This window comes from Dyadobacter sp., from assembly GCF_039919315.1.
Classification (GTDB): domain Bacteria; phylum Bacteroidota; class Bacteroidia; order Cytophagales; family Spirosomataceae; genus Dyadobacter.
This window is the reverse complement of sequence record NZ_JBDSFX010000075.1, coordinates 111,725-227,067: the sequence shown is the minus strand read 5'-3', so window position 1 is coordinate 227,067 and position 115,343 is coordinate 111,725. Positions and strand designations below refer to the sequence as shown.

The 115,343-nt window shown below is 45.6% G+C and carries 92 protein-coding genes and 1 riboswitch (2 of these 93 running past the window's edge); of the genes, 38 read left to right on the top strand and 54 right to left on the bottom strand.

The features are described 5' to 3' along the window. On the top strand, positions 1 to 1,833 hold the 3' portion of the coding sequence (locus ABIO93_RS21345) for a zinc-dependent metalloprotease (protein WP_348071406.1). Its footprint begins 1,554 nt before the window's first position; only the last 1,833 of its 3,387 coding nucleotides appear in the window; its start codon lies beyond the left edge, outside the window; it ends in the stop codon at positions 1,831 to 1,833. A gap of 2 nt (positions 1,834 to 1,835) precedes the next feature. On the opposite strand, the gene ruvC is transcribed toward ABIO93_RS21345, so the two are convergent. Next, on the bottom strand, positions 1,836 to 2,420 hold the full coding sequence (ruvC, locus tag ABIO93_RS21340; protein ID WP_348071404.1) for a crossover junction endodeoxyribonuclease RuvC: 585 nt from the start codon (positions 2,418 to 2,420) through the stop codon (positions 1,836 to 1,838). Between the two features lie 7 nt (positions 2,421 to 2,427). On the opposite strand from ruvC, the gene ABIO93_RS21335 reads away from it, so the two are divergent. Both ABIO93_RS21335 and ABIO93_RS21330 read left to right on the top strand, forming a co-directional pair. Further along, positions 2,428 to 3,429, top strand: a complete 1,002-nt coding sequence (locus ABIO93_RS21335; protein ID WP_348071402.1) for a lysylphosphatidylglycerol synthase domain-containing protein — start codon at positions 2,428 to 2,430, stop codon at positions 3,427 to 3,429. Continuing rightward, positions 3,411 to 4,577, top strand: coding sequence for a glycosyltransferase (locus tag ABIO93_RS21330; RefSeq protein WP_348071400.1), 1,167 nt, complete (start codon positions 3,411 to 3,413; stop codon positions 4,575 to 4,577). Before ABIO93_RS21335 ends, ABIO93_RS21330 begins: the two co-directional genes overlap by 19 nt. A 71-nt stretch (positions 4,578 to 4,648) precedes the next feature. Here ABIO93_RS21330 and ABIO93_RS21325 read toward each other — a convergent pair whose 3' ends face one another. After that, a complete protein-coding gene (locus ABIO93_RS21325) occupies positions 4,649 to 6,742 on the bottom strand; it encodes a choice-of-anchor A family protein (protein WP_348071398.1) in 2,094 nt (697 codons plus the stop codon). A gap of 384 nt (positions 6,743 to 7,126) precedes the next feature. Beyond that, positions 7,127 to 7,945, bottom strand: a complete 819-nt coding sequence (locus ABIO93_RS21320; protein WP_348071396.1) for a helix-turn-helix domain-containing protein — start codon at positions 7,943 to 7,945, stop codon at positions 7,127 to 7,129. Between the two features lie 130 nt (positions 7,946 to 8,075). On the opposite strand from ABIO93_RS21320, the gene ABIO93_RS21315 reads away from it, so the two are divergent. From ABIO93_RS21315 to ABIO93_RS21290, 6 genes are all read left to right on the top strand, one after another. After that, a complete protein-coding gene (locus tag ABIO93_RS21315; protein ID WP_348071394.1) occupies positions 8,076 to 8,972 on the top strand; it encodes a MerR family transcriptional regulator in 897 nt (298 codons plus the stop codon). After that, on the top strand, positions 8,962 to 10,467 hold the full coding sequence (gene crtI, locus ABIO93_RS21310; protein ID WP_348071392.1) for a phytoene desaturase family protein: 1,506 nt from the start codon (positions 8,962 to 8,964) through the stop codon (positions 10,465 to 10,467). Before ABIO93_RS21315 ends, crtI begins: the two co-directional genes overlap by 11 nt. 3 nt (positions 10,468 to 10,470) lie before the next feature. Next, positions 10,471 to 11,307, top strand: coding sequence for a squalene/phytoene synthase family protein (locus tag ABIO93_RS21305; RefSeq protein WP_348071390.1), 837 nt, complete (start codon positions 10,471 to 10,473; stop codon positions 11,305 to 11,307). 70 nt (positions 11,308 to 11,377) lie between these two features. Further along, the gene (gene idi, locus ABIO93_RS21300) at positions 11,378 to 11,899 is read left to right on the top strand and encodes an isopentenyl-diphosphate Delta-isomerase (RefSeq protein WP_348071388.1); all 522 of its coding nucleotides are present in this window, start codon (positions 11,378 to 11,380) and stop codon (positions 11,897 to 11,899) included. A 38-nt stretch (positions 11,900 to 11,937) separates the two neighbouring features. Continuing rightward, the gene (locus tag ABIO93_RS21295) at positions 11,938 to 12,411 is read left to right on the top strand and encodes a beta-carotene hydroxylase (protein ID WP_348071386.1); all 474 of its coding nucleotides are present in this window, start codon (positions 11,938 to 11,940) and stop codon (positions 12,409 to 12,411) included. Beyond that, positions 12,408 to 13,139, top strand: a complete 732-nt coding sequence (locus ABIO93_RS21290) for a lycopene cyclase domain-containing protein (RefSeq protein ID WP_348071384.1) — start codon at positions 12,408 to 12,410, stop codon at positions 13,137 to 13,139. Before ABIO93_RS21295 ends, ABIO93_RS21290 begins: the two co-directional genes overlap by 4 nt. Here ABIO93_RS21290 and ABIO93_RS21285 read toward each other — a convergent pair. Genes ABIO93_RS21285 through ABIO93_RS21275 form a run of 3 tightly spaced genes read right to left on the bottom strand, consistent with a single transcriptional unit; the run spans position 13,107 to position 16,879 of the window. After that, entirely contained in the window at positions 13,107 to 14,243 is a 1,137-nt protein-coding gene (locus ABIO93_RS21285; RefSeq protein WP_348071382.1) for an NAD(P)/FAD-dependent oxidoreductase, read from the bottom strand. The genes ABIO93_RS21290 and ABIO93_RS21285 overlap by 33 nt on opposite strands. Then, on the bottom strand, positions 14,233 to 14,928 hold the full coding sequence (locus tag ABIO93_RS21280) for a methyltransferase domain-containing protein (protein ID WP_348071380.1): 696 nt from the start codon (positions 14,926 to 14,928) through the stop codon (positions 14,233 to 14,235). The genes ABIO93_RS21285 and ABIO93_RS21280 overlap by 11 nt, the downstream gene beginning before the upstream one ends. Continuing rightward, positions 14,921 to 16,879: a UbiA family prenyltransferase gene (locus ABIO93_RS21275; protein ID WP_348071378.1), complete on the bottom strand. Its 1,959-nt coding sequence runs from the start codon at positions 16,877 to 16,879 to the stop codon at positions 14,921 to 14,923. Before ABIO93_RS21275 ends, ABIO93_RS21280 begins: the two co-directional genes overlap by 8 nt. Here ABIO93_RS21275 and ABIO93_RS21270 point away from each other — a divergent pair. Further along, positions 16,878 to 17,075: a hypothetical protein gene (locus tag ABIO93_RS21270; RefSeq protein WP_348071376.1), complete on the top strand. Its 198-nt coding sequence runs from the start codon at positions 16,878 to 16,880 to the stop codon at positions 17,073 to 17,075. The genes ABIO93_RS21275 and ABIO93_RS21270 overlap by 2 nt on opposite strands. A gap of 150 nt (positions 17,076 to 17,225) precedes the next feature. On the opposite strand, the gene ABIO93_RS21265 is transcribed toward ABIO93_RS21270, so the two are convergent. Both ABIO93_RS21265 and ABIO93_RS21260 read right to left on the bottom strand, forming a co-directional pair. Beyond that, positions 17,226 to 19,073, bottom strand: a complete 1,848-nt coding sequence (locus ABIO93_RS21265) for a family 2A encapsulin nanocompartment cargo protein cysteine desulfurase (RefSeq protein ID WP_348071374.1) — start codon at positions 19,071 to 19,073, stop codon at positions 17,226 to 17,228. After that, entirely contained in the window at positions 19,057 to 19,977 is a 921-nt protein-coding gene (locus tag ABIO93_RS21260) for a family 2A encapsulin nanocompartment shell protein (protein WP_348071372.1), read from the bottom strand. The genes ABIO93_RS21265 and ABIO93_RS21260 overlap by 17 nt, the downstream gene beginning before the upstream one ends. Before the next feature lie 408 nt (positions 19,978 to 20,385). On the opposite strand from ABIO93_RS21260, the gene ABIO93_RS21255 reads away from it, so the two are divergent. Then, positions 20,386 to 20,835, top strand: a complete 450-nt coding sequence (locus ABIO93_RS21255; RefSeq protein ID WP_348071370.1) for a transposase — start codon at positions 20,386 to 20,388, stop codon at positions 20,833 to 20,835. A 9-nt stretch (positions 20,836 to 20,844) separates the two neighbouring features. Here the strand turns inward: ABIO93_RS21255 and ABIO93_RS21250 are convergent, their stop codons facing one another. Next, on the bottom strand, positions 20,845 to 21,954 hold the full coding sequence (locus ABIO93_RS21250; protein WP_348071368.1) for a glycosyl hydrolase: 1,110 nt from the start codon (positions 21,952 to 21,954) through the stop codon (positions 20,845 to 20,847). A gap of 213 nt (positions 21,955 to 22,167) precedes the next feature. Here ABIO93_RS21250 and ABIO93_RS21245 point away from each other — a divergent pair, with 213 nt between their 5' ends. The 4 genes from ABIO93_RS21245 (at position 22,168) to ABIO93_RS21230 (ending at position 25,084) form a co-directional block, all read left to right on the top strand. Continuing rightward, complete coding sequence (locus ABIO93_RS21245; protein WP_348071366.1) at positions 22,168 to 22,644, top strand: Lrp/AsnC family transcriptional regulator; 477 nt, start codon at positions 22,168 to 22,170, stop codon at positions 22,642 to 22,644. Positions 22,645 to 22,650: 6 nt separating this feature from the next. Then, the gene (locus ABIO93_RS21240; protein WP_348071364.1) at positions 22,651 to 23,601 is read left to right on the top strand and encodes an EamA family transporter; all 951 of its coding nucleotides are present in this window, start codon (positions 22,651 to 22,653) and stop codon (positions 23,599 to 23,601) included. Positions 23,602 to 23,605: 4 nt separating this feature from the next. Then, positions 23,606 to 24,466 (top strand): chromate resistance protein ChrB domain-containing protein, encoded by an 861-nt coding sequence (locus ABIO93_RS21235; RefSeq protein ID WP_348071362.1) that lies wholly within the window; start codon positions 23,606 to 23,608, stop codon positions 24,464 to 24,466. 87 nt (positions 24,467 to 24,553) lie between these two features. Next, positions 24,554 to 25,084: a hypothetical protein gene (locus ABIO93_RS21230; RefSeq protein WP_348071360.1), complete on the top strand. Its 531-nt coding sequence runs from the start codon at positions 24,554 to 24,556 to the stop codon at positions 25,082 to 25,084. Positions 25,085 to 25,228: 144 nt separating this feature from the next. On the opposite strand, the gene ABIO93_RS21225 is transcribed toward ABIO93_RS21230, so the two are convergent. The 23 genes from ABIO93_RS21225 to nirB all read right to left on the bottom strand — a co-directional run bounded on the left by ABIO93_RS21225 (position 25,229) and on the right by nirB (position 59,009). Then, on the bottom strand, positions 25,229 to 25,480 hold the full coding sequence (locus ABIO93_RS21225; protein ID WP_348071358.1) for a hypothetical protein: 252 nt from the start codon (positions 25,478 to 25,480) through the stop codon (positions 25,229 to 25,231). 141 nt (positions 25,481 to 25,621) lie between these two features. After that, positions 25,622 to 27,064: a SusD/RagB family nutrient-binding outer membrane lipoprotein gene (locus tag ABIO93_RS21220; protein ID WP_348071356.1), complete on the bottom strand. Its 1,443-nt coding sequence runs from the start codon at positions 27,062 to 27,064 to the stop codon at positions 25,622 to 25,624. Between the two features lie 13 nt (positions 27,065 to 27,077). After that, on the bottom strand, positions 27,078 to 30,272 hold the full coding sequence (locus ABIO93_RS21215) for a SusC/RagA family TonB-linked outer membrane protein (protein ID WP_348071354.1): 3,195 nt from the start codon (positions 30,270 to 30,272) through the stop codon (positions 27,078 to 27,080). Between the two features lie 45 nt (positions 30,273 to 30,317). Further along, positions 30,318 to 31,502: a cysteine desulfurase family protein gene (locus ABIO93_RS21210; RefSeq protein ID WP_348071352.1), complete on the bottom strand. Its 1,185-nt coding sequence runs from the start codon at positions 31,500 to 31,502 to the stop codon at positions 30,318 to 30,320. Between the two features lie 62 nt (positions 31,503 to 31,564). After that, positions 31,565 to 32,830: a TlpA disulfide reductase family protein gene (locus ABIO93_RS21205; RefSeq protein ID WP_348071350.1), complete on the bottom strand. Its 1,266-nt coding sequence runs from the start codon at positions 32,828 to 32,830 to the stop codon at positions 31,565 to 31,567. 155 nt (positions 32,831 to 32,985) lie between these two features. Continuing rightward, positions 32,986 to 33,079, bottom strand: a riboswitch (SAM riboswitch). Between the two features lie 196 nt (positions 33,080 to 33,275). Then, entirely contained in the window at positions 33,276 to 36,071 is a 2,796-nt protein-coding gene (locus tag ABIO93_RS21200; protein WP_348071348.1) for a sulfatase-like hydrolase/transferase, read from the bottom strand. Between the two features lie 12 nt (positions 36,072 to 36,083). Then, the gene (locus tag ABIO93_RS21195) at positions 36,084 to 37,526 is read right to left on the bottom strand and encodes a sulfatase (protein ID WP_348071346.1); all 1,443 of its coding nucleotides are present in this window, start codon (positions 37,524 to 37,526) and stop codon (positions 36,084 to 36,086) included. 12 nt (positions 37,527 to 37,538) lie between these two features. Next, positions 37,539 to 38,921, bottom strand: a complete 1,383-nt coding sequence (locus ABIO93_RS21190) for a sulfatase (RefSeq protein ID WP_348071344.1) — start codon at positions 38,919 to 38,921, stop codon at positions 37,539 to 37,541. Positions 38,922 to 39,129: 208 nt separating this feature from the next. After that, the gene (locus tag ABIO93_RS21185) at positions 39,130 to 40,506 is read right to left on the bottom strand and encodes a sulfatase-like hydrolase/transferase (RefSeq protein WP_348071342.1); all 1,377 of its coding nucleotides are present in this window, start codon (positions 40,504 to 40,506) and stop codon (positions 39,130 to 39,132) included. 62 nt (positions 40,507 to 40,568) lie between these two features. Beyond that, on the bottom strand, positions 40,569 to 40,733 hold the full coding sequence (locus ABIO93_RS21180) for a hypothetical protein (protein ID WP_348071340.1): 165 nt from the start codon (positions 40,731 to 40,733) through the stop codon (positions 40,569 to 40,571). A gap of 159 nt (positions 40,734 to 40,892) precedes the next feature. Continuing rightward, positions 40,893 to 43,235 (bottom strand): arylsulfatase, encoded by a 2,343-nt coding sequence (locus tag ABIO93_RS21175; protein WP_348071339.1) that lies wholly within the window; start codon positions 43,233 to 43,235, stop codon positions 40,893 to 40,895. A gap of 1 nt (position 43,236) precedes the next feature. Continuing rightward, complete coding sequence (locus tag ABIO93_RS21170; protein WP_348071337.1) at positions 43,237 to 44,691, bottom strand: sulfatase; 1,455 nt, start codon at positions 44,689 to 44,691, stop codon at positions 43,237 to 43,239. 56 nt (positions 44,692 to 44,747) lie between these two features. After that, positions 44,748 to 46,175 (bottom strand): RagB/SusD family nutrient uptake outer membrane protein, encoded by a 1,428-nt coding sequence (locus ABIO93_RS21165; RefSeq protein WP_348071335.1) that lies wholly within the window; start codon positions 46,173 to 46,175, stop codon positions 44,748 to 44,750. Positions 46,176 to 46,214: 39 nt separating this feature from the next. Continuing rightward, the gene (locus tag ABIO93_RS21160) at positions 46,215 to 49,244 is read right to left on the bottom strand and encodes a TonB-dependent receptor (protein WP_348071333.1); all 3,030 of its coding nucleotides are present in this window, start codon (positions 49,242 to 49,244) and stop codon (positions 46,215 to 46,217) included. 310 nt (positions 49,245 to 49,554) lie between these two features. Then, the gene (locus ABIO93_RS21155) at positions 49,555 to 50,937 is read right to left on the bottom strand and encodes a sulfatase (RefSeq protein ID WP_348071331.1); all 1,383 of its coding nucleotides are present in this window, start codon (positions 50,935 to 50,937) and stop codon (positions 49,555 to 49,557) included. 27 nt (positions 50,938 to 50,964) lie between these two features. After that, positions 50,965 to 51,894 carry a hypothetical protein gene (locus ABIO93_RS21150; protein WP_348071329.1) on the bottom strand — a complete coding sequence of 310 codons (930 nt, stop codon included), beginning with the start codon at positions 51,892 to 51,894 and terminating at the stop codon, positions 50,965 to 50,967. Between the two features lie 377 nt (positions 51,895 to 52,271). Beyond that, complete coding sequence (locus tag ABIO93_RS21145) at positions 52,272 to 52,667, bottom strand: type II toxin-antitoxin system VapC family toxin (RefSeq protein ID WP_348071327.1); 396 nt, start codon at positions 52,665 to 52,667, stop codon at positions 52,272 to 52,274. After that, a complete protein-coding gene (locus tag ABIO93_RS21140) occupies positions 52,664 to 52,897 on the bottom strand; it encodes a prevent-host-death protein (RefSeq protein ID WP_348071325.1) in 234 nt (77 codons plus the stop codon). The genes ABIO93_RS21145 and ABIO93_RS21140 overlap by 4 nt, the downstream gene beginning before the upstream one ends. 65 nt (positions 52,898 to 52,962) lie before the next feature. Continuing rightward, on the bottom strand, positions 52,963 to 53,880 hold the full coding sequence (locus tag ABIO93_RS21135) for a ThuA domain-containing protein (RefSeq protein ID WP_348071323.1): 918 nt from the start codon (positions 53,878 to 53,880) through the stop codon (positions 52,963 to 52,965). An 81-nt stretch (positions 53,881 to 53,961) separates the two neighbouring features. Beyond that, complete coding sequence (locus tag ABIO93_RS21130) at positions 53,962 to 54,639, bottom strand: response regulator transcription factor (protein ID WP_348071321.1); 678 nt, start codon at positions 54,637 to 54,639, stop codon at positions 53,962 to 53,964. A 20-nt stretch (positions 54,640 to 54,659) separates the two neighbouring features. Then, positions 54,660 to 56,090, bottom strand: a complete 1,431-nt coding sequence (locus ABIO93_RS21125; protein ID WP_348071319.1) for an ATP-binding protein — start codon at positions 56,088 to 56,090, stop codon at positions 54,660 to 54,662. Positions 56,091 to 56,094: 4 nt separating this feature from the next. Continuing rightward, positions 56,095 to 56,448 carry a nitrite reductase small subunit NirD gene (gene nirD, locus ABIO93_RS21120; RefSeq protein WP_348071317.1) on the bottom strand — a complete coding sequence of 118 codons (354 nt, stop codon included), beginning with the start codon at positions 56,446 to 56,448 and terminating at the stop codon, positions 56,095 to 56,097. Positions 56,449 to 56,492: 44 nt separating this feature from the next. Then, positions 56,493 to 59,009: a nitrite reductase large subunit NirB gene (nirB, locus tag ABIO93_RS21115; protein WP_348071315.1), complete on the bottom strand. Its 2,517-nt coding sequence runs from the start codon at positions 59,007 to 59,009 to the stop codon at positions 56,493 to 56,495. Between the two features lie 275 nt (positions 59,010 to 59,284). Here nirB and cobA point away from each other — a divergent pair, with 275 nt between their 5' ends. The 6 genes from cobA to ABIO93_RS21085 all read left to right on the top strand — a co-directional run bounded on the left by cobA (position 59,285) and on the right by ABIO93_RS21085 (position 68,458). After that, positions 59,285 to 60,043: a uroporphyrinogen-III C-methyltransferase gene (gene cobA, locus ABIO93_RS21110; protein WP_348071311.1), complete on the top strand. Its 759-nt coding sequence runs from the start codon at positions 59,285 to 59,287 to the stop codon at positions 60,041 to 60,043. 34 nt (positions 60,044 to 60,077) lie between these two features. After that, positions 60,078 to 61,436, top strand: a complete 1,359-nt coding sequence (locus ABIO93_RS21105) for an alginate export family protein (protein ID WP_348071309.1) — start codon at positions 60,078 to 60,080, stop codon at positions 61,434 to 61,436. A 49-nt stretch (positions 61,437 to 61,485) separates the two neighbouring features. Continuing rightward, complete coding sequence (locus tag ABIO93_RS21100; RefSeq protein ID WP_348071307.1) at positions 61,486 to 62,796, top strand: NarK family nitrate/nitrite MFS transporter; 1,311 nt, start codon at positions 61,486 to 61,488, stop codon at positions 62,794 to 62,796. Between the two features lie 160 nt (positions 62,797 to 62,956). Further along, positions 62,957 to 66,487 (top strand): molybdopterin-dependent oxidoreductase, encoded by a 3,531-nt coding sequence (locus ABIO93_RS21095; protein ID WP_348071306.1) that lies wholly within the window; start codon positions 62,957 to 62,959, stop codon positions 66,485 to 66,487. Positions 66,488 to 66,512: 25 nt separating this feature from the next. Then, positions 66,513 to 67,988 carry a rubredoxin gene (locus ABIO93_RS21090; protein ID WP_348071304.1) on the top strand — a complete coding sequence of 492 codons (1,476 nt, stop codon included), beginning with the start codon at positions 66,513 to 66,515 and terminating at the stop codon, positions 67,986 to 67,988. Then, positions 67,988 to 68,458 (top strand): nitrate reductase associated protein, encoded by a 471-nt coding sequence (locus tag ABIO93_RS21085; RefSeq protein ID WP_348071302.1) that lies wholly within the window; start codon positions 67,988 to 67,990, stop codon positions 68,456 to 68,458. Before ABIO93_RS21090 ends, ABIO93_RS21085 begins: the two co-directional genes overlap by 1 nt. A gap of 7 nt (positions 68,459 to 68,465) precedes the next feature. On the opposite strand, the gene ABIO93_RS21080 is transcribed toward ABIO93_RS21085, so the two are convergent. The 3 genes from ABIO93_RS21080 to ABIO93_RS21070 form a co-directional block, all read right to left on the bottom strand. After that, on the bottom strand, positions 68,466 to 70,592 hold the full coding sequence (locus ABIO93_RS21080; RefSeq protein WP_348071300.1) for a metallophosphoesterase: 2,127 nt from the start codon (positions 70,590 to 70,592) through the stop codon (positions 68,466 to 68,468). 48 nt (positions 70,593 to 70,640) lie between these two features. Continuing rightward, positions 70,641 to 72,893, bottom strand: coding sequence for a M1 family aminopeptidase (locus ABIO93_RS21075; RefSeq protein ID WP_348071298.1), 2,253 nt, complete (start codon positions 72,891 to 72,893; stop codon positions 70,641 to 70,643). Between the two features lie 136 nt (positions 72,894 to 73,029). After that, complete coding sequence (locus ABIO93_RS21070; RefSeq protein ID WP_348071296.1) at positions 73,030 to 74,745, bottom strand: hypothetical protein; 1,716 nt, start codon at positions 74,743 to 74,745, stop codon at positions 73,030 to 73,032. A 373-nt stretch (positions 74,746 to 75,118) separates the two neighbouring features. On the opposite strand from ABIO93_RS21070, the gene ABIO93_RS21065 reads away from it, so the two are divergent. The 3 genes from ABIO93_RS21065 to ABIO93_RS21055 all read left to right on the top strand — a co-directional run bounded on the left by ABIO93_RS21065 (position 75,119) and on the right by ABIO93_RS21055 (position 77,111). Then, positions 75,119 to 75,475 (top strand): hypothetical protein, encoded by a 357-nt coding sequence (locus ABIO93_RS21065; protein WP_348071294.1) that lies wholly within the window; start codon positions 75,119 to 75,121, stop codon positions 75,473 to 75,475. 57 nt (positions 75,476 to 75,532) lie between these two features. Continuing rightward, positions 75,533 to 75,889 (top strand): hypothetical protein, encoded by a 357-nt coding sequence (locus tag ABIO93_RS21060; RefSeq protein ID WP_348071292.1) that lies wholly within the window; start codon positions 75,533 to 75,535, stop codon positions 75,887 to 75,889. A 445-nt stretch (positions 75,890 to 76,334) separates the two neighbouring features. Then, entirely contained in the window at positions 76,335 to 77,111 is a 777-nt protein-coding gene (locus ABIO93_RS21055; protein WP_348071290.1) for a thioredoxin family protein, read from the top strand. 93 nt (positions 77,112 to 77,204) lie between these two features. Here the strand turns inward: ABIO93_RS21055 and ABIO93_RS21050 are convergent, their stop codons facing one another. Further along, positions 77,205 to 77,414 (bottom strand): hypothetical protein, encoded by a 210-nt coding sequence (locus ABIO93_RS21050; RefSeq protein WP_348071288.1) that lies wholly within the window; start codon positions 77,412 to 77,414, stop codon positions 77,205 to 77,207. Positions 77,415 to 77,515: 101 nt separating this feature from the next. After that, positions 77,516 to 77,884, bottom strand: a complete 369-nt coding sequence (locus ABIO93_RS21045) for a DoxX family protein (protein WP_348071286.1) — start codon at positions 77,882 to 77,884, stop codon at positions 77,516 to 77,518. A 95-nt stretch (positions 77,885 to 77,979) separates the two neighbouring features. Between ABIO93_RS21045 and ABIO93_RS21040 the strand changes: the two genes are divergently transcribed. Then, positions 77,980 to 78,351 (top strand): helix-turn-helix domain-containing protein, encoded by a 372-nt coding sequence (locus tag ABIO93_RS21040; protein ID WP_348071284.1) that lies wholly within the window; start codon positions 77,980 to 77,982, stop codon positions 78,349 to 78,351. A gap of 6 nt (positions 78,352 to 78,357) precedes the next feature. Here ABIO93_RS21040 and ABIO93_RS21035 read toward each other — a convergent pair whose 3' ends face one another. Together ABIO93_RS21035 and ABIO93_RS21030 are read right to left on the bottom strand one after the other, a co-directional pair. After that, positions 78,358 to 79,290 carry a hypothetical protein gene (locus tag ABIO93_RS21035; RefSeq protein WP_348071282.1) on the bottom strand — a complete coding sequence of 311 codons (933 nt, stop codon included), beginning with the start codon at positions 79,288 to 79,290 and terminating at the stop codon, positions 78,358 to 78,360. Positions 79,291 to 79,516: 226 nt separating this feature from the next. Continuing rightward, on the bottom strand, positions 79,517 to 81,814 hold the full coding sequence (locus tag ABIO93_RS21030) for a glycoside hydrolase family 95-like protein (protein ID WP_348071280.1): 2,298 nt from the start codon (positions 81,812 to 81,814) through the stop codon (positions 79,517 to 79,519). A 295-nt stretch (positions 81,815 to 82,109) separates the two neighbouring features. Between ABIO93_RS21030 and ABIO93_RS21025 the strand changes: the two genes are divergently transcribed. From ABIO93_RS21025 to ABIO93_RS20990, 8 genes are all read left to right on the top strand, one after another. Then, positions 82,110 to 82,283, top strand: coding sequence for a hypothetical protein (locus ABIO93_RS21025; RefSeq protein WP_348071278.1), 174 nt, complete (start codon positions 82,110 to 82,112; stop codon positions 82,281 to 82,283). 413 nt (positions 82,284 to 82,696) lie between these two features. Next, a complete protein-coding gene (locus ABIO93_RS21020) occupies positions 82,697 to 83,419 on the top strand; it encodes a DUF2071 domain-containing protein (RefSeq protein WP_348071276.1) in 723 nt (240 codons plus the stop codon). Positions 83,420 to 83,768: 349 nt separating this feature from the next. Continuing rightward, on the top strand, positions 83,769 to 84,266 hold the full coding sequence (locus tag ABIO93_RS21015) for a hypothetical protein (RefSeq protein WP_348071274.1): 498 nt from the start codon (positions 83,769 to 83,771) through the stop codon (positions 84,264 to 84,266). 74 nt (positions 84,267 to 84,340) lie between these two features. Next, a complete protein-coding gene (locus tag ABIO93_RS21010) occupies positions 84,341 to 85,195 on the top strand; it encodes a HEPN domain-containing protein (RefSeq protein ID WP_348071272.1) in 855 nt (284 codons plus the stop codon). Between the two features lie 124 nt (positions 85,196 to 85,319). After that, positions 85,320 to 85,706 carry a RidA family protein gene (locus tag ABIO93_RS21005; RefSeq protein WP_348071270.1) on the top strand — a complete coding sequence of 129 codons (387 nt, stop codon included), beginning with the start codon at positions 85,320 to 85,322 and terminating at the stop codon, positions 85,704 to 85,706. Between the two features lie 75 nt (positions 85,707 to 85,781). Next, positions 85,782 to 86,096 carry an MmcQ/YjbR family DNA-binding protein gene (locus ABIO93_RS21000; protein ID WP_348071268.1) on the top strand — a complete coding sequence of 105 codons (315 nt, stop codon included), beginning with the start codon at positions 85,782 to 85,784 and terminating at the stop codon, positions 86,094 to 86,096. Positions 86,097 to 86,193: 97 nt separating this feature from the next. Continuing rightward, positions 86,194 to 87,183, top strand: a complete 990-nt coding sequence (locus tag ABIO93_RS20995; RefSeq protein ID WP_348071266.1) for an alpha/beta hydrolase — start codon at positions 86,194 to 86,196, stop codon at positions 87,181 to 87,183. A 142-nt stretch (positions 87,184 to 87,325) separates the two neighbouring features. Continuing rightward, positions 87,326 to 87,460: a hypothetical protein gene (locus tag ABIO93_RS20990; RefSeq protein ID WP_348071264.1), complete on the top strand. Its 135-nt coding sequence runs from the start codon at positions 87,326 to 87,328 to the stop codon at positions 87,458 to 87,460. Positions 87,461 to 87,884: 424 nt separating this feature from the next. Here the strand turns inward: ABIO93_RS20990 and ABIO93_RS20985 are convergent, their stop codons facing one another. Next, a complete protein-coding gene (locus ABIO93_RS20985; RefSeq protein ID WP_348071262.1) occupies positions 87,885 to 90,878 on the bottom strand; it encodes a DUF2723 domain-containing protein in 2,994 nt (997 codons plus the stop codon). A gap of 309 nt (positions 90,879 to 91,187) precedes the next feature. Here ABIO93_RS20985 and ABIO93_RS20980 point away from each other — a divergent pair, with 309 nt between their 5' ends. Continuing rightward, the gene (locus tag ABIO93_RS20980; RefSeq protein ID WP_348071260.1) at positions 91,188 to 93,539 is read left to right on the top strand and encodes an ABC transporter permease; all 2,352 of its coding nucleotides are present in this window, start codon (positions 91,188 to 91,190) and stop codon (positions 93,537 to 93,539) included. Positions 93,540 to 93,857: 318 nt separating this feature from the next. Here ABIO93_RS20980 and ABIO93_RS20975 read toward each other — a convergent pair whose 3' ends face one another. From ABIO93_RS20975 to ABIO93_RS20945, 7 genes are all read right to left on the bottom strand, one after another. After that, positions 93,858 to 94,508 (bottom strand): response regulator transcription factor, encoded by a 651-nt coding sequence (locus tag ABIO93_RS20975; protein ID WP_348071258.1) that lies wholly within the window; start codon positions 94,506 to 94,508, stop codon positions 93,858 to 93,860. A 77-nt stretch (positions 94,509 to 94,585) separates the two neighbouring features. Then, on the bottom strand, positions 94,586 to 95,899 hold the full coding sequence (locus tag ABIO93_RS20970) for a HAMP domain-containing sensor histidine kinase (protein ID WP_348071256.1): 1,314 nt from the start codon (positions 95,897 to 95,899) through the stop codon (positions 94,586 to 94,588). Positions 95,900 to 96,374: 475 nt separating this feature from the next. Next, a complete protein-coding gene (locus ABIO93_RS20965; RefSeq protein ID WP_348071254.1) occupies positions 96,375 to 96,587 on the bottom strand; it encodes a hypothetical protein in 213 nt (70 codons plus the stop codon). Positions 96,588 to 97,030: 443 nt separating this feature from the next. Then, on the bottom strand, positions 97,031 to 97,732 hold the full coding sequence (locus ABIO93_RS20960; RefSeq protein WP_348071252.1) for a hypothetical protein: 702 nt from the start codon (positions 97,730 to 97,732) through the stop codon (positions 97,031 to 97,033). 25 nt (positions 97,733 to 97,757) lie between these two features. Further along, the gene (locus ABIO93_RS20955; RefSeq protein WP_348071250.1) at positions 97,758 to 98,546 is read right to left on the bottom strand and encodes a DUF4097 family beta strand repeat-containing protein; all 789 of its coding nucleotides are present in this window, start codon (positions 98,544 to 98,546) and stop codon (positions 97,758 to 97,760) included. 51 nt (positions 98,547 to 98,597) lie between these two features. Beyond that, positions 98,598 to 99,398 carry a HEAT repeat domain-containing protein gene (locus ABIO93_RS20950; protein WP_348071248.1) on the bottom strand — a complete coding sequence of 267 codons (801 nt, stop codon included), beginning with the start codon at positions 99,396 to 99,398 and terminating at the stop codon, positions 98,598 to 98,600. Continuing rightward, entirely contained in the window at positions 99,382 to 99,900 is a 519-nt protein-coding gene (locus tag ABIO93_RS20945) for a sigma-70 family RNA polymerase sigma factor (protein WP_348071246.1), read from the bottom strand. Before ABIO93_RS20945 ends, ABIO93_RS20950 begins: the two co-directional genes overlap by 17 nt. Positions 99,901 to 100,100: 200 nt before the next feature. On the opposite strand from ABIO93_RS20945, the gene ABIO93_RS20940 reads away from it, so the two are divergent. From ABIO93_RS20940 to ABIO93_RS20925, 4 genes are read left to right on the top strand one after another with little or no spacing between them, the layout of a single operon-like run. After that, positions 100,101 to 100,445, top strand: coding sequence for a PadR family transcriptional regulator (locus ABIO93_RS20940; protein ID WP_348071244.1), 345 nt, complete (start codon positions 100,101 to 100,103; stop codon positions 100,443 to 100,445). Positions 100,446 to 100,447: 2 nt separating this feature from the next. Then, on the top strand, positions 100,448 to 103,081 hold the full coding sequence (locus ABIO93_RS20935) for an ABC transporter permease (RefSeq protein ID WP_348071242.1): 2,634 nt from the start codon (positions 100,448 to 100,450) through the stop codon (positions 103,079 to 103,081). Next, positions 103,078 to 105,696: an FtsX-like permease family protein gene (locus tag ABIO93_RS20930; RefSeq protein WP_348071240.1), complete on the top strand. Its 2,619-nt coding sequence runs from the start codon at positions 103,078 to 103,080 to the stop codon at positions 105,694 to 105,696. The genes ABIO93_RS20935 and ABIO93_RS20930 overlap by 4 nt, the downstream gene beginning before the upstream one ends. Before the next feature lie 30 nt (positions 105,697 to 105,726). After that, positions 105,727 to 106,539, top strand: a complete 813-nt coding sequence (locus tag ABIO93_RS20925) for a hypothetical protein (RefSeq protein WP_348071238.1) — start codon at positions 105,727 to 105,729, stop codon at positions 106,537 to 106,539. A 7-nt stretch (positions 106,540 to 106,546) separates the two neighbouring features. Here the strand turns inward: ABIO93_RS20925 and ABIO93_RS20920 are convergent, their stop codons facing one another. From ABIO93_RS20920 to ABIO93_RS20890, 7 genes are all read right to left on the bottom strand, one after another. After that, entirely contained in the window at positions 106,547 to 108,217 is a 1,671-nt protein-coding gene (locus ABIO93_RS20920; RefSeq protein ID WP_348071236.1) for a hypothetical protein, read from the bottom strand. Between the two features lie 16 nt (positions 108,218 to 108,233). After that, complete coding sequence (locus tag ABIO93_RS20915) at positions 108,234 to 110,453, bottom strand: hypothetical protein (protein WP_348071235.1); 2,220 nt, start codon at positions 110,451 to 110,453, stop codon at positions 108,234 to 108,236. Continuing rightward, positions 110,446 to 111,657 (bottom strand): BatA domain-containing protein, encoded by a 1,212-nt coding sequence (locus ABIO93_RS20910; protein WP_348071233.1) that lies wholly within the window; start codon positions 111,655 to 111,657, stop codon positions 110,446 to 110,448. The genes ABIO93_RS20915 and ABIO93_RS20910 overlap by 8 nt, the downstream gene beginning before the upstream one ends. Further along, positions 111,657 to 112,544 (bottom strand): DUF58 domain-containing protein, encoded by an 888-nt coding sequence (locus ABIO93_RS20905; RefSeq protein ID WP_348071231.1) that lies wholly within the window; start codon positions 112,542 to 112,544, stop codon positions 111,657 to 111,659. The genes ABIO93_RS20910 and ABIO93_RS20905 overlap by 1 nt, the downstream gene beginning before the upstream one ends. Next, positions 112,541 to 113,560: a MoxR family ATPase gene (locus ABIO93_RS20900; RefSeq protein ID WP_348071229.1), complete on the bottom strand. Its 1,020-nt coding sequence runs from the start codon at positions 113,558 to 113,560 to the stop codon at positions 112,541 to 112,543. The genes ABIO93_RS20905 and ABIO93_RS20900 overlap by 4 nt, the downstream gene beginning before the upstream one ends. 135 nt (positions 113,561 to 113,695) lie before the next feature. Continuing rightward, complete coding sequence (locus tag ABIO93_RS20895) at positions 113,696 to 114,313, bottom strand: DUF4159 domain-containing protein (RefSeq protein WP_348071227.1); 618 nt, start codon at positions 114,311 to 114,313, stop codon at positions 113,696 to 113,698. A gap of 2 nt (positions 114,314 to 114,315) precedes the next feature. Continuing rightward, a protein-coding gene (locus ABIO93_RS20890; protein WP_348071225.1) for a TldD/PmbA family protein crosses the window boundary here: on the bottom strand, positions 114,316 to 115,343 show its 3' portion. Its footprint extends 310 nt past the window's final position; only the last 1,028 of its 1,338 coding nucleotides appear in the window; the start codon falls outside the window, past its right edge; it ends in the stop codon at positions 114,316 to 114,318.

Genomic DNA, 115,343 nt, shown 5'->3' with positions numbered 1-115,343 from the left:
CTGAACCAGTGGCATTCAAACAAGGTACTATTTGAGCCGACATTGTCGGAAAACACCTCCTACTATATGCGTTCGATGGCACAGCGGTCTCCGAAATCGTACTCCGGCTGGTCCATGGGACAGTTCACGACTGGTTATCTTGATGCACGTTTTGAATATCTGGGTGTAGTTTCGCAAAATTTGCAGCTCGTTCAATATGCGAACAGCAATTTCGTGAGAAACAAGTTTTATAATATTGGCTCTGAGCTCTTTGTCTATGATATTTTCAGCGGCTATTACTTGTCCAGCGACTTAAAAACCTGGGCGCCGCATATCTCGTCTACTACAAATGGCAAAAGTCCTAACTACCTAAATTTCTTCGGAGTATCCAAAAAAGGGGACGTTTATATGATCGACCAGGTCAATAAACTTGTTAGAAAATCAGGCAATAGCTATGAAAGCTTTACACCGCCCGAGGCATTTTTCATGGACGAGTACAGCGCTATCGTACCTACCGAAAACAACGGTATTTTTTTCAAAACGTCTAATAAGGGAGTGGGTCATTTTCAAAATGGGCTATGGACATTTTTTGATGAAAGAACCTTCCAAAGTAACAAATCCGTCAGCATTGCCATGGATCAGGATGAGGAGGTATGGACAGTCATGGAAGGAGGAGGCGTTTGGAGCAATCAAAATGGTGTGTGGAAAAACCAGCCATTTTTGGCAAATTGGCGAGGTTTGATTGGCCTCGCGTTTGACAATGACAAGACTTGCTATGCTTATGGAGAATGGGGCGTAGTGAAATTAAACCGCGACCTGCAAGGGTGGGAGATCATGGATGCTTTTGCTTCTCATCCCATCAGAAAGTTAATTTTTGGCAAGAAAAACGAAATGTATCTTGCCTCCTACACGATCTATGACCAGGACATTCAACATCATGCGCTTCTTACTTACATCGACCAGAAATTGAATGTCTATGATGACGGTTTGAATTTCTTCAAAGAGCCGTTTGACCTCACTATTTTCAATGATAAATTGCTGATCCTGACTAGCGGGGGCGAATTGCATTCATTCGAAGAAAACAAAATCCAGCGGTTTGAGCCGAAAACTGACTATTGCGCCGGAAACATTGCCGATGTGACCATTACGTCCAATTCAACATTTGCCCAAGATAACGAGACAAAATTTGCGTTGAAAAACACCGAAAACGGAGCAATAATGGTAGTACCAGCTCTTTCGAGAAACGGCAATGTATTCCAGGTCCAACTTCCGGAATCAATTTTAAAAGGAAATTACACACTCCAAACGCAGACCAGCAATCCAGCGATCACAAGCAATGTCAGCACAGCTTTCACGATTCACGGCGCCACGACGGCAGAGATATCGATGGTGCCAATGGATAAATTCAAGGTACTATTAAATACCAGCGTGGGCCCGGGACTGGTTTATCAATGGCAGCGGGACGGTATGGATATCGCCAACGCGACTACTTCCTCCATCATCGCCGATCAGTCGGGCGACTATACGGTGCGCATTACCAATCAGGGCGGCTGCCAGACAAAATCCAGCGCAGCTGCTGTATCGCTAAACAGCCCTACCGAGATTACATTGCTTCAAAATACACCCAACCCGATAGCCGCTACCGGCGAGATCGCTTTTTATCTTCCGCAAGCCGAGGAAACTGTTCTTAACCTATATAATGTACAGGGACAAAAAATCGCGGAACTGAAAAAAGGCTATTTGCCCGAAGGTTGGCATTTCGCTAAAATTGACGGAAATCAGCTGGCTGCCGGAATCTACATTTATGAATTAAAAGCAGGGAATACTGTCAAATCGCTTAAAATGGCCAGATAGCCTCATTTTACGCGAGTTGGGTTTTCGCTCACAAAAGCGCCCCAGCCCCCTTTTTTAGATTTTTTGGAAGAACCGGTGGCTAATGCAGCAGGAGAATTGGCGTGGTACTGGTGACATATCGCGATGGCAATACCATCGGTAGCATCCATAAATTCTTTGCTCAGCTCCATTTTGAGGATTTTTTCAAGCATGTAGGCAACCTGTTCTTTGGATGCGCTGCCGCTTCCGGTCACCGATTGCTTTACTTTTTTGGGAGAATACTCGACTATGGGGATATTCCTGGCCAATGCAGCCGCCATTGCCACGCCCTGTGCCCTGCCTAGTTTCAACATGGATTGCGGGTTTTTACCATAAAAAGGGTCTTCAATGGCCATTTCATCAGGCAGATAATCCTCGATCAGCTGGGTAATGCGCTCAAAGATTTTCTTTAACTTCAATTCGTGCGTAGTATATTTGCTCAAATGAATCACACCATACTGAACCAGGGAAATTTGCTGTCCTTTAACCGAAATAACGCCGTAACCCATGATCTGGGTACCGGGATCTACTCCAATAATCACCTTTTCGGTAGCTTCGGTTTGCTGCATTTTAATCATGGTGCAAGATAAGGAACTCTCCCCGCCAAAAGAAAAAAGAAACAGGCGAAACCTGCTCTGGCTGGGCAAGCTGATCGTTACGCTTTTGATCCTCAGCTACATTTACAGAACTTTCACAAATGAACAAAAAGGCATTTCCGACATCGGTCAGGTTTTTAGAAGCATTCTCAATGCTGAACATTTCCCGGTCATTGCATTCATGCTGATACTGGTTCCCGCAAACTGGGCACTGGAAAGTTTAAAATGGCAGAAATTAGCTCAAAAAGTGGCTATACTCAGTTTTTGGGATGCTTTTCGCGGCACTTTAACCGGTCTCGCAGTAGGAGTCGCAGCCCCCGCGCAGCTCGGCGACACCATTGGCCGGGTCGCAGCATTGAAGTCGGACCGGCGACTGGAAGCAATCGGGGCGGCGATCGTGTCCAATGGAATTCAGTTCTACATTTCAGTGGTTGCCGGAGCCATGGGTTGGTTTCATTTGCAGGAAAAACTGGCACTTTCATCCGCTGCAAAGCAAATGTTAAGCATTCTGCTAATCATTATTTTGTTGCTCGGCGTGCTGGCAGTCGCATTCCGGAAACAGCTCACTGAACGGCATCCCAAAAACCCGACATTAAAAAAAATTCACTCCTACCTACGCATTATCGGGACTTACACGGGCGACGAATTGGGCTTATCCGCTTTTTATGGAGCACTGCGTTACATTGTATTTTTAACTCAGTTTGTCCTCGCATTGTCGCTCTTCGATTTTCCGGTACCGGCGTTGGAACTGGCATCCTGCGTTTCGCTGATATTTCTCGCGAAGACTTTGATTCCCGCCGTCAATGTGCTCGGCGACCTGGGATTGAGGGAATTTACGGCCTTACTTGTATTTGCTTCCTACGGGTTACCTGCGGAAAAAGTCATTGCTGCTACCTTTCTGGTCTGGATCGTGAACGTGCTCGGCCCTATCCTGATCGGGATATTCCTGATCTGGAAATATAAATGGAAACGGAACAAATGATCGAACAATACCTGCTTTCCTGGCTAATTCCTGTCATCGGAAGCTTTATCGTGAGTTACGGCATATTCACTTTGTGGCTTACTTTTTTTTGGAATAAAATAAAAAGCTTCCGCGATTCAGCAATTAATTCCCCTGATTTTATCAGCGTAATTATTCCCGTTCGCAATGAAGCGGAAAATATTGGTTTACTCCTGCAAGATCTGGCGCATCAGTCTTTTTCCTTTTCCCAATTTGAGATACTGGTCATGGATGATGGCTCTACGGACAACACGGCCAAAATCGTCAGGGATTTCAGTCAACATGCTGCTTGTACCATTCGGTTGATATCATTGCCCGACATTGCTACCAGCTCACCCAAGAAAAGGGCGATAGAAACGGCCATTAGCGGCGCAAAGGGAAATCTGATCGTGACAACCGACGGTGACTGCCGCGTGCAGCCGGGCTGGCTGCAAGCCATTGCTACCTGCCACAAAGCAACCGGAGCCAGGCTGATCAGTGCGCCGGTCACCTTTACCGAAGAAACTTCTCTTACGGATCATTTGCAAACTGTCGAATTCGCCAGCCTTATAGGCAGCGGAGCAAGCGCCATTTCAGCCGGACACCCGTCATTATGTAACGGCGCTAACCTCACTTACGAGAAAGCAGCATTTCACGCAGTCGGCGGATTTGATGGGGTTCGGCACATTGCCTCCGGAGACGATGAATTTCTAATGCATAAAATCGCGGCAAAGTATCCCGGCGGCGTTCATTTCCTGAAAAATCCACAGGCCATAGTCAGTACATCGGCGCATAAAACCTGGGCGGGATTTTTCCGGCAGCGGAAAAGGTGGGCGAGTAAATGGAAGCATTACCAGAGCCGCACGCCGCTCATTTTGGCAGTTTATATCTTTATGAGCAACCTTTCATTACTGCTCTCCGGTTTGTTAATGGTCACCGGTAACATCACTTTTAGTGACTTTCTCACGCTGGTTGCGATTAAATGTCTGCCTGAATGGTTGTTTCTGAGTACCATATTAAAATTTCTTCAAAAACCCCGGTCAATGTGGTACATCCCGGTTACCCAGCTCTTCTACCCGTTTTACGTCTGCTTTTTCGGGATGGCTGCCCAGGGGAGCGAGTACATCTGGAAAGGTAGAAAGCTCGTTTAAACACAAAAAAACTGTCGGCAAAACGATCCGACAGCTTTAAGCTTCACATAACGCTATATAGGATCAGGCTCTCACTTTTTCAGGATTTTGGAAGAATATTTACCTTCCTCATTCACCACATTCACGATATATAAACCCTGAGCAAAAGCCTGGACATTCACTTTTAATTCTGTTTGATTTTGGCCGGGCAACATTTCGTACACCCTTTTTCCGCCCAGTGTCAGTATTTCAAACTTTTTAAGAGGAGAGAAACTTTTCACATTGACAACATCCTGCGTTGGGTTGGGATAGAAATCCACTGCAAGTCTTGCGTCACATTGCCCCGCTTCCACGCTACGAATCGCGCTGTATTCGAAAGAATCGTTGGTATCCACCTGCTGCAAACGATAGTAGTAATATTTCGAAGGAGTGGACTCAGAGGAATATGGAGCATCTTTAAAGCTATATTCACTTTGGCTCGCACTGTAATTGATCCGGCTCACTGATGTGAAAGTTCTGGCGTCCGTAGAGCGTTGCACCACAAAGTGTGAGAAATCTGTCGCTTCGGTCACCACCCATTTCAATTTTACATCGCAGTTCTCATTGCTGGCCGTAAAGCTCGCCAATGTCACCGGCAGCGTAGATCCGGGAGGAGGGCTCGTGTAGCATGTTCCCTCAGATTCCGGATAGGTAATGCTGATAATCGTCCATGGATCAACGGTAACCCGGATCGTTGCACCCAAAATGCGGAGGGAGCCGTTGCGATCATCCGCTTCTTCCCACTTGCCACCATTTTTAACCCAGCCCGGCCATGCTACTCCGTTTCCTTCGCCATCCAATGCCGCACCCGGAAACAGTATGCTTCCTTTCAAATCCTTGCCATTGTCTTCCTGAATCACTTTTCCTTCCGAATTGATCCATTCAATTTTGGCTGTTTTGCCCGTCGCGTCGAAATTGGTAGGCGTAATGGTGTAGTCAAGATATGGAGCGTTTTTGAAACATTTAGACGTCGCGACTACCGAGATCGTTTTTTCAGCCGGCTCGGGAATGGATGGAAGGAACGGCCAAAAGTGAATTTCGTCGCCATTGTGAATGTAGCTTTTCGCAATGATCTGACCATTGATATTGCCGTTATTTTGTTTGATCAGGTTTGCTTTTGGAGTAAAAATAGTGCCGTGGATTGGGGTACCACCTCCTAATGTAACCGTCTTGGTTGCGTCGGGAAAGTTGTAGATCACATAACTACCCTGCGGATCGGAAAGACCGCCCACACTTGGGAAATTGATTGTGCTAATACCACCATTATTGGCGCAGAAAGTAGGGAAGTCAACGATATTGATGATAAGCCCGAAAGAACCGGTGTAAGTTTTGGTGCCCAGTGAAGGTCCCGAAGGAATGCCCTCAATGTTAGTATTACCAATTTTATTCCATACAGCGGCAGAAACCGTCAGCACATTGATTGCATTAGGGTTAACCCTGATCTTGGGATTGTTTCCAATCGCATTCGGATCCAGATACGGCCCCATCAATGCGCCTGGAATTGGGTTACCATTCTGATCAAGGATTGCCAGGTTGTCAGCCATATCTCTCAATTGGTTAGAACGCTTCATCATGCTAATGAACGCTCCGTCGATATCGATTTTGCTGGCGTCACCGGTACCAAACACATTCTCACAAACAGGATTGTAGCTATCGCTCACGTCAGGGCTTCCCCAGGCATTGGGATGTGAATTAATATGAATGTTTGGAGTCTGATCGTAACCCGAGCCGTTATCAGCGGTGATGCGGATATTGGTAGTTGCGTTGTTATTATCCTTAAACCAGGTTTTAAGGTTTGTGGTCACCGATCCGTCCGAGGCACATTGCCCGATCTTCACGTAGTTGGTACCATTCACCTGCAAGCTTCCGCTATTGAGCCTCACCCCACCGCGAACGGCAAGACCAATTGAAGCGCCTTGTACGAAAAATACACCGTGATCTTTATTAAAACTGATCTGGTGTTGGTTTGAGATCAGATTACCTCCAATAGCAATGGGGCCTTCCGTCTCATTGGAATTAAGCGTAACATCTCCCTGAACGAATATATTGAATCCCAGAGACGTTGAAGTGGGGCTTTGCGCAGTGGCCTGTCCGATCGTCAGGGTGAAAGCGCTTAGCACTATAAGTGATAGAGGTTTGGCGAACATTATAAGTCGAGTCTTTTTATTTACTCAACAAAATTAGAGCGCGTTAAAAATTAGTAATTTTTTTTGTGACCAGTCCGGGGAAGTTTGGGGTTAGCAGGGGGATTCCAGGGGTGTAGAAATTACAAAAATTGCACTTTATCAATATAGTACGTAAGCATTTAAAAACTAAGTAGCGATACAGTACGATTCATTCACTACATACATCTGCCACTACTTCTACTAAAAACAGCCAAAAATGGCTAATTAATTTAGAATACTTTTTAATAGTCTACAAAAAATGTTCTTAGTGATGTTTTAATGGTATTTTAACAATACCAAACAAGTGAGCATTAGAAATTCAATAAATTGTAAAATTCCCGGCAACCCCATTTCCATAGTGTCCAATTATTTGGAGCTTGACTTCTTTTTAATTTCCTTGATTTCATTCTGCATTTCTGCCAACATGCGCATTAGTTGCTGCATGTCCGTCTGCGGTTCGGGCAGTTCCTTGCTGTGGAAGCTATAATATTCCCAAAGCTCGATCACCTCAGAAACGGGCACGGTATAGGCAAAATATTGCTTGTTAAATGATTGCAGGATCATTGTTCCATCCTTATTAATGGTCACCTGCTTAAATACAAAATCCTGATCGCCTCTCAGGATTACAATACAGGGGGTTTCAGCTTTCAGCGATGTCCAGTCCTGTACGTAACGGGTGATAATGTCACTGCCCTCGGGTACGGGAAGCATGGAATCTCCAATGGTTGGAAACATCCGGAAGGTGCCATTTTTGGGAACTGTTGGCAGATTAAAGCGCGGTAATGTCGCCAAAAACTCAGGATCACTGTATCCCGACCGATAACCCGCCTTGGCATGCACGGGTACATACTCAATATTCTCCTTTTCGTCCTTATCAACGGTAATGGCCAGAACCCTGATCTGGTCGCCCTTCATAAACACTTCACTGCCTTCTTCGAGATCACGGATCTTCTGATCAGAAAGTTTCGAAAGATCCATTTTAAGGATACTGTCAATGCTCATTCTGAAAAATTCAGAGAAGTTGATGAGATCGTCAATGGTGGGATTGGCAGTTCTGCCGCTTTCATGGGCATTAAGCTTCACCCTGCTGATTCCCAGCTTCTCCGCGAGCGCCTCCTGGCTCAGCCGCTGACGTAAACGAAGGAATTTAATATTAACCGACCAAAAAATTACCTGAGATCCCATAACTGTTGATATTTTAAAAATCAAACATAAGATATTTTAAATATCAAAAGTAGCAGCAAATTTTAATTTTCCTATAAATAATAGATAAAATAATTTTGTTTAAGTAATTTTGAAAAAAGTTAAACAAAATATGTCAACCTACTCCATCCGCGACCTGGAACGAATCAGTAACATGAAGGCGCATACCATCCGGATATGGGAGCAGCGCTATGGACTTCTGACGCCGGAAAGGACTGACACCAACATCAGGCACTATAATGATGACCACGTTAAGAAGCTGCTGAATGTGTGTACATTGCTGAATAACGGGATGAAAATTTCAAAGATCAGCAAGCTGGACAAGTCGCAGATCGCGGACGAAATTGAAAAGATCATTACCAGCTCATTTCAAAGTGATTTACATGTGGAGGCGATCATTAATCAAATGCTGATCGCCATTACCACTTTCAATGTTCAGTTATTTGATGAACTTTTTGCCGGATCGGTAAAAAGAATGGGATTAATAAAAACCTATGAAAAAACCCTTTACCCGCTCCTGGTTCGCACAGGCTTGATGTGGGTTAAGGATGACCTGCTACCCTCGCAAGAACATTTCCTTTCTAATCTGATACGCCAGAAGCTTTTTTCAGCCATTGATAACCTGCCGCTACCAACAAGCTCCGATCAGAAATGGGTGCTCTTTTTGAATGAAGAAGAGGACCATGAGATAGGGCTGCTTTTTGCCAGTTACCTGATCCGTCAGCAAGGCAAAGAAGTTATTTATTTGGGCGCGCGGGTACCTTACAACGACCTGGCGATGGTGGTGAAACATAGCCAACCCACACATATATATTCGTTTTTTGTCAGAAATCAATTTGAGGATCAGATAGATGCATTAATTAGTAAGCTTACTTCGGATTTTAAAAATATGCGGATGTGCATTTCGGGTCCATTTGACCAAACGAAACCAGCCGCCGGAAAACAAGTTACCCAGATTGCCAGCATTGATGATCTGATTGAAATTCTTAACCCAGACCATGCAGAATAAAGCCCCCGGCATATTGAACAAAAGCAGCCATATCACGGTAATAGGCTCCGGCTTCGCCGGTATGGCCGCATCCGCCGTGCTGGCATTGAATGGTCAACAGGTTACTGTCCTTGAAAAAAACGCGCATACCGGTGGTAGGGCGAGAACATTCAGCGAGGCTGGCTTTGTGTTCGATATGGGACCCAGCTGGTACTGGATGCCAGATGTTTACGATAGTTTTTATGATCTTTTCGGAAAAACAACAGCTGATTTCTACGATCTGAAACAGCTGGACCCGGGTTTTGCGGTGATTTTCGGAGCAGATGAGGTAATGGATATTCCTGCCGATTTTGAGAAAGTATGCGAACTTTTCGAACAAATTGAGATAGGCAGTGCATCCCGGTTACGAAAGTTCATCGCGGAGGGTGAGTTCAAATACCTGGTCGGAATGCAGGATATGGTTTATAAGCCAGGTCATTCTGTAACCGAATTTTTCGATTTCAAGCTTTTCAGAGATGCTTTGCGCCTTCAACTATTCACGTCTTTCAGCAAACACGTCAGGCGGTATTTCAAAGATCCGCGGTTGTTGGCACTCATCGAATTTCCCGTGCTTTTTCTGGGTGCGATGCCAAAGGATACTCCTGCATTATATAGTCTGATGAATTTTTCAGGACTCAAACAGGGTACGTTTTATCCGATGGGCGGTTTTGGCAAAGTAGCGGATGCATTCCGTACCATTGCTGAAAAAGCGGGGGTCAATTTTATCACGTCCCAAAATGTCGACAGGCTGGAGATCGAGAGCGGGTATATTAGTCGTGTACACTCGGCCGGTCGGGTCACCAAGGTTGACGCCGTGGTAGGTAGCGCTGATTACCAGCACATTGAATCGTCACTTTTGGAACCTGCCTACCGCTCCTACCCTGAGTCGTACTGGGAAAGCCGGACGTTTGCACCGTCCTGTTTGATTTTTTATTTAGGCATCAATAAAAAAATAGACGGCCTGCGTCATCATAACCTGTTTTTTGATGAAGGTTTTGAGCAACATGCCACTGAGATATACAAAACCAAAAAATGGCCAGCCAAACCACTGTTTTACGTTTGCTGTCCATCCAAAACTGACCCTTCGGTAGCACCCGAGGGAAGCGAAAATTTGTTCATTCTCATGCCGATTGCCATTGACTTGGATGATCCGGAAGAAATAAGAGAAAAATATTATAATACACTCATCAACAGACTAGAAAAATTTACGAAGACCAACATCAGGGACCATGTAGCTTACAAAAAAAGCTACTCGGTTTCTGATTTTATCGTGGATTACAATGCCTACAAGGGTAATGCTTACGGGCTGGCCAACACGCTCATGCAAACAGCCATTTTTAAACCGAAACTGAAAAGTAAGAAGGTGGGTAATCTATTTTACGCCGGTCAACTGACCGTACCAGGCCCGGGTGTACCGCCGTCTATTATTTCGGGAAGAATTGCGGCCAATGAAGTACTTAAATTTCTAAAAAGATAAATCATGAAAGCACTTTTCGACCATTTATCTGCCAATTGCAGCAAAAAAACCACACAACTTTACAGTACCTCCTTTTCACTGGGAATCTACTTTCTGAAACCCGCATTTCATCAACCGATTTACGGCATTTATGGGTTTGTCAGACTGGCTGATGAAATCGTAGACAGCTTCCATGATTACGATAAGGATTATCTGATCAAAAAGCTGCGCAATGATACCGTAGACGCGATTGCCGACGGGATCAGCATTAATCCCATATTAAATAGTTTCCAGCATGTGGTGCATGCTTACAGCATTGAATGGAGCCTGATCGATACTTTTCTGAAAAGTATGGAAATGGACCTGGACCAAAAGGAACATACGCCGGATTCGTACAACGAGTATGTGCTGGGCTCAGCGGAAGTGGTAGGTTTGATGTGCCTGCGGGTTTTTACAGAAGGTGATCATGCAATGTATGATGAGCTGAAACCTTATGCCATGAAACTAGGCTCCGCATTCCAGAAAGTCAATTTTCTCCGTGATTTGAAAGCTGACTATCAGGATCTTGGCAGAACTTATTTTCCTGGCGTTAATTTCAATCTTTTTTCCAAGGCGGATAAGGAAATTATACAAAATGAGATCGAGGAGGATTTCAAACTGGCACTGATTGGGATCAAGGGCCTGCCTGCAGGAGCGCGCCGCGGAGTTTACTTGGCTTATTATTATTACAAAAAATTATATCTGCGAATTAAGGAGACACCTCCGGATAAAGTAATGAATGCGAGAATCAGAATACCAGACTATAATAAAGTTGGCTTAATGTTTCGCTCACTACTAAGGCATCAGTTTGACCTTTTATGACGTTTTTTTGTTGTACTAGTTACCAATGCCATTTTTGAGCTGTTAGCGATTAAACCCAAATCCTTATTATATGAACGATCAAGTAGTGCTGGTGAATGAGCATGATGTCGAGATTGGCCTGATGCCCAAGCTGGAAGCGCATCAGAAAGGCGTGTTGCACAGAGCTTTTTCTGTTTTTATTTTTAATTCAAAAGGCGAAATGTTGTTACAGCAAAGAGCATTCGGCAAGTATCACTCCGAAGGTCTTTGGTCCAACACCTGTTGCAGCCATCCCCTACCCGACGAGTCGGCTCACCATGGCGCGGTGAGGCGTTTGCAGGAAGAAATGGGCATTCATGCCGATCTTCGGTTTCTTTTCAGTTTTCAATACCATGTCAATCTTGAAAATGGCTTAACTGAAAATGAGCTGGACCATGTTTTCTGGGGCATTTCCGATGCGAGGCCGGATATTAATACCGCCGAAGTGAGCAATTTCCGGTACATGAAAATTCAGGATATCAAGGCTGGTATGATCGCTCACCCTGACCAATATACTGAATGGTTCAAAATTTGTCTGGCCGAAGTGGAAGACAAAATCAAGCTGCGTTCGTAAACAATCTTATCATTTAAAAACAACGACTCTACCATTCTATGACTCCCTGGATTAGCAATACATTGATTGTCCTGGCCGCTTTTGTTGGAATGGAGTGTGTAGCCTGGCTCGCACACAAGTACCTCATGCACGGTCTGTTATGGTTTCTTCATCATGACCACCATCAGCGTGACGACGGCGATTTTTTTGAAAAAAACGACTACTTCTTTGTGATTTTTGCAACTCCGGGGATTCTCGGTTTGCTTTTGGGGATCAATCAGGGGTTCAACTATCTTTTCTGGATCGGATTGGGCATCACGATTTATGGCTTTACCTACTTTTTAGTCCATGATGTATTCATTCATCAGCGGTTCAAAATGTTCCGCAATACCGATTCCGCTTATTTAAAGGCGATCCGGCGCGCTCACAAAATGCATCACAAGCATTTGGGCAAGTACCAGGGAGAATGTTTTGGAATGTTGTGGGTACCTCTTAAATATTTCCGGGAAGCCAAAAATTCAATGGCCAAATGAATTATCTCTACCTGATCGTTGATCTCGCGGCCATTTCAGTTCCATTGCTGTTTTCTTTCCACCCCAAGATCGCGCTTTACAAAAAATGGTACCTGTTGTGGCCTGCGATCCTGCTCTCCACCATTCCGTTTGTAATCTGGGACAGTGCCTTTACTCAAATGGGCGTTTGGGGATTCACTCCGAAGTACCTTACCGGTTTGTATTTGTTTCACTTGCCAGTGGAAGAAATCCTGTTCTTCATCTGCATTCCCTACGCTTGTTTATTCACCTATTACTGCTTCCGGATTTACTATGGAACAGCTTACGCGCTTAGATCAGAGCGATTTATAACGTGGTTCTTTGTTGCCTGCTGTATTCTCCTCGCCATCACCTGCTACGATCGCTACTACACGTTTTACACAGCACTAGGGCTCCTTATTTTTCTGTTGTTTTTAAAATTGGTTGTGAAGGCAAAGTGGCTGAGTTTGTTCTATTTCTCGCACATGTTCTTGCTCCTACCCTTTTTCATAGTCAATGGGATCTTGACGGGTACCGGCTTGGACGAACCCATTGTTTGGTATAACAATGCAGAAAACATCGGAATCAGGCTACTTACCATTCCTTTTGAAGACATTTTTTATGGAATGCTGATGCTGCTGCTGAACACTTTTTTATTCGAATTTTTTCTTGAAAAATTCCCTGGTCCAAAATCAAGCCTAGAAACTATCGCCGTGGGTAAGCCCGATTAATTTGCTCATTAGTTCGGGCGTTTTGCTTAAAAATTTCAGCGCCAGATCCGTTGTGTTCCTCTTGCCAAACAGATTTTGAAGGTAGTAGCCTGCCGTAATCCTGGTGTTGAAAGCTTCATTCCAGGTGCGATGGTAATTCTCCGCTGCCCGTTGCTTGCTTTGTTTTTTACCAAAGTATGGGACCAGTTCGTTTGCGAGCAGTTTTGAAGCGCGCATTCCCATACTCATTCCGTTTCCGCAAAGCGGCGTGATAGAACCGGCCGCATCGCCTAGCAGGAATATGCCATTCGTTTCAGTACATTTCTTTTTAAACTGTACATTACTAATCACCAATGGATTGGCATCAACAAATTCCGATTGGGTGAAGTATTTCGCAAGAAAGGGATTCTTGAAAAGCACATTGGCTTCCATGGTGTTGATATCCTTCCCATTTTTAGTCAGGTTTTTGGCGGTGGTCAGGTAGCATAGGCAATATCGGTCACCATCTACTTTGGAAACGCCGCAATAGCCATCTTTGAAATTGTGTAATTCAATGCGATTGGCAGGCAAATCAGTTTTGATATGGTATTTCACACCAATAAAATTGCCGGAACCAGACGATTTAGGCGTATCCAAATCATTCTGACCGATAAACTGTGGTGTGTATTTACCATAACTGCCGCAGACGATTTCCGCCGCATAATGTCCGTGGTTGGTTTCAATGTCGTAGGTTCCCTTTTCAGTAGTATTAACACCATTCACGCGGCAGCTTTGAAGGATAGTAACTCCTTTATCAACAGCGATTTGCGACAAATAATTATCCAGACTAAACCTGCTGATTCCAAACCCTCCCATTTGAAGCGTAGCATTCAGCATAAAACCTTTTTCACTGCTAATGCCCAACTGATTGATGACAGGAAGATTGAGATCTTCAAAAGGTAACCCCAGACTTCCCAGAAAGCGATGGCTTTCCATAGAAATGTACTCACCGCAAACTTTATGAAAAGGATATTGATTTTTTTCAAATAAAACCGTGGAAATACCTTGATCGGCCAGCTGAATAGCAAGGCACAATCCAGCCAAACCACCTCCAATAATGGCGCATTCATAGGTTCTAGCTTGCATTTCCGTATACAATTACCTCGTGTCTAAATGCCCACTTATTACGTACCGAGTACTGTTCAGCACCAGCCTTCTGCATGATATTCAGCCATTCCAACCTTTTGAACCCACGTAAAACAGACAATGGCGCGTCGTTTTTGACAAGATACGATTTAGAAAAGAGGCGGGTCAGCCATTTGATCGAGTAGTAAGCAAGCGGATTGCGTTCCAGATCATTGATGACGAGAATAGCATGATGATCCAATGCAAAGCGCACCAGGTCAGTCAGTTGCTGTTCGTTAAGATGATGGCAAAAAAGGCAGGCGTGAATGATATCGGCCTGTGGCAAATGGTCAAATACATTCCGGTAGTCATCGCAAATCAACGTCACAGGTTCATTTGCAAGGTTTTTCCCAGCATATTCAATGCAGACCGGCTTGATATCGACACCATAAAGTTTCAGATCAAACCCTGCCGATTTGTTCCAGTTGCTAATGCGTTTCAATGTATCGCCGCCCCCGCAACCAATGTCAACCAGGACATAGGATCTATTTTTTTGAAAAACCTTTTTTAATGCGGCGAATGAAATGTTGTAGCCGCCCAGCCAATGATTGATAAAATCCAGCTCTTTTAGGTTCCGGTAAAGGTCAGCCGGCGGAATTTCTTCCTGGTCCAGCAGTTCCTTTTCGTTGCTCCGAAAGCTAAACATATTGCATTTGCATCGTTTCAATGCTTAATCCTGGGCCAAAAGCCGCTGCAAATAACTTGTTCCCCTGGTTTTCAGGTTTTGCCTTTTCCAAAACTTCTTTCAAAACAAAAAGCACAGTCGGCGAAGACATATTACCATAGTTTTTCAGAACATTGTAGGTCGGTGCCAAAAAGCATTTATCCAGTTCCAGAGCCGCCGCAAAGTCGTCCACTATCCGTTTTCCACCCGGATGTACCGCCCAATGTTTGTACTCATCTGATTTTAAACCAACAGATTGTAACATTGGCTTGATATTTTTCCGGATCAAATCGGGTACATAGGACGACAGGTTCATGATAAAGCCAGTCTCCGACAACCGCCACGCCATATCGGAGTAACCATTGTGCAGGATCATCGAATTAAAACTATCAATCTTTACCTGGTGCAAATAATCCCCCACAGGCTCGGAAGTAACGAGCACAGACGCGGCCCCGTCGCCAAAAATCAGGTTTGAAAGCAGGTAGTCGTCGCTATATTGTTTTTGAAAATGAATGGTGCAAAGCTCGGTGCAAACAATGAGGACTTTGGCGTCCGGCTCACTTCTGCAAATCGCGTCGGCGTTTTTCAATGCGATAATAGCAGCATTACAACCCATAAAATTGACTGAACTGCGCTGGATTCTTGGATTCAAATCAAGCTCGCGCATGAGTTCTATATCCAGGCCCGGCGCAGACAGACCGGTACACGTAACCGTGATCAGGTGGGTGATGTCTTTTTTTAAATCTTCAAAACCCTTCATTTTTTCAATGGCTTTTTTGGAAAGCCTGGTAGCGTGCTGCTGATAGAGTTGCATGCGCTGTGTCAGACTGGGTTCCGGGAGAAGGGTCGCCGTTTTGTTAAAGAACTCATACTCTTCCGGTTCCTTATCGAAATCGGCAATGACGGAATACCTCGTTTCGATCCCGGTTTTCCCCGCTACGATCCTGATCTTTCTTTTATGCGTTAAGTCATCCGTTGATTTCAGGTAAAATGCGGTAAGGCTTTCCTGAGAATAAGCGTAGGCGGGAACTGCTGTCTCAATAGCTGCTAGGTAACTCAAAGGGTTTCTGTTAATGATAATAAGTACTATGAAACAACTGTTCATGCAGATGGCGGCAATCCAGTTCATGCGCATGGTGTTCCGGAAATTAGCCTGGCCGATGTCTTTTTTGACCAGATAAAACCAGTAGCCAAAATAAACGACAATCGGCACAAAGAACACCTGGATTATGTAAAAAATCATTCCAAGGTCTCTGGATGTAAAATACAAATAATAAAACACATTGCAGAGCGCAAACATCAATGCCGTGAACACGAAAGTCCCGATATATCCGAGTTTATAACTTAATGTCGTGATACCGTCTTTCAGGTCCTGCCGGTGCTGGTACACCTGCGTAAGCGGATATGCTCCGGCGATCTGAAAAGAGCATCCCAGCAATACATATATGTTCTCCTGACTGAGCACCAACGATTTTCCGGAGATACCTGCGATCGACATATAATAGGTAAATGCTCCCTGGAAAATAACGACTGTTAAAAAACCGATAACAGGATATTTTTTCAGTCTGATCTGCCGTGAACTGTATGCCCTCGAAGCTGCAATGTATAGTATCAGACAACCCGCGAACAATGTATTTACGAAAAGCAATGCCAAAAGGGTTGCGGCAGCGTCGAGAAAAAGTGTGAGATAAAAGAGTTGAATGGTCGGGGCCGGAGGTTTTTCGAGTCCACCAATACTTTCTTCGTCCCGGTCAATGTAGCTGTTGTAGCCATTACTAGCCGGATAGACCAATAAATGAATGATTAAAAAGGAAAATAAGGCCTGATGATGCATCACCATTTCTGCCTGACTATAAGCAAACAAAAACAGCGGCAGCAGGAAAAATGAGAATGGTATCCTCAGAAGTTTGATTGTATTGCCATCAATGAGCATGGCCCAATTTAAGCATAAAACCATTCAAATTATAGGTCACAATTCGTCATTTGTGACATCAACCGGTTTGGAAGTGATCCGAAGTTGGTTGGTATTGAAAACCTGGGAATTGGGTGCGACACTTTTTGGTAAGAGATACCCTTCCGCCAATCACACTGTTTTGTCCTATCACGGTATCGCCGCCCAGAATGGGTAGTACGGGCGTAGATGATCACATTGTCCTCCACCGTCGGATGCCTTTTCTATCTGGTTCTTTTTGAGAATACCTTCGTAGGATGATTCCTTGGGTAAATGATTGCTTGGAAACAAAAACTGGGTGAGATTATCCAGCCATGCAATCAGGATTTCAGCTCTTCCGCAGGCTTTTCGCCGCTCGCAGCTTATACAATGTGTTGACTAAAACGTCGACTTCGGCGCAGGTATTGTAAAATGCCAGCGATGGCCTTACCGTCGTTTCCAGACCGAATCTGCGGAGAATGGGCTGTGCACAATGGTGTCCTGACCGTACCGCGATTCCTTCCTGATTGAGCGCTGCCCCTACTTCTTCTGTTTTATAGCCTTCAAAAACGAAAGACAGAACAGACGCTTTCTCAGCGGCAGTACCGATCAGTCGCAAACCAGGAATGTCCTGCATGAGGTTAGTCGCATACACGAGCAGGAAATGTTCATATTGATGGATCAGGTCGATACCGATCTTATTCACATAATCCAATGCTGCGCCAAGTCCTACTGCGTCGGCAATGTTACCGGTACCTGCCTCAAACCGCGAAGGTGCGAGATGGTATTTTATATGTTCAAAGGTCACATCGACGATCATATTCCCCCCGCCCTGCCATGGTTGTGTTTCGTTCAGCAAGTCCTCCTTTCCGTACAAGGCCCCAATGCCCGTTGGACCGAAAACTTTATGTCCTGAAAATACAAACCAGTCACAATTCAGCCCGGTCACATCCGTGCGAAGGTGAGAAACTGACTGTGCACCGTCCAAAAGTACTTTTGCTCCGGCTGCGTGCGCCATTTCAATGATCTGCCTGGCGGGAGTTACTGTTCCAAGTGCATTGGATACCTGTGTAAATGAAACCAGTCGGGTTTTGGAATTCAATAATTTAGCATACTCATCGAGCAGTATTTGCCCGTCATCATCCACTGGTATCACACGGAGCGTCAACCCTTTTTTATCAGCCAACTGTTTCCACGGAACGATATTAGCGTGGTGTTCCAGGTGGCTGACGATGATTTCATCCCCTGCCGACAGATTTTGATCTCCCCAGGTCTTGGCAACCAGATTGATCGCTTCGGTAGTACCACGCACAAAAACAATCTCATTCACAGACCTGGCATTCACGAATGCCCTTACTTTCTCTCTTGCACCTTCATACGCATCCGTAGCACGGGCTGCCAGTTCGTGGGCGGCGCGGTGAATGTTGGAGTTTTCGTGCTCATAAAAGTAGCTGATCCGGTCAATAACCTGTTGTGGCTTTTGCGTAGTAGCAGCATTGTCCAGCCATATCAAAGGTTTGCCATTCACCCTTTCCTTAAAAACAGGAAAGTCGTTCCTGATTTTATTGACATCAAAAGGAATGGCACCAAACGGCGGATGCACAAGCTCTCCTAACTGATTTCGCTGGTCGCCCGAATGTATATTTTGCCCCGAAAAAGGAGAAAATGACTTTGGTACAATGTTAGTAAGCCTCGGAATATGCTGCCTGTCAGAGAAACTTTCTCCTAAAAAATAATACGAACCCGCGGAAGGCTGAATACTTTGAAAAGGCAATTGCGGCGCAGGGTTAGAACTGCTTATCCCGCTAAATACCTGGCTCAGATCATGCGATTCAAACTGATACGGCAGAAATGCATTGCCCTGAGGTGCCCTGGATTCATTATTTCCTGGTGAAATGCCAACGCCTGCGGCCGATGGAGGCACCTTACCATCCGTAAAATGAGGATCCGGAAGGCTTGTTTGCGGGCTGTCTATATCAAAATTTTCCGGACGCGCCGCAGTCTTTGGAAACTGATTCTGAGCCATTTCCAGCATTTTCTGCATGCGCGGGTGGTCTTCTAAATGCGGGGAGAAAACCGGCGACGGCATTTCCCCGGGCAGTGCCTTGAACATTTCATTGGCCAACTGTTCCAATGAATGAATGTCCGGTAACCCGGCTGACTGCCCTCCCGGTATCTGATCAATATTTATACTCATGGTAATTGCCGATTTCTACGTTTTCAAGTACTGCTATTGCATCATCCACCAGCACGGCCAAAGAACAGTACAACGAAACAAGATAAGAGGCAATGGCTTTGTCATTGATCCCCATGAACCGTACAGACAATCCGGGTGACTGCTCACCGGGCAATCCTGGCTGGTAAAGGCCTACTACGCCCTGACGACTTTCGCCGGTGCGCAGCAACAATATTTTGGTCTTGCCATTTTCGATCGGCAATTTATCCGAAGGGATCAATGGTATACCGCGCCATGTGATGAATTGTGATCCGAATAATGAGATTGTCGGTGGCGGCACTCCTTTGCGGGTACATTCTCTTCCAAATGCGGCGATCGCTTTCGGATGAAGCAAAAAGAAACCTGGTTCTTTCCAAACTTTCGACAAAAGCTCGTCCAGATCGTCCGGTGTAGGTGGGCCAAGACGGGTGGAAATCTTCTGCTTGTCTGCAATGCTGGCAATTAATCCGTATTCCTGGTTATTGATCAGTTCGCTTTCCTGACGTTCTTTAATGCTCTCAATGGTCAGTCTTAACTGCTCGCTGATCTGATTGTAGGGCTTGCTGTACAAGTCTGAAACCCGGGTATGCACATCCAGGACCGTATTAACGGCCGTCAGATTATATTCTCTCGGATTCTCTACGTAATCAATGAATGTATGCGGCAGCTCGCGTTCGTCACGGCCGGAGCAATCCACTTCCGCGGTACTGCCGTCTTTGACTTTGTTAAGCCGGTATACGCCAGATTCCACAGGAATCCAGTTTAGCAAGTGCGTCAGCCAGCGCGGGGTTATCGCTTCAAATTGCGGAACCGTTCGCGTAGCAATCGCTAATTGCCTGGCAGAAACATCTCCCAATGCTGTTTGATTTTGATTTGACTTAGCCATTCTTTTACTTTGATTATGAATGAGAAACGTTTTCTGCAAAACACATCAATCCATTTACTGATGTGTCGGCAGCCATACCGATCACAAACATACGTCAACTAATTATCGCAAAATCAGGGAAACCTGATGCCTACCACTCCGTTTCCGCTACTCAATCGCTCCTTTCCGAAAAAGACAAAACGAATCACTGAAATCAGTTGTTTATAAGCACTACTATTGAAATTTTATTACGCAAAATATGCGCTCAGCAAATTTAAATTCGGTGCATTCTTCTATCGTTTTAATAGAATTAATGGATTTAAGGATTGCGTAGTTTACCACTAAAATAATCTATACAAATTCGATAGACTTAATATTTTATAAATGAAATTTTATTAGTTTTGAAAATCATAATATCACCTACACACCATGCAAGCGAGCAATTTGATTGATCTGTATAAAAATGAGAAGGTAGCCATTGAGGCTTTTAAAGAATTCAGGTTACGCAAGGGCGTGACTTGTAAAAAATGCGGTGGCACGCAACATTACTGGCTTTCACCCAAGCAGCAGTTTCAATGTAAACAATGCCGGTTCCGCACGACATTGCAAAGCGGAACCGTGCTAGAAGGTAGCAAGTTGCCAATCTCCTACTTCTTCATCGCAGTATATATGATCCTCAAAAAAGGCAATGCATTCACAATCCACGAATTTCAGGTGCAGACCGGCCACAAATACTATGAACCGTTATATGACTTTATCAGGAAAGTAAAAGTGTACCTCAATTCCAATGATCAGAACGCCATCCTGATCGATATGGTCGAATTATTCGGCTATTATTCGGTGACGCATGGGGCACCGGAAGAGGCTTCGCACAGTTAATAAATTGATTTATTTATAAATATCTTTCAAATCTTTTTCAAACAGCGTATAAGGATCATTGTAGAACTTCACGAAGTCCTGGGCACTGACCTGGCCGGGAAACGGCGCGTAAAAGTGCGTGGGACTTTTGGTATCGTTCCGCCAAACCAACACATAAGCCAGTGACATTTTCTGTGCTTTCAATGTTTTCAAAAGCGTTTCCGTCCACCAGGTTGGGTTTGGAATGGTTTCCAGACCGGTTTCGGTAAATGCAGCAAGCTTACCGGCCTTTCCGGCATAGTCGGAAACAATTTTCAATTTCTTCAATCCGGCTTCCAAATTGTACTTACCGTCCCTGCCAAAATCGCCGTAATTGTCCATTCCCACCATGTCCACCCACTCATTGCCTGGGTACCGCTCCAAAAACTCAGCTTCGGAAGTGAATTTATTGTCCGGTGAAAAGGCGTAGATAAAATTATGCACATTCAGGCTGTCCCGGAGGTAGGATACCGTAAACCGCCAAACCGAAATGAAGTCCTCCCGCGAAGTGTGTCCCTTTCCCCACCAAAACCAGTCGCCATCGAACTCATGAAACGGACGAAAGATGATCGGTGCAAGTGTACCATCATTAGCTTTTACTGAATTGGCAAAACCAGCAACGGTTTTCAATATCGCCTTATAGTTTTCATGATGTGATCCCCCGGGCTTAATCAACGCCATTGATGCGACAGAAACAGAATCTTTCCAGTAAAACCCTCCCCCAGACGCAGGATTAGAGAAATGCCAGGCGGCGGTCGTAATACCACCACGATTGTACGTATCCACCACATTTTTGCGCAATGCCTCAGCTGTTCTGACAATAGCATCCGTCGGCCTACCGGATAAGCCACTGAAATCAATGCCGATCACCCCGGGATGTGAGCCGGTTACAGACTTCACGTCGGAACGCTCCTCATCGCCAGACCAGCCGTGCCCGTATTCGGTAGCATGCTGGTGACCGAACACAATGTAGTTCTCGCTCAGTTTCATCAGATTTTTATAGAGTGCCTGCGTCTCCCGTGTCGCTTTTTTATCGATCTGACCCATTGAAACCTGGCATGATAACAACAAGACCACCAGGCAGTTTGTATATTTTTTCATAGAAATCAAGGAATCGTTAAGTGCGTTGAATGCGGAAATATTTGCCACTCAAGAGTAAAGTCCGCACTGTTGAAAATCTGTTCAAAAAAAATTTAGAAAAAAACTTTAAATGGCAGAACCTTTTAGTGCTTTTGAACGTATTTTGTGAAGATTATACATTTTCAATGCACTAAATATGAATTTCATTCTGATTAACAATAACATTACAGAATTATGAACGGAAATGAAATTACCCTCGACAAGATAGACCTCAGCATACTCAGGCTAATGCAGGAAAACGCAAGGATCAGTAATGCTGACCTCGCACGTGAATTGGAGATGGCCCCGTCGGCAGTGTTAGAAAGGGTTAAAAAGCTGGAACAGAAGAATGTGATCCTGCAATACACTACCCGCCTGAACCCGGCGGCTGTGCACCAAACATTACTCGCATTTATTTCGATGAAGTCTTCGGAAGGAATGGGCAGCAACAATACCGCGAAAGAACTGGCGAAGATCCCGGAAGTACAGGAAGTACATCACATTGCCGGCGAGGATTGCTACCTCGTCAAAGTGCGGACGGCGGATTCGGCCTCCTTAATGAGCCTGATGCGCAACTCTTTCAGCAAAATACCTAACATACTATCCACCCGAACCACGATCGTGCTGGAAACCGTGAAAGAAGAACAACAATTAGTCATACCTGAAAAATAAACGATCATGCAAACAGAAAGTAAAGCTCCTTCCACCCTGTTGGTTGTCCTCGCGTTCGCCACGGTTTACATTGTATGGGGTTCCACTTATTTCTTTATTCAACGCGCGCTGGCAGGTTTTCCGCCATTTATCCTGGGCGCATTCCGTTTTGTCGTAGCCGGTCTACTAATGCTGGGATGGAGCGTGCTGCAAGGCGAAGAAGTTTTTTCCTGGAAAGCGATGAAACCCGCCATTATCACCGGATTACTGCTTTTATTAGTGGGTAATGGTGTGGTAATATGGGTAGAACAGTTCCTTCCAAGTGCCATGGTGGCCATTATGGTATCCATGTCGCCACTATGGTTTGTATTGTTAGATAAGCCGAAATGGTCTGAAAACTTGTCGAACAAATCTACGATCGTGGGTTTACTGATCGGTTTTGCAGGCGTGGTTCTGTTATTCAGTGAAAAAATAATGGTTTCCATGTCCTCTCTGAACAGTACCCGCGACTTATTCGCCATGGGTTTGGTCGTAATCGGCTCAATGGCCTGGGCGGGTGGTTCCTTATATTCTAAATACAATTCCGTTTCGCAATCCGCGACTGTGAATTCTACCTGGCAGATGCTGGCAGCGGGTATCGCATTTATTCCGGGGAGTATACTTTCGGGTGAAATATCGAAGTTTGACATTGCCAGCGTACCCTCAGATGCTTGGCTTGCAGCAGGTTACCTGATTGTTTTCGGATCGATCGCCGGATTTAGCGCCTATGTATGGTTGTTGAAAGTACAGCCCGCTACGAAAGTGAGTACCTATGCATACGTAAACCCGGTTGTAGCGGTTATTTTAGGTGTATTTTTCGCCAAAGAATCCATTACGCCATTGCAAATTTCAGGCCTGATCGTCATCTTGGCGAGTGTATTGCTGATCAATCTTCATAAATACAGAAAACCCAAGTCACTGACACCAAGCCTTACCTGATTTTATGAAATGGATAACCAGAGACCGGCCTAAAATCGACAGGATTGCCTGTCCCTGGCTTATCCGCAGGTTTATTGATCCCGCCGCAGAGATCATATATGTGCCTGAATCAAAGGTCATTGAGATGGCGGGAGCATTATCAGCCACGCCATTTGACATCCCTAATGTCGAATTCACGCATTATGATGACCAATGTACCTTTGATTATTTTATCAAAAAATACGAGCTGAAAGATCCTGCATTGGCTGTTATGGCACCCATCGTTCGCGGTGCCGATACGGATGATCACGTACTTGCCGTGCAATCTTCTGGCCTATGGGCAATCTCGGCGGGGCTTTCCCATAACATTCAGGATGACCAGGAGTTACTGGAAAAAGGAATGCTCATTTACGACGCACTGTACAGCTGGGCAGCACATTTGAAAAGTGAAAAGCACACGACCAGCCCGACCGAGCATTTGCTATTGCAAATCTATAAAACCTACATTAAGAATAAGGACGGCAAGAAAAAGGCCCCGGCGTGGGCTACCGAACTGAAACATTTGATTCAGGATCACATTGATACCAACCTTAATCTTAACCTGAAAGTAGCATCCGAGGAGCTGGATGTGAACCCTGCCTACCTTTCGCGCGAGTTTTCCCGGTACTTCGATAATCTGTCTTTTGGAGAATACATTCGAAAGCTCCGGATCGAAAAGGCTATACAGTTGCTGGAATCTTCCGACGATACATTGTCTGAGATAGCCTACCTCACCGGTTTCTCGGATCAAAGCCATTTTAACCGGGTTTTTAAACTGAATACCGGAAAAACTCCCTCTGAATACAGGAAATCTTTGCAAAAAGGTAAAGGAAATCCAAAACGTTAAATTCATTCTATTTTACGGGCTACGGACTTTTTAGTATTGCTGTGACGGGCGAAAATCTGTTTTCACTCATTACCAATTCAAAAATCCATGTCTCTTTTTACAAGCATCCCTTTCCGGCTTTTGACATTCTTTATCATTGCAGGAACATTTCAAAACGTCATTGCCCAAACGCCCACACCAGCACCCGTATATCCACGAATTGCAGGCTATGTCGGGATTTTGCACCCCATTGTTACGTTCAGTGAGGAAGGCACAACAACCAATTTTGATAGCTACTATGTGGTAGGGTTACCAACCGGGATCAACATCTGGAAAAGCGCAAAAATCGGTTTCTCCGCCGAATTTGTTCCATTAATAAGAGCCGAAAATGGTACCAGCAAAATGGCAAACTTCCTCTTTCACCCGGGCGTACTCGTGACGCTAGCACCTGGGCTTACCTTCGCAGGCAGGGCCGCATTCGAAACTTCCGGGCGCTACGGTTTCACGCCGGTTTTAAATAAAATTGTGAAGAAAAATAAGAATAGCGGCTATTTCGTCGCTGTCCCTGTACCATTCAGATTTGGAAATGGTCATCCGGCCAATGTGACGATTGGATTTCAATTTGGTATTACATTTTGAATGTTACGTGATGTCGCTGCCAATGTTACATGCCTGACGGCATTTTTTCGTTCGGGAAGTCGCGTAGCGACGTAACCTCGGTAGCAGAGAACGTATGAACCTATCATCAAATCCCGTTAGGGATGACACCAAAATCAGGTAGCATCAACAAAACGATGCGTCCGTTATTTCCTGAACCTCAGTAATATCCCTGTTTCTGCGAATCAGATGAAGGATATGTTCAAAATCAATCAATTGTGAGGCCTCAAAGGCGATCACGCCGACAAAACTCCGGCCTTTACTGATAAATTTCAGATGCTTGATCTTCGCCCCTTTTACTGATTCGACGATGGATGTGATCTTATGAAGGCTGACCGCATTGCGGTAAATAATGCGGAGAAAAAAGGTATTGCTCATGTTGATGATATTTTATCTGGCTAATTTTTAATCTGTTATCGATGATATTAGATAGACTTTCCAGGTTTTGAAAACGGGGTCGCCTAGACGGGGTCGCCCAGACGGGGTCGCCTAGACCTGGAAAGTCTTTTCTATTGTCAATTAAAAGGCATCAAACCATAATTTTGTAGTGAGTCGGTCTTCGCCCTGGCTGGCTACTGCCGCTTTGTAATTGGCACCATTCAATGCTTGCTCGCCTGTCGGGTATGTTAGTCTCAGAGGAAATTTCCCTCCCAATACTCCGGCATAGGCTGGTTTCAGCTGCGGAAAGTCAAGTCGCCTCCATTCTGTATACGCTTCCAGTCCCTGGCTGAATAAGGCAAGCCATTTTTGGTCTCCGATGGATTTTTTATAGTTGGCTGCACTATATGCGACCGCTGGTTGAGCAAGGTAGGCGGTGATGTCCGTTGCACTCACTTTAAATTGTTGCAAAGAAGCAGTAACTGCCGCTTTATACAGGTCAGCCGCATTGTCAGGAATAAACCCACGTTGCGCAGCTTCCGCCAGGTTGAAAAGTACTTCCGAATAGGCCAGGAAAACAGATGGTGAAGAAGGCGCAGTGAAGTAATCGCCCAATTTCGATGTTTTTGTGAAACCCAATTTCGCGGCAGAGTCAGCCGGCAAACCATTCGTCACCCCAATGTATCCGGTTGGCGTAGCATCAACTGTTTTGTTGGCATAAATAGCCAGACGCGGATCTTTCAATTCCTGCAATTTGTCAATCACCGACTTACTTACACGGTAATCGTCTCTCGTTTCGCGGTCGCGTGACACCGGATTTTGGTTTGGCGAGCTGAGGTATACCAGCTGTGCAATCTCGTCATTGGAAGCGATTAGTGCACTTTTGTTGGCTGCTAATTCTGCAATAACCGTTTTGGCAGTCTGTGGATCTTTGTCGGCTATGCGCAATGCAATCCTAAGACGGAGGGAATTGGCGAATTTCTTCCATTTTGTCAGATTACCATTGTATACCAGGTCGCCGCTGATCGGACTTCCGCCTGTATTGATCAATTCCGAAGCTCTTTTAAGATCGCTTAACAGACCGAGGTACACATCTTTTTGCGCGTCATATTTTGGAGTCAGCGTTTCGTTGATTTTGACAGCCTGCGTGTATGGAATGTCGCCATACAAGTCGGTCAGCAATTGGAATGACCATGATTTCAGGATAAGCCCTACTGCCTGGTAATTTACATTCCCGGTTTCTTCTCCGATTTTAATGATCGTTGAAAAGTCAGTCAATCCCTGCGAATACAGGTTCGTCCATACGTTCTGAACATTGGAAATACTAACCGTATACTTGTCCACGTCCGTATACTGGATCTTGGCCCAATGTTGTACAAACAATGTGGTAGTTTCCATGGAAGCATCCGACCCGAGGATCAGGTCTGCATTGGATTTGATGGAGTTGGCCAACAAATATTCCGGCTGCGCGACAATCGCTTCATTTGGGTTTTCATTTACTTTTTCAAGACTATCCCCACATCCTGCCAGCAACACCGCCGTTGAAGCAAGTATTATTCCTTTTATTCCTATATGTTTGATCATGAGTATTTTAATATTAAAAGCCAATCTGAATGTTAAACCCGTACGAGCTGGTAGTTGGTAATTGAAGCGATTCCAGTCCTTGTCCAGTATTGGCAGTACTGAAAGCCGTTTCCGGATCGATATTATCCGCTTTCCGTTGCAGGAATGCAAGATTTCTGCCGTAAACCGAAAAGATCACACTTTGTAGTTGGAATTTGGAAACGAATCCCTGTGGAACGGTGTAACCCAGCTTCACCTCACGCAGCTTGATAAACGAAGCATCGAAAACGCTCGCTTCATTGATCCCTGCACTGTTGCTGTAAACGCCTTTGTAGTAGCGCTCCGCAGAAACTATGGTCGCATTAGGCTTGCCGTCCGCAGTTACGCCCGGGGCAATGATACCGTCATCGTAGACGATCGCTCCCGTGGGTGCACTGGTTCCACTAGGCAACTGTACTGCCACGCCCGCCTTGTTATTGCCTGGATAGTAATAAGTTATGCCACCGTGTTCTGCGTCGCGCCCTTCCAGGGTTTGCACCAGCACACCGGTATATTTTCCTGTTGCATTGGTCGCGGAATAGATAGAGCCACCTTGTTTTGTATCGATCAATACACTCAGATTGAATCCTTTGAAAGAAAACGAGTTAGTAATACCGCCAATCCATTTCGGAGTGTAGTGTCCCAGCACTTTCAGGCTCGGGTCCCTGGTAGGAATTCCGGTCGCGCCAATGATCTGTTCACCCGCTTCATTTCTGGCGAAAGCCGAACCGAACAATGCTCCATAACCCAGCCCTTTGCTGGCATAAACGGTCACACCATTGGTACCCAATTTATAATCGTTCAGGAAACCTTCATCATCCAATGCAATAACTTTACTGCGGTTCCTCGAATAATTGATGCCAACATCCCAACGGAAACCGGACGCTGTCTGGATCGGCTTTACATTCAGCATAGCTTCAAAACCGCGATTGTTAATGTGTCCTGCATTCAACAATTTTTGCTTATATCCTGTGGATGGGCTCACATCTGCCTTCAAAATTTGGTTATAACTGTCTGTGTTATAATAACTCACATCCAGTCTCACCCGGTTTCTGAATAATGCGACATCCGCACCGATTTCAGTCGATTTCGTAATTTCCGGTTTCAGGTCAGAGCTCAGCAAAACGTCCGAAACGGTCGTCAACGGGCTGCTGCCGAATGGTTGATTGAATGGATAGGTATTGATCAATTGATAAGGATCCGTGTCCTTACCCACCTCAGCCCAGCCACCGCGTAACTTCGCATATGTCAGCACATTGCTTTTGATATCAAATGCATCTGTCAATACAAAACTCGCGTTGATCGATGGATAGAAGTAGGAATTACCTCCCGTCGGCAATGTAGACGACCAGTCGTTTCTGGCGGTTAAATTCAGGAACAGATAATTTCTGAAACCCAACTGCGCCGAGCTGAAAGCACTGTAAACCTTTTGCTTACGGAGCACATTAGACGATACCAGCGGGTCACGCGAGTTATTCAATGTGTACAAGCCTGCTACCGCGAGCTTCGGAGCCTGCTGCAAGTTCTGTTCGTTGAAATTGCTCCGCAGGTTACCTCCTACCAGCCAGTCCAATTCAAAATCACTGCTTAGATCCTTATGGAAGTTGAAATTGAAGTCCGTATTGTTCTCGTTGACAGTGTAGCCATCCTCTGTATATGACCCAAACGGCGTTCCATTGGTACCATAGGCCACTTTGAACTTGCGTTTGTCATTATAGTAATCGTTACCAGTACGTACCGTAGCCGTCAGCCAGTCAGTGATTTTGTAGGACAAATTCACATTTCCGAAAAAACGGTCACGACGTTGCTGAGCAGTATTTTCATATTGTAACAAATATGGATTGCTGTAATAGCTGTGGTTCCAGTTGTAATCGAAACCGCCTTTGTTGTAATCCTTCAACAATTCGGTGTCCACTTGTCTCCCGAACCAGAGAAACTGTAACATCACGCTGCTACCACGTCCCGAAGTCCCGGGTAAATTATCCGAACTGTTTCGGGCAAAGTTCGCGCTTGTTGTCAAAGTCAGTTTGTCATTCAAACGAAATGTCGTGTTGACACCGAATGAGTTTTTGGAGATATCCGTATTGGGAATAACACCCGTTTGCTTGCTGTTATTGAAGGAAAACCGATAATCGATCTTATCGCTTGAACCCGAGACTGATACCCCAGTGGTACGAGTATGGCCGGTTTCAAAGAAGTTCTTAACATTGTCAGGATGTGCCACGAAAGGAACCGCTTCGCCATTCGAGAAGAATTGCGGGATCAGCCTGCCATCCATTTTCGGGCCCCAGCTTTCGTCGGTAGCATCATTGATACCGCCGCCTTTACCATTGACATAAGAAAAAGCACCGCCCGTTCCCTGTCCGTAAGTATTCTGATATTCAGGCAGTACCAACAGTTTTTCAGAAGAATAACCAAAGTTCAGGGTTACGCCCAAACCTTTCTGTCCCTTACCGCTTTTGGTTTTGATCAAAATAACACCATTCGATGCCCGTGATCCATAAAGTGCCGCAGAATTAGGTCCTTTCAAAACGCTGATCGACTCGATATCATTTGGGTTAATGTCGGCAATGGCGTTTGCAAAATCGCGCGAACCATTGGCGCCAGCACCCAGCTGTGAGTTGTCGACAGGAATCCCGTCCACCACGAATAGCGGCTGATTGTTACCTGCAATGGAAGTTTCCCCGCGGATTACGATCCTCGACGAACCCATTCCTCCCTGGCTGTTGGTAATGTTCACCCCGGCGATCTTACCGGCTAATGCATTCACCAGGTTACCTTCTTTCGCTTCCGCCAGGTCCTTGGTTTGCAATTCCTGAACCGCGTAGCCAAGTGATTTTTTCTCTTTGGCAATACCCAATGCAGTCACTACTACTTCCTGTAAAATGGTTTCATCACTTTCCAATTGCACGTCAAGCTTACCGTTTGCGGGTATGGTAAGTTCCGTGGATTTTAAGCCAATGAATGAAAATATCAATGTTGAACCGGATTCTGTTTCAATGGAATACTGGCCTTCGGCGTTGGTAGCCGTGCCTTTTGAAGTCCCCTTGACGAGGATCGTTACACCGGGTAATGCTTCACCGTCGGTTTTTGAAGTGACACGGCCTGTTACGTTAATGTTCTGAGCGAGGGATGAATGTACGCTTGCAATACTGAACAGGAAAAAAAGATAAACTAGATTTTTTTTCATGGATGTGGAATTTGACTTGAGTGTATTTCAAAAGAAGTGTGTGAATTATGCCCAGCTGGCGATTTGCTGCCAGCCTTTTCTGGTTTGAGAAACAGGTTCGGCCTGGTAGGTTTTGATGATCGCTTTCAGGATCTCGTCGATCTCATCGAAAGTGTTGAATTTGCTGAATGAGAAACGGACATTTTCCTTGTCTTTCTGGCAGGGTAATGCGCTGATTACGTGGGAGCTGCCATTACTTAGATTGGAACAGGCACTACCGCCTGAAACGGCTATCCCTGCTTTGTCCAGGCTTGTTACCAGGCTGCCAATGGTTAGGCACGGAAATGAAACATTGAGAATGTTGACCAGACTGCTTTCGAGTGAATGGCTTTCTCCATTGTAACAAATACCTTCTATTCCGCTGATCGCCAGCTTCGATACCATGTATTGCTTCAATTTGCATAGCTTATTCTGATTCACTTCCAGGTCCCGGTCGGCTATTTCAAGAGCTTTCGCAAGTCCCACAATGCCAATCACATTCTCGGTACCACCGCGCTGGCCACGTTCCTGGCCGCCTCCGAAAATCTGCGCCTTGATGCTGTGTTTTTTATTGATATAAATAAAACCAACACCTTTTGGACCGTGGAATTTGTGCGCGGAACCCACCAGAAAATCAATAGGCGACTGGCTCAGATCAAACCGTTGCTTACCGATTGTCTGGGTGGTATCCGTATGAAAAATAGCGTTATAACGTTGAGCAAGTTTACTAATGGCTTGAATGTCTGTAAGGTTACCAATCTCATTATTCGCATGCATCAGGCTGATCAACGTGCGTGGATTGGCTCTCAACAGATTTTCGAGGTGATAAAGATCCACGTTACCGCGTTCGTCAAGCTTCACAAAACTCGTTTCGATATCCCCTTCTTTTTCATGGTGCAAAATGGTTTGCAGCACCGCTTTGTGTTCAATTTTACTGGTAATGACGTGGCTGATGTCGTAGGCATGGATCGTACCCGTGATCGCTAGATTATTAGCCTCGGTCGCGCCCGACATAAAATAGATTTCCTCGGGAGCAGCTCCTAATATTCCGGCAATGGTCTTCCGTGCCTGGTCAATCGCCTCTTTCACTTTCCGTCCGGCCCAGTGGGTGGAAGACGGGTTTCCGTACTGGTTTTGCAGAAAGGGAAGGATTGCTTCGATCACCTCAGGGTCCAGTGCTGTTGTAGCCGCGTTGTCACAATAAATTTCCATGTCTTTTCAGTTGTTGATCGATTCTTAGATGGTTGATTTTCAGACAAAACCCTTTTCGTACATCATGGCAATGGTTCTGCAATCAATTTTGCCAGATCCTCATTCCATTTTTTTACATAGTCGTCGTAAAATTTCCCGGTGCCTTTTCCCGAGAACCCCGTATGAATTTCCTTCACTTTACCATCGCGACCGACAATGATCGTGGTCGGGTAAGCAAGGAATTTGTCGATAGCAGGTAGTTTTTCAGCTACCACATTACCGCCTACTTTTCCGGCAAAAAGCAGATCGTACTGGATGTCGTAGCGGTTTTTGAGCTTGGTCAAGGTGTTTTTGGCAAATGCCAGATCATCTTTGGCTTCAAATGCCAATCCGATCGCCTCTACACCTTTGCTTTTATTCTCTTTAAACCAGGGCGCGAGAAAAGTAACCTGATCAATGCAATTGGGACACCATGTTCCCATGATTTCGATAATGACCACTTTGCCTTTGTATTTTTCGTCGCTCAGCGAAACTTGCTTGCCATTGACATCAGGAAATGTGAAATCAAATTTGTCATAGCCTGGTTTCAGGAATGTAAGCGCATAAGCATCAGGAAGCGCCGCATTGTCATCTTTCGTTCCTTCAAAATGAATTGGATCGGCACTGGCACCGATGGCGCCGGTTATTGAATTGTCACTATTAATTTTGCCCCTCACATACGCCGGACTTGAACCTGTAAACCCGGAAAGCACAAACTCATCGCCCTGCACACTGCCTTCCAGCTCGCGACTGTCGCCCGAAACCGAGAGAATAATACCATTCAGCTTGTTTCCTTTTTGCTCAAAAACCGCCACACGGTCCAGTACTGGCTTGCCGCCAGCAGCAGCATTACCCTGGATTTTCACAACCCATCTGCCAGAGAGATTCGCCTTAGGAGCTACCTCTTTCCCTGGCTCTACAAACCGGTAGCTTTTTCCCGGCTGCGCCTGAAATGAGTAAACCCGGCCACCATTGCCTGGTACCAGGCTTTTCTGAACGCCGGTAAGACTTCCGTCGTCCTGAATTTTCGCAAACCAGGCAGTTTCAAAAGTGTTAAGCGAAACCTGGATAGAGTCACCGGAAAGGTATTTTACCTGAAAGTCATCACGACGGTCACCATTGATTGCCGTAAAAACGGGTTGCTCGCCACCGCCATTTTTCACCTCGAAATTGAATGGCACCTCCGTCTCTCCCACTTTAAATACACCCCGCCAGATGCCGTTCTTTAACTCTTTGGCTTGGGTTGTTACATTGAAAGATGTTAGCGATAATGCTGCAATAGCATAGGAGTATAATCTCTTGATTTTCATTTGGTTATTTGTTTTTACTTGGAGTTTAAAAATTTGAAACCATCTGTCACCCACACCGAAAGTGGTGGAAACAGCCACAAAAATTCCTACGGGACGTCAATGCCGCCCTGGAAACTTACTTTTTAACTCTGCTTACTCCGGTGGTTGGGTGCTCAGATTTATCATTAGAATTAGGTTGGGGCACCTTAAAAAGTCCTAGGTTGCCAGAAGATCAAAGAGCCTAACCTCTCCCTCCATTCTTTATAAATCTACTAATTCGATAGACAAAGATTGTAATAAATTTTAAGAATGCAATAGCTAGTGGGAAAATTTGTTTTTTTGGGTGGAGCTAATGGTAGAGTAACGAGGGCAAATTTTGCCTTCGTTATTTGAACGCGGGCGAAATTCCTCAAATTTCGCCCGCGTTCGTAATATGAAGCTTTCTAATCAATTCAACTTCTAACTTCTATCGCACCGCCACTCGCAGCTCCTCATACCGCTTCCGCAACTCCGCCAGCTTCACGGCATACGCACCATTTCCAGCCAGATTAACAGTCTCATGCGGATCTTTTAGCGTATTGTACAGCTCCTCATATCCATGTTCAATGTACTTTATATATTTAAAATCCCCCGTCACAACCCCTTCTACTTTCGGCAACCGCGGACTTCCCATGAAAGTATGTTCATAGAAAAAGTCCTTCCTCGCAGCGGGTTTGCTTCGTATTGACTTTATTAAATTTTGTCCTTGCATTGAACCAGGAACCGAAACCCCGGCCAGCGACAAAATCGTCGGTGCGACGTCAATGTTCAATGCGATGCTATTGGACTGCGTATGTTGCAGGTTAGCAGGCAATGCTCCTCCCGAAATGATCAGCGGTACCCGGATGGATTCTTCAAAACCAAACCATTTACCCTCCAAACCATGCTCTCCCAGGGAAAAACCATTATCACCCATGAAAATGATGATCGTATTCTCGTCAATTTTTAACTGCTTCAACTGAGCCACCAAATTGCCTACCACTTCATCGACACCGGTGATCAATCGGTAATAATCTCTGGTCGTTTCGGCCCGGAGCTCAGGCGTTGACAGCAATGGTTTCCACCTGTCGCGGCCGATGTTCGCTTCTGTTTTAAAAAAATCAGGATGACAGTTCCAATATTTTGGGTCCGCAGTTACGGGATCAGGGATATTTACATTTTTATACAAATCCTTGAAACGCTCCTGAACCGGATAAGTCGGCGGGTTACCGTCGAGCTCGTGTGGTGCTTTGAAACTTACTGCCAAACAGAATGGTTCCTTCCCGGCAAATTGGCCCAGAAACTGCGTAATGTCCTTTCCCACACTATCCGTGTGATGAATGATTTTGCCGCTTTTGTTCACCAGCTCATACTTCGGCTGACCCTCCTTGGCAGCTGCCCAATAATCGTACAATGAATCTGGCTGATTTTGCACACCAATACCCCATTTGCCGATAAAACCGAGCTTATACCCTGCGTGTTTGAGCAATGCAGGATAAGTTTGCGTCAATGCCTCTTTCTTAAAATCCGTATTAAAATCATTGATCTGATGCCGCGACATATACTGGCCGCTCAGCAAACTCGCCCGGCTAACCATACAGATGGCAGTTGTGACATAGGCTTTTTTAAACAAAATGCCACGATTAGCCAGTGCGTCCAGGTTCGGCGTTTGAATGATTTTATTTCCCATCATGCCCAAAGCATCCCAGCGATGATCGTCCGTAAGCAGGAAAATGATATTCGGACGTTTCGCCTTGGATTTTCCCTCAGCGATGCGCGTGCTATCTTTTCCATCGTAACGGTATTTCCATTGCTGCATATATTCGTCCGCAGTCAGGAATTTGTCTTTTGCTTCAATGAGCTTGCTTTTCAAAGTCCGCTCCAATTTTGCCTGGGTACTGGCATATTGCGGCAGATCGATCAGGTTTTTCAGCTGATAAGGATCTTTGAAATTATCATACATCAGCCACGGACCATTCAAATCCCGGACATAAGTATACTGTTGCGTACGAATGGCCCGGTACTCTTTTCCACCATTCAAAAAGTTGTTTTCATGAAAAGGTACCGGCAGCTGGATCAATGCCGCCTCGTCACCTTTTGGCGTTTTTTTTCCTTCCAAAACATCAGCAAAATTTTGTCCTTCCACCGAAGCCGGAATCTTCATTCCACTCATTCCGAGCAATGTGGGCAAAATATCAATGTTGCTGAAAGGCATCGATAACTCACGTTTCTTCAAACCTAACCCGGCCGGATAATGTACAAGTAACGGTACTAGTACGGATTCATCCCAGGGCTTTTGCTTTCGCACTTTACCGTGCGAATACAGCATATCGCCGTGATCGGAAGTAAAAACCACGATCGTATTTTCCTCTACGCCAGCCCGTTTCAAAGCCGCCAGCAAATCTCCCGCCGACTTATCCAACGCAGTACAATGTGCATAGTAGCCAGCGAGATCCTTCCGTGCTTTGGCTTTCAGCGAGTCGGGAACATTGGGCCTCAATGTTAATCGATCAGGCTGATACAATTTGCGATACTCCTCAGGCGCAGTCTGGTACGGGTCGTGCGGGGGCCCCCAGGAAAGGACCAGCAAAAATGGGTTGCCTTTGTTTTTATCAATGAAACTAATCGCGCTGTCGGTTTGCGGGAAAACATCATAACCCCGCCAGTCGTGCTTCACATTGTTTTCATCGAAATAAAAAGAGCTGTTATAATCATGCGTGACCTCCCTTGCTTTCCAGTAGTCAAAGCCTTGCCGACGCTCCTGCGGTACCGCCCGGTTGCGCGCGCTGAATTGCTTTTCGTAATTCTCCTGCCCATTCACGTGCCATTTGCCAATGTACCCAGTCGCATATCCGGCGGTTTTGTAAATCTCGGCGATCGTTAATGCTTCATTTCGAAGCGGACGGTCATTGTAAAACACACCGTGCGTCAACGGATATTGGCCTGTCAGCAAACTTGCGCGTGCCGGACTGCAGACCGGCATTACCGAAACAGCCGTTTTAAAAACAACACTTCGCTGCGCAAGCTGATCCAGGTTCGGTGTTTTCACATCCTTGTTCCCGGCGTACCCCAGTGACTGGGCATTCCATTGGTCGGCCATGATAATGACGATATTCGGCTTTGCAGCTTTTTGAGGGTTGCCGGTGCGCGCGGGACCTGGCCCGGCTAATGCAAAACCGGTTATCAGCAAGGCAAAAATGACCATTACTGATAACCGGAGGGAAGTTTTTATATTCAATAACATTTTCAGAAAATACTAATCAACAGCTGGATACCCCTTTTTAAGCAAAGTAGACAGCTCATTTACTGTAATGATAAAATTGTTGTCCTTCGCAAGATTTGCGAACTCGTTAGGATCTTTTTGATGATCATACAGCTCCGTGCCTGCTTTTCCCTCGTCCCATTCTGTGTACCGGAACCGTTCCGTCCGCACGCTCCTGCCCATAATTTGCCCGCGGCGCACTTGTGTATACGCAGCTTTGTCCCAGATCGCATCCGGAGATTTTAGTAGCGGAGTAAGGCTTTTACCTTGTAGTTTTTGACTGGGAGTAAGGCCACACAGTTCAGCCAATGTAGGGTAAATGTCCAGTAACTCCACGGTACGGGCAGAAGCTTTGCCTTTGGTACCGCCAGGCACTGAAAATATCAATGGTACATGCGCGGAATTTTCAAAAAGACTCTGCTTCATCCATTGTCCGTGCTGTCCCACATTATAGCCGTGATCACTCCAAAGCACGATCACCGTATTGTCGGTGAGTTTCAATTTATCCAAAGCGTCCAATAACCTGCCTACCTGCGCATCCATGAAAGTAATAGTGGCATAATAGGCTCTTAATGCCTCTTTCCTATCAGCCACCGAAAGTCCCCAATGCGCAGGCTTCGTAAACAATGCTGCTTCGGGAATGTCGTCCAGGTCATTTTCCAGTTCTTTTGGAAGAGGTACTTTGTCAACAGGATACAGGTCGAAATACTTTTTCGGGGCTAGGTATGGAGAATGTGGTCTGTAAAAACCCACTGCGAGAAAAAATGGCTCATTTTTCTTTTCAGTCATGATTTTGATCGCCTCGCTGGCCACCATACCATCAGTCTGCTCCTCGTCCGTTCCTTCGGTGGCGCGCCAGGCCAATGCGCTGCCGAGTCCGCGATCGGGCGTCAGGTTTTTGATCAATGATTCTTCCGTCTTGTCCCTACCCTTCGGATTCACCTTTTGATCCCAGGAAATTGGGTCATCCAATCCGTCCGTACCGATCTGCCCGGGAACGCCGTAATGATAGATTTTGCCCACCCTCGCACTGTAATAATCGTTATTTTTGAACAACTGAGGCAATGTGACAACGTCGGGCAGGTTTTTCCGGAAATGCGTTTGTAATTCGTAAATTTTGGTCACATCGGGGCGCTGCCCTGTCAGTAACGACGAGCGGCTCGGGCTGCACAATGGAAACTGCGTGTAGGCTTTGCTGAATTTCACGCCTCTTTTGGCAAGACGGTCAATGTTCGGCGACTTCACGAATGTGTTTCCATAACAGCCCAGATCCGTATTCAGATCGTCGACGGCAATGAACAGGACATTCAATTTTTTCTTGGCATTCTTGTCGCCGGGACCGGAGTCGCCCGGACCTGCATGGCTTTGAACAGATAATCCCGTAAAACCAGAGATAGTAAGCGCAAAAGCTGCAATTAGTAAGTGCTTTTTCATCATTTGTGGTTTGATTTATTCCTTACCTTCTTTGACTGTGGGAGCGTCTTTCGTGTTCACAGTTGGCAATGACTTTGCCAGTTTTCCCTTCACAGCCGCATATTTTGCATCTTTTGCCAAATTTTTAAACTCCTGCGGATCGCTATCATGATCGTATAGTTCCTCAGAACCATCATTGTAGCGTATATAGCGCCATTTTTCAGAGCGAACTGCGTGATTTCCAAGCCCATGCGTTGTAACCGATGGATGATCCCATTCAGCACCCGGGTTTTTCAGTAAGGGAACAATGCTATTACCTTCCAATCCCTTTTTGGCCGGTAAATTACACAGTTCCGTCAATGTTGGGTAAATATCCATCAGATTCACAGTGCGTTCCGAAATTGCATTGTCCTTCGAAAGTCCCGGCGCATACACGATCAACGGTACACGCGAAGCTTCTTCCCACAATGCAAATTTTCTCCAATGTTCTTTTTCACCTAAGTGCCAGCCATGGTCTCCAAAGAAAACAATGATCGTATTTTTCGCATACTCGCTTTTTTCCAGCGCATCCAGCAACCGGCCTATTTGTCCATCGGCAAAAGTAATGCTTGCCAGGTAACCCTGTACCGCTTTTTCCCACTGCTTGTTGTCGACGATAAACTTGTGATCGCCTTCTGGTTTGGCAATTTTAACACCCGCATCCGGCACATCACTCAGATCATTTGCAATCGTTTTGGGTAGCTTAATGGACTCCAATGGATATTCATCGTAATATTTTTGAGGCACATACCAAGGCAAATGCGGGCGCGTCAGACCGATCGCCAAAAAGAAGGGCTTGTCGTGTTTTTTACCAAAATAATCAATACCCTGGTTCACTACCTTGAAATCACCCATATCCTCATCTTTCACATCCACGGGGCTCCAATCGAAATGCGCAAAACCATTCACCGGCACTTTGGGTGGCTCAGGAGATTTGGGTACATCGAAATAAACCGGCCACGAAGCATTGTCATTGTAAGAGTTATGGAAGATCTTGCCGGCCCCTTTCACATCGTATCCATTAGCCGTAAAATATTGTGGCAAAGTCACCGCATCCTTCAAAACAGGCCGCCAGGGCTGATTGTTGTGGTAAACGCCTGACGTCGACGGACGGACACCGGTCAGCAAACTGGCGCGTGACGGGTTACAGGCAGGAGCCGAGCAATAGGCCTTTTTGAACACCACTCCTTTTTTGGCAAGCTTGTCAATATTGGGTGTTTTAATGCCCGGGTAGCCTTCAAATGGCCCAATCCAATCATTCATGTCATCGACGGCGATGAAGAGAACGTTGTATTTGGGTTTGGAATCTTGCGCAGAGGTTTCGGAATACCCGGCGACAACCAATGTAAGCGCCGAGAATAACAGGTGTTTTAGTTTCATTGCTATTTGTTAAAATATAAAAACAGGAGGCTCCTCCGGAGCCAAAAATATGCACTATCGGTTTTCCTAGTAACAGGGTACCGCTCCGCGGTATCTGGCTCCGGAGGAACCGCCTGTTTCTAGAAAAGCGTTGTAATTTGATTTTTGAACCCTGGCGGGGTTCCCTGTTTGTCAATCCCATTCCCGGAATTATTGGGCATCATTGTATTTAATCGCCCTTTTCCGCAAATGCCGGATTGGGCTCCAAACCTGGCAAAATCACTTTCGCTACACCAGGATCGCCGAATTTCCAGGCCGGAAGCTTGGCCAGTTCTGCTGCAAAAACCTTGCGTCTTTTCTCACCTTCCGCACCGGCTTTCCCGGCAGGAACAGCGCTTTTCTCTTCAATGTCTTTTACCAGATCGTAGAACCGGCCATCGGAATACAATTTATAATGTCGGTCCCTGATAAAACGAGCGGAATGCTTGTTGGCAGCTTCTGAGTGAATAGGCTGGTAATGCGAAAATATCCAGTCACGCGGCGTACCCTTTTCACCTCGGATCTGCGGCAGAAAGCTGCGCCCGTCTGTATTCCATTCTTTGGGCACTTGGGCATGTATGGCATCCGCAATGGTCGGTAAAATATCCGTAAAATCGATCAGATTATCCGTTTCGTGGATTTTGTATTTCCCACTGCCCCAATTTACGATCAGCGGAACATGGTGCCCACGGTCCATTGTCGTTCCTTTTCCGCCTTTCACCGTACTCCCGTCCTTCATCGTCGTAGCAATCGCTTTTCCAGTACCATTATCTCCGGTAAAAATGATGATCGTATTTTCGTAAATACCGAGATCTTTCAGCTTCTGAATGATTTTGCCTACATTTTTATCCGAGTAGGTAACCATATCACGGAAATTCAGCGTGTCGCTTTTGTGTCGTCCCGCCGGATCAGACTTCCAGCTTTTGCTGTCGGGAGTTGGCGGAAATGGGTCGTGTACCAATGCCATTGGGTAGTAGGCCAGAAATTTTCCATCTTTATTTTTTTCGATAAAATCGAGCATATAATTCACGAAAATATCCGGGCCGTAGTCATCGTCAGTTGTTTTTAAGATCTCCCCATCCTTGTCGATCAATGGCTTTGCATATCGTTCACCGTCACGTCTGGGCTTATCCAGCTGCCACAAGCAATACTGGTCAAATCCGAAATGCTTTGGCAATTTATTGTTAGCCCCAAGCTGCCATTTTCCCGCGATTGCAGTAGCGTAACCTGCTTCTTTTGCCAAATGTGCAAAGGTTTTTTGATCCTGATTCAAGTGACCAAACTGCGAATAGTTTTTGTAATTGTATTTCCCAGTCATGATCTGCACGCGGGAAGGGGTACACAGTGGCTGCGAGAAACCATAGTTAAACTTCAATCCGCCTTTCGCCAGCCTATCAATGTTCGGCGTTTTATAAGTACTACCATAGGCGCCAATGCATTCCTTACCCATATCATCAGCAAGAATCAGGACGATGTTCGGCGATTTTTTTTGAGCGAGAACCGGGATTAATGCACTGATCCATAACAGGACAGTCAGGTAGTTTTTGAATTGTTTCGTTAGAGTCATAAAGTTGTCAGGTTTGGTCATTTGTCGTCAGTATTAGTCAAATTCAGTCATCACTCATTAACTTATAAACTCATGAACTCAATTTCGCTTCCATAGCAACCCAGGTCAGCGTAACCGAGGTCGTCGGCGAGAATGACGATCACGTTTGGCTTTTTCTGGGCGAAAGATTGGAATGCCATCAGCAGTGTGACAACAAAAAACAGGGGTTTTACGATTTTATAATTCACATCAAAAAACGTTTAAATTCGATTAAAGGAGGCTCCTAAGGCGCCGGGACATGTTATGCGCATTAGTTCATTGATACAGGAGGCTACTACCGAGCCAGAAATTGTACATCATATTTTTTTGAGATTCCGTTGGACTCCGGAGAAGTCTCCTGTTTTTCCCTAGTCGTATTTAATCGTAACTTTCCTCAGCCTCCCCGTAAACGCAAATGGCGCCTTATACTGGTCCGAAACCGCATTTTTCTGATCTCTTCCTACATCCGTCCCGTCAATATTCCTCGGCCCCTGCACCTGCGCCTGTGCAGCTGTGAAACTTCTCTCTCCTATTTTTTCATCATTCAAATAAACCGTTTCCTTACCCACCGATTTACCTGCTTCCGCCGGACCTGAATGTTCGTAAACCAGCTTGAAATTCACTTTTCCTTTCGGGATTGAGGTAGTCGAAACGACATTGAAAACATCCTTCGCCGTTTTATGCGTGTAGTGGAATTTGCCGTCTTTTACAAAAAGACTGATACCGCTTTTATCACCGCCAACCGCAAACAAAACGCCTTCCTCCTCCCCTGAAATGATCTCAGCCTCCGCATTGACGGTAAAAGAGCGCCCGTCGTAAAGCGGACTGCTCACACCTACCAGGTTGTCGACACCTGGAAACAGGGTAATGTTGGGCATTTTACCATATACTGTTCTTCCGGCCGGCATATCGTGCGCCGTGAAATCCTTCAATGGATACACATTGTATTTCTTTGCTTCCTGGTCGAAAACCGCTTGCAATTCTTTCAGCTTGGCGGGGTTTTTCTCGGCGAGATTATTGCGCTCGTTGAAATCTTCATTCAGATTGTAAAGTTGCCACACATCCCTGCTGAAATCCACTTTGGCGCCCGATGGATCAGCCTTACCTGTCCCGGCCTCTAAACCTTCCCATACATCGTGGCCGCGTGAAGCTTTCCAGCCATCCTTGTAAATCGAAAGCGCTCCCGCAATTTCATAGTACTGGACTGTATGTTTCGACGGTGCCTTAGCATTGTCGATCGCATAAGCCAGGCTCGTCCCTTCAATCGGTTCCTGCTTATAGCCATTGATCAGTTTCGGCGATTCACCTTTGATGATTTCCAATGTAGTAGGCAGAATATCAATAACATGCCCGTATTGATTGCGAATTCCGCCCTTGTCTTTAATGCCTTTTGGATAATACAAAACCATAGGATTTCTAGTACCTCCCTCCGTATTAGCGTCGGCTTTCCAGTAGCGGAAAGGCGTATTTGCAGCCGCTGCCCAGCCGATCGGATAGTCCGTGCTCGACTCATCTGTACCGATCAAATCACTCGCATTCAGAATCGCATCAATGCGCGCTTCGCGTTGCAATCTGTTGATCTGCTGATTGGTAGTACCATGCTGAGTTCCGCCTTTACTAGCCCCATTATCACCCAAAATCACCGCAATCAAAGTATTATCCAGCTGATCGATCTGATCCAGATAGTTGACGATCCGGCCAATTTCATAATCTGTATAGGAATAAAATGCTGCGTACACTTCCATGAAATGTGCGTACGCTTTCTTCTCTTTTTCGGATAAATTGGCCCATTCTTTCACGCCTGGATTGCGCTCCGGCAGCGCTGCATTCTGAGGAATAATGCCTAATTTTTTCTGTTTTTCGATGACAATCTCGCGGTACTTGTCCCAGCCGAGGTCAAATTTTCCTTTGTATTTGTCGATCCATTCTTTCGAAACCTGATGCGGTGAATGTGTCGCACCAGTGGCCAGGTACAGGAAAAATGGTTTTTCTGCATCCACAGACTTTTGATTGGCAATGTATTTAATGGCTTTGTCCGCCAGCAATTCATTCAAATGTTTTGTATTCGGTTCAATGTCCAGTTTGGTCGCATCCTCCCACAATTCCGGATGCCACTGGTCCGTCGCGCCCGGCAGGAATCCGTAATAATGGTCAAAACCTCGTCCTGTAGGCCAGCGGTTGAATGGGCCAGCCTGTGAGTTTTCCGTTACCGGGGTCAAATGCCATTTACCCAATGCAAATGTGCTGTACCCGTTTTCACGCAAAACTTCTGCAGCAGTAGCTTTTTCGAAAGGAATGTAAGTGTCGTAACCCGGAAAATCGATTGCCGCAGGCGTAAGCAAACCTACGTGCGCCGAGTGGTGATTTCTTCCTGTCAGCAATGCAGCTCGGGTAGGAGAACAAATGGCGGTCGTATGAAAATTGGTAAACCGTAAACCCTGGTTAGCCAGTTTTTCAATATTCGGCGTTTCTACCAGGCCTCCAAATGCCGTAGTAGCTCCAAAACCGGCATCGTCGATCAGTATCCAGACCACATTAGGCGCGCCTTTTGGGGCCTTTTTATTATACTCGATTTTGAATGGCGTCGATTCCTGCAAAGTCTTCCCTATTTTCCCATTCCAGGGCTGCTGAGGGCTTTGCTGGGCCAAAAGCGGACATACCGACAAGTAGCCCGCAATCACTGATGCTGTTATTTTTAAAGCTGTTTTCATATTAATTTTTGAGAATGACTGATTTCGTGGTAGCTGGCTGAGCAAACTCAGGGTTCAGTTTTGTTGGGATCGGCGCATTGGTTTTAGCTCTCCAGGCAGCCAGTTTTTCTTTTAATTCCTTAGTCTTAGCGGGGTTTTTCTCTGAAATATCTGTCGTTTCACCAATATCTTCTTTGATGTTATACAATTCGATCCGACCATCTTCGTAGAATTCATGCAACTTAAAATCTCCTGAACGCACAGTACTAGTCGGCCTCGTGCGGAATACGTCTTTGTTTCGCTTATCTCCCTTATAACCTTCGAGATAGGCAGGGAAATGCCAGAAAATATCCCGCGTTGGAGTTGTCTTTTGCAGCAAAAGTGGCGCAAAACTCTGCCCGTCAGATTCTGAATTCAATGGCTTTTGAATGTTTGCTACTTCGAGTAATGTCGGATAAAAGTCAATACCGATCACAGGCGTATCCGTCGTCGATCCGGCTTTGGTTTTGCCCGGCCATTTTACGATGAGCGGAACGCGCACGCCGCCTTCATAGAGCATTCCTTTCGAGCCGCGAAGCGGATGCTGGGTAGTGTTGGCGCCCATACCTCCATTGTCAGAAAAGAAAACTACCAACGTATTTTCAGCCAGTTTCAATGATTCCAGTTGCTGCAAAACCCGCCCTATGCCCTGGTCAGCGCTTTCGATCATCGCCGCGTACACCGGATTGTTGTGGTACTGATCGCCCTTTTTTGCTTTGTATTTCTTGATAATATCCGCCTTCGCTTCGATCGGCGTGTGAACAGCAAAGTAGGATAAGTATAGGAAAAATGGCTTTTCCTTGCTGTCACTAATAAATTTCAATGCTTCATCGGTCAGGCGGTCCGTCAGGTATTCGCCGTCCGGGCCAGCAGTAATGCCTTCGTGTGGCGATTGTTTCCCCTCTTTATTATAAGGATAAAAATATGAGCTCGTACCGCCGGTACCACCGATCACGTGCTCAAAACCCTGGGCATGCGCATCCGCGCCCTTACCTTTTCCTCCAAGCTGCCATTTTCCGATCAGACCGGTATGGTAACCCGCGTTTTTTAGCTCTTCGGCAATAGTTGTAAAAGATGGATTGAGAACTGTATTGTTTTCAATGGGTATCAATTTGCGGTCTACCGACTCACCACGATCGGAGTTGCCCACTGTGTAAATTCCATGACGGGGCGTGTACTTACCTGTCATCAGCGACGCGCGGCTTGGCGCACAGTTTGGACCAACCGAGTACGCCTGGGTAAACTTCAAACCCTGCGTCGCCAACTTGTCAATATTGGGCGTCTCATAATACTTACTCCCCGCCGAACTCAAATCCGTCCACCCCCAGTCGTCGACCAGGATGAAGAGGATGTTGGGTTGCTTTTCTGTTGATTGCGAAAAACCAGACAGCGAACTCGCGATAAGAAGCAGACTTAGGATATAGGTTATCTTTCTCATTGCATTTTAAAAGCAAATTTTTAGTTAATGATCATTGTAAGTTTGTACCAAGAGTTTTACTCCCACCCAGGATTCTGCACCAGTTTCGGATTCAAATCCATCTCCCGCTGCGGTATCGGATGCAAATAATGCTTTTCGGCGGCGTTGGTTTTGCCTATTTTATGCAGATCCGTAATCATTCTTTTAGTCCTGATCAGGTCAAACCAGCGTTGGAATTCGAACATTAACTCTAACCGGCGTTCCAGGTAAATGGCTTCGCGGAATGTGTCTTTCGTCAATCCTGCAAGATTCGCTAGACCAGCCCGTTTTCTGACTTTGTTGATAGAAGCGTAGGCCGCGGCAGTAGGCCCTCCGGTTTCATTCAAAGCTTCTGCGTAGATCAACAGGATTTCCGCAAAACGGATCACAGGGATATTTTGGGCCGATTCCGTCGGGTTACCAATTTGCGCCATGTCAAAATATTTGAAAAATCTTGGCGAGAATGTTACCTCCTTGCCCGTCGTCGGACTTACCAGCGAGGTAAAAAATGTGACGTCGCGGCGCTTGTCCTCGGCTGCGTACAATGCGTACACGCTCCCATGAGGCTCGTCGGTACCTGCCGCAGCCACACCGGGTATCCCTACCGGCGTGGCCGACGATGCAAGCCGGTTTCCCTGTCCATTGACATTGGATTTACATTGAACAGAGAAAATATGTTCTTTGCCATTCTTCGTCGCGACATTGAAAACGTCCGCAAAATTTTCGAACAAATCATAGCCATAAGGCCCATTAATCACTTCCAGACTTTTCGCAGCGGCTTTTTCCCACTCTTGACGGGTGAGGTATACTTTGGCCAGAATGGATTTGGCCGCACCCGCAGTAGCCCTGCCGGCATCTGATCCTGCAAATGAATTCGGTAATGCTTCCGCGTCCGTCAAATCTTTGATAATCTGCTGATACACCTCTTCCTTCTGTGTGCGGGAAACCTGGATCGCATCTTTGCCTAGTGAACTCGTTTCCTGCAAAATCAATGGTACATCGCCCCAAAGTCTTACCAGGTTGAAGTACAACAAACCGCGCAAAAACTTGGCCTCATTCACCAGCCTGGTACGCAATGCAGCATCCATTTCGATCTGCGGAATGCGTTCAATGGCGATATTGGCGCGGCTGATCGCCACGTAACTTTCTCTCCAAAGCTCATCGACACGGTCATTGGTGGTGGAATGCGACAAAACCGAAATACTCCGTACATCTGCATTGGTAACGCGCAAACCGGCGATCGCGTCGTCGGACATGATCTCGAATGCGAGGTGGAACAAGCGGTTGTACATCGTCAGACCGCCATTGTTGAGGGCCGCATTGTAAACGCTGGTCACTGCCGAAAGGGCGTCGCTTTCGGTTTTGTAAAATTGCTCGGTCGTAATGAGTGAGGAAGGGTTTTCGTTCAGGTCCGTGCAGGACGTGAATGTAAAAATGCCCAGAAATATATATAGTATCTTTTTCATTGTTCTGTATTTGAAATTCATTTTGAGCAGGTATCTATTTTAAAATGAAATACTTAACCCTGCCAAAAAGCTTTTGGAAGAAGGATAAATACTGTAATCAATGCCTTGCCCGAGCGTGCTTTGCTCATTGCGGCTCACCTCGGGATCAAAACCTGTGTACTTCGTCCATGTCGCCAGGTTGGCAGCGGATACATATACTTTGATCTGGCTTGAATGAATTTTGGAAGCAATGCTTTTAGGAAAATTATAGCCTAATGTGACATTTTTCAACCTAAGAAACGATGCGTTTTCTACATATCTGCTGGTGTTAACAGGCGCGGGATCCTCGAATGCGCGTTGTACATCATTGGTGGGATTGGTAGGCGTCCAGCGGTCATAAGCTGCCGTAGAAGCATTTTGCTGGCCTGTCAGCAGTTCCAGCTGCTGTCTATTCTGGTTAAAAAGCTTATTACCATAAGTGCCCTGCAAGAAAACACTCAGATCGAAATTCAGATATGACAAAGTATTGGTAATCCCACCCTGGAACTTGGGTTGGGCATTCCCGATCCATGTGCGGTCGTCGGCTTGCGTGATTTTGCCGTCACCATTCACGTCGACATATCGTCTGTCACCGGGTTTTGTTGTCGCAGGATTGATGGTAGGAAGATTGGCTATATCATCACCCGTCTGGAACAACCCATTGGTTTGGTACCCATAAAAAGATCCGAGCGGCTGGCCTACCTGCGCGATGTTCGCACCCGAAATAATGTAATCTGCACCATCGCCGAGCGTCAGAACTTTATTCCGGTTCAACGAAAACACAAAATTGGTGTTCCATGAAAATGGCCCAGTGAAATTTTCGGTATTGATACCCAGCTCGATTCCTTTGTTTTCAACTGATCCGTAGTTCTGTAATGCAGTCGATTGGCCGGTAGTGTACGGAATCGGAACATTCAGCAGCAGGTTTGTGGTCTTTTTGTAATAGGCGTCAAATACAAAATTGATGCGGTTTTTGTAAAGTGAAAGATCGATACCTCCATCGTATTGTGCAGTAGTTTCCCAGCCCAGATCCGGGTTTGCGATACGGTTTGGAGCAAAACCAATGTAAGTCTGTCCGCCGAAAAAGTATGTACTGGAACCCAAAGTCGCCAGCGAAAGGTACTGGCCGATTTCCTGATTACCCGTCACACCTGCACTCAGACGCAGTTTCAGGTTGCTGATGGTTTTGTAGGAAGAGAGAAAATCTTCGCGGGAAATATTCCATGCAAAAGCGGCGGAGGGAAAATAGCCCCACTTTTTGTCCTTACCAAATCGCGAGGACCCGTCGGCACGACCGCTAACCGTAAAAATGTATTTCTGGTCGATCGAATAATTGACCCTACCCAGGAAAGAATTCAGCGCCCAGGCCGAGTAACCTGACTCTGGCTGCGTGTAAACCGATCCGCTGCCCAGGTCATTATATTCTAGTTGATCCGTGATAAATGCCTGAGAACCGGCGGTTGCATTTTCCGCTTCAAATGCCTGCTGCGTGTAGCCGACTACCACGTTGAATGAATGCTTGTTACTGAATGTTTTGGAATAGCTCAATGTATTCTCATTCAGCCAGGTAGATGCAAATTTTGTCCCTACATAAGCTTTGCCGGTTGGATTGGAATTCGCTCCTTGGTAAATATCGGAAGGTATGTAGCGGTTTTGCTTATTATTAATGATGTCGGTACCAAATGAAACTTTGGCAACAAGGCCTTCAAAGAATGTGTATTCGCCGTAAACATTTCCGAGCAAACGATACGTCTTTGTTCTGTTCACTTCTTTTTCCAAAGTAGCGATTGGGTTACCCAATGGCGTCTCGAATTCACTTTGATAGGTATATTTTCCATTGGCATCACGCACATTCACGGCGGGTGGCATTGACAGTAATCCATTCACGATCCCTGCATTCGCTACCTGAGCGGTGATTTTGCTGGCAGTGAGGTTCACGCCGACTTTGAATTTGGAAGAAAAATCACGTTCGAGATTAACCCTTCCCGAGTACCTTTCGAAATCGGTATTGAGCAGGATACCGTTTTGTTTAAAGTAATTTCCCGAGATCGCATAACGTGTCCGGTCATCACCGCCCGTCAATGAAATCTGATGGTTTTGAATGGACGCGCTGCGGAATGCTTCGTCTTGCCAGTCAGTCCCCTCACCGAGGTTATTGATCTGATCTTGTGTATAATAAGGTGCTTTCCCCGAATTGACGCGTGCCTCATTTTTGAGCAAAGCCCAATCTTTCGCACTGGTTATGACGTCTACTTTTTTTAGTATTTGCTGAGAACCGTAGTATGCATCATATGTCAATGTATTCTGCCCTGCTTTTCCTTTTTTGGTGGTGATCAGTACCACACCATTCGCACCGCGGGAACCGTAAATAGCTGTTGCTGAGGCGTCTTTTAGTACTTCAATGGACTCAATATCGCTTGGATTGAGACTTGCCAATGCATTGATACTTGGCCCGGCAGTTACACCCGCACTGGCATCGCCATTGCTGTTGTAGACCGGAAATCCGTCGATCACATACAAAGGTTCGTTACCGCCCGTGATGGAGTTACCACCCCGGATCCGAATGCTGACCGCCGCGCCGGGCTGGCCCGAAACCTGGGTCACCTGCACACCGGCAGCTGCACCCTGCAATGCGCGATCGAATGAGCTGATGGGCTGTTTGAGAGCAAGTTGCGGTACAGACGAAACGGAACCGGTAATGTCCCCCTTTTTCTGAGTTCCGTAACCAATGACGACGACTTCGTCCAGTACATTGGCGGTTTTCAAAACGATCTCCGACGGCTCGTCAGACAGTTCATAAATGTCAATTTCCTGCTGCTCGTAGCCGGTGATGTTAACCTGTAATGTGAATGGGAAATCCTTGGGGGCGGCAAGGTTAAACTTGCCATCAAGGTCGCTGCTAGCGTATTTGGCAGTTCCTTTTAAAACGACCGTGGCACCAGGGATCGTCTGACCTGACCCATCCTTTACAATACCAGTGACTACTTCCTGGGCATGGGCATAGCTTAAAATTCCTGTGGTGCACAGGAAAAAGTAAATGTACTTCTTCATTATCAAGGTTAAGTAATTAAATAAAAGATACGGGTAAAATGGATTTTATTTATTCACTACGATCGTCGACAATCCACGCACAGCGCACAAACGCTACCGCATGCATATATACGTACAACCATGTACGCGAACTCCTGTCCCCGCTAATGGAAGTAAGCGGGCATTTGTAAATGTACCGTCAGGAAATGGTGGCTATTTCCAGTCGACAGGTTTAATCAAAATATACTTAATCTATGTATTTTATAGGCAAAGTAAATTTATAAGATTCAGTAAAACAAATATTGCTTTTCTTTATTGTTACGGGATCCGGCTATTTGCCATTCTTTTTTGCTGTTGCACGTTCAGCCCGTTTTTTGATATGGCTGTCATCAGATGGCATTCTCTGAACCAGGGCCTCAGGTGTGTCTCCGATCTTGGCTTGGTAAGTAGTGAGGGCAGTTAATAGCTCCTTTGCTTTTTCAGGATTAGATTTGAGAAGACTATTTTTCTCTCCAATATCTGTTTTGAGATTAAAAAGCAATGTATCAGTTGCAGGAACAATGATAATTCCATTGATTTTGGTATCAGGTTGCGGCAGACGGATTTTCCAATCGCCTTTGCGAAATGCTTCGATGATGCCATTAGAATAATAGGCAAACTCCTGACCTTTCCTTTTGCCGGTACCGAACAAGACCGGGCTTATATCTTCACCGTCCAATGGCTTTTTAGTCTGCGTTTTCTGACTGCCCGTCAAACCAATGATGGTCGGATACAAATCCAGCTGAGAAGCCAGATCTTCGTAAACTGTCCCCGGTTTGATTTTTCCCGGCCAGTATGCCACGGTCGGCACGCGTTGTCCGCCTTCAAAAGTAGTCCCTTTTCCCTGACGCAATGGTCCGGCGGAACCTCCCTCAATGTCGAAAATGAGCCACGGGCCATTGTCACTGGTAAAAACAACCAATGTATTTTCTTCCAAACCATTCTTTTTCAATGCTCTCACCACTTCGCCTACGCTCCAATCAATCTCTTCGATTACATCCCCGTACAAGCCTCTTTTGGATTTTCCTTCAAATTCAGGCGAAGCGTACAGGGGAACGTGAGGCATATTGTGAGTCACATACAGGAAGAACGGTTTGTCTTTATTCTTGTCGATAAACTTCACCGCCTCGTTCGTGTAGGTTTTGGTAATATACTTTTGATTGACCTTGATACTGTCCACATCATTGCCTCTCAGGTACACAACTCCCTGCATATCATTGCTGTACGGAATTCCGTAGTATTCGTCAAAACCATTTTGAAGTGGTAAAAACTGACGGTGGTGACCCAAATGCCACTTACCGAAAATAGCAGTTTGATATCCATTCCCTTTCAATGCTTCCGCGATCGTCACTTCTTCGGCAGGAATCCCGGTAAAACTTTCCGGAAAGAACACGTGATCAATACCCAGTCTGCGCGGATACCGACCCGTGATGAGAGCGGCGCGTGTAGGGCTGCAGACAGGTGAGCTGGAATAAAAAGAAGTCAATTTCAAGCCTTTGGTGGCCAGATTGTCAATATTAGGCGTGCGAATGTCAGTCGCGCCGAATGTACCGATATCGCCATAACCCAGGTCATCAGCCAGAATGACGACGATATTGGGCTTGTCACTTTTTTTCTGTGCAAATACAGTCAAACTCGCGGCCAGAAGAACGGTACTCAGCAAAATTCTTTTCATAAATGAGGGCTTCAAAAACAATGGTCTCTATTTTACTGCTTCGAATCTTTCCAGCTTTTCTTTTTCATCTGCCAAACGTTTGGGTTCTGCTTTCAGGTAGCCAAACTGGTGCAAATCTTTATCGGCGTTGGCCGCTACCCAAAGCAAAAATTTCTTCGCCTCAGGATTGGAATTATGCTTATCAATTGAAAAGTGAATATACTCAATCGGCACATTTTTCACCTTGTTATTTTCAAGACTGGTAATGACCTGATCCAAGTTTTCCAATGCTTTCTCTTCTTTCGAAACGCGTCCATTTCCGTCCAGATCTACCGGAATGACCGTAATTCCATCAATCGGTTTCCTCGATTGCAAGTCATACGCCAAACCAGGGGTCGTGTAACTGATCCCTGTCTCGTCTTTCAAAAGCGCTTTGATCAAATGCTCGTCCGCACCTGCGATGGCCTTTCCTTTGATATTCTGTTGTTCATAGCCAAAATATTTGGCGAAAGTCAAAGGAGCACCAGCTTTCTGAAGACGGGTATAAATAGTAAAAGGAGTGGTAATGGATTTATCTTTTTCGGCATAAATGTCATGAAAGAACACAGATTTGTAGGTCTTCTCATTCAAGCCTTTTTCAACATATTCTTTGGCAAATGCAGACTTAGCATTGGCAACCGGCAACAAGGCATACCGCCCAACCGACAGATACTCACGGGTTTCCTTCACCTCTTTGTCCTGATCATAAGCCTCGATCAACAAGTCATATTTCTGCGGATCGGTGATGGTTCTTGTTTCAATAACAATCTGAGATTTTGGATTCGCAGTGGTGTAGTCTTTGATCCATTTTTCAACCAATGGATATGCAAACCTTACACCTGTGATAACTACCTTATTATCAGCCGTTTCCTGCGCAAAAACAGGAACAACAACCAGAGACAGAACTGACGCAACCAGTAATGATTTAAATTTTTTCATGATTATAAAGTAGTAGTGATCGATGTGTCCGTGCATGGCATTGCCACCACGCAGATTTAATAATTGAGTAAAAGGATTGAATATCAGGCCTGAAAACTTATCGTATTCAGAATAAGAAGATTAGCAGCAACAACAGGAATCCGAAGGAAGCCAGAAATATAAACATGACACCACCATAGGCACAATTTTACATTGCGAAGAATATTGATTCATCGATTTCATTATTGAAATGGATTATATGATTATCTCTCGTGTTGGTGGTTAACAAGAAAGAATCCTACTAATTTGATAGACAAAGTAAAGTTAAAGAAAATGAAATAGCAAGAAGTTTCCTGATTTTAACTGAAATAAGGATGATTAAGGCAACTATGTCTTGCTTACCAGACTACTTTCAATCCTTCTGAAGTATAATTTTTGATGTTATCGTCATCACTGATCAGGGTGTAGCGATTCGAAATCGCTTGCCAGATCAGCATACGGTCGAACGGGTCTTTGTGGTGGGCTTTAAGCTGGTGATAGGTACTGCTCGTATCCATTTCCAAATTCAGAATTTCAAAACCTGTATCAAGACAAGCGTCGGGAAACTGATCCGGTAAAAGGCCACCAAGATCTAGTTTACCCAATGAATACTTCAAAGATATTTCCCAAAAACTAATAGTGCTCACAATGACCTGATCATCGCTTTTGACTAATATATTCTTAACTGTTTTTGATAATTTACCTGTTTCTGTCAGTGCCCAAATTAAAGCGTGTGTATCTAATAAATATTTCATAGGCCTAGAAACTCTTCTTCTGTCATGTTAAAGTCTTCTTTAAAAGTAACTTTTCCTTTGCCCTCCAAAATCCCCAGCTTCCTGGGCTCTTTGTTTTCCTCCTTCGGTACCAGGAATGCCTTTACTTCCTTTTTCCTCCCAAAAGTGATCCCTATTTTCTCGCCTTTCTCTACTTCTTTCAGTACCTGCGAGAAATGGGCCTTGAACTCCCCTACGCTCATTGTTTTCATGACATCTCTCTTTATTACAACCAAATATAGTCAAAGTTGTCAACTTGTCAAATTCAGATTTCAACTTAGTTAACCCGTTTTGTCAATGCATTCAATTCACTCTGGGTGGGTGTAATTGACGGGATGCCTTGTTGCGGAATTTCTACTTTGGCGGTCCAGGCAATCGCATTCAACACTAACCTCCTGAAACTATCATTTTGCCAATTGTTATGAATATGCCCGCCAGTAAAGCCGAAGCCTCTTCCTCCACCGGGGCGGTCATAAGTCCAGGCCAGCACCTGCATCTTTTTCTTATTTACAACTTCATCTTTAACAGCCGGATTGTTTGAATGTGTCCCCTCGGGCCGGTTTAGTGTAGCTTCGGGCGGCAATGCTTGCAGTATGGGAGTCACGTTTTTCATTTGGTCTACGAATCGCATGTGATAGTACCATTCGTCGGTAACACCAAACGGTTTTACGCCATTGGCAACAGGATGATCGGGAAAGCTGGCAAAATTCGCTTCCCAAACAGGGTTTACCGACCAGTTGATTTCAAAATAACCTCCTATCCAATTCAGAAAACGGCCGCCACTTTCTCCCTGGGGTACTTCGAGTGCAAAATGAAGATTAACCAGCCCGATGCCTTTCCTCATCAGCTTATCCAGCTCTGCTGTGTGTTTGAGCGCCATGTGATCACCGCCGCCGTCCATGTATAGCACGATCGCATCCGCATCGCCGAGTACCGTACTGTCTTTCGGCCACTCGTTGTGAACGACTATTGCATTGACCCCGGGAACATTGTCATTCAGCGCCTTGGCAAGCAAGGTACTGCCGCCATTGTGTTCGTGTTCGCCTTTTCCGTGACTATCGGGACCAGCGATGAAAACAATTTTCTTCTGCGCTTGTTTGGTTGGAGAAACAGCCGCATTGCTTTGGCTTCGGCCTGATAAGCTTACGCTCAGCGCCAAACAGCACCCTATGATTTTCAATTTTATGCCTGTCATGATCCATTGATTTAAATCAGGATTTCCATTTTCAGAAATCAAATAAACCTTTGACAGACATTAAAAAATCAGGCCATTTGCCTATTGAGTTCTGGCTTTCAATGCCAGGCTGATCAATTCCGCGGTATTTTTCACGTTTGCTTTTTTCATAATACTCGCACGCTGGTTCGCGACGGTATTGGAGCTGATGTCAAATTTCTCTGCAATGTCTTTGCTGCTCATGCCCTCGGTGAGGCATCTGAGAATTTGTTGCTCTCGGGGTGTGATCATTTTCCAGACACTGTTGCCCGCTGTTTCTTCGGGTGCTGTGATCGTTTCAACCGCAGTTCTGGCAACTTGTTTGATGAGGTTACGGATGATCACCGACGATGCGTAGGGTGGATAATATAATTCTCCCTTGGCAATGCTCCGGATCGCTTTCAGCATTTCGTCCCTGCTGGTGTCTTTTTGCAGATATCCCGCTGCTCCGCTCAATGCCGACGAAAGCATATAATCCGGATTACTATGCATGCTGAATACCAATATTTTAACTGCCGGAAATGCCGGTACCAGTTGCTTGATCACTTCAAGACCAGATACACGCGGCATGGTCAGATCAAGCAGAATAACATCGGGCTTTACCTGCTCCACAGAATCCCACACCTCGTCCCCGTCCGATGCCTCTCCGACAATCAGCACGTCCTCCTCGTCTTCCAGCAGCGCAATAATTCCCTGCCTTACAACGGAGTGATCATCGACAACTAGGATTCTAATAGGCATTTTGATGTTTTCGGGGAAAATTACAAATCAACCGTGATACTCAGCTTTGTTCCGCTGTCGACTTTCGAGACTATTTCCATTTTCCCGTTCAGCAGCTGAGACCTTGTACGAATGTTTTCCATTCCATTACGGTTCAAAGAAAATCCTTCTTCTGATTTCAAATTACTAATTAAAAATCCTTTTCCGTCATCGGTAATTTCCAAAACTATACGATTCTTATTTCGTTGCAATTTAATCTTGATCCTATCCGCATTTGAATGCTTAACCGCATTATTCAATGCTTCCTGGGCAATGCGGTACAAGCCGATCTCCATGGGTTGACCCATCACGATCCGCTCGCTGGTATCTCCGTCAAATTCAATGTTGATGCCGGACGACTCTGCCGTTTGTTCACAAAGTAACCGCAGCGCTGACGCCAGGCCAAAATCACTCAGCACAGATGGCATCAGATTGAATGATACCTGTCTGGTTGTCTGGATGGTATCCTGGATCAGCTTCACCAGTTGCTCAAATCTTCTTTGTTGTTTTTCATCATGAAATTGCACCGATTTTAGCTTTTCGGCGTGCAGTTTGAGGCCGGTCAGCATCTGGCCAATTCCGTCGTGGAGTTCCAATGCAAAGCGTTTCCGTTCCTCCTCTTGTCCTTCGATCAATGCTGCGGCCCTGACGCGATCTTCGGCCAACTGCAATTCATACTTTTCCCCCTCCACCCTGAGCAGCTCATTCTGCGCTTCCATCAGTTGCTGGTTCGCTTCTTTAAGTTTTTGATTGGATAATTGCAATGCATCCTCCGACTCCGTGAGCATCCTGACTACTCTCCTCGTGGTATTCACTACCGGCCTGAAAATCAGCAAACCCTCCGCGATCAATACCAGGATCGTCATCAGGTCCAGGATCCATTCAATCCTTTCCAGGTTTTCAAGTCTTTGAAAACTTTCTTTGTCAAACTGAAAAACGATCTTGTCCATTTTGGCAAGAAACAACGGTTCGTTTGCCAATATCTCAGACAATGCATTTTGCTTTTCCGCCTGCGAAACAGAGTCCGCTCCGATGAGCAAAAAGTTTTGATAAATACGATTGAAAACCGGTGCCAGGTCGTGGAACATCGTATCCAGCGCCTGGCTTTTCCAGGTCACAAAACCACGACCAACCGGTAATATTCTCTGACCCAGGTTTTCATTGCTTTCTTTCCACAATTGCAGCAATGAGCTGAAACTAACCGAGTCTTTATGTTCCCTTCCTTCAATTTTAAGAATCGCCAGCTTGGTAAGACGTTGACTCAGCATGCGTTGTCTTCCCGCCACATTCACGACCCTACCGTCGTGGTTAAGGTTACTGATCGTTCTCCTGATCAGGAATAAACCACTGATAGTCAGCATGGCAACAACACAAAGTGCTACTACATAAAATCGTGTCAGACTGCCTGCTACGCGTTTGTCTAGTCTCTCCATTCGCTCATAATCCGATGTACACCAGGTTTTCTTTCACCATAACCGGGAAGGTGTTGATTTGGTAAGTCTCGTCGTTCAGACATTGGCCGCTTTGCAATGAAAAGGTTTTTTTGTGAAAAGGACAAGCCACTTTTGGTTCTCCGTCCTGGCTTCCGATCATCCCGCGCGACACGGCCATTTGCTGGCGGTGCGGACATTGGTTATCAGTTGCGTACCATTCACCTCTTCTGGTAAAGTTAAATATAGCGATTTGTTTTCCGTCAATCAGCGCGCAGCCGCCGCCATCTTCCGGAATATCGTTGACATGACAGGCCCTATGCCAGGTTACCAGGTTTTTTGTGTCAGTTATTGTTTCCATGTTTTTGTTGGTTTTGACTGTGAGTCTTTGTGAGTCGCTGGGTGTTATGCCCACTCTTTTGCACGTTTTTGATCACGCATTTCCTCGAAAGTGATCGTTGGATCTTTTACGGGTGTATTTACAAAATGGGTAAACCGTTTCCGCAGCTCAGGACTTTCCACCACTTCCTTCCATTCACATTGATACACATCGATCAGTTTCTGCATATCCGCTTCCAGTTCCTCTGCAATGTCCAGGATATCCTCCACCACCACGGCTTTCAGGTACGCGATACCGCCTTCCATTTTGTTCAGCCAGGTAGCAGTCCGGGTAAGCGGGTCGGCTGTTTTGATATAAAACATCAGGAAGCGGTCGATCAGTCTGATACAAGTTTCCTTGTCTACGTCCGTTGCCAGCAAATGTGCGTGCTGCGGTTTGGAACCACCATTGCCACAGACGTATAGGTTCCAGCCTTTTTCAGTGGCAATAATCCCGAAATCCTTGCTCTGCGCCTCCGCACATTCACGGATACAGCCAGAGACCGCTGATTTCAATTTGTGTGGGGAACGTAATCCTTTGTACCGGTCCTCTACTTCGATCGCAAAAGAGACTGAATCCTGAACTCCAAAACGGCACCAGGTGGATCCAACGCAGCTTTTTACAGTTCGCAATGATTTTCCATAAGCATGCCCGCTTTCAAAACCAGCGTTAATCAGCTTTTCCCATATATCAGGAAGATCTCCGAGGTGCGCACCGAACAGGTCGATCCGCTGGCCGCCCGTGATTTTGGTATACAAGCCATATTTTTGCGCAACCTGACCAATAATGATCAGTTTTTCAGGCGTTATCTCACCACCAGGAATCCTCGGAACAACCGAATACGTACCTCCTTTTTGGATGTTGGCAAGATATCGGTCATTGGAATCCTGGATCGGGGCCCTGTCTTTTTGCAAAATATTTTCATTCCACAAACTAGCCAGTACCGACGCGACCACCGGCTTGCATACTTCGCAGCCGTCGCCTTTTCCAAACTCATTCAAAACAGAACTATATGTTTTCAATCCCTGCATTTTCACCAGATCAAGCAGCTCTTGTCTCGAATGATCAAAGTGTTCGCAAACTACATTCCGCACGTACAATCCCTTTTGCTTCATTACACCAGAGATAATGTCCTTCACCATCGGGACGCATCCGCCGCAGCCAGTACCGGCTTTGCAGGATTTTTTCAGAGCGTCAATGGTCTGGTGGCCATTTTCTCCCACTTCATGACAGATCATTCCTTTGGTAACCGCCTCACAGGAGCATATCAAAGCATCGTCCGGAAAACTCATTACCCCGGCACCAGCCTCTTCCCCACCTCTTGATCCCAGGATCAAATCTTCTGAATCCGGTGGCAGGATCGTTTTGTTTTTGCAGGTTTGCAGCAACATATTATACTGCTCCGCATCACCGACCAGTATCCCTCCCAACAAGGTTTTCCCGTCGGTACTTACATTGATTCTTTTATAAACACCTTTTGCCTTATTCTCGTAGCGTACTGTTTTACAAGCTGGCTCTTCAATAAATGGATCACCAAAACTTGCCACATCCGTACCGATCAGTTTCAGCTTGGTCGACATATCATATGGCAAAAACTCCTTTTCTCCGCCCGTCAACATCATAGCAACCACATCGGCCATTTCATACCCCGGCGCAATAAGTCCGTAGATCATATGGTGAGCCAATGCACACTCTCCGATCGCAAAGATGGAAGGGTCCGAAGTTTGCAATTGATTGTTCACCACTATACCTCCTCTCGGATGCGTTTCCAGACCGGCGATTTTGGCCAGCTCGTCCCGCGGGCGTATCCCTGCCGATATCACCAGCATATCCACGTCCAGGAATGAATTATCAGCGAATTGCATTCCTTCAATGCAATCGCCACCTTTTATTTCCTGTGTACTTTTCGAAAGATGTATTTGAAGGCCCAATGATTCCAATTGCCCTTGCAACATGCGTGAACCTGCATCATCTATCTGCCTTGGCATTAACCTTGGAGCAAATTCGACTACGTGCGCTTCCTGCAATCCAAGGTCCAGCAATGCTTTCGCAGCTTCCAATCCCAGTAGCCCGCCACCTAGCACCGCACCCTTTTTTGCCTTGCGTGCATACGACTGAATGAATTCCAGATCTTCAATGGTACGGTACACAAACACCCCGTCTTTTTCAACACCCGGGATCGAAGGAACAAATGCTCCTGAGCCCGTTGCTAGTACCAGGTAGTCATAATGTACTATATGTCCATGGTGTGACCTGACTAGTTTTTCTTCCCTGTCAATGTCTACAACGGGATCAGACAAAAACAGCCGTATTCCGTTTTCCGCATACCACTCTGCTCCTGCCAATGTGAGGTCGTCTGCTGTTTTACCAGCAAAGTATTCACTCAAATGCACTCTGTCATAGGCCACACGGGGCTCTTCTCCAAAGACTGTGAGTGTAATTTGCTGACCATCTTTTTTTCTGTTCAGCAACTTCTCACAGAATTTGTAGCCGACCATACCATTGCCGACAACGACAACATGGGTGTTTGAGGTAGTGTTCATAGTAAATAATAACTATTAATTTGTGAATACATTATTATTTTATTGTATTATTAAAATATTAAGCCTCTGTTAACTAAATCTTCGATGGTCAAAATTAAATCGCATTTATTCATTTTCCTAATTTTTTATTCGTGTATATGGTTAAAACTAAACATATATTTTGGCAAAATGATTGTTTTATAAAATATTGCTCTTAATTTTGATGCAACAAATGATATAGTTATAATTTACTATATATAGTACATTTCTAATATTCACTCAATTATATATAAGAGATGGAGGCGAAACTGACACTGGTAGGAGCTGGCCCGGGAGACGCGGACTTAATCACGCTGAAAGGAATCAAGGCACTTAAAAATGCGGACGTTATTCTCTACGATGAACTGGCCAACGCCGACATCCTGGAATTTGCTCCGGAGCATGCATTGAAAATGTACGTAGGCAAAAAAGCCGGCAACCCATCCTTCTCTCAGGAAGAGATCAATGGATTGATCGTACGCCTTGCACGTAAGCGCGGACATGTGGTGAGATTGAAAGGCGGAGATTCGTTCGTATTCGGCCGTGGCCATGAGGAAATGGAATATGCCAGAGATCATGGCGTTGCTTGCGAAGTGATCCCCGGTGTGTCCAGCTGCATTGCAGTACCTGCTTCTCTCGACATTCCGGTTACACGCCGCGGGGTGAGCGAAAGTTTCTGGGTGATCACCGGTACTACACAAAATGGAGAGCTTTCGGACGACATCAGTCTTGCAGTTCAGTCAAAAGCGACGGTGATCGTTTTGATGGGTATGAGCAAACTGCCTGAGATCTGCGCGCTTTACAAACATTTCGGAAGAGGACATTTGCCGATGGCAGTGATCCAGAATGGTACCCGCCCGGACGAAAAGAGCGTAATGGGGCAGGTTTGGGAGATACCCCGACTGGTAAAAGAAAACAATATCGGCACACCTGCCATCATGATCCTGGGCGAAGTGGTTGCACTACACCCTTCCTATGCCCTTGAATATTTGCAGAGTATGAGTTTAGTATCCTGAAATTCCCCGAGCACTCCAATTAATCAACGATCATATGAAAACAACAGTTTACCTCCTTTTGCTGGGTATCACCGCGATCAGCTTGCTGGCCCCGGGTGCGTCCTACGCCCAGATCAGTGTTTCGGGACAGTTGAGAACCCGGACAGAACTTTTACACGGACAAGGTTCTCCTTTGTCAAAAAGCGACAAGGCAGCGTTTTTCACTTCTCAGAGAACCAGATTGAATGCAGGTTACAAGGGTTACCGGACACAGTTTTTCGTAGCCGTTCAGGATGTGCGGGTATGGGGACAGGATGCTTCTACTAACAACCGTATTACCAATCAGGGACTTAACGGCCTGATGCTGCATGAGGCCTGGGGTGAAATAAGCCTGCTGGATACGAACCAAACCAAGTTGGGAAAAGAATTTGCTCTAAAAATCGGTCGGCAGGAGTTGCTGTATGATGACAGCCGGGTGCTGGGTAACCTGGACTGGCTGCAACAAGCGAGACGCCATGATGCTGCTTTGATAAAATATGGAAACAACGGCTTCACCGCACATTTAGGATTTGCGTATAACCAAAACCGTGAGCTAAAAAACGGGACTTTATATGACGGTGTACCTGTCGGCTACACAGCGGGGACCAATGGAATCGGCACCATGTATAAATCCCTGCAATTCCTTTATTTAGGCAAGAAATTAAAACAGGGAAATGCTTCGTTTTTGATTTTGAAAGACGATTTTCAAAAATATACACTTGCTGAAACCGGCGTTAAAACAGTACAAAAAGGAACCTGGAACAGGGTAACATTAGGCCCTTACCTGCAAACTAAACTGGGTAAATCCTGGAACCTGACTGCCAATGCATACTATCAGGCAGGGAAAGACAAGGACGGTAAATCATTGAGCGCCTATATGTATTCGGTACGCGGGTTGTATACCATGAACAAGGCATTCTCTGTCGGTCCGGGCTTTGACTACACCTCTGGAACAGGCACAGGATCAGGCAAAAACAGGACATTCGATCCACTTTACGGAACACCACACAAGTTCTGGGGCCAAATGGATTACTTCTATGCAGCCAACGGTTTCGGCAAAGGTGGTCTGACAGATTTTTACATTAATACGGTGATCAAGGCTTCGGAAAAGCTGGTCGTACAAGCAGATCTCCACCAGTTTTCCAGCTCTGCGCAGATTCGTAATGCCAATGACGAAAAGCTGTCCGCCAATTTCGGTAACGAACTGGACATTATAGCAACTTACAACCTTACCAAAACAATCAGTTTCCAGGGCGGCTACTGCACATTCCTTTCCACCAACAGCCTGGCGCAGGCTAAGGGAGTGAAAGACCCGCAAAAAATGGCTAACTGGGCATATCTGATGATTAATATCAAACCTGAATTTTTAAAATAAGACATAAGCATTTCCTGTAACAACCATCAATCTCATAACTCTTATTACTATGGAAACGACTAATAAGCCGCTTGAAAAGTTGAACATTTTCAGTTTCAAAGGCGTACAAATGCGCACCTTCCACCTTACCTGGATGGCGTTTTTCCTTTGCTTCTTTGGATGGTTCGGACTGGCACCATTAATGACCGTCATTAAAACGGATCTTGGCCTGACCAAAAGCCAGATCGGAAATATTATCATCGCATCTGTTGCCGCGACCGTCGTCGCCCGTATTCTGATCGGGAAACTTTGCGACACCTGGGGGCCAAGAAAAACCTACGCTGCATTAATGGCCATCTGCTCCATACCGGTCATGAGCGTTGGACTGGTTCACTCTTATGAAGGCTTTCTGCTTTTCAGACTGGCCATAGGAGTGATCGGCGCGTCATTTGTGATCACACAATACCATACTTCTGTGATGTTCGACAAAAAAATCGTCGGAACTGCCAATGCAGTCGCAGGTGGCTGGGGTAACCTGGGTGGCGGCGTTACCAACATGGTTATGCCATTGGTTTTCGCAGGTTTTGTGAGCATGGGTTACCTGCCCGAGTCGGCTTGGAGAATTGCGATGGTGATCCCAGGTGTAATGCTTTTTGTTTTCGCATTTGTTTATTACCGGTTTACAAAAGATACCCCAGCAGGTAACTTTGAAGAGTTGGCGATCGCCAATCCAAAAGCTGTAAAAACCAAAGGCTCATTGCTGGAAGCGATGAAAGACCCTCGCACCTGGGCACTTTTCCTTGCCTACGGAGCTTGCTTTGGCATTGAAATTACATTCGATAACGTAGCTGCGCTTTACTTTTTCGAGAACTTCAATACAACATTGGCCACTGCCGGTATTCTTGCAGGAGCATTTGGTTTCATGAATATTTTTGCCCGTGCCGTGGGTGGTATCGTGGCTGATAAGGTTGGAAATAAATACGGAATGATCGGTAAGGGGCGCTTGCTTGCTCTTTTATTGGCCATGGAAGGAATCGGGATCGCACTTTTCGCACAAAGCGGCAGCATTACAGTGGCAGTAATCACGATGCTTTTGTTCGCTATGTTCCTAAAAATGGCCAATGGTGTTACTTACGCCATCGTACCTTTTATTAACCGCAAAGCGATTGGTTCCGTGAGCGGGATTGTCGGTGCGGGAGGTAATGTGGGCGCGGTAATGGCAGGGTTTCTTTTCAAATCCAGCTCCATCTCTTACTCTGAGGCATTCATGTACATTGGGGTTGCCATTGCTTGTATAGCCGCAGTAGTAGCATTGATCAATTTCGACAAAACCAGAAGCGTAGTGGCCGAAACCGGAGCACTGGAAACAGCCGAGGCATAACAGAAAAAGGAGGCCCCGCCGGGGCCTAAAAATCATGAACATCAAATCATTTCCTAGAAACAGGGGCTCCTCCGGAGCCAAAAATGCTGATCGTACGCACTAACCAAGCAGCAGAGCGGCTAGCTGTTTCTAGAAAAAGAATCCATAACATCATCCCATCATGAAAACGACATCCAATTCCTTCAAATCAACCTGCTGCTACTGTGGCGTGGGGTGCGGGGTCGTGGTTACGAAAGAAAGCAATGGTCACCTGACACTGGAAGGCGATAAGGAACACCCTTCGAACAAAGGAATGCTTTGTTCGAAGGGAATGAACCTGCATTACACGGTGATGGACCAGTCGGACAGGCTGCTGTATCCGCAAATGCGCCTCAACCGGTCCATGCCTCTGCAAAAAGTAAGCTGGGATGATGCTTTGGAGAGAACTGCTGCTGTTTTTAAAACTTTTATAAAAAAATTCGGGCCTGATTCGGTCGCTTTTTACGTATCCGGTCAATGCTTGACAGAAGAATATTATCTGGTCAACAAGCTGATCAAAGGTTTTATTGGTTCCAATAACATTGATACCAACTCGCGCCTTTGTATGAGTTCTGCGGTGGTGGGTTACAAGCTCGCACTGGGCGAGGATAGCGTGCCGGTTTGCTACGATGACATCGAGGCGGCCGATGTGATCTATGTTACCGGGGCGAATCCTGCCTGGTGCCATCCCATTATCTGGCGCAGAGTGGAGGCTCATAAAGCCGCTAATCCGCATGTAAAGATCATTTGTGCCGATCCGCGCCGCACTGACACCGTTCGTTCTTCGGACCTGCATTTGCAGATCAGCCCTGGTACAGACATTGTTTTGAACAATGCTATTGGCAGGATATTGGTTGAAAATGGCCACGTCGACAGTGATTTCATCCGCGATCATGCTGACGGCTATCAGGCCTTTGTTGAAAAAATTATGCAGAGAACCATTCAGGAAGCGGCCGACATCTGCGGTATCCAGTCGGGTGCCATCGAACAGGCTGCTGAATGGATTGGAGAGGCAAAAGGATTTTTGTCTTTCTGGACAATGGGGCTCAATCAGTCGGTGATAGGTGTGAATAAAAACCTTTCCCTCATCAATTTACATTTGATTACCGGCAAAATTGGCAAGCCAGGTAATGGACCCTTTTCACTGACCGGACAGCCCAACGCCATGGGCGGAAGGGAAACCGGCGGCCTCGCCAACATGCTGCCAGGTCACCGGGAAGTGTTGAATGCTGACCACCGGGAGGAAATGGAAAACTTCTGGAAAGGCCCGGTTAAAATTGCTGAAAAGCCTGGTTTGACAGCCACCGAAATGTTCGAAGCATTGGCCGATGACCGTTTGAAAGCCATCTGGATCATTAACACCAATCCTTTGGTGAGCATGCCGGATATCAATGTCGCCGAAAGTGCATTGAAAAACGCCCGGTTCGTCGTGGTACAGGATGTTTCCAACCGTGCTGACACGGTACATTTTGCTGACGTGGTACTGCCTGCCGCAGCCTGGCTGGAAAAGGAAGGTACTATGACCAATGCCGAAAGGCGCATCACTCATTTACCAAAAGCCATCGACGCACCCGGCGAAGCATTGCCCGATTCGGAGATCATCTGGCGATTTGCAGAAAAAATGGGTTTTGGGAAGTCGTTTAATTATCAGAACGTATCGCAGGTTTACGATGAATATGTGCAGGTTACGGCTGGAACGAGCATTGATATCACCGGTGTAAATTATGATTTGATACAAAAAAACAGAACTATCCAGTGGCCTTTGCCAGCCGGTCAAGCGGCAAATGACGGCGAAATGCCTGGTACCAAGCGGCTTTTTACGGATCATCAGTTTTATACAAAAAACAAAAGGGCGCAGATTCACGCGCTCAACGACGAAAATACGTCGGAACAGCCGGACGAAGATTTCCCGCTGGTACTGACTACCGGCAGGATTCGCGACCAGTGGCACACGATGACCAAAACCGGCCGCGTCGCTAAATTGAACAAACATACCCCCCAACCTTTTGTACAAATCCACCTGGAAGATGCACGAAACCGCGGCATTGAGGAAGGTCAGCTCGTAACGGTGAGCGGTCGTCGTGGCGAAGTTCGGGTAAAGGCTCAGGTCACCGATGACGTACGTCCGGGTCTCTGCTTTTTACCCATGCACTGGGGAAAAATATTGGGTAGCAACCTCGGCAGGGCTAATAACCTGACCAACAACCTGGTTGACCCAAAATCCAAAGAGCCTGACTTCAAGTTTTCCGCAGTGCAAGTTGCGGTGTATAAAAAGCCATTTGAAAAAATCATCATTATCGGCGCTGGTTCAGCGGGATTAGGGTTTATTAATACCTATCGTAGCTTGAATCAGGACGACGAGATCCATGTTTTTTCCAAAGAAATTTATCCGTTCTACAACCGCGTCATGCTGCCAGACTACATCAGCGGCGCGCAGAACTGGGAGCAACTTGTAAAACTGCGCGAAGATCAGTTTGAGGAAAACAATATCATTGTACATAAGGGTATCAGCATTGTTCATATTGACCGTAAACACAAGACCATTATTGACTGTAATGGCCTGGAACACAGCTACGACAAACTAATCCTGGGCATGGGCAGCAAGGCATTTATGCCCAAAGGCGTACCTAACCTGCCCGGTATTTTTAATATGCGGTCGCGGATGGATGCCGATGCGCTCCTGCCATTCTTAAAGCAGCCTGATCCGCATGCTGTCATTGTTGGTGGCGGTATTCTCGGCCTGGAATTGGCGGCTTCCTTTCGCGAAATGAACATTAAAGTAAGTGTGGTTCAACGAAGCGGGCGGTTTATGGAACGTCAACTGGATCCGCTGGCGAGTGAATTGCTGTATCAGGAATTGCTGAACCGCGATGTCGAAATGTATTTCAATGATGAAGTTGCGACATTCACTGGCTCTGAAAAAGTGGAAGGGCTGAGACTGAGATCGGGCAGAAAAATCAATTGCCATGTTGTTGTTCTTGCAATTGGGACCGAACCCGTCATTGATCTTGCCAAAGAAGCCGGACTGGATTACAAACGTGGTGTGGTGGTTAACGATTACCTGCAAACATCGGATAAAGATATTTATGCAGCTGGTGAAATTGCGGAATGGAACGGGCAAATGTGGGGCATTACCCTAGCGGCGGAACAACAGGCGGAAGTGATCGCAAAGTACCTCTCGGGTGATATTTCGCAGCCTTACACCGGCAGCACTTCCATGAACATCCTCAAAATGGAAGGCCTGCACCTGTGTAGTATAGGGCTTATCGACGTTCCTGCCAACGATCCGGCTTACGAGCAGATCGTGTTTATTGATAAATCGAAAAGGTATTATAAAAAATGTATCGTACACCGCGATAAGCTTGTTGGGACGATCCTGATCGGAGATAAAAATGAGTTTCTTGAATTCAGAGACCTCATTGCCAATGGTATTGAGCTGTCCGATAAGCGTTTGCAGCTGCTACGCGCCAGCCAGAAAGCCGAGCCGTTACAGGGAAAACTGGTTTGTTCATGCAATAATGTAGGCCAGGGCAATCTGGAAAATGCCATTGCGGGTGGGTGCAGCGACTTCCAGACACTATGCCAAAAGACTGGCGCCGGAACCGGATGTGGCTCATGCCGCCCGGAAGTAAGGGCCATTTTGGAAAAAATGACAGAAGCGGCGTTGGTATGATCACTTCATTCAAACAGGAAAAGCGATGAGAGATTATTATAACATCAAAATTAACCTGCCTGGCGGCATCGCTTCTCCGGGCTATCTGAAAGACATTTTGTCTATCGCGTGGGATGCTAATGTGCGCAATGTGCGTTTTGGTTCACGCCAGCAAATGCTGATGACGGTTCATTACGAGGATATGCGTTTTCTCGAACGGAGTTTCAAGGAAATGGGTGTTAATTATGAAACCAATACGGACAGAAATCCGAACATTGTAAGCTCCTACTGCGGCGAAGACGTTTTCAGGACGGGACAATGGCTGGTCGCGAATGAATACCACAGCGTATTGGATAGCATCGATTTCGACCCGCTCTTGAAAATCAATATTTCGGATTCCAATCAGAGTTTTACGCCTTTTTTCACCGGTAACCTCAACTTCATTTCCTCGCCGGAACCGCATTTCTGGTATCTGTATGTACGTTTCAGACAAAGTAATGTGATTTTCAAATGGAAGAACATGATCTACACCAACGAGATTGGAAAGGTTGCGAAAACCGTAGAAACTTGCATGTTATCGGGTGAATGTAATGATGAGGAATCACTTTTTCGGGCGGTAAAAAGGCAAATACGATATGTTTCCCAACCTGCCACGCAGGAGCTGGAATTGCCTTCTTTCACACTTCCTTACTATGAAGGTTTTAACCGCTACGAGTCGCGTACCTGGCTAGGCCTTTATCGCCGTGACGAAAAGTTTCCCATCGAATTACTGCTTGATATTTGTGCATTATGTCTCAAAACAAGAATCGGGGAAATATGCACAACACCATGGAAATCGCTGGTAATCAAAGGGATCATTGATCAGTACCGAGCCGAATGGAGTGGAATTCTGGGTAAACACAATATCAATGTAAGGCATGCCGCCAACGAACTGGCCTGGCAAACGGAGGACCATAACCAGGATGGCGCTATCCTTAAAAACAAGCTGCTGCGGTACTTTGAAAAGAACGATACCCGCACATTCGGGCTTTGTTTCGGTATCCAGACCCGTAATAAATCAGAAGTTTTTGGCTCTATATTGGTAAAAAAGCGTCCTTTGATAAAGATCGGACAACTTGCGCTATTCAGTTTGTATGACATTTACTACACTGAGAATTTCAACCCTAACAGCCGCAATCAACTGCTTTTTGAGAAGGGACTTTTCAAAATTCACGTCGCCGTGCAGCTGGAACGTTTGTGCCGGAGATTCAATAACCAGCGCTCCAAGGAGACTTTCGGTACGCTCGCCATTGAACCGGATGAGTTGAAAACGATTCCAAAATACACCAAACTGGTGCATCAATGTCCGGATTGTCTGACGGTCTACGACCCTGAATTTGGAGATATTTCCAAAAACATTTCCGTAGGAACGCTTTTCGATGAACTTCCCGAGACCTATTGCTGCTCCACCTGCGACACGCCAAAATCAGAATTGCAGGCCATTGAAATAAACAAATTAATTGCCCTAAACACAGCAGCGTGATGAATACGTTTGAAATTAAAACGCAATATTTTCAGTTTGAAAGCGATTTCGTTGACAATTTGAGATGCATACCGATGATCGTGCGCTACAAACTGGACACGTGCAGGATTAAGTTGCAGCTGTCCGACTGGGTAAAATTGAATTACCAGGAAAAAGACCAGCTGGCAGAATTACCATGCTCACTTCCGGCTGACATTCAACACTATGCGGATTTCGTAAACAACCTGGTTGTGAAATATACCGGCGAAATCCCCAACGTTTTGAAAACGCTAAACGACAACTGGGTTTATACACAACAAATACCAGACGAAGTCATTTCCAAAGCGCAGGAATGGAAATGCCCGGATATTACTATTACCCAATGGAAAAACCTGGATTTACTACAACGTTTCGCGCTGGTAAAGCTCAGCCGGTCAGGACACGAGGGTAAAAACTTCCCTGGGGCATTTCGTGAATTTCAGATTATTTAGGTGACAATTACTCAATCACTAACTTTTTAACAATCTCCCGATCCTTCATTTTGATGTTCAGGAAATAGATCCCTGATTTCAGTTTTCCCGTTGGCAGCGACTGCCATGTGCTGGTTATGGTCATGGATTGCGTCCTTAAAATATTTCCCGACGAATTACTGAGTACAATTTCTGTTTCTAATTGCTCCGTCCCCGTCAATCGGATTTTAGTGTCCTGCCCTGAGGAGGGGTTTGGAATAATAACGACATCCAGACTTTCCGAAGCATTTAATTTGACAGCAATGATCCGCGAAAGCTGCGATTTCATGTCAAAATCAAATTCCCTGAGCCTATAATACAGTATTTTAGAATTCAGGCTGGCAGCGTTCTCGTCGGCCCAACTATAAAACTGGTCTTTGACGGCATTTCCAGAAGCTTTTACCTGCCCTATGTCCTTAAAATCGATGCCATTCAATGATCGTTCGACGGCAAAATAAGCAGCATTTTCTTCTTCCGATGTTTGCCACTTCAATGAAATGTAATTCTGATTGGTCACATTCCCTTCAAAAGAAACCAGCTTGACTGGCAAAGGATTGGTCACCTGGACATCAAAAGTATCGCTCAGGCATTCTAAGCCATCTTTTACAACAAATCGGGTATCGACCACCGGTGCTACATTGATGGATCTGTTGGATGCCCCTGTACTCCATATATAGTTTCCAATATAAGATGAATTAAGCGTTATAGTCTCTCCCTTTTCAATCGAAAGGTTCGTTTTCTGGTTTACATCTTTCTCAATCGCAAACTGATCGCGGACTACACCATCCGCTCCTACCCACCTGATATCCATTCGATTATCCTCTACTTCCAACATCAAAGCTCCCCCGTGCGTAGGGTCAGCATAGGGTAAAGCGTCATGTGGGTAACCCGCTTTGCTCCCGCCAAGCTGCCCAGCCGAGCCTGATACGACATACACCGTCCCCTCATTTCCCACCGTTTTTTTGAAGTAAGGACACGAATCGACCGAACCGTCGTACTTACCGGACGAAGAACTCAAATGATAGGAAGGATTGAATGTGTTTTCCAAGCCGTAATGTCCTTTCATCAATCGGGACCGTTCATAATCGTGACTATGTCCGCACAAAATGAGATCGACCCCATTCCGCTCCAAAATCCTGATAAAGTTTTCCCTGATTTTCATCAGCTCATCCTCGATGTCAGAATCATGTGAACCTTTGGTAAACGGTGGATGATGCCAGTACGCCACTACCCAATCTTTATTGGCATTTGCGGCCAGGTCCTGCTTGATCCATTGAACCTGCTTGCCTAAGGTGTCATACAGTCTCGTGGAATTATCTTCCCTACCGTACGAATCGAGCGAAAGAAAATGAATGTTACCATAGTCAAAAGAGTAATAGGCATTGTTACCAGAGGCAACGCCGCCTGCTTCTCCACCGCTTGGCGATGTAAAAATGCTGTTGTATGGTATAATGTGGTCATTCTGCCGGGCCAGTGTATTGGCGTAGTCGTGATTACCGGGACAAGGGAAGAGTGGGTTTTGTTTAAGAAAACTATCCTTATACACATTGAAAAAGCCACTTTGATATTCAGCATCAGTACCTGCATTGTAGGCATTATCGCCGAGCAACAGCCAGGCATTCATGTAGTTATTGCCCAGATATGCTTTCATCTGTTTACTTACATTCAATTGATTGACGGAATTAGTCCCACAATCCCCGAAAACACCGATCCTGTACTTGCCCATCGCACCTGGAATCGGGCTCGTTTCAAAATAATTATTAGCGTCTCCCTGCAAAAACTCGGTCGTGGAGCCAATGGAATAAAAATACCGGGTTTTAGGCTGTAACCCTGACAACTTCACCGCATGATCAGTAGAGATATTATTATCATCCACATTGACATTCAGCGAATTAGCTGCATCGCCAAAACTCACCCGCCCTGTGGAAGGCAGATCGGTCCTCCATCTGATAATGATACTTGTCGATGTTGCGGATTGCAGATAAGGACCGCGCAGGAGCGTAAGAGCAAGGTCATTCGCGGATTTGTCTAAACCAGCCCCGGCCGCTGAGAGGCCGACGCCTAAATGACAGGTAAACAGCAACATCCGTGATGTTGACGACATGAATGCTTTCATAGTCACAATGTAGTTATAGTGTGCTATTGGTATGCACTTTCAAAAAAGTTATTCTTTTAAAAACCTGATCGTTCCAGCGTCTCTTTGGCTGAGGCTTTTCCATTTCAGAAGGTAAATTCCGGAGGGTAGTTGGGAGACGTTAATAGATTTCTCCTTAGATGAAAAATGATATTCCTGCTGCTGCCGGATCCTTCCTGAAACGTCGTAAATGTGGATCGAAACGGGCCCTGAAACGGAGGAAGGCACATTCAATTGTAAATTTTCCGCGACTGGGTTAGGCGATAGTATGGCCTGGGATTCGCCTGCTAACTTACATTGGGCTGCTATAATCCGGGTTTGCTGCGTTTTACCGTCCAGATCGTGCTCTATGATTCTGTAATAAGTCTTTTGGAAATTAGCCGATGCGTCCACGAAGTGATATGCACTCCTGGCTTTGCTGTCACCTACCGCGCTCACAGACCCTATTTTTTCCCACGAAACGGCATTGGTACTCTTTTGTACTTCAAAATAATCTGCATTCATTTCTTCGGAAGTTTCCCATACCAGCCTTGGCAATGTTCCGTTGCACTCCACGTCGAACCACGAGAATGTGACGGGTAACGGGCCCGAAAATTTGGTGAGGACATTGTTTTTAGTAATCAGCCAAACGTCGGGGTCAAACTCGATTATATCCGCATTAAAACCCAGATTTTCAGTAAACAGCTGGCCATTCGAGGTATTATTGAGCACTACAAGTTTCTGCTGTAAGGTAACAGAGTTCTTGAAAAGCAACGGAACAGGAAGTTGAAAAAAGCTTACCGAGGCGTGTGACGGAGTCTGACTGATTTTCACCTCCACCGAATTCCCCGATGGCGACCAATCTACTTTGTAGGATGGGTAACCTTGCCCGGTGTACCATTGATCAAAGAAATAGGTAAGATTTTTACCACTGGCTATCTCTAAATGACTTTTTAAATGATTGGTAGTAGCAAAACCATACGCCAGCGCGGGGTCATTAATATAATTCTTGATTGCCGTGAAGAATGTCGCATCGCCCAGTATCCAGCGCAGCATATATAGTAAATGCGAGCCTTTGTAGTAGCTAAGGCGGTTACTGAAAATCCGGTTGACATCATTGACATTATCAACCCGCACCGATCCGTCCGGCAAAGAGGTAATGGAATTGATCTCATTGGTACGGCCGGTTTTGATGGTGGCCGGATATTTATTTTCCTTGTAAATACTGGCCAAATGCGTTGCAAAGCCTTCATTCAGCCAGATATCCTCCCAACTTCCGCAAGTCACCTTGTCACCAAACCATTGATGACCGAGCTCGTGGGCAACCAGTCCTTCATTCAGGCTGACCATAAATGAATTGGTCTGATGCTCCATCCCGCCGCCCCATCCAAACTGCACATGCCCGTACTTTTCGTTTTTGAATGGATAATCCCCGAACAAACTGCTATACAACACCATGGCATCCAGTGTGTTTTGCGTGCCTGCCTGAAAAGAAGCCTGGCTCTCGGGGTAACAGTACGTTTTCATCGGAACGCTGGTACCGCTTATCACCACGGAATGATTCAGAAGTGTGTAATTACTGACGGCAAAACATACCAGATAGCTCGCAATCGAATATTTGTGCTTCCAATGGGTTTTTGTTTTACCGCCTGACACAGCTACCTCACTCTGTAACAGTCCATTAGCAGCTGCTTTGTAGGTGGCGGAATGTGTAATGTGAATGTCAACCGAGTCGGCCTTATCGTCCAGACCATTTTTACAAGGCCACCAGTTTTTGCTGCCAAACGGCTCGCTCAACGTCCACATCACGGGAGAGAGCGTAGGCCCGGAACCGTGCGTGGCGGAAACGAATGCATCACCGTCGGTGGGGGGAACACCTTCATATACAATACTGATAGAATCTTTGATGCCGGCCGCAACGGAAGCTGGAAAAGTAATGCTGATGGTGTTATCGGATCGCGTAAAGGATAAGGAACTACCCCGCTGCTTCACCGATGAAACAGAAAGTATATCACTGAGATCCAGTGATATCACATTGCCGGCCGCGCTCATGACAAAGTGGGTTGTGACCGTTCCTTTAATATATCTGACCGCGGGATCTACCTCCCATTCACAACGATAATACTTCACGTCAAAATTATTGGATGCCGCAGATAATGACGCTTTTCTGGATGCATCGAAAAGCTTTTGGTGACTTCTGGCTTCAACCACTGCCATACTCGGGTCCTGCGATTCACGCGTCGCTATCTGCGCATGTGCCGCACAACAAAAAGCAGTAAGCCAGAGCGCCAGAAGTATCCTCATGAGATCATTTTTGAAAGAAATAACATCATTATTTTGACACGAACTTATCACATTCCCCTAAAAATAACATTGCTTTTCAAATCAAATGTTCAAAAGGCTATTATCAACGAGAAAACGGTAAAATAAAAAATGATTGCTAAGGTTTGTCGATCACTACAAAAACACCTCCCCGCGCCGGAACCGCTACTTTGATACCCTTGGAAGTGAGGGCCGCCCTCGCTTTTATTGTTTCATAATCCGCCGGTCCACCTGCAACGCCGCTGGTTCCCGATCCATTGATCTTCACTTTTCGTGAAAATTCTCCATTATCGTTCTCCCCTTCCAGTGTATACCAGTAAAATCTCTTTCCCGCATTGAAATTCTTAAATGCAACTTCCACAACCTGCTGAACTCCGGAGGTATTAATCAGTGTCACATTCGATTGACCGGATGAATACGTTGATCCATAAGCTTTTACTGATGAAGCCGATGCGCCCGAAACAATGGTTGGCACTAACCTGTCGCCCAGTAGTTTTTGGAAATAGTACATATAATAGTAGGATGGCCGCGCGGTCCATTTCGGAATACCGCCTCCCTCGTCGCCATTGCTGAACAGGCCGTGGTCATTGCCATTATCCCAGCCATTGAGCAAATCCCAGCGCGCAGCCATTCCGTATTTATTCTTCAATGCCTCCGCCTGAACAATCACGGCGAACAGGCCGCTCACATTTGAAACTTGTTGTTTGGAGTCTTTGGCCCACATATTCCATTCCGTCAGCGCAATGGGCCTGGCTGCTGCACCGTAGGTCTGGATTTGCTGTTTGATAAAATTCATCATCTTTTCGCCCTGTGTCAGTGCCGCATTAAAAACGACCGATGCATTGGAATTCTGGTCATACGGGGTGAAGTAATTGTGTACCCCGTAAAAATCAGGTTTATTGTTGATCGCTTTAAACATGCCTGCATTCCAGGTTTTGGTAGTCTGCGTATCCCACGATTCGGCATTATTTTCATAGGCTACGGCACCTACAAAAATAGTCTTACCAATGTCCTGAGCCGCCTTTTTCATGGAATCCACAAATACCTGAACATGTTTGCCATACAGCTCTCCGGTTATAAATTCGGGCTGGCCATCCTTATTGGTCGACAGATCGATCCGGTAACCGCCCTGCCAGTCGCCGTAATGTTCATTCCCGATTTCCCAATACTTCGTGCGACCGTTGTCGTACCGCACCCAGTCCGCAGCCAGGTGTGCTGCCGTCGCTACCGGATTGGGAGCCGTGCCGTACCGGGCGTAACCATAATTGACGGATATCATTCCAACACTATTTGTCTGCTGCAAAAGGGCGTAGTAATTGTCCAATGTGATTTCCCAATTGTGATCCGTTCGCCCGTAGACCCAGGATGCTTTCTGCTTTTTCCCATCCTTATCCACGTAAACTTCGGGCAGATCAGCTGGATGCTTGTCCTGCTGGGCATTCCAGAAATAATTGTTCGACAGGTTGCCCCCCGGGAAGCGGATAATGTGCGGGTTAAGGTTTTTGAGATCCGCCGATGCTTTGGCAGTGGGTATCCCCATCCAGGTATTGGCATTCTGGGCAAAAATAGCCACGGGTATTTTAGTAATGACCGAAGATGCGTCCACGGTTACGGTCGCAGTCGCCACAGCGGGCACATTTTCGTCGGTATAGGGAGGAGCGGTAAAGGTTTTGGGCTGCCAATTGTCCAAAAAGAAGCCGATCGTTTTCTCCACTTCCGGATCTTCCACAGGTAACACATGGGCTACCGGCTCAGGCTCCGTGGGAAGCTGATCGTCTTTGGAACAAGAAATCATTAAAAATAGCAAGAGCAAATTCCAAAACCACTTTTTCATTTGTAATAGTTGATAATGTCCATTAGCAGGATACGCTTTCATGCTGGCAGATACCATCCAAAGTAAACAAAACCATGATTTATTTTCATTTTATCAAAAACCCAAAAACATATAGCAGCATTAAAAACCTCACATTCAGCATGATAAAGAGCCATCCCCAAATGGACAGAACTGCTCATTTTGCAGCATTTTTCCACAAACTGTTGAACGTTGCGGGCATTGAATAAAAATAATTCGACATATTATTACTACAAATTTATCTCAAAACGTATATATTGCTGTCGAAATATTATTAAAATGCGAAGTTCGCCGTTACCCGTTGAAATGGCATCCTTTTGGTACCCTATACGTTCTATATCTACACGTCCACATCATGGAAATCGGAACAATAAAGGCTGTTCATATTTACTTGCGCGAGCGATTGCATGTAACCGCGGAACTTGAACTCAATGTGAAAGGAGTGAACTATTCGTTCGGAGGACATCAAATGTTCCTTTCGGGCAGGAACGGAGGCGAGTCTTGTGATGCGCCTTACTTGGGAAGGTTCCTTTTCAGGTGCATGCAAATTTGTGATGTTGAGAGCTGGGAACAGCTTAAAAGCAGCAAAGTCATTGTTAATATCTCCGACCAGAAAGTGATCGCTATCGGAAATGTGGCAGGAAATAAATGGTTTAACCCGCAGGCCGAATTTGAAGCCATGGAATATGAGCGGGAAACGGCGTTGCGCTAATCTATCCTCTTTTACAAAAGAAAGCCTGCTTTAAACGGCAGGCTTCTTTGTTATGTTATGATCCCAAAATTTCCTTATGGTCTTGGAACACTGGAGCTTGGCGTTGTACTGCCAGGATTGGTAGAAGGCGTAGTGGCGCTGCCTGGCACTGTTGAAGACGGGATAGTGGTACTGGCCGGAACAGATGAAGGTTGCGTCGTAGCACCTGGAATGGTGGTGGTCGGAACATTATTGTTTGGCACGGTAGACGGCTGCGTAGTACTTCCCGGAATAGCAGAAGGACGGTTGGTTCCCGGTACGGTTGTCCCCGTTCGAGGCACATTGTTAGATGGTGTTACGGTGCTGGTTGGGTTGGTATCAATCGGCTGGGTAGTACGATCAGGCACAGTTCCTGGTGGAATGCTAGATGGCTGAGTGTTGGTCGGACTGGTCGTAGATCCCGGCTGGGTAGTACTGCGGCCCGGCTGCGACGCTCCCGGTAATGTCGACGGTTGTACAGTGCTACCCGGCACCGTCTTCGGTTGCGTGCTAGATGGTGTAGTACTTGACGGCGTCGAGCTTGATGGTGCCGTCTGCGCAAATGTCAACGTTGAGCCTAACACGGCTAATGCGATAATATTTAATTTTAAAGCCTTCATGATTATATTTTTTAGTGATTAATCCTTAACTGTTATAACTTTATTAAGAAATACACCAAAAAGAATCGTACCACAACGAAACTTGCGGTTATATCCGAAAAAACAGAATGTCGGGGAAAAGATACTACAAGATGTCTCGAATGCCCCCTCAATAAGGCGTTTCTACACACCCCATTTTTCGGAATTTCCAGTGAAATTTGTAAAAACAAAACTTTGCGATCATGGAAAATCAGAATGACGTATTGCCTTTTATCTCAGATCCAAGTGTTTCAGAACATCGGATTGTCACGCAGGAAGAATGGACCATAGCTCGCAAGGAGCTGCTAAAAAAAGAGAAAGAATTGACCAGGCTTAATGACGAATTAGCCCGCCAGCGCCGCAAACTGCCGTGGGTAAAGGTCGATAAATCATATATTTTTGATAGTACTGAGGGAAAAGTGTGGTTGCCAGACCTATTTGGTGGTAAAAGCCAGCTGATCATTTATCATTTCATGTTTGCGCCCGAGTGGGAAGAGGGCTGCCCAGGCTGTTCTTTCCTGGCCGATCACATTGACGGCGCCAATCTCCACCTGGCCCATCACGACATATCGGTGGTAGTAGCTTCCCGTGCGCCTCTTTCCAAATTGCTGGCTTTTAAGGAACGCATGGAATGGAAATTCAAATGGGTATCCTCGCTGGGTAGCGACTTCAACTATGATTATCATGTTTCTTTCAGCGAAAGCCAGATCGAAAAGGGAGAGGTTTATTATAATTTCGAATATGCCAACCACGATTCCGGCACAGAGTCACCGGGTACTAGTGTTTTTTACAAAGACAATGCTGGCAATATTTACCACACTTATTCCAGTTACTCACGCGGCGGCGACATCCTGATCGGTGCCCATAACTACCTGGATCTTACGCCAAAAGGCAGAAATGAGGATTCAACGATGGATTGGATGCGCCATCACGATAAGTATGAAGGGTTCAAATCTGGTAATGGGTCCTGCTGTCACTAGGCTGGGAGCGTTTCAAACTAAGGTCAGTGAACCGAAGGGATTTTTGATCGTCAAAGTCCCTTCGATTGGCTCTTATTTCTCACCAGGAATACTCTATTTCCCATTGGCTTCATCACGGTTAAATCCATAGCCGCGTGTATCAATGTTCACAGCATCGAACGATACTTTTTTTGGAGGTTCGATGACTTCATCTATTCCCTCATCTTTTGAAAAGGCGATTACTTCAATTTCCTTTCCAACATATTCCCGAGGAATATCCAGTGAAATATATGGTTTATCTGGTGTAACGATTGTCCTGATCATAATGGAATTCAGTTGATAATCTATCCAGATTTAACGAAATAAAAAACTGAAAATATCTTTTGATGAAATCATTCCAACTCGATTCTAGCCTCCGCCCCAAATCAGGCTGCAATGTGTTTTTCTTTTGTGGGTAGAAAAATGGAAGGGTCGCGTAAAAAGGCAGCGATCCAGACCAGTGCGATTGGCAAGACTGCATTAAAAGGTGTTCCGTGTGAAAGCTCGGTCGCGATGGCACCTGAAAAGTAGCAAGTCAGCAAAATGAATCCGATTTTCATTGTTTTGGGATAAATGAACAATGCGGTAAAACCAATTTCCATGAATGCAAGCACAGTAATGTAATCCCCAACTCCTACTTTCTGCATTGCCGTAACAATTTCTTCGCCTCTCGCCAGCTTCATGATACCGCTAACTACAACCAGCAAAGAAGCAAGAGCGGTCACCGTTATCGTAATAATTTTTTTCGTTTTCATAATATTTTTTGTTTCGCACAAAACTACCTACTTTCACTTACTTAATTATAGTAGTAAACAAAAGGTTAGTAGTAACCTTTCAGATAGTAAACATCATGCGAAACGACAAATATAGGACAGAGGAACACTCTCCGGCGGTCTGCAACAGTAAACTAGCCGCAGTAGGCGATGCACTTTACGTAATCGGCGGCAAATGGAGGTTAAGGATTATTGTAGCTCTGTCCGATGGTAACAAGAGGTTCAACGAGCTGCAGCGAGAAATTTCAGGTATCTCGGCAAGAGTGCTTTCCAATGAACTCAAAGAGTTGGAAATGAATGGCTTTGTGGAAAGAAAAGTTTACACCAATATACCCGTCTTAATCGAATACGAACTAACCGAATACAGCCAGACCCTGGACCCCGTCATCGGATCCCTGGTAGAATGGGGAGAAATGCACCGTGACAGAATCCGCCAAGGAGTGATTTAACACCGCTTACTGGTCGGCCAGCGATACCGTAATATGCCACATATCCCCCGAATTCGTCACTTTTTCAGTACCCCACACGCCGGGCCCACCATCAGCACGCAGGTATACGCCAAACACCAGCGTGCTGATCTTTGATCCTTTGACCAAAATACTGCCACATGCGGCCCCGCCCTCACAGTTACCGGATATCATACTCTTGGAATGCAATACTTTGGTTTTGGAACCATCCAGTATCAGATCCTCATTGCCCGACAATTTGCTTAATGTCAATGGGGTTGTCTGCAATTCCAGTTCTGTTGTAAAACCCAATCTTTTGTTTGTAAAATTGGTCGTCGCCCCCAGTCCTACCAATGATATCACCGGATTGTCGACAGGGCGGCTGAATTGTAATCTGAGCTTGCCATAGTAGTACCGGCTTGTGTCTGCCTTGGAAGCATTGGCTGAAAGCAATGGCTTCGCTGACAAAAATATCTGAAGGCCGGGATTCATGTACAGGTTCACGCCCCTACCTACCGGCCCATTGGGGTGCGCTGTAAAAATGGTCCTGGCAGTATCCGTAAAGTAATAATTGCTGTTCAACACCGGCACCGACCTCACCTGCGTAGCAGCCGCACCCGACGCCGCCCCGAACGTCATACCCGTAACATGCTGTGGAACTGTAATGTAAGTCTGGTCGTCGAAACTGAAAGTGACGGAAAGATTTGCGTCCGGTTTTTGAAAGTAGATCCCATCGTCGGCGCTCCCGTTCTTGTTATGGTAAAATGTGAGCGTCTGTGGAATGGATGTGGGGCCCTTCGGCACGGGTGGGTGGTAGCTGTTGTTAACACCATCCTGCACAAATTCCAGCGTGTTCTGAGCCATAAGGCCACTGCTGGTCAGCAGAAAAAATACGAGCAAATACGCGGATGTACGCATACGATTAAGGTATGATATAAGCATGTGTAGGTTATTTAACGAATCGTTGAGGATCTCTTTTGATGCAAGATAATATTTCACTGCGAACGTTTTGGCAGTGGCGGATACTCTTTTTCAATTTTATTTTTAAGTCCAAATTATTCTCAAATAGTTTCTACTCCATACTTTCGGGCGTCGATGATCGTAATTAACAAATTGATTATTAATTCAGTATGAAATTTACAAGTTACTTTGAAGTTGGCATGAGTAACTATTGCGAATACTTTAAATCGATCGTTCCGCCCGGCTTGCATTTCAGTTCCAGCCAGCCGTCGTCGGTAGCATCTGTCGTAACCCCGGATACTGAAACTACCTTCCATTTTTCAAAGGGCTGCTTCAAACGTGTCACTCCGCCTTTTTCAGAAACGATCTTCACTTCTTCCACGCGACCTCCCGCTTTTTGGGCGCTAACCAGGAAAGCTCCTTCTGCTCTTAATTTTGAAAAAGAAACATCTTTCCAATCATCAGGAACGGCCGGAAACACCTCTATGAATCCGGCATAACTTTGTAAAAGCATTTCCTGCAACCCAGCCGCAAATGCAAAATTGCCTTCCAATGTAAATGGCCGGTATGTAAATTTCGACAAACCTGATTTAGTCTGGTCACCATTCACGTGAAAGCTGTTGGGTAAGCAAAAAGCTTTGGCAAAAGTGGAAAGATTACGTGCCGCACCGTCGCCATCCTTCGCCCGCGCTTTCATATTGGCCAGCCAGGAATAAGAATACCCGCACCACCAGTCCGGGCCTATTTTTTCAAGCAGACTGATCGAATTTTTAATGATCGTTTGCGCCTGTTCACCGTCTTCCCACCGGATCAACCCCAGCGGATGGATCGCCATCATGTGCGAAAAATGCCTGTGTGATTCATTGTAAGCCAGCGAAGGCGCGAACATCAGCTCACTATTTTCAGTGATCGCGTAATCTCCGAATTGGGACAATATATCGTTCCAATGCTCCGACTCACTGGTCAAACCCATTTCCAGAGCTATTTCCGCACCGGCTGTGAAGGCAAACCGCATCAATGCAAGGTCGTAATTGGTATTTTCAGGAAACCAGGCCGCCAGCTTGTTATCGTTGATCTCAGGACTGGAACTGATCGGCAGCTTTCTGAAACCATTTTCATCCTTGACCGTAATTTTTTCCAGAAATGAACATACCTCATGAAACCATGGATACGCCCTAGTTTTGAGGAAATCACGGTCCATGCTATACCGCCATTGCAGATAATAATGCTGCGCCAGCCAGGACGATACGGTCGGCGAGAGCGAGTACTGGATCCAGCCACCCATTTCGGTGCCGTCCAGGGTAGTCACGCCCGGTACAGCCAGTCCCTCAGTTCCGAAGTACGTTTTGGTGTAGCGTTTATAATTCGCGATGTTGGCATCCAGATGGTCAAAATAGCCAAGGCCCTCTTCCAGATGATTGCCACTATAACTAGGCCAGTAGCTCAGCTGCGTGTTCAGATCATGGTGATAGTCTCCCTTCCAAGGCGGTATCCGGCCATTATCAGCCGTCCAGACGGCCTGTAACGAGATAGGCGGTGCTCCTCGCCGGGCGGCGGATCCAAATTTGTATTGTTCCAAAAACCATTGCTTTTCAAGAACAGGATCAGGAACACGAAGCGACGACTGCGCCCAGAATTTGATCCACCAGGCCGAATGTGTTACATAATCCTTGGTTTGGCCACGCACTAATGCGGACTTGACAGCCGCGGTGGAAGCCACCTTCACCGGCTTGTCAGGATATTGGGAAGAAATACTCCATACGCCTTCCAAAACCCCTGGTTTCGTTGCAGTCCATTCCACAGTAACTTCATATCGAAACCCACCCCAGCCTTCCTGCTGGTAAATAATGCGGTTTTTCTGCTGATTGACAACGCCTTGCTTATAACCCAGCCGCGCCAGATCATCGCCAACCAGCGAATTAACCGGGCCGCCTTCGACGATTTTTCCCTGATAGGCCGGAGCGATCAATTCAGGCAGAATCGCCGATTTGACATTCTCAAACCGAAACCAACCCACCGGTTGCGTCGCGTGGACGAATGTTTTGAGTTTCATACCATCCTCCCATTCCACTTCACACAATGCTTTGGCTACCGAAAGATTAACCGATTTCACCTTTGACACATTCTGAATGTCAAATTCCAATGCCGCCGCCGGAATCTTCGAAGGTGCTGGTTCCTTATCATAGGGCGCATCAAAATACTGCTGCACCGGCGCATAGTCTTTCTTCGCCACCTGCTCCTGAACCCATTGATAATTGAACTCAGTACGATGCAAACCCGCCATCGGGCGCATATCCCATATATCCGCCCTATCCAGTGAAAACCGCAGCTTTTCGCCCCGCTGCCAGACCAATGCGCCGACAGTAGCATTGCCCAGCGGAATACCTTCGTCCCAGGTACCAGCCAGTTTGGTATCATGCAGATCGTGTTTAGGAAGTGGCTGTGCTGTGGCCGCAGCGCATAGCACGAGGCTTACGAGAAGGGAGAGTATAGTTTTTGACATCATTTTTAAAAATACAAAATCTCCTTTCCCACCGAAAATTTTATTTCATTGCCGCCGCGCACTGAACTTCCTCTACCCGAGCTATGCGTCTGACCCTGTGACACTTGATTCTTCATTTTCTTATTAGACGGGTTTCATGAAGGTAGGTCACAAATTTTTTTGAAAATATTTTTAGATAGACGTTCAATGATGCAAAAAGCGCAACACCACCACAAAAAAGTACGGCAGAACTTTCGCATATTTGAGACGTTGTCGCCAAACGTAATTGGCAACCCTCACAATCCTAAACTATCGACAAATGAAAAAACGTATATTGATCACTCTCAACCGTATCACCACATTCGCACTTGGATACGGGTTCAATTCTCTGATTTCACATTCTAGTGCCGAACAACCATTGAAAAAGGCAACAGGCATCGGCGGCATCTTTTTTCAAATGCAAGGATCCCAAAAAAGTCCGAGAATGGAATAAAACCCATCTCGGTTTAAATACTAACCAATATGGGGCTGTTTTGAATGGAGACACGGTGCGGATACAACCAAAAAAGGCTTTACCCAGTGGAGCCCGTTTAATGGAAAAACGAAGTACTTTGAGCCTTCGACGAAAGACTTTATGATCAATTACAGGGTTGAAAATCTGGAAGCACTATTGATCAGCTTAGAAAAGACAGTGTGACCATCGTGGACAAAGTGGAAACACCTGAATACGGAAAGTTCATTCATATCATGAACATTGAAGGAAACGAAATTGTATTGTCTTGATTTACAGCATCTTGATCACAGTCTGGAAGCATACTAGGAATATTAAGGCCAATTGACTAGAATTGTGTGATCCATGAAAGGTGTATCATTCAACAACTTGCCTGCTATACAAACCGCCCCTGAATGACAGCTATTGACGATATGCTTGCCGACATTGCTCACAGACCTTTCAAACTTCCAGCTGGACAATGGAAATACTATCAGGAATGGAATAATGCTTTGTTCCTTCACTGGACAATCCCATTTGACATTTTACAGAAATGCGTTCCTGAAAAATTTAATATTGACACTTTTGACGGCAAGTGCTATGTTTCGTTAGTCGCTTTTACAATGCAAAAAATTAGGCCAAAATACTTTCCTTCAATTTCCTTCCTTTCAGACTTTGAAGAAATAAATTTGAGGACGTACATTGACAACGACAATAAAAAAGGTGTATATTTTTTAAACATTGAGGCTGAAAAATTACTTTCAACTTTTATAGCAAAATTTTTATCAGGACTCCCTTACGAGAAATCAGATATCAAACGGACAGACAAAAAATACTCATCAACGAATTCTAGAAAAGGCTTTCACCTTGAAACAGAATTTGAAATTAAGCAAGAACTGAAAGACAAAACCGAGTTGGACAAATGGCTTACTGAACGATATTGTTTATTCCTTAACAAAGAAAATGAATTTTTTCGTTACGACATTCACCATAAAGAATGGAAAATAAAAGCTGTTTCCATAAAACAACTAAAATTGAATTACAAAATTGGCAGCATTAATTTGTCTGATAAGCAACCAAGTTTGGTACATTATTCAGACGGTGTAAAGGTAATAGCGTGGCGGAGACAGAAAGCTTAGAAAAGGACAGCAAGCTACATCACATTGGCTAACGAAAACAGGACCGATTCTTATACCACTATTCGCTTTTGTTCTATTGCCACCACAAACCCCCGAAACACTAGCACCAATTTTATAAAGACAAGAATAGTGACAATATTGACAACTACATTTCAGGCGAATATAAAGGAAGACCAAACGGGCAAGACCTACCAAAGGGCTCAATAATTAAGTTCAGTTTACTTGGACAAAAAAAGAAAACAGCAGTTGTAGGGATGACAATTTTGACTCATCAGGCAAAGGAATTGACACTTATTTGCATTTTCAGAGGGATACTAGTTGGAAAATAAATGCATTCAGAGCATTAGCAATGACAGGCATACTAGAACAAACAGAAAATGAACTTAAAAAAATGACCCCACAGCAAGTAGACGAAATTATTGCCAAGTCTAAAAAGAAGAAAAAGAACGACTTCGCTATGTTTACTTCAAAGGAAGATTATAGCTTTCAACTAGGCAACGTAAAATTGATACTTGAATTAGATGAAGATATTGCTAAACATTTTTTGACAAATCAAGAAGAATTTGAGCGCCTTAAAAATCTAGCAATGAAACAACTTGACGAAGGAAAAAATAAAAAACTCATTGAAAATTTAAAAGAAGACTATCAAAAGCTATATATTTCTTCTGTGTCGATAGGTGAATACGAAACAGGAAACTGTATTAACTTTTTAATTGGCGGGATGCTTGACAATTCTGTTGGGTACATTTATGTAAAAGACAAAAAAGACTTGCCTGAAATGAATCCAGGAGGAATAATTATGATACGAGAAATTGGAAGTGGTTGGTATATTTACAAGACGACATGAGAATATCACACATCTTTGACTCTTGAAGCTTACCTCGCCAAAACCACTAGCCCACCACACTAACCCCACAAAACTTGAAAACCACCCTCTCCCACCTCCCAGAAGACAAACAGGAAGAATTACAAGAACTCGCCAAAATCATAATTAAAGAAGTACCAGCCGAAATGATCATTCTCTTCGGCAGCCACGCGCGGGGCGATTGGGTGGAGGATTTTCAGGAGACCTACGAGTATGTAAGCGACTATGATATTCTCGTCATCACTAAAGACAGGAAATCTGCCAAGGACGGCGAGAAGTGGTGGGACCTGAGCAAGAAATTAAACGGTAATGAAGAAAACACCAGAACAACCATCATTCAACACAGCATTGGGTTTGTAAATGATAAGATCGAACGGAATGAATACTTTTTTGTCGATATTTTAAGAGAAGGAATTATGCTTTTTGATTCGGGGAAATTCCAATTATCCGAGCCAAAAAATATGAATCCAGAAGAAAGGCAGAAAAAAGCTAAACAGCAATTTGAGCCTTGGTTTAAAAATGCGAATAGTTTCCTAAGAACTTTCGCATTTAATTTCGGTGAAGATGATTTCGCAGTTGCAGCCTTTCAACTTCATCAGGCGACAGAAAGATATTATGCCACAGTCCTTCTCGTTTTCACCGACTACAAACCAAAAATTCACGATATAGAGAAATTAGGGAATCAGGTTGAGAAACTTCATTCCGCTTTTGGAACGGTTTTTCCAAAAAATTCACCTGAAGAAAAGCGACTGTTTGAACTCTTGCAAAAGGCATACATCGATTCGAGATATAATATGAATTACAAGATCGAAAGAGAAGAATTGGAGTATTTATCCGAGCGGGTGCAAGTACTGAAAGACTTGACGGAACGGATTTGTAGTGAGCGGATTGCGCAAATGGGGGCTGATTGACAATCTTGCCCTTCTAAGCAGGCCGAATGCAAAGCCCGGGAATGTTCGCGGGCTTTGCAAAAACGACAATCACCTAACGGAATATCAATAAACGACGGTACATACTAACCAAAAGAAAATAAAAATGCCAGTCATTAAACACAATCCAGAAGCGCTTTTCCCTCCATATAGAAATTATAGTCACGCTGTTGAAATAAAAGGGGACTCAACTTTACTTATTATCAGTGGGTTAAATGGTTATTTAAAAGACGGTGAGACTATGCCTGATTCATTTGAAGAACAAGGCGATATTATATGGCAACATATTGGGACAATTCTAAAATCGGCTGGCATGGATTATCAAAATCTGGTGTCTATCAGGACCTATTTAGCCGATCCTTCTTTTGATGAAGCAAATGTGCAATTAAGAATTAAATATTTGGGAGATAACAAACCCGCTTCAACAGTTATTTGTTGCCAATTACTTGATAATAAATGGAAATTAGAAGTTGAAGCAATGGCAGCGAAATAAATCAGCAGCAGTCCGAACTTACGACTTTTCAAATACCGCCAGGCCGAGGCCGTTGGTTACAAGCTAAGACAAACAATGATAACAGGCGAGCAATTTATCGAATTGGCTCTTACTTTTGCAGGGACAGCACAAAAACCACATTTCGAAAGAATTGGCTTTAGTGTGATAGGAAAAAGAATGTTTGCTACTTATTTGGCTAAAAATAACACCGCCAATATCTTTTTAACCCCGGAAGAGCAGACCATCTTCTGTGAAATGGACAGTGAGAACATCTATCCAATCCCAAACAAATGGGGTGAAAAAGGGGCCACAACTTTTGACCTGAATAAAGTACCAAAAGAATTTGTAATGGAAGCACTTCTTTCCGCGTACAATGATGTAAGAAAATGAAGATTGATCGCCGACGATTGACCGCTGTTTTGTAAGGGAACGGCTACTCAGCCAACCCGCTCAGTATTATGACGTTCAAACTATAAAAAACATGCTTATGAAGTCAATACTAGTTTTCCTGATTTTTTGCCTGCTGACAATGGATTACGCGTTGGCCCAAAGTAGCATCGACCGAAAAACAATGGTTTATGCCACCAAAGACGGCGTGCCGCTTGAGCTCGATAAATACGTCGACAATTCGGTGGCCTATCCAGGCAAGCGGCCCGTGATGATTTATGTGCACGGCGGGGGCTTTTCAACGGGCAGCCGGGTGAATGCCCTGCAAATTCAGTATGGCAAGCATTTTGTTGACCAGGGCTTCGTTACCATTCTCATTAATTATCGTCTGGGGCTGAAAGGTAAAGTCAAATCCGATCAGGCCGCTGCCCTGCAAGACTTATCCGATCCGGCCACTACGCTGGCAGCAGTAAATATGGCCAGCGAAGATCTGATTGAGGCCACAGCGTTTATCCTGAGCAAGGCAGGCGAATGGAACATTGATACTAAAAAAATCATAATATCCGGCGGCAGTGCAGGGGCCATAGCCTGCCTCAATGCGGAGTATAGCCTATGTTCGGGCGGGGTGTCTGCCAGCCGCCTGCCAGCTGGCTTCAACTACGCCGGGCTGGTTTCGCACGCCGGTCTGGTGATGACAACCCAGGATACGCTGATCTGGAAAAAATCTCCCTGTCCAATGCTGCTGATGCATGGCGATCAGGATCAGCAGGTAACTTTTAATAGCCTCTCAGTTGCAGGTAATTTTTATGCGGGATCTAATTACATCCACAAGCAATTAGTCAAAATAAACGCCTCGCACTGGCTATATCAAGAAGCAGGGGCCGATCATATTGTAGCGTTGAAGCCCCTTCAGTACAACTTTGATGAAATCGATACCTTCATCGACAAATTCATAATGAAAGGTCAACAGGCAGTCGTGCATACAATCTGGGCCGATACCAAACCCGATTCCATGCAGATCATGATGCAAGTGGTTCCCTTGTACATAACCGGCTGGGATAAAACAGGCGATGAAGTAAACAAAAAATAGCGACTGGCCATCGTTTTGCTACCGGGACGAATCCAATTGCAGATTCAGGCCGTGATGCCTTTTCGAAATTGATACCATTTTTTCCAATTTCATTTGCAAAGACACCTTCTTAACTCCCGAAGAGCAAACCATCTTCTGTAAAATGGACAGTGAGAACATCTATCCAATCCCAAACAAATGGGGTGAAAAAGGGGCCACAACTTTTGACCTGAATAATGTACCCAAAGAATTTGTACTGGAAGCACTTCTTTCCGCGTACAATGATGTAAGAAAATGACATTGACTTGTTAACTGCCTATTATGCTTTTAAAATTTTTAATTTCAATATCGTTGACTATATGTCTTTTTACTCCGACATATAGTCAACAATCCTTCATTGGACATTGGCGGCGTGTTAATCCGAACATTAAAAATCAGGATACAACAAGTAAAGAACCTCAATGGAATGACCTCCAAATTAACGCAGATTCGACATTTCATATTGAAGGAAATTCTTCAACAAAGAACTCGACGATACCCGGTTGGCATTCCGGTGATGAGTATAATGGTACTTGGGAACTGCGGGACAAAAACCGGCTGACGCTGTGGTTAGATCGCAAGAAGTTTAGGATGTATTTATCGTTTATAATTATTAGCATTACCGAAAACAAGCTTGTACTAAGATTAAGTTCCAGTTTGAACGACAAAAAGAAGGACATCACCTATTTACGTATCTGAGCTAATCCCCCCCTACTAACCATATTAAAAGCCACCAGATGCTTCCGGAACATAGCATCGTATTTCTGCGTCTCCGCCTCTCTCCCTGCACGCTTGCATTCCTGAACAATGGTCTGTAAAATGTACAGATCCACATTCACATCCCTGGTCCTTTGGCCGCCATTATCCTTTGCCCACGTCAGGTTTTCATCCGATCGGAGCGCCATCGTCCGGGCCGAGTCCAATGCTTTTTTTTCCTCGCCAACATCAAACAGCATTCCCACAAAACCGGCTGAAAACTGGTCATAGGGAATGGTATCGTCTGGCATGACGGTCATGGCTTTGTTGACGACTTTTTTGGCGTCGTTGAGACTGTTTTCCGCGATTAGTTGCCCGGCGAGGCGAAGAAACGCGATCCGGCCCGAAGCTACCGGCGAACCCAGATAGGTATCGTCGTAGTAGGTTTTGGGATTATTCATTTCACGCCAGAAGGTTTTGTTCATCATGTTGTTATACATCACGTCCGTATTCACGTAGCCGTCCTCAGCGCCCGGTACCCGCACAGGAAGCAGGCGGAATGTATATCCTTCCAGCTGCATGTACTCTTGCAAGCCCAGATTATGCGTCGAACCCATAGTGGATGAGAAGTAAACGGGTCGTTTCCAGTTGTTGCTTGCAATGATGTCCAGCATCACCAGATCACCTTTCAAAAGGTCTTTCTCGCCAATGTTCCAGCTCATGGAATCGCTCAGGAATGGCACCAGGTCATTTTTTACAATATTCATTTTCTTGACCTGCTCCGTATCAATAGGCAGGAAAAACCTGGAAGAAGGCAGTATGGAAGTCATATCCCCGCTCGTCAGGGGCACCTGAATGGCTTTGTTATCCTGCTGGATCAGTTCCAAATATTCTTTGAGATTGATACCGTTTTTAACAGCCGGGATTTCATAAAAAGGCACGTAATCATTCTTCCCGCTGGCGTACGCATTGGAATCCAGAGATAGCGGAAGCGCCTCGGAAGTATTGATCTTTCGTTTCAATTGCTCAATGTACCAGTCGGCGCCCAGGAACGTCTGCACGCAAACCCGCACATCCTTCCTGAAACCTTCCACTTCCTGTACATACCATAACGGGAATGTGTCATTATCGCCGCCCGTGAACAGTATCGCATTGGGAGCACAGGAATTCAGCAGGTTACGCGCAAAATCAACTGAATGATAGCGATTGCTGCGGTCGTGGTTATCCCAGCCCTTTGTCAGCATTACTACCGGAACTGCCAGGCTCATTGCCGTCGCCAGACTTACCCGCAAATTGTTATTCTGAACCCATTTCTGTAACAGCTGCGCTACCGCCAACACGCCAAAACCAATCCAGATACAAAATATATAGAATGACCCGACGTAGATATAATCCCTTTCACGCGGCTCCGAAGGTGGCGAGTTGAGGTAAACGACCAGCGCGACGCCTGTTAATACAAATAGCAAACCCAACACCAGCATATCACGCCGACTACGCCGGTATAGCCATATCATGCCCGCTACACCAAGCAGAAATGGAAGCATAAAAAAGTTGTTATGCCCCCTGTTTCCGGCAATGGATGAGGGAAACGATTGGGCAGTTTGCCATGGCAGCAGCGTCCCCGCCCCTTCCTTATCACTCTCACGGCCCGCGAAATTCCATAGAAAATAACGCCAGTACATGTGCCCCAACTGATGTGAAAACATATAGCTCAGGTTATGGCGCATGGTGGGCTGCTGCCCTTCCGCAAGCCCTATCATTTGCTGATATAGCCCCGGATGTCCCGGCTGGGCGCTGTACATCCTCGGTAACAGCATATTAGCGCCCGGTTCATAACCATAAATCGGTTTGTAGTCGGTAATGACATATTTTCCATCCTTTTTTGTGTAAACCGGAGCACCCCGTTTCTGACTGACGGGCTTGGATGTGTAAGAAGGCCCATATAACAGTGGCCGACTCTCGTATTGCTCCCTTTTGAGATAATAAACAAAGCGCAGCACGTCGCTTGGATTGTTTTCGTTAATGGGCGGATTGTATTCCGAGCGAACCAGAACCAGCATATACGACGCATAACCTGTTAGTATAAACGCAAAGCATAACAAGCCGGTGTTCAGCAGCACTTTACCCATTCGGTGCGAATAACGGATAGCCCAGGTAAGGCTGCCCAGAAAAAGAACAATGAAGCAAATAATACCAGAGTTGTAAGGCAGGCCAAGCGAGTTGACAAAGAATATTTCAAATTTGGCCGACAGTTCGGGCAGGCCGGGAATGATACCGGCATTGATGATACCCAGAATGATCAGACCGGTTAGAAATGCGACAGAACCTCCGAAAACGGTCGGTTTTGGGTATTTTTTGAAGTAATAAACCAGCGCCAAAGCCGGTATGGTAACCAGGTTAAGCAAATGCACGCCAATGGAAATGCCTACCAGATAAGCCGCCAGGATCAGCCACCTGTTTTCCGTGGCCGGATCCTCCATACTTTCCCATTTGAAAACAGCCCAAATCAAAATGGCGGTAAAGAATGACGACATACCATATACTTCTGCTTCCACCGCGGAAAACCAGAACGAATCCGACCAGGCATAAGCAAGTGCACCAATCGTAGCCGAACCCATTACCAAAAAAATGTCTTGTGCCATTAGCTCTGACTCTTTCTTCCCTAACAACCTGACCGTGAGCAAAGAAATGGTTTTGAACAGAAAAAATATCGTAAAAGCACTGCTCAGCACCGATACCATATTGACCCAATAGGCTACTTGGGTGAGGTCACCGAATGCTAATAGTGAGAAAAGTCTGCCTACCAACAAGAAAAACGGCGCACCCGGCGGATGTGGAACCTGTAATTTAAATGCGGCGGCAATGAACTCACCGCAGTCCCAGAAGCTGGCCGTGCGTTCCATGGTGATCAGGTAGGTAGCGAATGCCAGTGCGAATATGCTCCACGCTGTAATGTTGTTCCATTTTTTGAAAAGTGTCATGATTAATAAGGATTTGGATCGTGCTGTAAACCGATGGCCAAAACTATCGCATTCGCCTGGAAGCATTGGGAGCGAGAATCTTAAAAAAAGTTAAGCCGCCATCCTATGAAGACTGGTTTAACTTTCTTTAACAAACGTCACCGTTCGTTTACGCCTTTGTATTGTCCGAAAGTGGACAGCAAAACGGATTTAAAAATTCGTTACATATTGATTTACAATTTATTACAAAATATCCTTCCCGATGGAACGCAATTTTTAGCTTCATATTTATCCGTTCAGGACTCCGTTCCAGCCAACCCAACAAAGGCCATGTTAAAAAACTACTTCAAAATTGCCATCAGAAGCCTGCTCAAAAACAAGCTGTTTTCTTTTATCAATATTTTTGGCCTTGCACTCGGCATGTCGTGCAGTCTGCTGATCTGGCTTTGGGTAAAGGATGAGGTCTCATTTAATAGTTTTTATCCGAACCTGAAAGACATTTATTTCGTCCGCTCGGGTTATGACTGGCGGGGACAGGTCGGCGCCGGTGAGGCTACTCCCGGCCCGTGGGTGGATGCGCTGGAAAAGGATGTACCTGAAATTAAAGCCATTACCAAAATAACCTGGAACCGCGGACAATTGATCCGTGTCGGAGAAAAAGCGACCAAAGAGGATGGTATATATGCTACCAGCCACTTTTTTGAGGTTTTTCAGTCCCCTTTTTTACAAGGTGATCCTGCAAGAGCCATTGAACAGCCCACATCCATTGCTATCTCGCGGAAACTGGCGGAAAAGTACTTCGGCAGTGTCAATGTGGTAGGAAAAACTTTGCGGCTGGATAATGCTAAGGATATGATCGTGAGCGCGGTGTTTGAAAATATCCCTCTCAACTCTTCCATCCGGTTTGAATGGATCGTGAACTTCAAAGCGCAGGAGCAGGATTGGATGAAATGGTGGGGCAATTCCTCTTTCAAAACCTATGCTTTGCTGAATCCTGGCGCCAATGCGGCGCATGCTGAAAGTATCATGAAGAAAGTCATCAAAAAGGTAGCACCGCCCGAACTGGCAAGCTTTCCGATGCTCCAAAGTATGCAGGACGTATACCTCTATTCGGAATACGAAGGCTTGAAACAGGCTGGCGGACGTATCGAATATGTTCGTATTTTTTCTATCGTCGCCATATTTATCCTGCTGATCGCCTGCGTCAATTTCATGAACCTTGCCACTGCCCGGTCGGTCAAAAGGGCCAAGGAAGTCGGCGTGCGGAAGGTAGTGGGAGCGGAAAAGAAATTTCTGGTCATCCAATTTCTTGGCGAATCACTGATCGTCAGCGCATTAGCGGCAGGCTTGGCATTACTGTTCATCATTGGCCTGCTGCCGGTATTTAATGAGGTCGTGCAGAAGCAGATCAGTTTCAGCAGCCTTGACCCATCATTATGGTTGTCGATCATCGCATTGATATTAATTACCGGTGTCGTAGCGGGCAGTTATCCTGCTTTGTACCTCGCCGCCCTGCAACCCATCAGGATCCTGAAAGGCAGGATCTCTTTTTCCAATAAAGGTGTCTTTCTGCGCAAGGGACTAGTGGTATTTCAATTCAGTCTTTCCATTTTTCTGATCGTCGGCATACTGGTAATTGGCAGGCAAATGGACTATATACAAACGAAACGGCTGGGCCTGGATAAGGAAAACGTCTTGTATATTCCTTTGGAGGGCGATCTGAACAATAAACTGGAAGCTTTTCGCCAAGAAATCATGAATTCTCCGGCCATTGACGCCGCTACTACGACTGGTGCTATTCCGACCAATATTATGGGCGTCTCCGGCGACCTGGACTGGACAGGGCGGGACAAAAATCTTGACAATTCGGTCAGCGCGGCCTATGTGGGTTATGATTTTGCTAAAACCATGCATATTCAAATGGTCGATGGCAGGGATTTCTCAAAAGACTACGCCGCAGATACTGCCAATTATATCATCAATGAGGCTGCTGCCAGAATGATGAAAATGCAGGATCCGGTGGGCAAGCAGGTAAAATTCTGGATGGGGAAAGGTACTATTGTGGGGCTCATGAAGGACTTTCACCTTAATTCATTCCACTCGGAGATCAAACCACTTATTCTGGTCAATTACAAAGGATTAAACACCGAATTCCTGATGGTGCGGTCGGTACCGGGCAAAACTACCGAAGCTATTGCGCATGTTGAAAAAATAACGCGTGCGTTCAATCCCAATTACCCATTTGTATATAACTTCCTCGACGAAGATTATGAGCGAATGTACCGTTCCGAAATGATCGTCAACACACTGATCCGGTATTTTGGAATGCTGGCCGTGATCATTTCTTGCCTGGGACTGCTCGGCCTTGCAGCGTTTACCGCTGAGCAGCGTACCAAAGAAATCGGTATACGTAAGGTACTCGGTGCCAATGTAGCCGGTATGGTCGCATTGCTGTCAAAAGACTTCATGAAACTAATCCTGATCTCAATCGTACTGGCCAGCCCTGCCGCATGGTACCTGATGGACCAGTGGCTGAAAGACTTCGTGTATCATATTGATCTGTCATGGGGGATTTTCGCAATTGCAGCTGCGATCGCGATTTCCATTGCATTGTTAACCGTCAGTTTTCAAAGTATCCGTGCAGCCCTGACAGATCCCGTCAAGTCGCTCAAAGCAGAGTAGTAAGCACTTTCTCGCGCTTTGCACGCCATACTTCTAATGAAGGACCTGATACAGGCTGTAAAAAATCGAATACCACATGACAGCCCCTGTGACGATAGTGAGCATAACCATCCCTATAAACGGCATTGCCCGATGTGTGTTATAGTCTAATGTTCTTTGCATTGAAGCGGAAATGATGATAGAGGTTCACGTTACCGGCACCGCCGGCAGATTATCCAGTAAAAATAAGTATTGAATATTATTATACAAATGGCTGTAAACGAATAGGTCATACGAATTTAACGACACCGTGTCACGATGATTCGACAACCCGCCCCGCTAATTTAAGTCAGTTTTCCGCCTCTTGTAAATCTCTACTTTTTTGAACAATTCCAGGATATTTGTGACTTCAAGCTTTTCGAAGATCCGGGCTTTATAGGTGCTTACGGTACTTTCCTTGATGTTAAGGTCTGTTGCAATGTCCTTGGTCCATTTACCGGTCAGTAACAAATCCATGATTTCAAGCTCTCGGTTAGACAGAATTTCCAGCGGACTTTCCTTGCTCTCTCGTTCCAGCAAAGTATTGTTAACGAGCTGGTCCTGGACAATGCTGCTGATGTAAGTACCCCCATTCAGAACGGAGGTGATGGCCTTTTCCACCTCTTCGTTAGATGAATCCTTGGGCAAAAACCCGTTAGCTCCGGCCCTCACATAATGGATCGCGTATAGTTCCTCGTCCTGAGATGAAAAGATGAGTATCCTTACTTTCGGCTGAATTTCCCTGATGCGGGTGATCATATGAAAAGCCTCTCCGCCGGGGATACGGATATCGAGCAGCACCAGGTCAAAATACCTTGTCTGGAGATGCCTTAACGTGTCGTTAAAAGTGCCTGCCTCGATAATCATCACCGAGGGCATAAAGTCTTCGATCAATAATTTCACTCCCATCCTTACAATGGAGTGATCTTCCACAAGTAAAATTGTTTTCATTCAAATGCACGTTACCTCAATTCCATTTAAAATTAGTTTAATAAATATGAAAATACATGTAGAAAATTAGCTACAACCTATTTTTTTGGAAAAATAATATGAATCGATGTCCCGGTAGGATCAAATCGTTCCGCAAACAGCTTTGCGTTGATCAGATTACTGATTTCCTTCACAATGAGCAGCCCCATTCCAAAACTTTGGGGATTGTGCTCCGGCCCGGGCAGCTTGTGATCGCTATTGATCCAGTTCATGATCCTGGCATCCATTCCCGGCCCCGTATCATTGACGATGATGTGCAATGTGTCGCGAAAATCCTGGTAAGTAACTTCGATCGTGCCATCATTGGTGACCTTGTTCGCATTGTCGATCAGGTTGTGAAGGATGATGCCCACAAGCTGCTGGTTACTTTTCAGAATGACGCCCGGCGTGATGCTGTTCGTAAAAGTGTTGGAGTTACTCTCAGCCTCACTGGCGAAGATCTCAAACTTCTGATCCACCAGTTCACTGACGTCCAGATAGGTAAAATTGACGGTCGTATTCTTGTAACGGAACTCTGTATATTCCAGCAGATTTTTCATGAAATGATAGAGCCTGTAACTCGACTGGCTGATGGCACGGACGGTAGGAAGGTCAGGATGGTTTCTCGCCAAACGCCCCGTGGTCGTCATCAAAAACCGTAGCGGGGTCTTAATGTCGTGAGAAATACTGGCAATCAGGTGTTTTTGGTGTACAAACTCCGCTTCCAGTTTTTTTTGTGAATCTCCGACGTAGTCCAGGCTGGCCGTCAGCTCCATCGTGCGGGCATCCAGTGCGTCGATCGTCTTGTAAAAAGAAGTAAAAAAGTAATAATTGATCAATACCAGAAAAAAGAAGTTGTGAAAGAGCAGGATCGTGACCGTCACTTTTCCGGTACCCTCGGGTCCCCATGGAATATCTGTCCCTAAATCGCTTTCGAACAAAATGTACAACACGAACGGGATCACGCCGGCTAGCGAATAAATGATTCCCCAGCGGTTACCCAGGCCATAAAACGCGTAAATACTAATGATGACGACATATTGTAATGTCACCAGATGAAATCCTTTCTGATAGATAAAGAGATTGCTCAGGATGATCATCAGGAAGATCATGATGCCCACATGTACAGCTTTGCGCCAGTCACAGCCCATTGCCAGCGCAACGTAGAAAACGACCGCTATCCCCATCAAAATGGCGATCCGGCTAGCTTGTTGCTGATAGTTTTCGGACATGTAATATACCAGCAGCATGCCGGTCGTTACAAGCCGCAAATGCAGTGAGTAAGACAATACCTTGATGCGCGCACGGTTCAGTATGTTGGTTTCCAGCGCCAGTTGTTTACGAACAGGCCATTCCAAAAACGATAGATTCATGCGTTTCGGTTTACTAACAATTGTTTTGTACCATTTATGATTGTACGAAGCAATTGTCTGATTCTATATGTGATTTGTAACCATTGGAAAATTCAAAACTACCTAAAATACACAATACAAAATGTAGCGAAATTGCTACATACGCATTGAGAGGTATCTACATTTTTTAACCCTTTTGGGTAGTATTTTTGCAAATACTTTCAAAATATAGGATGAAACGTGGGTAAGAGTGAAAGTAGCTTCTGGATCTGAACGTAATGAAATACGTTATAAACGTTGAGTATATTTTACACCTTCCGGTACTACCGTGGAGGTGTTTTGTTTTTTAAAGCAGAAACGATCTTGCTGTTACTGCCATACTCAAAGTTTTTGACAAACAATGTTGTTGTCGTATGTATTATATCTCCGGTGGAGCCGGGTGTTTCAGAAGGAGAGTAATGAAGAGGAACGGAGTGTAAATAATGCCGGGCAAAACCTAGCTCTCTTTGTCAGACTTTTCCTGACTTAGTCTTTTCGCTTTTTTTACTTCTCCCGGGGTAAATTCACCATTGATCCATCTAACAAAATTCTTAGACTGAACCTGATAAACCTGCGCCGAAAGGGGCTTCAAATCAGACTTTTCGATTTCGAGCAGATAGTCTGCAAGCAGCCTGTTAATTTCATCCAAATACTTACTCTGGGTCTTCATGTGATAGTGTTTTTAAACAAAACTAAGATTGATTACAAAAATCGTCAAGGCATTTAGTACCTCAACGCACTGCAATTATAATTTATTCAGTTTAATACCCTTTCGTTTTTGGGGTGAGCTGGGGGATTTTCAGGGTGTATCCAGGCCTCGTTGGGGGCAGTTTTTTCGGCCATAAAAAGCGCCACCGGAAAATAAAATTTCTACTACACCCCACTACCTAACACGAGCTACTATTCAATCATACAAAGTGTTATGAAATGAAGAGCTAATCTTTTGTGGATTTTACCGTTAATGGTGTGACTTTGTTTGCACTTCTTTTTATCCCGGAAAAATAATCTTCTCAAAACCAGCGTATTCCCCAAATGCGCGATCGCCTGCCCGAAATCACGGACAGGCGATCATTTTCATCATCAATTCAGTTTTGGACAAAAACCATCCTGCTATCAGTCCCGCTTGCGGAAATAGACATTGTTACTGATCGATTCGAGCCTTACTTCCGGGCCTCCACCGTTGCATGTGCCTTCCAGCAAATAGCCAACGATAGGGTTCTTTTGCTTTTTATTTTTAAAATCAATGTTAAGGTCTGAGTAAACTTCGCCGGTAATGGTTTTCATAGCAACATTGGCGCCCTTCGCTTTTGGCCAGCTCATATCTACATATCCGCTGATCGTTTTGGCCAGAACAGTCGATGTCGCCCCTTCGATATCAATGTTGCCGTTGATGGTTTCCAGCTTCAGTTTCGCCTGGCGCGGGAGATATACCTGGTAGTTGATCTCGCTGCACACATAGTGGCGGTCCTTGCCGTCGTTGCTGCTCCATGTTCCTTTCTTATCGCCAGGACAGTCCTCCCCTTTTCCTTGTTTCACTAAGTCCTGATCGAAATCTGTTTTCAGGATCACCTCGTCTGCTGTTGTGCTTTTCGTTACCAGCAATGCGTCATTCAACTTACCCTTGTTGATCGTAACAGCAATTCGTACAGACACTTCCGATTTATCCCAGTACCTTACCTTGATACTATCGGCGAATTTCAGGTTCAGGTTTACCGTCTTGCCCGTTTCGTAAGGCAGTTTATGTTCAATGATTTTCTGGGCAAAAAGCGGGCTGCATACGAATGCAAATGCGATCAGGAATAGTATATTTTTCATGGTTTAATAGGCTATTGGTGAACAATTACTTTTGTTTACGGATAAAAATATCGCTGCTGATGGTATTGATCTGGATTTCCACACCGCCACCATTGATCGTGCCCTCAATGTTACTTCCTCCGCTTAACTTCGGAATTCCGTCCTTCGAGCTTTTGAGGCCCAGGTCAAAATCTGTATACATTTCACCATTGATCGAGCGCAATTTCAGGTTGGCCTTCACCGCAGCAAGCAACGAAACGTCCACTGTACCGCTAATGCTCGAAATCGCAGTGGGCTTACCCTGATTTACAATAGCAAAAGCCGCCTTCACATCTCCGCTCGTACTGTTCGCGACCACCGGGCCAGTTACATTATTAAGATTGATATTGGCATTATTGGTACGGATTTCCAGGTCACCATCCACATTGCTGACACTAATTCCCGAGCCGCCCTGCCAGTTTGTTTGTTGGTACAAAACCGAAACCTGGCGCGGCAAGCGTATCGTATACTTGATGGATTTACGCGTCGCTTTCTCGATTTTTAAACCATTAGCGTCCGGCGTGACAGACAGCCCGATACCGGAATTATCAACGGCATTATAGTACAACGGCTTCAATCCTTTGGCACGATCTGGCGGCGCCTCATATCCCGACGAGGCCTGAATGATCAGCTCGTCACCATTGTATCCTTCGATCTTGATGTCGCTGTCGGCCATTTCAATGGTTAGTTTCTTATCCTTCGAATTGGCCAGTTTGGTCTTGAACTCCGGGTTTTGAGCCTGCAAATCTGCAAGGCAACAAAGTACACCCACACTCATTAAAAGCGCTTTTTTCATGGTTTTGATTGAAATAATGATTGGTAAATGTAAAATCCGCAGGGTCGTTTCTTATAATGTCAATGGTTTCGATGTGGCGACTGGCTCTTCGAGCCTGTACACGGCTTCTTCCGCTTTCAGCCTCACTACATCCAGTACCTCGTTGTTCCGGGCCAGCTGTTGAAACTGGTTCACCGCGCGCTTTTCCTTAATGGCTACTAGCGCTTCGATCAGCGATATCTGCACATTCGGGTCGGTTTGAATGGCGAGGGAACGGATCAGCGCCTCGCTCACATCACTTTGACTTTCGAAATGCACAAGCGCCTGGCATGCGGCCAGCCGGACATTGATATTCGGATCGAAATTGAGGGTATTGATCAGCAGCTGGGTAATGTCACTGTCCACGTCCGAGATTTCGTAACTCTGGTTCACAGCCTGAATGCGCTCACTGGCGGAAGTGATGGTGGTTTGCTCAAATGCCAGCACTTTTTTCATCTGATTAGCCGTCGCTACGTCCTCCGATTTGGCAAACACTCCGGCAACACCTTGTCCTGATCTTGCCTGAAACACCCAGCCACCCGTAAACCCAACAATCAGCAGCGCCAATCCGGCTGCAATGCCTATGAACCAGCTGGTAAGCCTGCGAACCGGTCCTTGCTTAGGTGGATCAAGTTTCATGGCGAGTTCACTGTTGAATGTAAGCGAAGGATGCTCGTCACGGGCTTCCTTAAAATAAGTGAACTGTGCCGCATGGCTTTGCAAATGCGCCGGTACCTCGTTGCCCTGAAAAAATGCTTTCAGTTCCCGCTCCTCTTCCAGCGACGTTTCGCCTTCGTAGTATTTTTCAAGTAGTTTTTCAATATCCTGCTTCATAGTCGTTTGCTTTAAGGTAATTGTCCCGGAGCTTCTGCCTCGCCCTCGAAAGGATCACGCGAATGTTGGCATTGCTCAGCCCGGTAACCTGTTCAATTTCTTCCAATGTATATTCCTCCACGTCTCTCAGATGCAGTACCAGCTTCTGTTGCTCTGGCAGTTCCCCTATCAGCCTGTGGATCAGGCCTGCACTATCGGTATTTTCCACCTGCCGGTACGGAGACACATCGTCAGCTTGCAAGCTGAGCATATCGGCATCGCCGCTTGTTTTCTGTTTGTGATGCGATTTCAACCTGTCCAGACATATATTTTTAGTCATCTGAACGGCCAGCGCTTCAATGCTCTGATAGGTTTCCAGCTGCTGCCTGTTGACCCATAACCTCAGGAACACATCCTGAATAGCATCTTCCGCTTCCTCGCGATTGCGGAGAAACATTTGTGCGAGCCTGAAAAGGCGTCCCTGCACGGGAAGAATGCGTTGGTTAAAGGCTTGTAAATCCATTTCAATGACAGAGACGACTGAGCCGGGAAAACGTTACAAGGTGATGTAATTTTTTTTATTCATGTCCAGCCCCGAACAACAAATGTTCGCAAACGGACATTGACTGATTTCAAATATGCCCTTTCTGATGAATCTATGCTGTTTTCCAAACTGGCAAGGGATTTGTTTTGCATTGTTATAACTAATCAGTCTATTGGTTTATGAAAAGAACATTTCTGGGAGAATTTGAAGAAATTGTCCTGCTGGTAGTAGCAGCCTGCACGGAGCAAGCCTATGGCGTGACGATTTGGGAAAACATTCAGCAATACACCGGTCGTACCATTTCGCTCAGTGCGGTGCACGCTACCCTATATAGATTGGAAGAAAAAGGTTTTCTCACTTCGGAAATGGGCGGCGCTACTGCCGAAAGAGGTGGCCGGAGAAAACGGTACTTCACCATTACCAGTTATGGAAACAGGGGTTTGCAGGAAATCCAGCAATTGCGTCAGCAACTTTGGCAAAATATTCCGGCCGAAAAAATGCAGCCCAAACTCAGCTTCTCATAGCCATGAAAGAGCCGAAAAAAAATGCCACTCCACCCCAATGGATCGATTACCTGCTCGGTGTCGTCATTGCCCCTCATTTCCTGGAAGATGTCCTCGGCGATCTGCATGAAGTTTTCCTGATCCTGGCAAAACGCTCGGGATACAAAAAAGCAAAATGGCTGTACTTGTTTGCCGCTGTCAGATATATAAGACCTTATTTTATCAAAAGAAAGCCAACGCAATATTCTCCTACCTACTTATTTAGCCCTGAAATGATCCAGAACTACTTTAAAATCTCACTGCGAACGCTGGCCAAAAATAAGGCTTACAGCTTCATTAACATCACCGGACTCGCCATGGGAATGGCCGTGGCCATGCTCATTGGTTTGTGGATCTACGATGAATTGTCTTATGACCGGTATCACAAAAATTTTGACAGGATCGTCCAGATTTTGCAACATCAGACCAGCAACGGGGTTACTAATACACAAAACTCCGTCCCGTACCCACTCGGCGATGAGCTTCGCAATAAGTACGGGAGTGATTTCAAGCATATCCTGATGTCGAGCTGGACGTCACCGCACATTCTTGCATTTGGCGACAGAAGAGTGAGCAAAAGCGGCAACTACATTGAATCAGGCGCGCCGGAAATGCTGACGTTGGAAATGCTTTCAGGAACATGGGCGGGCCTCAGAGAACCTAATTCCATCATGATTTCCAGATCTGTCGCCGATGCACTTTTTGGCGAAGCCGATCCGATGGAAAAGGTCATTAAAATGGACAATAGCCAGAATGTCAAAGTGACCGGCGTTTATGAAGACCTTCCTTACAACTCCACATTTCGGAATCTGACCTTTTTGGCTCCCTGGTCGCTTTATGAGGTCACTAACCCTTCACTGAAAACGATGGAAGATCCGTGGAGACCCAATAATTTTCAGATTTTTGCCCAGTTGAATGAGCATGCCGATGTAGACCAGGTTTCTGCCAGGATTAAGGATGTGAAAAAGAAAAATATCCGGCAGGAGCAACTGAAATTTAAGCCGGATGTGTTCGTCAATCCAATGTCTCAGTGGTATCTCTATTCTACTTTTAAAAACGGTCACCGTGTGGGTGGAAGGATCGAAAATGTGTGGCTTTTTGGTATGATAGGCGCATTTGTACTGCTGCTGGCCTGTATTAATTTCATGAACCTCAGTACGGCAAGATCCGAAAAACGGGCGAAAGAAGTGGGCATCCGCAAAGCTGTCGGGTCTGTAAGAAACCAGCTCGTAACGCAATTTTTAAGTGAATCACTGCTGGTCGTGGCTTTGGCATTTGTAGTTTCATTCCTTCTTGTTTTGCTTATGCTTCCGTTTTTTAATGAAGTAGCAGACAAAAAATTGGAAATCCTGTGGGTGAATCCTGTCTTCTGGGCCTTAGGACTGAGCTTTACACTTTTGACAGCATTTATAGCAGGAAGTTATCCGGCACTATACCTGTCGTCATTTCAACCAGTGAAAGTACTGAAAGGTACCTTCAAGGCAGGACGGTTCGCAGCAATGCCCCGACAGACGCTCGTAGTTGTTCAGTTTACTGTTTCGATTGTTTTGATCATCGGTACGATCGTTGTTTTCAGACAAATACAATTTGCGAAAGACCGGCCGGTTGGCTACGAAAAAAACGGCCTGGTAACGGTTTATCTGTGGACGCCCGAGATCCACAAGCATTTCGAGGCAGTAAGAAATGAATTGAAAAGCAATAATGCCATCATTGAAATGGCTGAATCCAACAGTCCGGCAACCAACAACTGGGCATCGACAAGCGGCATTGTCTGGAAAGATAAAGATCCCTCGCAATCCACAGATTTCAGCTACAACAATGTTTCGTACGAGTACGCACAAACCATTGGCTGGAAATTTGTAGATGGCCGGAATTTTAGTAGGGAGTTTGCCAGTGATTCGTCGGGGCTGGTCGTGAACGAAGCAGCTGTAAAATTCATGGGCCTCAAAAATCCTGTTGGCGAGAACCTGATGTGGTTCGACAGTCCTGTCAAAATCATCGGTGTGGTAAAAGACATGATCATCGATTCGCCTTATGAGGCTGTCAGGCCACTGGTTTATAGTTTGGCCAATGATATGGGTGGGGTAATCAGCCTCCGGATCAACCCAAAACTGAGTGCGAGCGCATCATTGCAAAAAGTAGAGCGTATTTTCAAAAAATATGACCCGGCAGTACCATTTGAGGCACATTTTGTGGATCAGGATTATGACGGGAAGTTTTACGATGAAATGCGCATTGCCAAACTAACCACTTTCTTCTCAGCCCTGGCGATCCTGATCAGCTGCCTCGGCCTGTTCGGTGTCGCGTCATTCATCGCCGAGCAGCGTACCAAGGAAATCGGGGTCAGAAAAGTTTTGGGAGCAACCATTCTGAACGTTTGGGGCATGCTATCCAGGGATTTTGTAATTCTTATTTGCATTTCGTTCGTGATCGCCGCGCCATTCTCCTACTATTTTCTAAATGGCTGGCTCGAAAAATTCCAGTACCGGACCAGTATTTCCTGGTGGATATTTGCCCTCACCGGCCTGGGAACGCTGTTGATTACACTAGCGACAGTGAGCTTCCAGGCGATCAAAGCCGCGATGATGAATCCGATCAAAAGCCTGAGATCTGAATGAGTGCTCCGCCAAAACCTCCGCGCTGGGCTGATTATTTGCTTGAAAAATGGGTCGATGACCGTTTTCTGGAAGATATTCAGGGGAACCTTTGTGAAGTTTTTGTAAAAGACATCAAACAAGGTAATGTTGCCAAGGCCCGCCGGAATTACGCATTCGCCGCTATCAGGCATTTAAGTCCGTATTTTTTCAATCAAAGATCCACCGAAACCCGCTCCGTTAATATGTTGAGTTTGGATATGATCCGTAATTATTTCAAAACAGCCTGGCGCCATTTGCTGAAAGACAGGCAGTTCACGATGCTCAATCTGGTCGGGCTTTCCACTGGGCTCGTCTGTACATTGTTGATTTGTTTGTGGGTCACCGATGAGCTTGGCTTTGATAAATTCCACGAAAAGGACAACCGGCTTTACGAAGTCATGATCCATGAAAAAAGCAGCAGCGGGATTGCCACTTCGAATGGTACCGGTGACCGCATGGGTGAAACGCTCGTACAGGAAATGCCGGAAGTTGAAATGGCCGTCACCACCACACCTTCCACCTGGTTTCAGAAATTCAGCCTTTCGGTGGGCAGCAACACGGTAAGTGCTGGCGGAAACTTCGTTGGTCAGGATTATTTCAATGTGTTTTCATTTCCATTGATACAAGGCAACAAAAATGAAGCGCTGGTCAATAAGAATTCCATTGCTATCTCCGAAAAACTCGCGGTGCAACTCTTCCGTTCCGCAGATCAGGCCGCAGGGAAAATCATCGAATGGAAATGGTTGTCTTTTTCAGGGAAATGCATGATTACAGCTGTTTTTAAAGACTTTCCGGTCAATTCTTCCCAGCAATATGATTTTCTTTTATCAATGGATGCCTGGAACCAGATCATGCCCCCAGGCCGAATGCCCAAAACCAGCAGCGGCCCATTCAACTGCTATATTGTACTCAGAGAAGGCGCTGACCCGGTGCTTTTCGACCAGAAGATGGCAGGTCTGGCGAAAACAAGTTTCAATGATTCGACATCCAGATTATTCCTGAATAAATACTCCGACACCTATCTGCACGGGAAGTTTGAAAATGGTGTACAGGCTGGTGGCAAAATTTCCTACGTAGGCTTGTTTGCCCTGATTGCGGTCATTATCCTGGTCATCGCGTGCATCAATTTCATGAACCTATCCACCGCCAAAGCCTCAGTGAGGGTCAAAGAAGTGGGTGTAAAAAAAGCACTGGGCGCGGCGAGATCTACATTGGTGTTTCAGTACCTGAGCGAATCGTTGCTCATGAGTTTTATCGCATTACTCATCGCAATGCTGCTCGTTACACTGCTTTTACCTCAATTTAATACCATAACGGGTAAGCAGCTCACATTGCATTTTGACCCGAAAATCATTCTTGGCATACTGTCTATTACCGTTGTCACAGGATTATTGGCTGGCAGTTATCCGGCGTTACACCTTTCACGATTCAGTCCCATTACTACGCTAAAAGGGAACCTGGTAAGTTCATTTGGCGAATTATGGGTGAGAAAAGGCCTGGTCGTTTTTCAATTCACGATATCAGTCGTGTTCATTGTGTCGGTAATGGTAGTCTATCGGCAGATCAATTACGTTCAGCACAAAAATCTGGGTTACGACAAAGACAATATTCTTTATTTTGAAATGCAGGGACGCGTAGCCGAGCAACCTGAATCCTTTCTCGCACAGCTGAAATCACTGCCGGGTGTCGTGAATGCTGCCAGTATCCAGCAAAAAATCATTCTTCCTGCGTCCTTACCCGGCACTGGTGTGCGCTGGGACGGGAAAAATGCAGACGACAAGATCCGTTTTTACAAAATGCCGGTGAATTACGACCTCATCGAAACCATTGGGATCAAAATGGCAGAAGGACGTAGCTTTTCGCGAAGGTACGGCTCTGATACAGCCAATATTATCCTGAATGAAGCAGCCGTAAAAGCGATGGAACTTCAAGATCCTATTGGCAAAACCATCCTGATTGGCAACAATACCAGGCACATTGTCGGGGTGAGTAAAAACTTCCATTTCAACTCATTGCACGAGGAAATCAAGCCATTTATCCTCTATTTTTCTCCCTCAGAAACCATGCTCATCATGACCAAAATTGCTGCTGGAAAGGAAAAAGAAACCATTGTCGGAATGAGTAATTTTTACAAATCATACAACCCGGGTTATTCGTTTGACTACCAATTCCTTGATCACGACTATCAGGTTCAGTATGCTTCCGAAACGGTGGTGTCGGAGCTGGCAAAGTATTTCGCAGGCCTCGCCATTATCATATCCTGTCTTGGGCTTTTCGGACTTGCAGCATTCACAGCCGAGCGTCGCAAAAAGGAAATCGGTGTGCGAAAGGTACTTGGCGCCACGGTGAGCAATGTGGTTGCCATGCTCACGAAAGACTTCATGATACTGGTGCTGATTGCAGTCCTGATCGCTTTCCCGCTGGCGTGGTGGCTGATGGATAGCTGGCTGCAAAACTTCGCCTATCACATTGCTATCGGTACCGGCGTATTTATCGTAACCGGTTTACTAATGCTAATCATTACGTTGCTAACCATTGGTTATCAGTCCATTAAAGCTGCGTTAATGAACCCAACGAAGTCGTTGAAAGCGGACTAAATTGTAATTTGGCATCACAAATATGCATTCATGAAACTTCTAACATTGCTCATATCGCTGGCATGGTTTTGCGGCTCCGCGCTTTCCCAAAGTACCGTCAATTGCGACTCACGGCAAGTGCAGGACAGCCTTTTGCAGGTATATTCTCAAAAGGCTCGGGAAGCGGGATTCGACAGCCCGGGATGGGACGAGGCTTACGACAATTTGCTGAAAATTTGTCCCAATGTATCAGAAGCATACCAGGAAAAAGGGCACCCGCACATTGCCAGCGGAAATCTTGCCAAAGTATTTGAATATAATGACAAGGCAGTACAACTCGATCCGCAACGCTGGACGGGTTATCGTGGATACCTGCATTGCCTTCTTGCCAAAAACTATGAAAAAGCGATTGCAGATTTTGAAACAGCGGAGCAATTGACGCCGAATGCGTTTACAATGGACCATACCTTCTCTTTTTTCACAGCATTGAGTTACATGGAGCTGGGTAACTATGAGAAAGCCGAAATTTACTTTTTAAAAGACATTGCACAGCAAAAACGGGGCGAAGGGAAAAACGACATTCATTATAACACGCTTCTCTATTTCGGCATCATGTACTACCTGCAAAACGAAATGGATAAGGCAGAAATCAGGCTCCGGGAATGCCTTCAACTTTACGAGCAGCATCCAACGGCCAATTACTACCTGGCGATGATCATGAAAATAACGGGTAACAAGCAGTCAAAAAGCTATTTCGAAAAGGCGAGGCAGTATATGGAGGAGGGTTACCAGATCAATGAGCCCAATACCCGCTTTGTTCCGTACCCGCGGCAAGTGACGCTGGCCGACATTCCTTCGCAATAAAATGTCATCAAAGGATCTTTCCTTCAATCCAAACCGCTGCAAAGCAGATTAAAATCAGTCCGAACCAAAACCAGTCAGGTAATTTTTGGCTTATTCCATAAATTGACTCCGTATTTCTGGCGGTAGTTTCAGCCAGTTTTGAATGGTACCTTTCATTCGACTGAACAAAATGGTGCATTGTGGCAATGGACAAAGATGGTGAAGTTTTTTGTACATGAATCTCAATCCCGGGATAGTCGCGCAATTCAATCCAGCCCGATTCGGTGGGCGTCAATCGTCCCGTTGCCGACTGGCTATTCAATGCGGAATAGCCTAGAAAAGTGGTATCATTTCCTATCTTGACCATTTTCGGATGTTCCGCTAAACCATCTATTTTCAATAAAGTGGGTATTCCCAAAAGAACGGGCGCTTCAATGTTGATACGGTCCTTTTCAGCAGGTCGTGTGAATGCCAGAATCGTATTCCAAATGTGCTGATAACGTGTGCTGTCGCCAGCCAATTGCAATGGAAATGTCTCATTCAACAAGCTGACGGCTATTTTACCGGTAGTCTTTTCAATGGCAACCGGTAGTTTAGAGATTTGCAGACTATAATGGTTCGGCGTAAATGTAAAAGGTAATGCAGTCAGCTCAGTACCTAGTGAAATCGTCGCCTCATTCGAAATCTTTTTGACTTGAAACCTGGTTCCCAGCGCCACATTGATGCGATTGATTTGTGCGGCTGGTTCAGTCAAATTCATGAATAACACACTCTTGCCTTCTGAAACAGCCTTTTTAACAATACCACTTGAAGCATTGGTTGCATCTGTGACAATAATATCAGGGTTCTCTGCTTTGTTGATGTTCAACTTACTGTTCATGTTTTTAGACAAAATAGCGTCATACATCACAGCATGCCCATTCTTTCCCAGCCAGGTAGCCAAGTTACGGCTCTCAAAATCAGGGTTTTCCAGCATAAACCGGACCGTCAGCTTCTCCGCGGGGCGGGTGAAAAACTTGATGGTATCAATCATCGTATTGCCCAGAACCAGTTCGGTAACATTCCTTCCTTCACCAAATGCGGGAAAAGTCAGCTTGAATGCATGGAAGCCCTTGTCCAGCGATACACTATCCAGCGTTCTGTCGCCAAACCGTAGCTTCAAAAGTTGCATTTCGGAAGACTCCATGCTGCCCTGGACCACCTGCATTTCTCCTTTGCGGACAATCCCTTTCCAGTTTATACTTTGAATCTGATCGGACTGAAAGTAAGGTATCCATTTGATAACAGCAGGCTGAGCATTGCGAGCAATCGACTCAAAATCAGTCAATTTAAAGCCTTGACCCAGCACAAGCAATGTATCGAAACTGTTCTCTTTCAGCTCCTCCACTTTCACCAATGCAGCTTTCCCGGCGCTATCAGCCACATTCTTCGCGATCGTCGCTGGTACTTCCTCACCCACTAGGATGCCGAAAGTTGACGAAGGATTTTTGAGAATAAAAGGTTGAAGAATAAAAGCCAGCATACTTCCCCAAAGCAGCACGTTCAATGCCATTCGAACGCCGAACCTGGCCGGAGAGACATTCGCGTCTTTCTTCCCAGCCTGGAAGACCAGCCAGATCTGCCATGCTAAAAGCATCACGAGCAGCGCTAATATCACCTGGTTCAATGGCCCGGACCAGTCAAAATCAAATCGGATCATATACTATTCAACCAGTTCATCGTAATTTTTTACGGAAGGCGTCTTCCAGTTTTTTATTGCCCACGTAACCGGCACGGGTCTGCATTGCTGGTGCCGCACGTTGATACAGTTCATTTTTCAGTTTTATTTGCTCCGCCGACGACAGTATTTTTCCGCTCACCAGTTTTTGTAGAGAAGCAATTACCGACCAGTTTTGCAACCCACCATGCAGCGGGCCGCTATTAATCAGTCTTTCCGACAGTTCGGCACCCAGTATTTGCAACTTTGCCAGTTGGTTTTTGTCTGGGTTGTCATATTCCAAAAAGCCCAGCATTTCAGCAGCTAATTGTTCCGTCCGTTTTTGGTCAAATGATATTTTCGAATTGAAATCACTGGAAACGTCCTTCAATTCCCCGGTCAGCCGCTTTTCCTTTTCCTTGATCGGCGGCGGGTCGTAGCCGCTTTTCTTCACAAAAGTCCGCGCTTTATGCTGTGCTGATTTGAGGTATTCAAGAGCTTTATGTTCAAATGGAAGTGCTTTCTCAGGCTCATACATCCGCAAATGAAGCTCCGATTGCCACATTTGCTCCAAAGCCATTTTCAATAAGCTCCGCGTCGACTGCTCATAAAATGTATTGGTTTCGGCGTCATCGTGCGAATGGGTATACTGCTCCATTAACGCCGCCAGCGGGTCTTTGGAGCTGCTTTCCTCCTTCTCATGTGCGTGATCATGCGCCTCCGCGTGTACCGGTTCGGTTGCGCGCCGCTCCGCAGCCTCTCCCACCCCGTCCGACTTATGTGTGAATGCGTCCACGATCCCCGCGCCCGATGGTGCATGATCCGCCTCTGCGGGTAGCCCACCACCTCCGATGCTGGTCTCGAATTCCTCTCCCAAATACTGCCCGTAACGCAACCGAAGCACTTTTTGATCAAAACCGATTTCGTTTGAAACTGAGTTAAATTCCTTTGTCGGCAGCTTTTTTCGCTTGGCAATCAGCTTTTCGGTGTCGATAATGATCTGTCGCTGACTTCGAAAATATTCCGGCATGATATTGACGGCCATGGTAGCCAGTTCCGCCTCTTCGATCTGTGAAGTGTCCTTATATACAATGAAATAGGTATCCGATTTACTGAAATTGGCTTCCGGCTGTCTGTTATCGATGGCAGCCCAGTAGTAGTACAGTTCATCGCCAGGAGCGAAATTGAGCTCGGTAAGATTGATGGTTTTTTTCAGGTTAGCTTGTTTAAAATCAGTGGGTAGCAACGGAAATTTCACCTCGCGAAACTTTACATTTTCACCCGATCCCCTGGCCAGTGTTGCCACGATGAACGCCTGCCTTACCTGGAAATCATCTGAAATCCTGGCCGATACCTGAATGGTTTTGTTGTCTTTGAGAAAATGATATTGATACAATTCTTTGGACACAGGCTCAATTTTCGGTGCCAGGTCCGCCAATGCTTCCAGTCTGTAAAAATCAGATTGATATATCAGAGAGTCTTTCCAAAAAGCCTTGATCGTGTACAAACCAGAACCGGCAAGCCTATCCTGATATTGAAAAGAGCCATTCTGCTTTTGAAACAAAACCTCCTCACCCCGGTTATTGGCCAACTTCACGGCTACTTCACGATCGTGACTGAATCTCACATTCCATTGCAGCTTTGTCCCCACTATCGTACTGACATTGAGATCGTTCGTTTGCCGCACGGGCAGTTTGGTGTAAGCAGGCGGACTGATCGTAACACTCGAAGCCTGAAAAGATGGCGCCACTAATGGATTACTTTTCACACTTTCTGCGTCCGCTAGTACTGTCGTAAAAGCTTTACCCGGCACATTCTGAATTTTGGGATAAACGAAATAGAATGCGGCAGAAGTGGTTAGCAGAACTAAATACCACCGCATTCCCTGATACAATTTTGAATAAGGAAAATCAAACGATTTATCCAGTATCCTTTCCAATTGCAATTGTTCTGCAATGTTCAGCTGCTCCTTTTCGAGAATATGCAGACTGTATTCCGTGTCTCCCACATGCTGATGGATCAATGAAATGGCTTCTGGTTTTTTATTTTGAAAAATCCCTGTCAACCACATTCCGGCGACACATCCAGCCAGAGCGCCTGCTAATGGCAATAAATACTGATTTTGAGAAAAAACAGAAAGCAACAAGAAAACCGAAACAGCCAGCATCAGGCAACGAAGTACTGCCCGGCCGTAAAGCTGGGTCGTAACGCTGCCGATCAGTTTGTTCAATTCATGCATAATTCCGCCTCACGTTTTTTCCCAGCGCCATCCAACGCTCCGTCAATAATGTCAACAGAAATAATACCAACAACCATTGCCTTCCTTTTTCAGCCATCGGCAAACGATCAGGTTTAATTTTGACAAACAATGCATTAAGCGCTTTCTGGCTCAATGGAGCATTATTTTGTTTTAATTTGAACCAGGAAACCAAAGCATTACCTAACCATTCCGGTAACTCCCCGCTCTCTACCAGGCCTGATGTTGACAGTCGCAACGAATCGGGAAGTTGGATCACATTGCCCGGCATATCCGGCTTTTGGGCTTTCCCTGAAATGATATATAATGTTCGCGGAACAACCTTTTTGATTTCATGATCTGTCAGAATCCATTGATATTTTTTTTCATTAATTTGCTGATTATCAATCGCAAATGGAATTTGATATACTTCCGCCAACGCCAGCAGCCCAGCCTGGACTGTTTGCCGCTCGATGGGATTTTTGTAGTCGATCAGGACATGTATTTTCCCCGCATGAACTGGTTTTTGGGCAAAGCGAATGGATATATCTACTTCCTCAGCTACCATTAACTGCCCGTTTCCAGGTCCAATGAATAACTTTTTACCGCCTTCCATTTCGAGGTAAGGATATGCTTCGTTTCTGGAAGAATCTGTGGTTGAAAATAGTCTGAATGTCCCTGGAATGTAAATATTGGGTAGCTCCGCCCATTCAGGATCATCGGTGATGTACAGGCTAAAATTCGTGCTGGTACCAGCCAGTTGGTTAATTGTTTTCTGTAAAAAAAATGCGCTCCCTGCGTACTGAGGCACACTTTCAATGTCCGTCAATTCCTGTTTTTCCGGATCGATCCAGAAAACCTTTTCGCCCTTTTTCTTTGCGTTTTCGATTTCAAATCTGAAATTTTCAAAGACAGAACGATTGGGCTGTACCAGATGCACCATTGTCTCCTTACTCGGACCTGTCAGCCAGTTCCAGACCGGCTTACCCAGGATCAGCACTAGTAAAATGATCAGTAAACACCTGATCAATAGTAGTGGAATTTCGTCTAATCTTACGCCGCGGTGCTGTAATGTAGTTTTTTCAGTAAGCCACTTTGATGCAGCCCAAGCGATGGGTTTACCTTTTTTTTGATACCAAAAATGAATGATGACTGGTAATGTTACCGCCAATATCCCCCAAAGCATGTATGGCTGCAACAATTCCATTACCCTTTTCTTTTGGTTAAAAATGTTTTCAACACCATGCCGACCGGGTCGCTCAGTTGTGCGCGTATCAGATGTACGTGAGGGATTTGTAGTTCTTCTTTCAGTTTTTGCAAATATTGGTCCGCCGCTTCCCTGAATTTCCCCCTCACCGACTCAGCATCCAATTCAATTTCGTTTCCCGTTTCCAGGTCTTTGAAACGATAAAAACCTTCCAGATTAAAATTCACTTCCTGATCGCCCAGAATTTGAAATATGACGATCTCACGATGCGGGTTAGCCAACGATTTCACAAGGCTCAGCCATTCTTCCTGAACCTGTAAAAAGTCACTGACAAAAATTAGCTGTTCTTTTTTTCGCGATTGCAACTCAGGAAATTTCATCGTTTCACCCGCATTCCACTCGCCTCCTGCCACCGTTTTTTCCAGCCCGACCAGGATTTTTTGAAATGCCTGCCTGCCCGATGAAGCCGTGCCGGTAGCCGCAATGGTTTCAATAGAGCCATTTTTCAATGCGTACAGGCTCATTTGATCATTCTGAATGTAACACAAATAAGCCAGCGAGGCTAGCAAAATTTGTGCATACTGCAACCTGCTCACGCCATTTTCCTCATAGTTCATCGAGCCTGACAAATCGAGGACAAACCGAATTTGGCGGTCACTTTCCGTGGAAGATTCGCGAATGAGGTGTTTGTCGGTACGCGCAAAAAGTTTCCAATCTATCCTTTTTGGGTCGTCGCCAGGTTCGTAGTGACGGTATTGCTCAAATTCCACACCGATACCCGAGCGCTTACTGGCATGAATACCCAGCATCAATTCGTCACTAACGAGCTTGCCCGTCAGTTGCAGGTTTTTCAGCTTAATCAGGTTGGATGCCAATAGACCGGTCATGGTTTTATCAATTGAAGCAGCTCTCTCACCACCTGATCCGTCGTGATGTTTTCGGCCTCAGCGCGGAAATTCATGGCGATGCGGTGGCGCAGTACCGGGTATGCCAATGTTACAATGTCCTCCGGAATTACGGAAAACCGCTCATTCAAAACCGCCCGGGCCTTGGCACAGAGCACCAGCGCTTGTCCCGCGCGCGGGCCGGCGCCCCAATCGCACCATTCTTTCACAAAATCCGACGGACTACCTTCCGGCCTGGTACTTCTCACGAGTTTATTGATCCATTTGATCAGCTCCTCACTGATATGTACCTGTCTGGTCAGCTTTTGCAGATCGACAATTTCTTCGTCGGACAAAATCCTGTCAATTTGGGCACGATACGATCCGGTAGTACCTTTCAGCACATCCAGTTCCTCTTGTTCATTGGGATAATTTAGCTTAATATATAGCAGAAAACGGTCCAGTTGTGCTTCCGGCAATGGGTAGGTACCTGCTTGCTCAATTGGGTTCTGGGTCGCGATGATGAGAAACGGACTGGGCAAAGTGTAATTGGTACCGCCATAAGTCACACTTTTTTCCTGCATGGCTTCCAGTAATGCTGCCTGGGTTTTGGGAGGAGTTCTGTTTATTTCATCGGCCAGGACAATGTTCGCAAAGACTGGCCCCTGATTGAATTTGAAAAACTTCTTGCCCATTTCGTGGTCCTCTTCCAGAATTTCTGTTCCAATGATATCACCAGGCATGAGGTCAGGCGTAAACTGAATGCGTTTGAAACTCATTTGCAAAGCCTCCGACATGGTTTTCACCATCAGTGTTTTAGCCAGACCGGGTACCCCTTCCAACAAACAATGCCCGGAAGCGAGCAAGGAAATCAAAATCTCATCAATAGCCTCCTGCTGTCCAACAATGACCTTGGCGATCTCCTTTTTCAGAAGCGGCAGCTTGGCTACCAGGGTTTTATAATGTTCGAGTGAAAAGTCCAAATTCGAGTAATTTTTGTCTTCTGAACTCGATGTCATGCTGAGCGGAGTCGAAGCAGCTGCATATGCCCTTCGACTTCGCTCAGGGTGACAAAGTGTTCAAGTCGACATTTTAACAATAAATGACCATTTATAACTAATCCTGATCAAAAAATGACAAAACCTGACAAGATTCTACGCCGTCAACGCATACATCACAATATTCACCCCAAACCTGGTATTATCCACGGCCAGAAAACGCTTGTTGCGGAAATCGTAGTCCCATTCGCAACCGTAATCTTTGTTACTGTATAGCACACCGATCCTTCCGTTGATGGTAATGGCTTTCAGGTAATCATGCACCAGGTCGTCGCCCCAGCCATTCAGTTCGAATGTGGTCGTTGGCGGGCCCTCTTCAAATTTGAAAAAGCTGTGATAGATCGCGTGGTTGTTGGGAATCTTTTGCAATGCTTTGGGACCGAATGTACGCTCCATTTCCTGTTCAAAAGATTTGGCAAAAAGCCCGTCAATGTCATGATTGCAGTCGTCCACAAACACGAAGCCGCCATTCTGGACATATCTTTTGAAATGGTCACGCTCCTGTGACGAAAATTCAACGAGTTTGTGCCCGCTCAGGTAGCAGAATGGGCTTTTGAAAATTTCGTTGCTGCTAAGCTGGACTATTTTTTCCTTTTCATCGACCGGTATAGTCGTATATTCAACCAGCGAATGCAACAGATTGGAAGGCATTCGCTGGTCGGTGTCCCAGTTTCCCGACGTATATTGAATTCTTGTAAAAAAAAATGGCTTCAATACTAAACGGCGTCGGAAAGTGATGAAAAAGTAAACTCTCTGATCTTCATGGGTGGTATCAGGTAATTTCGGTCCGATTCCGTGCTCACTACCCGCTCAGCTTTGCCGAGTGTTTCGAGGTTGTTGAGCATGATCACCGGACTTTCGTTAAAACGGAAATTCTTGATCGGATGTTTGATCACCCCATTCTCGATATAAAATGTGCCGTCCCGGGTAAGGCCTGTCAGCAGCAATGTTTGCGGATCTACCTCGCGGATATACCATAGTTTAGTGACCAGAATGCCCTGTTTGGTCGATTTGATCATCTCTTCCATAGTTGCCGTGCCTCCCTGCATGATCACATTGGTTGGAGATGGAACCGCTTTTACATTGTTTTTCTGTGCCCAGTATCTGGAATAGATCAGGTTTTTGACCACTCCTTTTTCAATCCAATTGATTTTATCGATCGCCATGCCATCGCCTGCCCATGGCGAAGCGGGTAGGTCCGGATTAGTGGGATCAGAATAAATGTTGACGCGCTCATCAACGATTTTCTCGCCGATCTTGCTTTTTCCGCCTGGCTTGCTCAGGAATGACCGACCTTCATCGGCGCTTCTTGCATCAAAATTGAAGAAAATATTTTCCAGCAAAACCGCCGCAGCCGTCGGTTCGAGAATGACGGTGTACTTGCCTGGTTCCAATGCTTTTGCCTCTACGGAACCCAACGATTTTTGAATGGCGATTTTGGTTGCCGCAGCCGTATCCAGCTTATTGACGTCACTATATCCTCTTGCAATGTAGCCTGAGCCTTTTCCGTCCGGTGTACGCACGGTCAGTGAGAAATTGACGCTGGTACTCGGGTAGTAGGCAAATAATCCCTTGGAATTCATCATGGCCGAGTAACCTTTCTGATTGTCCAGGAAGCCTGCGGCTGTCAGGTTTTGAGCGCGCGACAGTTCCAGACTTTTCGCCACAGCTTCTGCTCTTTTATCAGGATTAATGCCTGCGGTAGATTCAAAAAACCCGTTTGATTTAACGTACGTTTGCGGTT

What these genes read in the sequence shown, in the direction of transcription:
- ruvC (WP_348071404.1), bottom strand. Translation starts at nt 2,420, where the DNA reads ATGCAGCAAACCGAAGCTACCGAAAAGGTGATTATTGGAGTAGATCCC.
- ABIO93_RS21335 (WP_348071402.1), top strand. Translation starts at nt 2,428, where the DNA reads ATGGTGCAAGATAAGGAACTCTCCCCGCCAAAAGAAAAAAGAAACAGG.
- ABIO93_RS21330 (WP_348071400.1), top strand. Translation starts at nt 3,411, where the DNA reads ATGGAAACGGAACAAATGATCGAACAATACCTGCTTTCCTGGCTAATT.
- ABIO93_RS21325 (WP_348071398.1), bottom strand. Translation starts at nt 6,742, where the DNA reads ATGTTCGCCAAACCTCTATCACTTATAGTGCTAAGCGCTTTCACCCTG.
- ABIO93_RS21320 (WP_348071396.1), bottom strand. Translation starts at nt 7,945, where the DNA reads ATGGGATCTCAGGTAATTTTTTGGTCGGTTAATATTAAATTCCTTCGT.
- ABIO93_RS21315 (WP_348071394.1), top strand. Translation starts at nt 8,076, where the DNA reads ATGTCAACCTACTCCATCCGCGACCTGGAACGAATCAGTAACATGAAG.
- crtI (WP_348071392.1), top strand. Translation starts at nt 8,962, where the DNA reads ATGCAGAATAAAGCCCCCGGCATATTGAACAAAAGCAGCCATATCACG.
- ABIO93_RS21305 (WP_348071390.1), top strand. Translation starts at nt 10,471, where the DNA reads ATGAAAGCACTTTTCGACCATTTATCTGCCAATTGCAGCAAAAAAACC.
- idi (WP_348071388.1), top strand. Translation starts at nt 11,378, where the DNA reads ATGAACGATCAAGTAGTGCTGGTGAATGAGCATGATGTCGAGATTGGC.
- ABIO93_RS21295 (WP_348071386.1), top strand. Translation starts at nt 11,938, where the DNA reads ATGACTCCCTGGATTAGCAATACATTGATTGTCCTGGCCGCTTTTGTT.
- ABIO93_RS21290 (WP_348071384.1), top strand. Translation starts at nt 12,408, where the DNA reads ATGAATTATCTCTACCTGATCGTTGATCTCGCGGCCATTTCAGTTCCA.
- ABIO93_RS21285 (WP_348071382.1), bottom strand. Translation starts at nt 14,243, where the DNA reads ATGCAAGCTAGAACCTATGAATGCGCCATTATTGGAGGTGGTTTGGCT.
- ABIO93_RS21280 (WP_348071380.1), bottom strand. Translation starts at nt 14,928, where the DNA reads ATGTTTAGCTTTCGGAGCAACGAAAAGGAACTGCTGGACCAGGAAGAA.
- ABIO93_RS21270 (WP_348071376.1), top strand. Translation starts at nt 16,878, where the DNA reads ATGGCCCAATTTAAGCATAAAACCATTCAAATTATAGGTCACAATTCG.
- ABIO93_RS21275 (WP_348071378.1), bottom strand. Translation starts at nt 16,879, where the DNA reads ATGCTCATTGATGGCAATACAATCAAACTTCTGAGGATACCATTCTCA.
- ABIO93_RS21265 (WP_348071374.1), bottom strand. Translation starts at nt 19,073, where the DNA reads ATGAGTATAAATATTGATCAGATACCGGGAGGGCAGTCAGCCGGGTTA.
- ABIO93_RS21260 (WP_348071372.1), bottom strand. Translation starts at nt 19,977, where the DNA reads ATGGCTAAGTCAAATCAAAATCAAACAGCATTGGGAGATGTTTCTGCC.
- ABIO93_RS21255 (WP_348071370.1), top strand. Translation starts at nt 20,386, where the DNA reads ATGCAAGCGAGCAATTTGATTGATCTGTATAAAAATGAGAAGGTAGCC.
- ABIO93_RS21250 (WP_348071368.1), bottom strand. Translation starts at nt 21,954, where the DNA reads ATGAAAAAATATACAAACTGCCTGGTGGTCTTGTTGTTATCATGCCAG.
- ABIO93_RS21245 (WP_348071366.1), top strand. Translation starts at nt 22,168, where the DNA reads ATGAACGGAAATGAAATTACCCTCGACAAGATAGACCTCAGCATACTC.
- ABIO93_RS21240 (WP_348071364.1), top strand. Translation starts at nt 22,651, where the DNA reads ATGCAAACAGAAAGTAAAGCTCCTTCCACCCTGTTGGTTGTCCTCGCG.
- ABIO93_RS21235 (WP_348071362.1), top strand. Translation starts at nt 23,606, where the DNA reads ATGAAATGGATAACCAGAGACCGGCCTAAAATCGACAGGATTGCCTGT.
- ABIO93_RS21230 (WP_348071360.1), top strand. Translation starts at nt 24,554, where the DNA reads ATGTCTCTTTTTACAAGCATCCCTTTCCGGCTTTTGACATTCTTTATC.
- ABIO93_RS21225 (WP_348071358.1), bottom strand. Translation starts at nt 25,480, where the DNA reads ATGAGCAATACCTTTTTTCTCCGCATTATTTACCGCAATGCGGTCAGC.
- ABIO93_RS21220 (WP_348071356.1), bottom strand. Translation starts at nt 27,064, where the DNA reads ATGATCAAACATATAGGAATAAAAGGAATAATACTTGCTTCAACGGCG.
- ABIO93_RS21215 (WP_348071354.1), bottom strand. Translation starts at nt 30,272, where the DNA reads ATGAAAAAAAATCTAGTTTATCTTTTTTTCCTGTTCAGTATTGCAAGC.
- ABIO93_RS21210 (WP_348071352.1), bottom strand. Translation starts at nt 31,502, where the DNA reads ATGGAAATTTATTGTGACAACGCGGCTACAACAGCACTGGACCCTGAG.
- ABIO93_RS21205 (WP_348071350.1), bottom strand. Translation starts at nt 32,830, where the DNA reads ATGAAAATCAAGAGATTATACTCCTATGCTATTGCAGCATTATCGCTA.
- ABIO93_RS21200 (WP_348071348.1), bottom strand. Translation starts at nt 36,071, where the DNA reads ATGTTATTGAATATAAAAACTTCCCTCCGGTTATCAGTAATGGTCATT.
- ABIO93_RS21195 (WP_348071346.1), bottom strand. Translation starts at nt 37,526, where the DNA reads ATGATGAAAAAGCACTTACTAATTGCAGCTTTTGCGCTTACTATCTCT.
- ABIO93_RS21190 (WP_348071344.1), bottom strand. Translation starts at nt 38,921, where the DNA reads ATGAAACTAAAACACCTGTTATTCTCGGCGCTTACATTGGTTGTCGCC.
- ABIO93_RS21185 (WP_348071342.1), bottom strand. Translation starts at nt 40,506, where the DNA reads ATGACTCTAACGAAACAATTCAAAAACTACCTGACTGTCCTGTTATGG.
- ABIO93_RS21175 (WP_348071339.1), bottom strand. Translation starts at nt 43,235, where the DNA reads ATGAAAACAGCTTTAAAAATAACAGCATCAGTGATTGCGGGCTACTTG.
- ABIO93_RS21170 (WP_348071337.1), bottom strand. Translation starts at nt 44,691, where the DNA reads ATGAGAAAGATAACCTATATCCTAAGTCTGCTTCTTATCGCGAGTTCG.
- ABIO93_RS21165 (WP_348071335.1), bottom strand. Translation starts at nt 46,175, where the DNA reads ATGAAAAAGATACTATATATATTTCTGGGCATTTTTACATTCACGTCC.
- ABIO93_RS21160 (WP_348071333.1), bottom strand. Translation starts at nt 49,244, where the DNA reads ATGAAGAAGTACATTTACTTTTTCCTGTGCACCACAGGAATTTTAAGC.
- ABIO93_RS21155 (WP_348071331.1), bottom strand. Translation starts at nt 50,937, where the DNA reads ATGAAAAGAATTTTGCTGAGTACCGTTCTTCTGGCCGCGAGTTTGACT.
- ABIO93_RS21150 (WP_348071329.1), bottom strand. Translation starts at nt 51,894, where the DNA reads ATGAAAAAATTTAAATCATTACTGGTTGCGTCAGTTCTGTCTCTGGTT.
- ABIO93_RS21145 (WP_348071327.1), bottom strand. Translation starts at nt 52,667, where the DNA reads ATGAAATATTTATTAGATACACACGCTTTAATTTGGGCACTGACAGAA.
- ABIO93_RS21140 (WP_348071325.1), bottom strand. Translation starts at nt 52,897, where the DNA reads ATGAAAACAATGAGCGTAGGGGAGTTCAAGGCCCATTTCTCGCAGGTA.
- ABIO93_RS21135 (WP_348071323.1), bottom strand. Translation starts at nt 53,880, where the DNA reads ATGACAGGCATAAAATTGAAAATCATAGGGTGCTGTTTGGCGCTGAGC.
- ABIO93_RS21130 (WP_348071321.1), bottom strand. Translation starts at nt 54,639, where the DNA reads ATGCCTATTAGAATCCTAGTTGTCGATGATCACTCCGTTGTAAGGCAG.
- ABIO93_RS21125 (WP_348071319.1), bottom strand. Translation starts at nt 56,090, where the DNA reads ATGGAGAGACTAGACAAACGCGTAGCAGGCAGTCTGACACGATTTTAT.
- nirD (WP_348071317.1), bottom strand. Translation starts at nt 56,448, where the DNA reads ATGGAAACAATAACTGACACAAAAAACCTGGTAACCTGGCATAGGGCC.
- nirB (WP_348071315.1), bottom strand. Translation starts at nt 59,009, where the DNA reads ATGAACACTACCTCAAACACCCATGTTGTCGTTGTCGGCAATGGTATG.
- cobA (WP_348071311.1), top strand. Translation starts at nt 59,285, where the DNA reads ATGGAGGCGAAACTGACACTGGTAGGAGCTGGCCCGGGAGACGCGGAC.
- ABIO93_RS21105 (WP_348071309.1), top strand. Translation starts at nt 60,078, where the DNA reads ATGAAAACAACAGTTTACCTCCTTTTGCTGGGTATCACCGCGATCAGC.
- ABIO93_RS21100 (WP_348071307.1), top strand. Translation starts at nt 61,486, where the DNA reads ATGGAAACGACTAATAAGCCGCTTGAAAAGTTGAACATTTTCAGTTTC.
- ABIO93_RS21095 (WP_348071306.1), top strand. Translation starts at nt 62,957, where the DNA reads ATGAAAACGACATCCAATTCCTTCAAATCAACCTGCTGCTACTGTGGC.
- ABIO93_RS21090 (WP_348071304.1), top strand. Translation starts at nt 66,513, where the DNA reads ATGAGAGATTATTATAACATCAAAATTAACCTGCCTGGCGGCATCGCT.
- ABIO93_RS21085 (WP_348071302.1), top strand. Translation starts at nt 67,988, where the DNA reads ATGAATACGTTTGAAATTAAAACGCAATATTTTCAGTTTGAAAGCGAT.
- ABIO93_RS21080 (WP_348071300.1), bottom strand. Translation starts at nt 70,592, where the DNA reads ATGAAAGCATTCATGTCGTCAACATCACGGATGTTGCTGTTTACCTGT.
- ABIO93_RS21075 (WP_348071298.1), bottom strand. Translation starts at nt 72,893, where the DNA reads ATGAGGATACTTCTGGCGCTCTGGCTTACTGCTTTTTGTTGTGCGGCA.
- ABIO93_RS21070 (WP_348071296.1), bottom strand. Translation starts at nt 74,745, where the DNA reads ATGAAAAAGTGGTTTTGGAATTTGCTCTTGCTATTTTTAATGATTTCT.
- ABIO93_RS21065 (WP_348071294.1), top strand. Translation starts at nt 75,119, where the DNA reads ATGGAAATCGGAACAATAAAGGCTGTTCATATTTACTTGCGCGAGCGA.
- ABIO93_RS21060 (WP_348071292.1), top strand. Translation starts at nt 75,533, where the DNA reads ATGATCCCAAAATTTCCTTATGGTCTTGGAACACTGGAGCTTGGCGTT.
- ABIO93_RS21055 (WP_348071290.1), top strand. Translation starts at nt 76,335, where the DNA reads ATGGAAAATCAGAATGACGTATTGCCTTTTATCTCAGATCCAAGTGTT.
- ABIO93_RS21050 (WP_348071288.1), bottom strand. Translation starts at nt 77,414, where the DNA reads ATGATCAGGACAATCGTTACACCAGATAAACCATATATTTCACTGGAT.
- ABIO93_RS21045 (WP_348071286.1), bottom strand. Translation starts at nt 77,884, where the DNA reads ATGAAAACGAAAAAAATTATTACGATAACGGTGACCGCTCTTGCTTCT.
- ABIO93_RS21040 (WP_348071284.1), top strand. Translation starts at nt 77,980, where the DNA reads ATGCGAAACGACAAATATAGGACAGAGGAACACTCTCCGGCGGTCTGC.
- ABIO93_RS21035 (WP_348071282.1), bottom strand. Translation starts at nt 79,290, where the DNA reads ATGCTTATATCATACCTTAATCGTATGCGTACATCCGCGTATTTGCTC.
- ABIO93_RS21030 (WP_348071280.1), bottom strand. Translation starts at nt 81,814, where the DNA reads ATGATGTCAAAAACTATACTCTCCCTTCTCGTAAGCCTCGTGCTATGC.
- ABIO93_RS21025 (WP_348071278.1), top strand. Translation starts at nt 82,110, where the DNA reads ATGAAAAAACGTATATTGATCACTCTCAACCGTATCACCACATTCGCA.
- ABIO93_RS21020 (WP_348071276.1), top strand. Translation starts at nt 82,697, where the DNA reads ATGACAGCTATTGACGATATGCTTGCCGACATTGCTCACAGACCTTTC.
- ABIO93_RS21015 (WP_348071274.1), top strand. Translation starts at nt 83,769, where the DNA reads ATGACAGGCATACTAGAACAAACAGAAAATGAACTTAAAAAAATGACC.
- ABIO93_RS21005 (WP_348071270.1), top strand. Translation starts at nt 85,320, where the DNA reads ATGCCAGTCATTAAACACAATCCAGAAGCGCTTTTCCCTCCATATAGA.
- ABIO93_RS21000 (WP_348071268.1), top strand. Translation starts at nt 85,782, where the DNA reads ATGATAACAGGCGAGCAATTTATCGAATTGGCTCTTACTTTTGCAGGG.
- ABIO93_RS20995 (WP_348071266.1), top strand. Translation starts at nt 86,194, where the DNA reads ATGAAGTCAATACTAGTTTTCCTGATTTTTTGCCTGCTGACAATGGAT.
- ABIO93_RS20990 (WP_348071264.1), top strand. Translation starts at nt 87,326, where the DNA reads ATGGACAGTGAGAACATCTATCCAATCCCAAACAAATGGGGTGAAAAA.
- ABIO93_RS20985 (WP_348071262.1), bottom strand. Translation starts at nt 90,878, where the DNA reads ATGACACTTTTCAAAAAATGGAACAACATTACAGCGTGGAGCATATTC.
- ABIO93_RS20980 (WP_348071260.1), top strand. Translation starts at nt 91,188, where the DNA reads ATGTTAAAAAACTACTTCAAAATTGCCATCAGAAGCCTGCTCAAAAAC.
- ABIO93_RS20975 (WP_348071258.1), bottom strand. Translation starts at nt 94,508, where the DNA reads ATGAAAACAATTTTACTTGTGGAAGATCACTCCATTGTAAGGATGGGA.
- ABIO93_RS20970 (WP_348071256.1), bottom strand. Translation starts at nt 95,899, where the DNA reads ATGAATCTATCGTTTTTGGAATGGCCTGTTCGTAAACAACTGGCGCTG.
- ABIO93_RS20965 (WP_348071254.1), bottom strand. Translation starts at nt 96,587, where the DNA reads ATGAAGACCCAGAGTAAGTATTTGGATGAAATTAACAGGCTGCTTGCA.
- ABIO93_RS20960 (WP_348071252.1), bottom strand. Translation starts at nt 97,732, where the DNA reads ATGAAAAATATACTATTCCTGATCGCATTTGCATTCGTATGCAGCCCG.
- ABIO93_RS20955 (WP_348071250.1), bottom strand. Translation starts at nt 98,546, where the DNA reads ATGAAAAAAGCGCTTTTAATGAGTGTGGGTGTACTTTGTTGCCTTGCA.
- ABIO93_RS20950 (WP_348071248.1), bottom strand. Translation starts at nt 99,398, where the DNA reads ATGAAGCAGGATATTGAAAAACTACTTGAAAAATACTACGAAGGCGAA.
- ABIO93_RS20945 (WP_348071246.1), bottom strand. Translation starts at nt 99,900, where the DNA reads ATGGATTTACAAGCCTTTAACCAACGCATTCTTCCCGTGCAGGGACGC.
- ABIO93_RS20940 (WP_348071244.1), top strand. Translation starts at nt 100,101, where the DNA reads ATGAAAAGAACATTTCTGGGAGAATTTGAAGAAATTGTCCTGCTGGTA.
- ABIO93_RS20935 (WP_348071242.1), top strand. Translation starts at nt 100,448, where the DNA reads ATGAAAGAGCCGAAAAAAAATGCCACTCCACCCCAATGGATCGATTAC.
- ABIO93_RS20930 (WP_348071240.1), top strand. Translation starts at nt 103,078, where the DNA reads ATGAGTGCTCCGCCAAAACCTCCGCGCTGGGCTGATTATTTGCTTGAA.
- ABIO93_RS20925 (WP_348071238.1), top strand. Translation starts at nt 105,727, where the DNA reads ATGAAACTTCTAACATTGCTCATATCGCTGGCATGGTTTTGCGGCTCC.
- ABIO93_RS20920 (WP_348071236.1), bottom strand. Translation starts at nt 108,217, where the DNA reads ATGATCCGATTTGATTTTGACTGGTCCGGGCCATTGAACCAGGTGATA.
- ABIO93_RS20915 (WP_348071235.1), bottom strand. Translation starts at nt 110,453, where the DNA reads ATGCATGAATTGAACAAACTGATCGGCAGCGTTACGACCCAGCTTTAC.
- ABIO93_RS20910 (WP_348071233.1), bottom strand. Translation starts at nt 111,657, where the DNA reads ATGGAATTGTTGCAGCCATACATGCTTTGGGGGATATTGGCGGTAACA.
- ABIO93_RS20905 (WP_348071231.1), bottom strand. Translation starts at nt 112,544, where the DNA reads ATGACCGGTCTATTGGCATCCAACCTGATTAAGCTGAAAAACCTGCAA.
- ABIO93_RS20900 (WP_348071229.1), bottom strand. Translation starts at nt 113,560, where the DNA reads ATGACATCGAGTTCAGAAGACAAAAATTACTCGAATTTGGACTTTTCA.